This window comes from Acidovorax sp. Root70 (assembly GCF_001428225.1).
Classification (GTDB): Bacteria; Pseudomonadota; Gammaproteobacteria; order Burkholderiales; family Burkholderiaceae_C; genus Acidovorax.
Window position 1 is genome coordinate 340,779 of record NZ_LMHQ01000028.1, and the last position, 91,853, is coordinate 432,631.

The window sequence follows — 91,853 nt, forward strand, 5'->3', positions numbered from 1 at the left end:
CATGCCGGGCGTGATGGAAACCGCGCCCGCCAGCAAGGGCTACGCGGGCGGCTTTGGCACCGACCTGATGCTCAAGGACCTGGGCCTGGCGCAGGAGAACGCAGCGGCCGTCAAGGCCAGCACCCCACTGGGCGGCCTGGCGCGCAATCTGTATGCCGCGCACAGCCTGGCGGGCCATGGCGCACTGGACTTTTCCAGCATCATCAAGATGGTGCAAAAAGGCTGAGGGTGGCGGGCTGGTGGCCCGGCCGTCATAGCGACCCGCCGCCACCGCCAGCCATACTCTCCACGCCAGTCATGCCGATCGCGCCGACCTGCGGGTCGGCTTTTTTTGTCGGCTATTTCCCCACCAGGGTTTGCAAGAACTGCGCTTCAAACACCTCGGCCGCGACGGGCTGGCTCAGCAGATACCCCTGGATTTCGTCGCAGCCCAGAAGCGCCAGGCGCCCAGACTGCTCCTCGGTCTCCACCCCTTCGGCCACCACCTTCAGCCCCAGCGAGTGCCCCAGGTTGACGATGGTGGACACCAGCGCCACGCCCTGCGGGCCCGAGGCCATGTTCAGGATGAAGGACCGGTCGATCTTGAGCGTATCCACCGGCAACTTGGCCAGGTAGCTCAGCGATGAGAACCCCGTGCCAAAGTCATCGATGGCAATGGTGATGCCCATCTGGCGCAGGGCGTGCAGGCTTTGCGTGCTGCGATCCACATCATCCATCACCATGCTTTCGGTGATCTCCAGCTCCAGGCCGCTGGCCGCCTGGGCATCGTAGGCCACGGCATCACGCACCTCGGCGATGAAGTCCCGGTGCCGCAGCTGCAAGAACGACACGTTGACGGCCACCCGCAGGGGCGCCAGCCCTGCCTGGCGCCAGCGCAGGTTGTCGGCCAGCGCCTGCCGCAGCGCCCAGCGGCCCACGTCATAGATGAGGCCCGTCTCTTCCAGGATGGGGATGAAATGCACCGGCGGCACCAGGCCCCGGCGCGGGTCGTTCCAGCGAATCAGGGCCTCAGCGCCGGTGATGGTGCCGCTGGCCAGATGGAGCTTGGGCTGATAGTGCAGCACGAACTGGCCCTGCTCCAGTGCGGCGCGCAGGCGCCCTTCCAGGCTCAGCGCCTCGGCCACGCGGGTGTTCATCTCCGAGGTGTAGAACAGCAGGCTGTCGGCCGAGGCCTTGGCCTTGTTGAGGGCCGCCTCGGCGTTGCGCAGCAGGGTCTCGGCGTCGGCGCCGTCCATGGGGTACAGCGCCACACCGGCCTTGGCCGCCATGCGCAGCTCCGTGCCGCCCACCATGAAGGGGGTATCGAAACAGGCGCGCACCAGCAGGTCCACCGCCAGCGCCACCGCACCAGCATCGCGCGCCTCGGTCACGGCAATGCCGAAGCTGTTGATGCCGATGCGCGCCACGTCATACAGATTGCCCGCTGCATGCTGCAGCCGCAGTGCCACCTGCTTGAGCAGCTCGTCCCCCACCTGGCGCCCCAGGGTGTCATTGACGATGCGAAACCGGCTGATATCCACCAGCCCGATGCCCAGCAGCGTCTTGGCGCCCTCGCGGGGCCGCAGGTGCTGGCCGCCGCGCTCCAGAAACAGGGTGCGGTTGGGCAGGCCGGTGATGTCGTCGTAGTACGCCAGGTAGTTCAGCCGCTCCTCCTTATCGAGGTGGTCCATGGCAAAGCCGATGTCCCCCGCCAGCTCGGTAAGCAGGTGCATCTCCTCCTCGTCAAAAAACCCGGCCTCGTCGGCAAACAGGGCAATCACCCCCACCACCTGGTGGGCCACCAGCAAAGGCAGCACGGCCATCGATGCCACACCGCGCTCGGCCAGTTCCTTGGGCACCAGCACGCGCGGGTCGTTCTGGATGTCCTCGCACACCACGGCCTCGTGGGTGCGCACCACGCTCGCGCTCAGGCTTTCGCCCACCCTGGGGGTGTCGGTCAGCCACAGCCGGCGCCGCACGTGCATCAGAAAGTTTGCTCCCGCGCCTGCCAGGGCCACCGGCACCACCTCTTGCAGGGAATGGTCCACGCGGCCGATCCAGGCGATCTTGAACTGGCCGTGCTCCACCGCGATGCGGCACGCCTCGCGGAACAGCTCGTCACGCTGGCGCACGCGCACGATGAGGGTGTTGATGCCGCTGAGCACGGCGTACACCCGGTTGAGCCGCTTGATGCGGCGCTCGGCATCGCGACGGGCGGTAATGTCTTCGCCCAGGGCCGCCACCCCCGTCACCTGCCCGCCCACCGAGCGCAGCACGGTGTTGTTCCAGTGCACCAGGCGCCGCCCACCCGAGCGGGTGAGGATCTCGTTGTCGTAGTGCCAGGCTGAGGGTCGGTCGGCCAGCACGTCGGCAAACACGCCGCGCACCTCAGCCCCCCCGGGGGGCACAAACAGGTCGAACCAGTTGCGCCCAAACACCTCATCGCGCTGCCAGCCTGTCAGGCGCAGCAGGTAGTCGTTGCAATAGGTGATGCGGCCTTCGCAGTCCAGCATCAGCGAGATCATCTCGACCTTGTCGAGCATGTCGTTGAAGCGACGGTCGCTCTCGTGCAGCTCTTCCTCGGCGCGCTTTTCCTTCGTGATGTCCTGGATGGTGTTGAACCAGCGGCCCTGCTCGCCCCGGCCTGCCTCGTCCTCCAGCGGCTCCATCACCTGGCGCAGATACAGCGGCTGGCCGTCGCCACGCACGACACGGTAGATGAAATCCATGCGCGCCCCCAGGTGCGCGGCCTGCAGCGCGTGGCGGCGGAACATGTCGCGGTCGTCGGGGTGCACCAGCGACAGCCAGTCGCGGGCCGAGCGGGGCATGGCGCTGTCGTCCAGCCCGAGCATATCGGGCAAGGTATCGAGCCAGCTCTCAAAGGCTCCGTCTGGCCCGCTGATGACATGGGAGATCTTGGCCAGCACCTGCGCCCTGCGCAGGCTGGTCTTGCTGGCGCGCAAGGCATCCATGGCCCGCTGGCGTTCCTGCACCTGCACCTGCAGCTGGTCGGCGTGCTGCTGGATCTCCTGGTACAGGCTGCCGTTCTCGTAGATGCGCCCCACCTGCGCGCCCAGGATGGCCAGGACTTTTTCATCGTCGGCGCTGAAGGCTGGGGCCCCCTGCTTGTTGGCCAGGCACAGCCAGCCGTAGGAGAACGACAGCGACACAATGGGCGCCATCACCGCCGTGTGCACGGGCGGGTAGCCGGTGGGCAGGCCCAGCGCCACCGGGTCGGCACCCTCGTTGACGATGCGGTGCGAGCGGCGCTCGGCACGCAGCTGGCCCAGCAGCCCGTGCGACACCACGGGCTGCTCCAGCGGCCCGGTCTGTTGTGCGGGGTCGATACCACTGGTGCAGGTGATGGCCCCTTCGCCGTGTTTGCGCACCACGCACAGCACGGCATATTGCGCCCCCACCAGCTCGAGCGCACCCCGGCATACATTGGCCAGCAGCACCTGCGGGTCGCGCTCGGAGGCCAGTTGCAGGTTCAGATCGGTCAGCGCAGACAAGCGCCGGTTCATGGCCTCCAGCTCGGCCATGTTGCCGGTGAGCTTGTCGGTCATCAGCTGCAGGTGGCGGGTCTGAAAGCCGTGCTCCAGCGCCACCGACGGCTGGTGGCGAATCTGCGTCAGCGCCTGCTCGATGGCGGCCAGGATGTCCTGCGGCTCACAGGGCTTGAACAGCACCTGGGTCACGCCACAGGCCTCGGCCAGGCGCAGGGCTTCTTCCTCCTGGTAGTGAGCGCTGCAAAAGATCACCTGCGTGGCCGCCAGACCATGGTCCGAGCGCAGTTGCCGCACGAACTCAAAGCCGTCCATGGTCGGCATCAGGATGTCGGAGATCACCAGGTCCGGCCGCTCGGCACGGACCACAGCCAGCGCCTCGGCGCCATCGGCCGCCTCCAGCGCCTGGTGGCCGCTGTGCCCGACGAGGGTCACCACCAGCGCGCGGTTGGCGGGGAGGTCATCGACGACGAGGATCTTTGCCATGCTGTACGTGCGGGGTGTTCAACCGGATTGGGACGAGGTTGGGCGGGCTCCAGCCAAAAACGCCTCGATCTGCTGCACAAAGGTCTCGGGCGTGATGGGCTTGGACAGGTGTTCATTAAAACCGACTTCGAGCGCCTTCTCGCGGTCGCCCGGCATCGAGAAGGCCGTCACCGCGACCAGAGGCACTACCCGCCAGCGCGGGCTGGCACGCAGCCCGCGCGCCACTTCGTAGCCGTTCATCACCGGCATCTGCAGGTCGCACAGCACGATGTCGGGGCCTTCGGCCAGGGCCAGCTCCAGCCCCACGGCACCGTTCTCGGCGGCCAGCACCCGGTGGCCGGCGGCTTCCAGCAGGTAGGTGACCAGCATGCGGCTGGCGTCATCGTCCTCGATGACCAGCACGGAGGCGGGATGTGTGGTGGTGGTCGTCATGCCACATGCTCCGGCAATTGCAGGGTGAAGGTGCTGCCCAGGCCCTCGGTGCTGTCAAAACCCAGCGTGCCGCCCAAGGCCTCGGCCAGCTTGCGACTCAGGTGCAGACCCAGGCCGGTGCCCTCGTGGTGGCGGCGGTCCGCGCTTTCCACCCGTGAAAACGCCTCGAACAGCCGGGGCTGCTCCTGCAGCGGTATGCCAGGGCCGGTGTCCTGCACCCGTAGCTGCACGGCACGGCCGGTGGGCAACTGCAGCTCCTGCAGCACCACATCCACCCGTCCCTGTTGCGTGAATTTGATGGCATTGCCCACGAGGTTGATGAGGATCTGGCTGAGCGCGCGCCGATCGGTGAGCAGCAAGACATCCACCGGCGGCGTATGCACAGCAAAGGCCAAGCCCTTGCGCCGCGCCTCCAACTCCAGTGTGGCAGACACTTCTTCGATCAGGGTTTTGCAGTCCACTGGCTCCAGGTTCAGCGTGACCTTGTTGGCGCTGAGCTTGGCCACGTCCAGCAGATCATTGATGAGCGACAGCAGGTGCTTGGCCCCGGTCTGCACGATGCGCAGTTGCTTATCCTGCTCGGTGTTGAGCGGTCCGGGCAGCTTCATCAAGAGCGTGCCGGTAAAGCCGATGATGGCGTTGAGCGGTGTGCGCAGTTCGTGCGACATGCTGGCCAGAAAGCGGTCTTTCACCAGCGCCGCGTTCTCCAGCTCCAGGTTCTTGTCGCGCAGCACCTGCTCGATGCGCTTGCGCTCGGTCACGTCGCGGATGGCGCTGGAGACAAACAGGCCCTCTTCGGTCTCCAGCGGACTCAGGCTGATCTCCACCGGGAACTCGCTGCCGTCCTTGCGCAGGCCATGCAGCTCCAGCCCAGCGCCCATGGAGCGGGTGCGCGGTTCGGCAAAAAAATTGTGCCGATGGTCAGGGTGGCGGGCGCTGAAGCGCTGAGGCACCAGCAGCTCGATGGGCTGCCCCAGCAGCTCGTCGCGGCTCCAGCCAAACAGCTTCACTGCCTGCGAGTTGACGAGCACGATGTGCCCCTCGCGGTTAACGATGACCATGGCGTCGGGCGCGGCCTCCAGCAGGTCCTTGAACTTCTGGTCCGCCCGCTTGCGGTCGGTGATGTCGCGGATGGCGCTCATCACCATGGTGCCCTCTTCGGTGTCGATGGGACTCAGGCTGATCTCGACCGGGAACTCACCGCCGTCCTTGCGCAGGCCGTGCAGCTCCAACCCCGCCCCCATGGTGCGGGTGCGTGGCTGGCCAAAAAAGCCGCTGCGGTGGCCCAGGTGGGCACCGCGGTAGCGGTGGGGCAGCAGCACCTCCACCGCCTGCCCCAGCAATTCGGCACGGGGGTACCCAAACACGCGCTCGGCTTGCGAGTTGACCAGCACGATGCGCCCGGTCACGTTGACCATCACGATTGCATCAGGGGTGGATTCCAGCAGGTCGCGAAATCGCGCTTCGAGCAGCTTGGCATCTCGCTGCACCTTGAGCTGGGTGACGTCCTTGGTGCTGGACAGGTAGTGAAGCAACTGCCCATCCGCCGCACACACTGCCTTGGTGGACACATTGACATGCACCAGCGAGCCATCCTTGCGCCGCCGCACCGATTCGTGCACCACAGAACTTCCGCGCAGTGCCTCGGCGCGCATGTCGGCGTCTTCCTTCGCCCGGTCTGCGGGGACGATCAGCTCCAGCACCGAACGCCCCAGCGCCTCTGCCTGGGGGTAGCCAAAGATACCCTCGGCGGCGGGGTTCCAGTTGAGCACCTGGCCGTCTGGCGACAGCACCAGCAGTGCATCGGGGTTTTGCTCCCAGTACGCGGCAGAAAAGTCAGTCGCCATGCAGCCCTCTTGCTCCGGGGGGAGTGGCAGCCGGTGTGCCTGGTACGCCCGTGCCCTGCCCCCTGTGTCAATGTTCTTGCCTAAGGTGGCGATACACACTCAATCACCATGCTGTGCGTGGCCCCCACCTCTGTGCCTCACCGTGGAAGCATCCACCGGCCACATCTTCAGGGCAGGCAGCGCAGGCGGCAACAGCGCCAATCCATATTAGGGGCGAATGCCGCAAAACACCAACAATGAACGGCACCCCGCCGCGCCCGGCCACCAGCCGCAACGTGTGCGGCGCCCACCAACACAAAGCCCCTGATCCCGTTGCGGGATCAGGGGCCACAAAGTGCCATGGGCAACCGTGCCGAGCACGCGGGCTACATTGCCCGCGCCGACGCGTGACCGGTCCTACATGTTGTCGATCATCACTTGGCCAAAGCCTGAGCAGCTCACCTGCGTGGCGCCGTCCATCAGGCGGGCAAAGTCGTAGGTCACCTTTTTGGAGGCAATCGACTTCTCCAACGAGCGGATGATCAGGTCGGCGGCGGCGGTCCAGCCCATGTGGCGCAGCATCATCTCGGCCGAAAGGATTTCGGAGCCAGGGTTGACGTAGTCCTTGCCGGCGTACTTGGGCGCCGTGCCATGCGTGGCTTCAAAACACGCTACCGAGTCGGACATGTTGGCGCCTGGAGCAATGCCGATGCCCCCTACCTGCGCAGCCAGTGCATCGGAGATGTAGTCGCCGTTGAGGTTGAGCGTGGCCACCACCGAATACTCGGCCGGGCGCAGCAGAATTTGCTGCAGGAAGGCGTCGGCAATGCTGTCCTTGACGGTGATGTCCTTGCCCGTCTTGGGGTTCTTGAGCTTGCACCAAGGGCCGCCATCGATCAGTTCGGCGCCAAACTCCTTCTGCGCCAGCGCGTAGGCCCAGTCGCGGAAGCCGCCTTCGGTGAACTTCATGATGTTGCCCTTGTGCACGATGGTCACGCTGGGCTTGTCGTTGTCGATGGCGTACTGGATGGCCTTGCGCACCAGGCGCTCGGTGCCCTCGATGGAGACCGGCTTCACCCCCAGGCCGGACGTGTTGGGGAAGCGGATCTTCTTCACGCCCATCTCGTCCTGCAGGAACTTGATGAGCTTTTTCGCCTTGTCCGACTCGGCCTCGAACTCGATGCCGGCGTAGATGTCTTCCGAGTTCTCGCGGAAGATCACCATATTGGTCTTTTCAGGCTCTTTCAGCGGTGAGGGCACGCCCTTGAAGTACTGCACAGGGCGCAGGCAGACGTACAGGTCCAGCTCCTGGCGCAGCGCCACGTTCAGCGAACGGATGCCGCCGCCCACCGGCGTGGTGAGCGGCCCCTTGATGGAGACTACGTACTCGCGCAGCACCTGCAGGGTTTCGTCGGGCAGCCACACGTCGGGGCCATAGACCTTGGTGGACTTTTCGCCTGCATACACCTCCATCCAGTGGATCTTCTTCTTGCCGCCATAGGCCTTGGCCACGGCGGCGTCCACCACCTTGATCATGACGGGCGTGATGTCGAGGCCGGTACCGTCTCCTTCAATGAAGGGAATGATGGGCTCGTCCGGCACATTCAGGGACATGTCGGCGTTGACAGTGATTTTCTGGCCTTCGGCAGGCACCACGATGTGCTGGTAAGTGGTCATGGGGGGAGTCTCCGGTGTACGCCGAGGGTGATTCGGTCGATGAAGGGGCAAGGCGAGGACAAGATGCACCGCCGCAGGCGTGGCGGTGTGACTTCGAACAATTCTAATGACAAAAATTTTCGTCCAAGCCCCTGTCAACGCGCCGGGCGCTGCTATCGTTGCGAGTGGAGCCGTACGATTTTCGCGCGGCCCTTCAACCTTCGTTCACACTGGAAACGGCATATATGAAAAAACTCCTCGCTGTCCTCGTGGCCGGTCTGTTCACTGCTGGTGCTTTTGCACAGGCACCCGCAGCCGCCCCTGCCACCACCGCTCCTGCAGCCGCTCCCATGACGGCCCAGGCTGCTGCCCCGGCCACCAAGAAGGTCGCCAAGAAAAAGACCACTAAAAAGGTCGCCAAGAAGAAAACCGCCCACAAGGCAGCCTGAAGCATCGCAAGGCCTGACTGTCCCTGCCACAGGGTTCTCGGGCCTTCACTGATTCAAAATCGCCCGCTGATGCGGGCGTTTTCTTTGGTGCTGCCGCCTCCCGCCTGCGTACTGCCCGAACTTTTTGCGCCCCCTGCAGTCCGTCCCTGGCGCAGTCCGTTGTAAGTTGTTGTTCCTTGTTGACCAGAAAGCCCCGCCCATGACCGCCTTACGCGCCATCCCAGCCCTCCCGTTTGACGCCCTGCGGGGTGCCATCGGCATCCAACGCCTTGCCCGCCGCGCAGCCCGGGCCTGGGGCACGCTAGCGGTGATGGTCTGTGCACTGGCGGCACCCGCTGGCATCGCGCAGGCACAGGAAGGCCCGCAGATGAACCTGCGGCGCGTGGATCTGAACGCCGGCATGCACCGCATCGATGCCCAGGTCGCCCTCACCCCGCAGGAACGCCAGACCGGCCTGATGCACCGCAAGGAAATGCCCGCGCACGAGGGCATGCTGTTTGTGTTCGAACAGCCGTCCCAGCAGTGCTTCTGGATGAAGAACACCTTGCTGCCGCTCACGGCAGCCTTCATTGCCGATGACGGCACCATCGTGAACCTGGAGGACATGAAGCCCCAGACGCTGGATTCGCACTGCTCCACCAAGCCTGTGCGCTACGTGCTGGAGATGAACCAGGGCTGGTTTGCCAAGAAGGGCATCAAGGCCGGGACCAAACTCGGCGGGACCCCGTTTGCCCGGCAGTAATACACCCGGCTGCTGACGCTATATTTTCAATAGCATCACAGACATGATTCCCTAGCGCATCCAGCCGAAAAGACTTCAACTTTTCAGTGGAGCAACAAAAAACGGCCCGAGGGCCGTTTTTTGTTGTGAGCGCGATGTGAGTGTCACACCGCGACTGCCTGGAGCGATCAGGCGAAGTTGGCTTCGGCAAACTTCCAGTTCACCAGCTTGTCGAGGAAGGTCTCGACGAACTTGGGGCGCATGTTGCGGTAGTCGATGTAGTACGCGTGTTCCCACACGTCCACGGTCAGCAGGGCCTTGTCAGCGGTGGTCAGGGGCGTGCCGGCGGCACCGGTGTTGACGATGTCCACGCTGCCGTCGGCCTTCTTCACCAGCCAAGTCCAGCCCGAACCGAAGTTGCCCACGGCGGACTTCACAAAGGCTTCCTTGAAGGCGGCGTAGCTGCCCCACTTGGCATTGATGGCCGTAGCCAGCGCGCCCGAAGGCTCACCGCCACCCTGGGGAGCCATGCAGCTCCAGAAGAACGTGTGGTTCCAGATTTGCGCTGCGTTGTTGTAGATGCCGCCGCTGGCCTTCTTGACGATCTCTTCGAGCGTCATGGCTTCAAACTCAGTGCCCTTTTGCAGGTTGTTGAGGTTCACCACGTAGGCGTTGTGGTGCTTGCCGTGGTGGTACTCCAGGGTTTCCTGGCTGTAGTGCGGGGCCAGGGCGTCGATGGCGTAGGGCAGCGGGGGAAGGGTGTGTTCCATGGTGGTGTTTCCTCGTGGTTTGAAATTCTGGGATGCCGCCTGCAACGCTTCTCTTTCGGGAGCAATGCAGTCGGACGCAGCGCGAAGGGGGCATTGTAGGAACATCAGGTGACCTGTGCAGCATGTGGACTCCCCAATCCGGCCCACCATGCCACAAACCGCCTCTGTCCTACAGCAGGGCTGCTTGCAGCCCCTGGCTCCGCGTGGCCCAGTTACAGCAACCGTGGCTGTGCCACCGTCACATCCACCGCCCCATCGGCCAAGGTGGCCCGCAGCGCATCACCGGGCCGGGCCTGGCGGATGCTGGTGACGGCCTGGCCGCTGGTGTCGGTCAGCAGCGCATACCCGCGCTGCAACACGAGGCGCGGGTCCAGCAAATCGAGCCGCAGAGCGGCACGCTCCAGCCGCTCTGCGTTCTGCGCCACGCTGCGTCGCACAGCCTGGGGCAATTGGGCCTCCAGCACTTGTTGGCGCTGCGCCAGGCGCTGCATTTTCAGGAGCACTCCGTGGCGCATGCGCTGCGCAAGGCGCGCCAGTTGCAACTGCTCCCGTGCCACCAGGCCCGAGGGCCGACCCAGACGCGCAGCGGCCTGGTCCAGCCGCTGGTGGCGGGCATCGAGCTGGCGCTCCACGCCATCGCTCAGGCGGCCCGCGAGCAAGTCCAGTGCGCCCAGCCAGACCTCACGCGGCTGAGCTACCAGCTCTGCCGCCGCCGTGGGTGTGGGAGCACGCAGGTCTGCGCAAAAGTCGGCAATGGTGAAATCCGTCTCGTGCCCCACGCCGCTGACCAGGGGCACCGGGCTTTGCACGATGGCGCGGGCCAGCTGCTCGTCGTTGAAGGCCCACAGGTCCTCGATGGAGCCGCCCCCGCGCACCAGCAGAATCACGTCAATCGGCGGACTCTGGGTCGAACCAGCCCCAGGTGCCCGTCCCGCTTGCGCCAACAGATATAGTTTTGATAGCGCTGCAATGATTGACGGTGGGGCGGCCATGCCCTGCACCTGCGCGGGCACCAGCACCACCGGGATGTGCGGCACCCGGCGGCGCAGCGCCGTGACCACATCGTGCAGCGCTGCCGCACCGGTCGAGGTAACCAGCCCGATACCACGCGGCTGCAAAAGCAGCGGGCGCTTGCGTGCAACGTCAAACAGGCCTTCGGCGTCGAGCTGCGCCTTCAGCCGCAAAAACTGCTCGAACAACGCGCCCTGCCCCGCGCGCTGCATGCTTTCCACGATGAACTGCAGGTCGCCCCGCGCCTCGTACACCCCCAGACGCCCGCGCACTTCCACCAATTCGCCATCGCGCGGCGAAAAGTCAAGCAGGGTGGCCGCGCGGCGAAACATGGCACAGCGCAACTGCCCGTTGGCGTCCTTGATCGAAAAATAGCAATGCCCGCTGGATGCGCGCGAGAAGCCCGTGATCTCGCCGCGCACCGCGACTGGATTGAAGCGCGCCTCTAAGGCGTCAGCAATGGCGCGGCACAGCGCGCCAACTTCCCAGATTCGGGGCGCCGCTGCTGGGCCTGGGCGCTCAAACATGAGAAACGGCGGGCTTTGGCGCCGCGATCACCGTGCAAGTACTCCACAGTTTCGGACCAGCGGGAGTCTCCGCTCGCATCGACGGCGCCACCGGCCGCAAAACACCAGCCCACGTACAAGTCATTGATTTATATACGTTTTTCATTGCACATTTTTTCATCATTCTGTTGCAAGCACGGCGCGAAGCCACTTGGCGGGGCTCTGGATGCGGGTTGCCCACAAAGTTATCCACAGTTTTTGTGGGTGAGCGTGCCGGTCGATGGCATGCGCAATAGCGTAACTATTTGTGACTCGGCGGCCGTTGCAAGCTAGGCCATAATCGCCGATTGCTTTCATCTGCGCGGAGAGAGATTTGCTGTCCATCATACAAGCCGCAGGCTGGCCCATCTGGCCCCTGGTCGCGTGTTCCATCCTGGGACTGGCACTGATTTTTGAACGTTTTCTGGCCCTGAAAACGGCCCGCGTTGCCCCCCCCCAGCTGCTCGACGAAGCCATCACGGTGTCGTCCAAGGCCCTGCCCACCCCTGACGTGGTGAACCAGCTGGCGCAAAACTCCGCCCTGGGTGAGGTGCTTGCCAGCGGTCTGCGTACCCTCAACAGCAACCCCCAATGCAGCGAGACCGACCTGCGCGCTGCCATGGAAGGCACCGGCCGGGCCGTCGCTCACCGGCTGGAAAAGTACCTCTCCGCCCTCGCCACCATCGCCTCGGCGGCGCCACTGCTGGGCCTGTTGGGCACCGTCATCGGCATGATCGAGATCTTTGGCTCGCAGTCTGGCGGCGGTGGTGTGGGCCAGGCCATGGGTGGCGGCAACCCGGCCCAGCTGGCGCACGGGATCTCGATCGCGCTGTACAACACGGCATTTGGCCTGATCGTGGCCATCCCCTCCCTGATCTTCTGGCGCTACTTCCGGGCCCGCGTGGATGCTTACCTGCTCACGCTGGAGCTGGCTTCGGAGCAGTTCGTTCGCCACATCCTGCGCCTGCGCAAAGCCAAATAAGCGCCATGAACTTTCGCCCCCGCGCCAAGGATGAGCCCGAGATCAATCTGATCCCGTTCATCGACGTGCTGCTGGTGATCCTCATCTTTCTGATGCTGACCACCACCTACAGCAAGTTCACGGAGCTGCAGCTCACCCTGCCCGTGGCCGATGCCGAGCAGCAGCGCGACCGCCCCAAGGAAGTGATTGTCTCGGTGGCAGCAGACGGCCGCTACGCCGTCAACAAGACCGGCGTCGAAGGCAAGAGCGTGGACGCGATCGCGCAAGCGTTGCGCAGCGCCGCAACGGCGGGCCGCGACAGCGTGGTCATCATCAGCGCCGACGCCATGTCGCCGCACCAGTCCGTGGTCACGGTGATGGAAGCCGCGCGCCGCGTGGGCCTCACGCAGATCACGTTTGCCACGCAGTCTTCCGCGTCGGGCCGCGCGGCCAGTCGCTGACGGGCATGGCCGCTTTCGGGCCGCAGCCGCCCCGGACTTCGGCCCTGCAGGCCTCCCCACCCAAGACCGAACAGCGGCTGCAGAACATCTGGCAGTCCCGGGGTCCAGCGGCCTGGGCGCTATGGCCTGTCTCCCTACTGTATGGCGCCTTGGTCGCCTTGCGCCGCTGGCTGTACCGCAGGGGCTGGCTTCGCGCCGAACACCCGGGCCGCCCCGTCATCGTGGTGGGCAATGTGATTGCCGGAGGCGCCGGCAAGACGCCCGTAGTCATCGCACTCGTCAAACACCTGCAGGCACGCGGCCTGCGCCCAGGCGTGATCTCGCGCGGCTATGGCCGCAGCATGCAGGACTGCCGTGCCGTGCAACCCGACAGCCCCGCCAGCGAGGTGGGCGACGAACCTGCCCTGATTGCCCGCAGCGTGGCGGGTGGCGGCATGGTGCCCGTGTTTGTGGCCCCACGCCGCATCACCGCCGCACGTGCGCTGCTGGCGGCCTACCCTGATACCGATGTGATCGTCTGCGACGACGGCTTGCAGCACCTGGCACTGCAGCGGGACCTGGAGATCTGCATCTTCAATGACCAAGGCATCGGCAACGGTTTTCTGCTGCCCGCAGGCCCGCTGCGGGAGCCCTGGCCCCGCGCTGTGGATATGGTGCTGCACGCGGGCAGTGCGCCGCCCTGTGGAACGACGGCACCTGCGTTTGCGCTTCAACGCAGCCTCGCGCCCTACGCCCTGCAGTCGGACGGCCGCCAGGTGCCGCTGGCCGACCTGCAAGGGCAACCGCTGCATGCGGTGGCGGCAGTGGCCAGGCCCGGTGACTTCTTTGCCATGCTGCGTGCCCAAGGTCTGACCCTGGAACGCACCGAGGCGCTGTCCGATCACTATAATTTTGATAGCTGGCAGCGCACATCTAACAAGCACTTACAGCTTGTTTGCACTGAAAAAGACGCCGTGAAGCTCTGGAGCCATCACCCGGACGCACTGACTGTACCGTTGGCCGTGAGGCTGGCACCTTCCTTTTTTGACGCGCTGAATGGCTGGTTGGCCCAGCTCGTCCCTGGAGCCGAGACCACAAAGCCGCCGCTATCATCGCCCCCTGCCTGAACGAATCCCCCCGGAAAGCCCCTCCCCATGGACCCGAAACTGCTTGAACTGCTGGTCTGCCCCGTCACCAAGGGCCCCCTGACTTACGACCGCGAGGCGCAGGAACTCATCTCGCGCAGCGCGCGCCTGGCCTACCCGGTGCGCGATGGAATCCCGGTGCTGCTGGAGAACGAAGCCCGCACGCTGACTGACGAGGAACTGGAGCGGTGAACGCCCACGCTGCCACCGCAAGCCCCTTCACGGTGCTGATCCCGGCCCGCATGGCATCGAGCCGCCTGCCGGACAAGCCGCTGGCCGACATTGCCGGCCTGCCCATGGTGGTGCGCGTGGCCCAACGTGCCGCACAGAGCGGCGCAACCCGCGTGGTGGTAGCTGCGGACGACGCCCGTATCCTGCAAGCCTGCGCGGCCCATGGCGTACACGCTGTCATGACCCGGGCCGACCATGCCAGCGGCAGCGACCGGCTGGCCGAAGCGTGCGTGCAACTGGGTCTGGACGGCGACGACATCGTGGTCAACGTGCAGGGCGACGAGCCGCTGATAGACCCCGCGCTCATCAACGACGTGGCCGCTTTGCTGCAAGACCGCGAAGGCCAACGCCCCGAAGCCAGCATGGGCACCGCCGCCCATGCCATCGCGTCCTTGGCCGACTACACCAACCCCAATGTGGTGAAGGTGGTGCTGGACGCACGGGGTCTGGCCCACTACTTCAGCCGTGCACCCATCCCTTTTGGGCGCGACCACGCGGGCACGGCCTGGTGGCAAGGCGCGGCGCAGGCCGCCCAGCCCGGTGTGGCGGCGCTGCAAGGTTTTGCGCCGCTGCGGCATGTGGGCATCTACAGCTATCGCGCCGGGTTCCTCCGGCAGTTTCCGCAACTGGCGCCCGCACCGACCGAGGCAGTCGAGGCGCTGGAACAGCTTCGCGCACTCTGGCACGGTCACCGCATTGCCGTGCACGTGGCAGACGTGGCGCCGGGCCCGGGCGTGGACACGCCCGAGGACCTGGAACGGGTGCGCGCACTGCTCTGCTGATCGTTCTCAGGCTCCTGGCGGTGCGCACTTGGGGCGCGCTTTGCACGCATGGGGGGACGCCTGACGGCCAGGTGGGCGCACCGACCTAGAAACGGTCACCCCTGTAAGTCAGCGCAAGGCGGTCACATGCTATCCTCAACTGTAACGAGAGCACCGCATCCCGGGCGCACAGAACGGCTTCAGGCGCCCTTCGAACGTCCCCGCCAGCGGCGCCACCCGATTTCTAACCTTCGAGGACATCCATGAGACTGATTCTGTTGGGCGCGCCTGGCGCCGGAAAGGGCACGCAAGCCACGTTCATCTGCCAGAAGTACGGCATCCCCCAAATCTCCACTGGCGACATGCTGCGTGCAGCCGTCAAGGCCGGCACCCCCCTGGGCCTGCAGGCCAAGGCGGTGATGGATTCGGGCGCCCTGGTCAGTGACGACATCATCATCGGTCTGGTCAAGGAGCGCATCACGCAGGCAGACTGTGCCAACGGCTTCCTGTTTGACGGATTCCCCCGCACCATCCCCCAGGCCGACGCCATGAAGGCCGCCGGCGTCAAGCTCGACTACGTGCTCGAAATCGATGTGCCCTTTGACGCCATCATCGAACGCATGAGTGGCCGCCGCTCGCACCCCGCCAGCGGCCGCACCTACCATGTCAAGTTCAACCCCCCCAAGGTCGAAGGCAAGGACGATGTGACCGGCGAAGAACTGATCCAGCGCGAAGACGACAAGGAAGAAACCGTCAAGAAGCGCCTGCAGGTCTACAGCGACCAGACGCGTCCCCTCGTGGACTACTACAGCAACTGGGCCCAGGCCGAGCCCACCGCTGCGCCCAAGTACCGCGCCATCAGTGGCACGGGCAGCGTGGACGAGATCACCGCGCGCGCGCTGCAGGCACTGGCCAGCTGATTGATTGAGCCGCATCCCACTCGCCTGACGCAGACTCGGGCGGGCAATGCCCATCAAGCGACGCTCCACACCGGGGTGTCGCTTTTTTCATGGTGAATCAATAAAGGCGGAAACAGTGCCGCCAACTTGCCCCAGGGCGGGTGAGAACGCAGCCACCACGCCGACTACCCTACCCCGCTCAGGCAGGACTGGAGCGCAAGCCATAGGCCTTGCCGCCCACAAACAGGTACTCGGCGCGCAGCACCGCCACACCCTTCTCGTCCCGCAAGGTAAATCCAACAACGGACAGCGCAGCGCCCGGCTTGATCTCCGGCACCTGCCAGGCCTGCAGGCGGGTCAGGGGCGCTAGCTCGATCTCCCAGATGCGGTCCTTGCGGGTGGGCAGCACAGTCTTGGCCAGCAACGCACGCCCATCCACGGGCGCAGTCTGAGCGGGCACTGCTCGCTGCGCAAGGTCCGCAGGCAATTGGAGCGCGGCGGGTAGCTCCAGCTCCAGCTCGGCATGCGGGTTCTGCCAGCGTACCTTGCGCACGGAGCCCTCCAGATACAGCGGCCGATCTGCATCAAAGCTGCTCCAGCCATGGTGTGCATGCACCCCCAAAGGCAAGGCACTCGCGGCGATCAGCACATGGCGACGTTGCAGGCTCATACAGGCTCCTGATGAACAAAATGGGCAAATGTCAAACGTACGCGATCCAGCGGCCACAGGCCACCACCGCCAGCCACACCAGCGTGGAGGCCAGCATTTGCCAACGCGCCAAACCATCCAGGCGCGTGAGCGAACCGCGTGCATGAAACCACGCCGCATTGCAGCCCGCAAGCATTAACAACAGCATCTTCCAGGTAAAGGCCCGGTTGCTGATCAACTCCATGGGTTGGGTGGCAAACATCAACAGACCCGACGCCGCCGCCAGCCCAAAGCCGCACAGCGCCAGACTCAAGCTCAGCCGGGCCAGTTCTTTGACCGACAAGGCCGCACCGCGCCCAAACACCCTCAACTCCAACACAACGAGATTGCCGAGCAACAGCGCAATGCCCACGATGTGTACGACTTCGAGCGCGGGGTAAGCCCAGGCGTAAGTCTTGAGGGCAGTGAACACGGTGCGCAACCCTTCCTGCTCAATCCATCCGCAGCAAATCCAGGATCAAGGCAACCCGCGCCTTGACGGGTGACAGACCTTGCGAGGCAGGCAGCGCGTCTCCGGGCTTGGGCAGCACCTGCCCCTCGGCGCAGCGGGTCGAGCGCACCACCCGCACCCCAGCGGTCTGTGCACGCAGCAAGGCCGCCTCCAGATCATGGTGAATCGTGCCATTGCCAGTGCAGGCCACCACCAGGCCCTGCACCCCCTCGCGCGCAAGGGCGTCCACCGCCCTGCCCGACGCACCTGCATGGTTCATGATCACTTCCACCCAGGGCCAGGCAGCAGCATTTACTACACTATTCATAGCGCCAGAAGCTTGATTTTCCAGAACTACGGGCCCATTGAATGCCCAACGAACGGTTCCCTCTTCGACCCAGCCCAAAGCGCCAGCCTCCCCGGAGCTGAAAGCATTGACGCGATAGGGATGCACTTTTTGCACATGGCGAGCGCCGTGCACATCACCCGCAGCAACAGCCAGCACACCCATCGACCCCGGTGCCAGCACTACGGCCACCGCGTCCAGCAGGTTCTGGGGACCATCGGGGGTCAGGGCGGTGGCGGGCCGCATGGCGCAGGTCAGCACCACGGGTTTGCGCGCATCCAGCACTTCGTGCAAAAACCAGGCCGTCTCTTCCAGGGTGTCCGTGCCGTGGGTAATGACCACACCCCGCACCTCTGGGTCGTTCAGATGGTGGGCGCATCGCAGTGCCAATGTGCGCCAAACCTCGCACTCCATGTCCTTGCTGTCGATCTGGGCCACTTGCTCTGCCACCAAGCCGCCGCCTGCCAGCGCCTGCAAGCCGGGCACCGCATTCAGCAGTTGCTCCACCCCTACCTGCGCAGCGGTGTAGCCAATGTTGTCCCCCGCCTGTGCCGAGGTGCCAGCAATCGTGCCCCCCGTGCCCAAAACCACAATTTTTTGCCCACTCACTTGCATACTCCGAAAAACTGGTGAAAAATACAGTTACTGGATTAAAAAACAGTTGTTCGTCACTGTAACCGTCTGCACCGGAAACCACCATGCTCGACAACCCCAAACTCACCGCCCGCCAGCAGCAGATTCTGGACCTCATCCAGACCGCCATTGCACGCACCGGCGCGCCCCCCACCCGCGCAGAAATCGCGGCCGAGCTGGGTTTCAAATCGGCCAATGCGGCCGAAGAACACCTGCAGGCCCTGGCCCGCAAAGGCGTGATCGAACTGGTCAGCGGCACATCGCGGGGCATCCGCCTGCGTGGCGACACGGTACGCTCCATCAACGCCGCACGTGGCAACCAGTTCAGCCTGCCCATCCCGGGCCTGTCGCAGCTGGTCTTGCCCCTGGTAGGACGGGTGGCAGCGGGGTCACCCATTCTCGCGCAGGAACACGTGGACCAGACCTACAGCGTGGAGAACAGCCTCTTCCAGCACAAGCCCGATTACCTGCTCAAGGTGCGTGGAATGTCCATGCGCGACGTCGGCATCATGGACGGGGACTTGCTCGCGGTGCAGTCCACCCGTGAGGCTCGCAACGGCCAGATCATCGTGGCCCGCCTGGGTGACGATGTCACCGTCAAGCGACTGCGCCGCACAGCGACTGCCATCGAATTACTGCCCGAGAACCCCGACTATCCAGTGATCGTGGTGCAGCCTGGCGAACCCTTCGAAATTGAAGGCTTGGCAGTGGGACTTATCCGCAACACCATGCTCATGTAGCACATATCCACAGGGCCACACCGTGGGTGGCGGGCGTTTGACGTACAGATCATCGTGGTCGGTACATCAGCCCTGCGGTGCAGGTCCCGTTGAACGCCAAGGCCTCTCAAGCAAGACTTGATTGATGCACCGGCGGAGCAGCTCGCTGCTCTGCCGGGGGATCGATTCGCGCTGTTTTCAGGTGCTTTGGCATACAACCACGTCGCAATCCTGCCTATGTCCAACCCCCGACTTTCGGAGTTTTCACATGGGAATTGCTTTGTTCACCCTTTCTTCAGTGCAGAACCCTCTGCGCAGCCTGAAACAGCTGTTTGCGAACCCGACGCGTACGGCCAAAGTCCGGCAGAACTTGTCGGCAGAGCCAGGAGACCTGGCAGGCGCCAATACCGGTGCGCTGATGGCAATGGCCTGTCGCAGCCATGCAACCTCTGCAACGCCACCCAACAACTCCACGGAGCCCCCAGGACAGCGCCCATTGCGCGGTAACTGGCCTTTTACCGCAAGGCCTCCTGTACGGGCACCGGAGGGCCCCGCCGGCCCCACCGCTCACCGGTCTTTTCTGCCAGCACACGCGCATGGCAGCAAGCGGCAAGCCTTTTTGGCGTGCTTAGGCACAGACACCTGCGCCCCCAAGGCCCCCAGGGTGCTGCGCCGGGCCTCTGACACAGGCTCGGGTCGCCTGGTGATTGCAGGCCGCATGGCGGACGTCTGCGCAGAGTTGGACCGTTTGGCTGCCTCCGAGACGCTCCGAGCCTGATACGCGGCGTGAGGACGCAGCTTGGTATCTGCGGCAGGTTCGCGCAAAGTGTCGGTTCGCAAGCGTTGGGCACCAGCGTACCCACGGGCCTGCAATAACGGGCCCGCAGCGTGAGACTGCGTTACAGCATGCCTCACGCGCTGTCGCTCTTACGACCCACTCTGCGCCACACCTGCAGTGCCGTGATTGCCGCTTCAACATTCGTGCAGCACTCAGTCACCAAAAACCGCAGGCTTTGATGTGCCCAGTGAGGCGTAGGGGGCATTCCTCTGCTCCTGCCAAGGCACAATGTCGGGATGAATATTGTGATCCTCGACGATTACCAGGATGCAGTGCGCAAACTGCACTGCGCCTCCCGGCTCGACACGTACACCGCCAAGGTTTACACCAACACGGTCAAAGGGCTGGGGCAGCTCTCGGTGCGGCTCAAAGATGCTGACATCATTGTGCTGATCCGGGAACGAACCCAGATCACACGCCAATTGGTCGAAAAACTACCGCGGCTCAAGCTCATTGCCCAAACCGGCAAGATTGGCAGCCACATTGATGTGGCTGCGTGCACCGAGCGGGGTATTGCCGTGGCAGAAGGGGTTGGCTCCCCCGTAGCCCCCGCCGAGCTGACCTGGGCCCTGGTGATGGCCTCCATGCGCCGCCTGCCCCAGTACATCTCCAACCTCAAACATGGCGCGTGGCAGCAGTCCGGCCTCAAGACCGCGTCCATGCCCGCCAACTTCGGGCTCGGCAGCGTGTTGCGGGGGAAAACTCTGGGCATTTGGGGCTATGGTCGCATCGGGCAACTGGTAGCGGGTTACGGTCGTGCGTTTGGCATGAACGTACGCGTCTGGGGCCGCGAGGCTTCGCGGGCGCAGGCACTGACGGATGGCTACCAGGCCGCAGCCACGCGCGAAGAGTTCTTTTCGCAATGCGACGTGATCTCGCTGCACTTGCGCCTGAACGACGAAACGCGCGGCATCATCTCGCTCGAAGACCTGTCATGCATGAAGCCCACTTCGCTGCTGGTGAATACGTCGCGTGCGGAGTTGATTGAACCCGACGCGCTGATTGCGGCACTCAATCGCGGCCGCCCTGGGATGGCGGCAGTGGATGTGTTCGAGAGCGAGCCGATCCTCCAAGGCCACGCCCTGCTGCGCCTGGAGAATTGCATCTGCACCCCACACATTGGCTACGTGGAGCAGGACAGCTACGAACTCTACTTTGGTGCAGCCTTCGACAACGTGGTGAATTTCATCAAGGGCACTCCGACCAACATCGTGAACCCTGGCTCACTGCAGGTCCGACGCTAGCAGCGCTAGCCGGTCGCAGCACTGGCTGTAGGTCGTGCGGTACAACAAAAAAGGCTTCCTTCGGGAAGCCTTTTTTGATGGCTGCAGGGCATCAAAACGCCCTGCAGTAGGAAGCCATACCCTGTGATTACAGAGGTGTCTTCTTGCCGTCCTTGTAGACGTACAGCGTGATGGCAGGGTTCTTCATTTCGCCGTTGGGTTCGAAGGCGATGGTGGAGGTCACACCCTTGAAGTTGGCCTTGGCGAGTTCGTTCACGTACACCTTGGGGTCCACGGAGTTGGCACGCTTCATAGCGTCGACCAGCAGGAACGTGGCGTCGTAGGTGTAGGGGCTGTACACCTGGAACTGGTTGGGGTACTTGGCATCGTACTTGGCCTTCCAGGCCGTGCCGCCGGGCATCTTGGCCAGCGAAGAGCCGCCTTCAGCGCAGATCACGTTGGCCAGGGTCTTGGCACCAGCAGCCAGCTTGGCGATCTCGGAGGTGCAGACGCCGTCGCCACCGAAGTACTTGACATTGGCCATGCCCAGTTGCTCCATCTGACGCAGCATGGGGCCAGCCTGAGGATCCATACCGCCGAAGAACACGGCATCAGGGTTCTTGGCCTTGATGGCGGTCAAGATGGCCATGAAGTCGGTGGCCTTGTCGGTGGTGAACTGCTCGTCCACAACCTTCATGCCCTTGGCTGCGGCAGTCTTCTTGAACACGTCGGCAACGCCTTGGCCGTAAGCGGTACGGTCATCGATGATCGCAACGGTCTTGAGCTTCAGGGTGTCCACAGCGTAGAACGCCAGACCAGCGCCCAGGGCGTTGTCGTTGGCGATGATACGGAACGTGGTCTTGTAGCCAGGCTTGGTCAGGTTGGGGTTGGTCGCAGCGCCTGTCACCATCGGGATGCCGCAATCGTTGTACACCTTGGATGCGGGGATCGTCGTACCGGAGTTGAGGTGGCCGACAACGCCAGCGACCTTGGAGTCGCACAGCTTTTGTGCGGCAGCAGTGCCCTGCTTTGGATCGGCAGCGTCATCTTCAGCTTGCAGCTCGAACTTGATCTTCTTGCCACCGATGGTGATGCCCTGAGCGTTCAGCTCTTCAATGGCCATGCGGGCGCCATTTTCGTTGTCCTTGCCGTAGTGGGCTTGGGCGCCGGAAACCGGAGCCACGTGGCCGATCTTGACCACTTGCTCTTGTGCAGAGGCCATACCAGCAACAGCCGCGATAGCAGCAACCACGGTCAGTTTCAACTTCAATTGCATATCAAATCTCCAGTAAAGATAAACGCTGAGAATCTTCTTGTGTCTCAACGCAGGCGAACATATCGCAATTTACGGGCCAGATCATTAGGGAACACGATTAAACGCGAGAGAAACCACAGGGGAATACCCTGTCATCCCTTTGGCATAGGGGGCACGCCACTGGCCAGCTCGTCCGCAACTGCCTCGTACACGGCATGCCTCACCACCGATTCGATCTCTTCGCGCAGACGCGGAAGCACTGAACGTGTCTGCTCCTGCACCACCGTGGCGATTGCCTCACGCAGGCGCTGGTCCAGCACCACATCCACGCGCTGCATGACGCGGTGCACCATGTACTCCTCCATTCCATCGGGCAAGGCACGGGCCGCAGCGGGCGCGGCCCCCGGTGTCGGGCCTGCAGAGAGGGCAGAAGGAACTACCGGGCTTGGTTGACCATGCGACACCGGAGCACGCGATACCTGAGGAGAAACCGCGGGCCATGGCGCAGCCACCGGGGAGGCGACAGGACGCGCAGTGATGGAAGGCGCGGCGGCCGGTGGCGCACCACCCGGCCGCACGGCGGGCGCCGCGGCCTTGGCCATAGCGGCAGACTGCGACGGCGACAGAACCGTGGTGCGCGCCGCCGGACTCGAAGCACCCGGTGCGAGCGGTGCGGCATCGGGCACCTGCACCACTTCGGTGAGCGTGGGTACAAAACGCGGAGGGGTCTTGGGTGGCAGCGCCATCAGCCTGCTTTCAACACCAGATCATGGCGGGTGATGGCGTAGCCCCGGGAGGCGTAGTGGCGCCACCGCGCGCGCGCCTGGGCACGGTCGGTTTCGTCCTGGGCACTCACCACTTCCACAAGGCGGTCAAACCGGCCAAAACCTTCCGGGACTTCCGCATTGAGATTCAAGAGGACTTCATGGTGTGGTGCCAGGCGTGCATCCTGCGCCAGCAATACCGGAGACGCCTGAACCAACTCCTCGTCAGCATCGGCGTGGCAGTGGGCCACAAAGTCCTGAGGGGCCATCAACCAGAGCATGCGGTCCAGCGCCTGAAGCGCATCCGCAGGCGCCGCGATGACCAGACGAGCCCCTGTGCGCTGAGCCTTGCGCGCAAAACGGCATGCATAGGCCAGCTTGTCTGGTGCGTTGAAGTGAAAAGCCACCTCGGTCATGGCACCGTCACGCAGCCTTGGTGCTGGAGGACCGCTTGGCCGCTGGCTTACCGGCCACTCCGGCGGCCGTCTTGGTCGCAATGCGCGACGTGGACTTGGGAGCCTTGGCCTGACGAACCTGCGCCTTGGACTGTTCCAACACATAGTGCACCAGCAGGCCCACCGGGCGCCCTGTAGACCCTTTGGCAGCGCCTCCCTTCCAGGCAGTACCCGCAATATCCAGGTGCGCCCAGGGCATATCGCCCACGAACTTTTGCAAGAACTTCGCAGCAGTGATGGAACCACCCGCACGGCCGGCCACATTGCCCATGTCGGCAAAGTTGCTCTTGAGGCCGTCTGCGTAGTCATCGTCCAGCGGCATGCGCCAGCAGAGGTCTTGCGCGGCCTCCCCGGCGGCCTGCAAGGACTCCGCCAGGCCGTCGTTATTGGCAAACAAGCCGCTGCGCACGCCGCCCAGCGCGATCACGCAGGCGCCCGTCAGTGTGGCGATATCCACCACGGCGGCAGGCTTGAATCGCGCGGCGTAAGTCAACGCATCGCACAGCACCAGGCGCCCTTCAGCGTCGGTGTTCAAAATCTCGATGGTCTGGCCGCTCATGCTGGTGACCACGTCGCCCGGCTTGACGGCCCGCCCGTCTGGCATGTTCTCGCACGCGGGGATCAGGCCCACCACATTGATGGCAGGCTGCAGTTCTCCCAGCGCGCGGAAGGTCCCCAGCACGCTGGCTGCGCCGCACATGTCAAACTTCATCTCGTCCATCTCGGGCGCAGGCTTGATCGAGATGCCGCCGGTGTCAAAGGTGATGCCCTTGCCTACCAACACGACCGGCGCCTGGTCCTTGGCAGCGCCGTTGTAGCGCAGCTCGATGAAACGCAGGGGCTCTTCAGAGCCCTTTGCCACCGCCATGAAGGCGCCCATGCCCAGACGTGCCACCTCTGCCGGACCATGCACCTTGCACTGGATGCGTGGCAGCTTGGTCAGGGTTTTGGCCGCGTCGGCCAGAAGGCTGGGGGTGGCATGGTTGGCCGGGCGGTTGCCCCATTCCCGCGCAAACTCCACGCCAGCCACCAAGGCCACACCGCTGTCAAATCCGTCACGCGCGCTGGCCGCATCGGGCACACCCACCACACAGCGGCTCAGGCTGCGCGCCTCTACCTTGGTCTTGGTGGTGGTGTACACATAGCTCACGTCTGCCACCGCCTGAACGGCAGCGCAAACGGCCGCAGCCGGGGCCTCCCCTGCGAAACACAGCACCACCCGCTTGGTCTGCGGCGCCTTGATGGCGCCACCCAACGACTGCAGTGCCTGACGCGTTGCGCGCGCCGAACCATCGCCCAGCCCCACCAGCACCACGCGGCGGGCTGCAACGGCGGGCACTTGGTACAGCTGCAGGTGTTTGCCCGCCTTGGTGGTCAGATCTCCGTTCTTCAGCGCCAAGGCCGCCAGCGCGGACAGCGCATCCTTGCCGGGCTTGAAGCCCTCGGGCAGCAGGACGATCAGCAGGTCGCATTTCTCCGAAGCTGCCGCAGCAAGTTCAAGGGTCTTGAGATCAAAGTTCATAATTGGTGTTTTCCTTCCAGCCAATGTTATTCGATTCATCCATCCGCAAGGAGCTGGCGCGCAGCTTCGGCGCGACCCTTGTGGTGCTGGTGACCGTGGTCATGACCATGATGCTCATCCGCACGCTGGGTCAGGCCTCCAAGGGCAGCGTCAGCCCGTCCGACGTGATGCTCGTCATGGGCTTCACCGTATTGGGGCAGTTGCCCACCATTCTCAGCCTCAGCCTGTTCATTGCGGTGGTCGGCACGCTGTCGCGCATGTACCGTGACAGCGAAATGGTGATCTGGTTCGCCAGCGGGCGCGGCCTGATCAGCCTGGTGCGACCGCTGCTGAGATTTGCCTGGCCGGTGATGGTGGTGATCTCCGTGCTGTCGCTGCTGGTGTGGCCGTGGGCCAACTCCCAGATCCAGGAACTCAAGACCCGCTACGAGCAACGCAGCGACATCGACCGCATCGCCCCGGGCGAGTTCCAGGAGTCGTCCAACGGGAGCCGGGTGTTCTTCATCGACAAGGACACCCCGGACACACTGGCCGCCAACAACGTCTTCATCGCTGCCAATGACGGTAAACGTGAATCCGTCACCTCCGCCCGCAGCGCCCGGCTGGAAACCCAGGGCGGCGAACGCATGGCCCTGCTCAGCGACGGCCAGCGCCTGGAGACTTCGCGTGACAAGCCCGGCGTGAAGATCAGCGAGTTCAGTCTGTACGGCACCCGCATCGGTAGCGCGCCCCCCGGGTCGGCAGAAGAACAAGCGGTGAAGACACGCACCACCTACGACCTCATGATGCAGCCGCTGCCGGCCTACCGCGCCGAGCTGGGATGGCGGCTGGGCCTGGCTCTGGCCGCCCTCAACTTTGTGCTGCTGGGCCTGGCCGTGGCGAGCGTCAACCCACGCGCGGCGCGCAGCACCAGCATGGTGTTTGCGCTGTTTGCCTTCATCGTCTACTACAACCTCATGACCCTGGGCCAGAGCTGGGTGGGTGCGGACCGGCTGGGCCTGACCAGCTTCATGGTGATGCTGCATGGCGGCATGCTGGCAGCCTCGCTGCTGGTGCTGGCGGTACGCCACAACCAGTGGACGGTGCGCCGCATGGGGCAGTCCCTGCGTGCCGGAGGGCAGCCCACATGAAAACCATCCGACGCCTGATTCACCGAGAGGCGCTGGGCGCCGTCGCCTTTGTCACTGTGGGCTTTCTGGCCCTGTTCTTCTTCTTTGACCTGGTGGATGAACTGCGCTGGGTAGGCCGTGCGGGTGCCGATGGCTACCAGCTCTCGCACGCGCTGCTGTTCGTGGTGCTCAGCATCCCCAGTCACCTGTATGAACTACTGCCGATCACGGTACTGATCGGCACCATCTTCGTGATGGCGCGCCTGGCCCAAAGCTCGGAGTTCACCATCATGCGCACCAGCGGCATGGGCCCCTGGCGCGCGCTGCGCACCCTGCTCACGCTCGGCGGCGTCTTTGTGCTGCTGACCTTTGCTGTCGGTGACTACCTGGCCCCCTTGACCGACCGCACCGCGCAGCTCATCAAGGTGCGCTACCTGGGGCGGCTGACAGCGGGCGCCACGGGCGCATGGCTGAAAGAGCGACAGGAGGACCATTCGTTTGCCGTCAACGTGCGCGCACTCACCCCCAATGGCGGCATGCTGGACGTGCGCATCTTCGAGTTCGACGACAAGGGCCGCCTGGCTTCGCAGACGCGGGCAGCATCCGGGCAGTTCGGCCCAGATGGATCGTGGACCTTGGAGAAGGTGCAGCGCAGCCACTTTGAGCAGCAAAACGACAAGAACGAGGCCCGTGTGGAGCACCAGGAAAGCCCCTCCCTGCAGTGGCCGACCAAGATCAGCGCCGACATGGTGGCCGCGTCCCTGCTCAAGCCCGACCGCATGGCCACGCTGGACCTCTTTCAGTTCATCCGACACCTGAACGCCAATGGGCAGTCCGCCCAAAAGTACGAAATCGAGTTCTGGCGCAAGGTGTTCTACCCCTTGAGCTGCCTGGTGATGGTGGTGCTGGCGCTGCCTTTTGCATACCTGCATTTTCGCTCGGGCGGCATCGCGGGCTACGTGTTCGGCGGCGTGATGGCGGGCATCAGCTTCTTCCTGCTCAACAACGTTTTCGGCTATGCGGGCAACCTGCAAAACTGGTCACCATGGCTGACAGCGGCGGCGCCCGGCCTGATCTATTCCCTGCTCTCGCTGGCGGCGTTTGGCTGGCTGGTGCTGAGACGCTGACACTCTGACTTTGCCTCGCCCATGACCCAAGCCATCGTCCTGTTTGCCCACGGGTCCCGCGACCCCCTGTGGCGCGCCCCCATGGAGGCAGTCGCAACGCGCATCGCAGCGCAGAGCCCGGACCGCAGGGTCAGCTGTGCCTACCTGGAACTGTGTGAGCCATCCCTGCCGGAGGCCGTCCGGCAACTGGTGGCCGATGGGGCCACCGCCGTGACGGTGGTGCCCATGTTCCTAGGCACCGGCAAACATGCCCGGGAGGATTTGCCCTTGCTGGTGCAGGAGCTGCGCACCACCCACCCAGGCGCGCAGTTTCATGTGCAAGCCGCCATTGGTGAGGACCCACGCATGACGGCCTTGATGGCAGAGATCGCCTGCGAAAGCCCGCCAGCCTGAAATTTCTGAGGTGCCGACCGTTTGCTTAGACGATTGCATCATAATGATGCAATTCTTTAGGCAATATTCGATATGAATCTGCACCAATTCCGCTTCGTTCAAGAGGCTGCGCGTCGCAACCTCAACCTGACCGAGGCCGCCAAGGCCCTGCATACTTCGCAGCCGGGCGTTTCCAAGGCCATCATCGAGCTGGAAGAAGAACTGGGCGTGGACATCTTTGCCCGCCACGGCAAGCGCCTCAAGCGCATCACCGAGCCCGGCCAGCACGTGCTCAAGAGCATCGAAGTCATCATGCGCGAGGTGGGTAACCTCAAGCGCATTGGCGAGCAATTCAGCGCGCAAGACAGCGGCACCCTCAGCATCGCCACCACCCACACCCAGGCGCGCTACGTGCTGCCGGTGCCCGTGGCGCGGCTGCGCGAGGCCTACCCCAAGGTCAACGTGAGCCTGCACCAGGCCACGCCCCACGAAGTGGCCCGCATGATCATCGACGAGGTGGCCGAGATCGGCATGGCCACCGAATCCCTGGCCGACTACCCCGAACTCGTCACCCTGCCCTGCTACGAATGGCAGCACGTGCTGGTCGTGCCCAACGACCACCCGCTGGCGCAAAAGGAGCGCATTGGACTGGACGACCTGGCCCATGAGGCACTAATCACCTATCACCCCTCCTTCACCGGCCGGGGCAAGATCGACCACGCCTTTGCGGCGCGCAAACTCACGCCCCGCATCGTGCTCGAAGCCATCGACTCCGATGTGATCAAAACCTATGTGCGCCTGGGCCTGGGCATCGGCATCGTGGCCGAGATGGCCATGCGCGACGACCCGGTGGGTGACCTCGCTGTGCGCCCCGTGGGCCACCTGTTCGGCCAGAGCGTGGCGCGCGTGGCCTTCAAGCGCGGCGCCTACCTGCGCAATTTTGTCTACAAGTTTGCCGAGCTGCTCAGCGACCGATTGAGCCGTGAACTCATCGCCCGCGCCATGACGGGCCATGTCAACGACTACGAACTCTGACCTGCATTCAGGCCAGAAACATACTGACTCCTCCAGAATTTTCCCGTTTTCCAAGCCGCTGCGCCATGACATCCACCACCGCCCGCACCCCCGCTTTCCCCAGCAAGCTGCCCAACGTCGGCACCACCATCTTCACCGTGATGTCCGCCCTGGCCACCGAGCACAAGGCCGTCAACCTGGGCCAGGGCTTCCCCGACTTTGAATGCGCGCCCGAGCTGGTGAACGCCGTCACTGCCGCCATGCAGGCCGGGCACAACCAGTACCCGCCCATGCCTGGCGTGCCCGCCCTGCGCGAAGCCGTGGCCCACAAGATCGAGGCGTTGCACGACCGGGCCTACCACCCCAACACCGAAATCACCATCACCGCGGGCGCCACGCAGGCCATCATCACCGCCATCCTGGCCATCGTGCACCCCGGCGACGAGGTGATCGTGCTCGACCCCTGCTACGACAGCTATGTACCCAACATCGAGCTGGCCGGTGGCAAGGCCGTGCGCGTGCCACTCACGCCCGGCACCTTCCGGCCCGACTTCGCCAGGATCAGCGCGGCCATCACGCCCCGCACCCGCGCCATCCTCATCAACAGCCCGCACAACCCCAGCGCCACCATCTGGACGGCCGAGGAAATGCGCCAGCTCGAAGACCTGCTCGCCCCCACCGACATCCTGCTCATCAGCGACGAGGTGTACGAGCACATGGTGTTCGACGGCGCCGAGCACCAGAGCGCCGCACGTTTTGCAGGCCTGGCCGCCCGTGCCTTCATCGTGTCGAGCTTTGGCAAGACCTTCCACGTCACCGGCTGGAAGGTCGGCACCGTGGCGGCCCCTGCCGCCCTGACGGCCGAGTTCCGCAAGGTGCACCAGTTCAATGTGTTCACCGTCAACACGCCCATGCAGCACGGCCTGGCGGCCTACCTCCACGATCCCAAGCCTTACCTGCAACTGCCGGCCTTCTACCAGGCCAAACGCGACCTGTTCCGTCAGGGGCTAGAGGGCTCACGCTTCAAGCTGCTGCCCAGCACCGGCAGCTACTTCCAGTGCGTGGACATCTCAGCGATCAGCGACTTGAACGAGGCCGATTTCTGCCAGTGGCTCACCCGCGAAGTGGGCGTGGCCGCGATTCCGTTGTCGGCGTTTTATGGCGATGGGTTTGACCAGCGTGTGGTGCGGTTCTGCTTCGCCAAGAAGGACGAGACGCTGCGCGCCGCGCTGGAACGGCTGCGCAAGCTGTGATCCGCAGGGCCTTTGAAGGCCCTAACGCGTCTGCCGCGCCAGCCACACACCCGCAGCCGCCAACCCCATACCCGCCAGTGCCCAGCCGCTGAGCGTCTCGCCAAACATGGCCCAGGCGATCAGCGCCGTGGTGGGCGGGGTCAGGTAAAACAGGCTGGCCACGTTCACCGCGCCGCCCCGGCGAATGAGCAAGTTCAGCAGGCTCACCGCGCCCAGTTACAACACCAGCACCAGCCAGCCCAGCGCAAACACAAACTCGCCGGTCCACGATATGGCCATGGATTCGGTGGCGTAGGCGACGGCAGCCATAGCCACCGCACAGGGCAGGTACTGGATGACCGAACCCGTGCGCAAATCGAACGAGGGGCAAAACCGCTTTTGGTACAGCGTGCCCGCCGTGATGCCCAGCAGCGCAACCACCGCTGGCAGCAGCATGCCCAGCAAAGCACCCGCCGGCACGGTAGCCACCTTGCCGGCCACCACCAGCGCGACGCCGGTAAAGCCCAGGGCCAGGCCCGCCCATTGGGCAGGCCGCACCTTCTCACCCAGCAAAGCCCCGGCCACCAGGGCTGTCAGCAGCGGCTGCAAGCCCACCACCAGCGCTGTGATGCCCGACGGCAGCCCGTGCCCAATCGCCATGAACACCCCGCCCAGGTAAACGCCATGCACCAGCAGGCCCGACACCGCGATGTGACCCCAGGCCCTGCCCGTCGGTGGCCAGGGCGCACGCACCACCGCCACCACAGCCAGCATGAGCACGGTGACGATGGCAAAGCGCAGCCCGAGAAAGGTCAGCGGCTCCACATACGGCAGACCCAGCTTGGCGCCGATAAAGCCGGTGCTCCAGAGCGCCACAAACAGCAGAGGGACAAGGGAATCGAGCGGACTGGAAGCGCTGGGACGGAGCGATGTGGCCTGGGTCATGAAGAAAAGAAGCGTGATGCAGGGTGGGGATGATCGCAGCTTGCGAGCGCCTTTGCTGCGGGCTGATGTGAGCGCTCTCCAATGACCCGTTGGGAGAACGGACAGACCTCAAGGTGCGCCACACGCCGAACGTGCAGACACCCGAAACCAGTGCGAGCACCGGCAAACCCGCGCTTCAACGCAAAACTTTGAATAAAAACAGCCTTTAGCGCTTGAATATCATGCGCATGAAGCTATAAATTCAATAGCAAACCACCATACATCTTTCTGCCCACCTGGCCTGGCGTCCGCGCATCTTGATGCGATCTTGATATCGCACCCCGCACTCTTGCGCCCGTCTTGATGCGGCCGTTCCTAGCATCGGTCCATGTCTCAAGGAGGACGATATGGACTGGATATTGATGACGGTGGGAGGCCTGCAGTGGCTGACCGTCTATGGCTTGGCCAAAGGTTGCGCGCTGCTGCAACGCCAGGCACAAGGGGGGCGGTCATGACCAGCGGCTGGATGATTCTGGCGGCCGTGCTGGCTGCAGGCCTCTTGGTGTACTTGGTCGCGGTGCTGCTGCGGCCAGAGGACTTTTCATGAGCACCGGTGCCTGGCTGCAATTGGCAGTGTTTTTGGCACTGCTGCTGGCGCTGGCTTGGCCGCTGGCGCGTTACATCGACACCGTGATGGCGGGCCGCTTTGCCCTGGGGCGACGGCTGGAGGGGCCGCTGTTCCAACTGGCTGGCGTGCGGCCCGAGGAAGAAACCGGCTGGCTGCGCTACGCGCTGGGCCTGCTGGTGTTCAACGGCCTGGGCGTGCTGGCGGTGTATGCGCTGCAGCGCTGGCAGGCCGTGTTGCCATTCAACCCGCAGAGCATGGCTGCGGTGGCACCCGACTCGGCCTTCAACACCGCCATCAGTTTTGTCACCAACACCAACTGGCAGGGCTATGGCGGCGAGAGCACCATGAGCTACCTCACGCAGATGCTGGCGCTGACGGTGCAGAACTTTCTGTCTGCCGCCACGGGCCTCGTCGTCGTCGTGGCATTGGTGCGCGGCTTTTCCCGGCACTCCGTACAAAGCATTGGCAACGTGTGGGCCGACATCACCCGCGCCACGCTGTGGGTGCTGCTGCCCCTGTCGCTGGTACTGGCCGTGGTGTTTGCAGGCCAGGGGGTGATTCAAAACCTGTCGCCCTACACGCCAGTGCAGACGCTGGAGCCCGTGCACTACGAAGCGCCCAAGCTCGATGCCGCAGGCCAGCCTGTGCTGGACGCCCAGGGCGCTCCCGTCACCGAGCCCGCCACACAAACCACCCAAACCCTGGCCATGGGCCCGGTGGCCTCGCAGTTGGCCATCAAGATGCTGGGCACCAACGGCGGCGGCTTTTTCAATGCCAACTCGGCCCACCCGTTCGAGAACCCCTCGGCCGCCAGCAACCTGTTGCAGATGCTGGCGATCTTCCTGATCCCCGCCGCGCTGTGCCTAGTGTTTGGCCGCATGGTGGGCGATGAGCGCCAGGGCTGGACGATTCTGGCCACGATGGGTCTGCTCTTTGTGGTCGCAGTAGTAGCAGCCACCGCCTTCGAGCAGCAAGGCAACCCGCTGCTCACATCGCTGGGTGTGGACCAGGCCGCCAGCGCCCTGCAGGCGGGCGGCAACATGGAAGGCAAGGAGACGCGCTTTGGCATCGCCACCTCGGCCCTGTTCGCCGTCATCACCACGGCGGCCAGCTGCGGTGCGGTGATTGCCATGCACGACAGCTTCACGCCCCTGGGCGGCATGGTGCCGATGGTGCTGATGCAGATGGGCGAGGTGGTGTTTGGCGGCGTGGGCTCGGGCCTGTACGGCATGCTGGTGTTCGCCATCATGGCCGTGTTCATTGCCGGGCTGATGATTGGCCGCACGCCCGAGTACCTGGGCAAGAAGATCGAGACGCACGAGATGAAGCTCGTTGCCATCGCCGTCCTCGTCACGCCGCTGCTCGTATTGCTCGGTACCGCCGTGGCAGTGATGAGTGAGACAGGCCGCGCAGGTCTCTCCAACCCCGGCGCGCACGGCTTTAGCCAGGTGCTGTATGCGCTGTCTTCCGCCGCCAACAACAACGGCAGCGCCTTCGCGGGCCTGTCGGCCAACACCCCTTTCTACAACGTGCTGCTGGCCGTGGCCATGTGGCTGGGGCGCTTTGGCGTGATCGTGCCGGTGCTGGCCATGGCCGGGTCCCTCGCCGCCAAAAAGCGCGCCACCGCCACCGATGGCACCTTGCCCACGCACGGCCCACTGTTTGTGGCGCTGCTGGCAGGCGTGGTGCTGCTGGTGGGCTTGCTGAACTATGTGCCCGCCCTGGCGCTGGGCCCCGTGGTCGAGCATTTGGTGCTGACTACACGCTAAAGAAATGGCACGGAGATTGTGATGACTCGCAAGACATTGACCCTGTTCGACCCCGCCCTGGTGCGCCCCGCGCTGCTGGAGGCCTTCAAGAAGCTGGACCCGCGCGTGCAATGGCGCAACCCGGTGATGTTTGTGGTGTACGTGGGCAGCGCCTTCACCACTGCACTGGCCGCCAGCCAACCCGAGGGCTTCACCGCCGCCGTGGCGTTGTGGCTGTGGTTCACCGTGCTGTTCGCCAACTTTGCCGAGGCCATGGCCGAGGGCCGCAGCAAGGCGCAGGCGGCCTCGTTGCGCGGCCTCAAGAAGCAAACCTGGGCCAAGAAGCTCGACGGCCATTTCGACCGCACCACCCCACGCACCGAGATGACCTGGCTGCCGCTGGAGGCCGCCCACCTGCGCAAAGGCGATGTGGTGCTGGTGGAAGCCGGTGACACCATACCCGCCGATGGCGAGGTGATCGACGGCGTGGCCTCGGTGGACGAAAGCGCCATCACGGGCGAATCCGCTCCGGTGATCCGCGAATCGGGCGGCGACTTCTCGGCCGTGACGGGCGGCACCCGCGTGCTGTCCGACTGGATCGTGGTGCGCGTGGCCGTGAACCCCGGCGAGACCTTTGTGGACCGCATGATCGCCATGGTCGAAAACGCCAAGCGCCACAAGACACCCAATGAGATCGCGCTAACCATCCTGCTGGTGGCGCTGACCATCGTGTTCTTGGGCGTGGTGGTCACGCTGCTGCCATTCTCGCTGTTCAGCGTGCAGGCCAGTGGCTCAGGCGAACCGGTGAGCCTGGTGGTGCTGGTGGCTCTGCTGGTGTGCCTGATCCCCACCACCATCGCGGGCCTGCTCAGCGCCATCGGCGTGGCAGGCATGAGCCGCATGATGCAGGCCAATGTGATCGCCACCTCGGGCCGCGCCGTGGAGGCCGCGGGCGATGTGGACGTGCTGCTGCTGGACAAGACCGGCACCATCACCCTGGGCAACCGCCAGGCCAGCCAGTTCATCTCGGCCCCGGGTGTCACGGATGCCGCCCTGGCCGACGCCGCCCAATTGGCATCGCTGGCCGACGAAACGCCCGAAGGCCGCAGCATCGTCGTACTGGCCAAGCAGAAGTTCAACCTGCGCGAGCGCGACGTCGAAGCCCTGGGCGCCCAGTTCGTGCACTTCACGGCTCAAACGCGCATGAGCGGCGTGGACCTGCCCGGCCCACGCCTGCTGCGCAAAGGTGCAGCAGACGCCATCCGCAAGCATGTGGAGGCCCTGGGCGGGCGCTTCCCCACCGCTGTGCAGACGGCGGTGGACGATGTATCGCGCCGTGGCAGCACCCCACTGGTGGTGGCCGATGATGCCCATGTGCTGGGCGTGGTGGAACTCAAAGACGTGGTGAAGGGCGGCATCAAAGAGCGCTTTGCCGAACTGCGCCGCATGGGCATCAAGACCGTGATGGTGACGGGCGACAACCGCCTGACGGCCGCCGCCATTGCCGCCGAGGCGGGTGTGGACGACTTTCTGGCCGAGGCTACGCCCGAGGCCAAGCTGCAGCTCATCCGCAGCCACCAGGCCAATGGCCAGCTGGTGGCCATGACGGGCGACGGCACCAACGATGCCCCCGCCCTGGCCCAGGCCGACGTGGCCGTGGCCATGAACACCGGCACCCAGGCCGCCAAGGAGGCGGGCAACATGGTGGACCTGGACAGCAACCCCACCAAGCTCATCGAGATCGTGGAGACGGGCAAGCAGATGCTGATGACGCGCGGTTCGCTCACCACCTTCAGCATCGCCAACGACATCGCCAAGTACTTCGCCATCATCCCGGCGGCGTTTGTCACCACCTACCCGCAGTTGTCGGCGCTGAACTTCATGCACCTGGCCAGCCCCTCGTCGGCCATCCTGTCCGCCGTGGTGTTCAACGCACTGATCATCATCTTTTTGATCCCGCTGGCCCTGAAGGGCGTGGCCTACCGCGCCGTGGGCGCCGCCGCGCTGCTGCGCCGCAACCTGGCCATCTACGGACTGGGAGGCATGGTGGTGCCGTTCATTGGCATCAAGTTGATTGACATGGTGCTGGCCACCGCCGGTCTGACCTGATCGCTGCACATTCGCCATCACAGCTCCCAATCACTGACAAGGAAAATCGTATGCCTATCCGTATCCCCCGCGACGACGCGCCCGCCAGCACCGGAGGCGTGTTGCGCCCCGCCCTCACGTTGTTTGTCGTGCTGTCCCTCGTCACCGGCCTGCTGTACCCGCTGGCCGTCACGGGCGTGGCGCAAACCGCCTTCCCGCACCAGGCCAACGGCAGTCTCATTACCCATGGGGGCAAGGCCGTGGGCTCTAAGCTGATCGGCCAGTCGTTCACCGAGCCCGGCCACTTCTGGGGCCGCCCCTCGGCCACCACGCCCATGCCTTACAACGCAGCCGCCTCGGGTGGCTCCAACCTGGGCCCCACCAACCCGGCGTTGATCGATGCCGTCAAGGCGCGCATCGAGGCCCTGCGCGCTGCCGACCCCGGCAACACCCAACCCGTTCCGGTGGATCTGGTCACCGCATCGGCCAGCGGGCTGGACCCCCACATCAGCCCGGCAGCCGCCGCCTACCAGAGCGAACGCGTGGCCCGTGCCAGGGGCCTGCCCGTGGCACAGGTGCAAGCCTTGGTGCAGCAGCACACCGACACCCCCTGGCTGGGCCTGCTGGGTGAGCCGCGTGTGAACGTTTTGGCCTTGAATCTGGCACTCGATTCGCTATCAAATAAATAGCTATCAGCACAATTGATACTAGCGCTTGAGGCCTATTCGACATCAAATTGGTGGATACACTGTGCCCATGCAGGATCGCCCCGACCCCGACGCGCTGCTGCAGCGCATCCAGCAAGAGCAGGCCCAGCAGCAGCGCGGGCGGCTCAAGGTGTTCTTTGGTGCTTGCGCCGGGGTGGGCAAGACCTTTGCCATGCTGTCGGCCGCCCGGGCGGCGCAGGCGCAAGGCACGCCCGTCACCATCGGCGTGGTCGAGACGCATGGCCGCGCCGACACCGACGCACAGACCGCGCACCTGCCCCGCCTGCCGCTGCGCGCCCTGCCCTACAAAGACCGCACCCTGCCCGAATTTGACCTGGATGCCGCCCTGGCCTGGGGCGCAGAACACCCCGAAGGCCTGGTGCTGCTGGACGAACTGGCCCACAGCAATGTGGCCGGGTCGCGCCACCCCAAGCGCTGGCAAGACGCCGAAGAGCTGCTGGCCGCAGGCATCGACGTGTGGTCCACCATGAACGTGCAGCACCTGGAGAGCCTGAACGACATCGTGAGCGGCATCACCGGCATCCGCGTGTGGGAGACAGTGCCCGACCAGTTTTTTGACGCGGCCGACGAAGTGGTGGTGGTGGACCTGCCGCCCGACGAGCTGCTGGCGCGCCTCAAAACTGGCAAGGTCTACCTGCCCCAGCAGGCAGAGCGCGCCGCCGCCAACTTCTTTCGCAAAGGCAACCTGCTGGCCCTGCGCGAGTTGGCCTTGCGCCGCACCGCCGACCGCGTGGACGACGAAATGCGCGCCTACCGCCGCGCCAGCACCACGACGGCCGAGGCCGTGTGGCCCAACCGCGAGGCCCTGCTGGCCTGCGTGGGCACGGGCGACAACGCCGAAAAGGTGGTGCGCAGCTGCGCCCGCCTGGCCGCCCAGCTCGACCTGCCCTGGCACGCCGTGCATGTGGAAACGCCCGAGCAGCAAGGCCAGTCGGCCACCCTGCACCCGCAGGTGGAGCGCACGCTGAAGATCGCCCAGCAACTGGGCGCCGCCGCCTGCGCCGTGCTGCCCGCCGCACAGCCCGCCCAGGCCCTGGTGCGCTATGCGCGCGAACACAACCTGGTGCGCGTGGTGATGGGGCGCAGCGCCGGGCGCTGGGGGCGTGGCACCCGCCGCTGGCCCTGGCAGGCCACGCTGGCCGAGCAGATCGCGCAGCGCGCCAGCGACCTGGACCTGCTGCAGGTAGGCACCCTGCCCAACCGCAGCACCGACGCCGCAGAGCGCAAAGCCACCCTCACCACCAACGCCCCCCGCGGTGCTTTCTGGCCGGGCTACATCGCTGCCGCGCTCGCCTGCTGCGTCGCCGCCGTCATCGCGACGCCGCTGGCCAACGTGCTGGAGCTGACCAACATCGTCATGCTGTTTTTGCTGGTGGTGGTGGGTGTGGCACTGCGCTTTGGGCGTGGCCCGGCCATCATGGCGGCGTTCCTGGGCGTGGGGTTTTTTGATTTCTTCTTTGTGCCGCCCCGCTTCAACTTTGCGGTGAGCGACGCGCAGTACGTCGTCACCTTTGCCGTGATGCTGGTGGTGGCCCTGGTGGTGGGCCAGCTCACCGCCGGGCTCAAGGTACAGGCCGAGGCCGCCACCGACCGCGAACACCGCGTGCGCAGCCTCTACGACATGGCGCGTGACCTGTCTGCTGCCCTGCTGCCCGAACAGGTGGCCGAGATTGGCGCACGCTTCATCACCGGCGAGTTCAGCGCAGGCAGCACGCTGGTGGTGGCCGACGATGACAACCGCCTGCAGGTGCTGCCCGGAGGCACCGCCCCCGTGGACATGGCCGTGGCGCAATGGGCATTCGAGCGCGGCGAGCCCGCAGGCCGGGGCACGGACACCTTGCACTCCAGCCCCACGCTGGTGCTGCCGCTCAAGGCGCCCATGCGCATCCGTGGCGTGCTGGTGGTCGCGATGCCGCAAGGCCAGGTGCCGGGCGTGGAACCGCGCCGCCTGCTGCAGACCTGCGCCTCGCTGCTGGCCATTTCGCTCGAACGCATCCACTACATCGACGTGGCGCAGAGAAGCACGGTGCAGATCGAGTCCGAGCGGCTGCGCAACTCGCTGCTCTCGGCCATCTCGCACGACCTGCGCACGCCGCTGGCCTCGCTGGTCGGCCTGGCCGAATCCCTGGCCATGGTGCAGCCGCCCCTGCCTTCCCATCAACAAGAGCTGACCGACGCCATCCAGCAATCGGCCCAGCGCATGAGCGCACTGGTCAACAACCTGCTGGACATGGCCCGCCTGGAGGCCGGGGCCGTGCAACTCAACAAAGCCTGGCAGCCACTGGAAGAAGTGGTGGGCAGCGCCCTGGCCGCCTGCGCCCCGGCCATTGCAACGCACCGTATCGAAGTGACCCTGCCGGGCGACCTGCCGCTGCTGCAGATCGACGCCGTGCTGATGGAGCGGGTGCTGGTCAACCTGCTGGAAAACGCCGCCAAGTACACGCCCGCAGACACCACCCTCCGCATCAGCGCGCAGCCCCAAAGCGATGCCGTGGCACTGACCATTACCGACGAAGGCCCCGGCCTGCCCAAAGGGCGTGAAGAGCTGCTGTTTGAAAAATTCGAGCGCGGTGCCCGCGAAAGCGCCACGCCCGGTGTGGGCCTGGGGCTGGCCATCTGCCGCGCCATCGTGCAGGCGCACGGTGGCAGCATCCGGGGCGATACGATCCACAACGCCCAGGGCCAGCCTGCGGGTGCACGCTTTACGCTGCTGCTGCCACGCGGTACACCGCCCACCGATCTAGGCACCGATGCAGACACCACCTGCGAAGTTTGACCGCGCGGCCCTCCAATCCCCATGACCGACCTGCCCACCCACATCCTCATCGTCGAAGACGAAGCCGACATCCGCCGCTTTGTGCGCCTGACGCTGGAGAGCGAAGGCCACACCGTGCACGAGGCCGCCACGCTGCAACGCGGCCTGATCGAGGCTGGCACCCGCCGCCCCGACCTGGTGGTGCTGGACCTGGGCCTGCCCGATGGCGACGGTGTGGACCTGATCCGCGACCTGCGCACCTGGTCGGCCATGCCTATCATCGTGCTCTCGGCCCGCAGCGCCGAGGCCAGCAAGATCGCGGCGCTGGATGCCGGGGCCGACGACTACCTGGTCAAGCCCTTTGGCTCCGGTGAGCTGATGGCCCGCGTGCGCGCCCAGTTGCGCCGCAGCCAGCGCGCATCCGGCGCCGAAGCCACACCCGTCATCCAGTTCGGCCCCATCACCGTGGACCTGGCCCGCCGCACGGTGGAGCGCCGCATGGGCGGCAATGGTGAAGGCAACGGCGATGGCAATGGCAATGGCAGCGAGGCCCTGCACCTCACACCCATCGAATACAAGCTGCTCACCTACCTGGCCTCCCAGCCCGACCGCGTCATCACCCACGCCCAGCTCCTCAAGGCCGTGTGGGGCCCAGGCCATGCTGAGGACACGCACTATGTGCGCGTGCACATGGCCAACCTGCGCAAGAAGGTGGAGGACAACGCATCCATGCCCCGGCATTTGCGAACCGAGGCGGGGGTGGGGTACCGGTTTGTGCCGTAGCGCCAGCCTACGCCCCTGGCCCATCTGGCGTGAGCGAGCAACAGCGCCTGCAAATTGGAAAAAATCTACTCCTCACCCCAGACAGCTTGGCTCTGGACAACGTTCACAAAGTGCACTGCATCGAAGCCATCCGGGTACAGGCTTGCCTGGGAATGGCGCGGCAATCCCTCTGCCTGCGTCCACACCTGCCCTTCAAACAAGCGTTGTCGATCGTCACGCAGCGTAATCAGAATTTCCTCCAGCGACAACTTCAAACAGCCGAAAAAGAAACAATGGTCACCCTCGATAGAGGTGTCCACGATCCACGCGTGAACCCGCTCAAGCGTAGGCGGCTCTGGCAACCCCAAAGCACTTTGCAAAGCCATATCGCCCGCCAGCACACCGAGCACTGCCGCTTGCTTACGTACCAGTTGGCGCCCCGCTTTGCGCAATGTGGTGGTCACATGCTGCCACGCATCTTGAACCGATTGGCGCACGAATGTGGACTTGAGTTCGAAGACAAACAAATGCCCGTCGCGCGCAGCCAGCACATCCACCTCACCGGCGTCGCGGAGATCGTCAGGCGGTTGCCAATTCAGTACAACGCGAAAGCCCCGCGCCTGCAGGGCCACCGCCAAGTTGGCCTCAATGCGCTGTGTTTCCTCTCGCGTCTCAGCGCGTCGCGCCCCCAGCCTGCGCAGATTGTTGATGGCCGCATGGCCATTGCTTTGAAAAGCAGCAATCCAAGGCAACTGCACGTAAGCATGACCAAACTGAAGGACTGGACGCTCAAACAAACCTGGATGCAAGCCAGGCTCGTCCCGCCCCAACCTTTCACCAAGCGCCACCATGTCGTAGCACCAGAAATCGAGAATGGCTTGGGCAGAGGCCACACTCCCTTGCGGCTGTTCGGACGTGACAGTCCAACCCGTGATACGGCGAACCTTAGCGGTGCGGTCTGACCATGTAAACGGCAGACGGTTCTGCATGCCCTCCAACAAGCCCTGCAGCGCCAAGCGCCCCAGTGCCAGCCGCCAGTGCCCCAGGGCTTGCGCGTGGGCAGCGAACGCTCCAATGTAGTCACGCAAGAAAAAAATAGCCGTCAATTCCTGCGCCAGCAAGGCCTGAAAGAGGTTGACCGTGCGCCCCCCTTCAAGGCTCACCTGATCGCCTACCCCGTACACCTCACTCAGCCGCATCCGCGTGGCGAGCGCCTTAATCCAGGCCGCTCGGTTGTCGTCCTCGTTTTCAGGCCGCCCTATGCGCTGGTGTGCCATGTCGGAGTGCGCGAACGCATCGACTGCCCGATCCATCCAATAGCCCTGCAACTGCCACAGCTTGCGTGTGTTGCGCTCCCATGCAGCGCGTGCAGCCGGGTCAGTCTCGACAATCTCCAGCCTGTCTCCGCGTCTCTCAAATCGGATGCCGTCATCCCAGCAAAAAGCATGGAGGCTGCGGCTCAAAAATTCCCGCATCTCGATCTGCGCCGCCATGAGGTCTTGAAACTGCGCGTAGCGCCGGGCCGCCAACTCTGGCAATGCTCTATTCGAGAAGAGCCAATCCCGAAACAACGGCCCTACACGCTCGGCAATGTCGTTCTCATTGAGGCGCAAGGCGGAACGGTCGCCTGACCGTAATTTCCAGAGCAGCAATGCGTTGATCGCATCCCAAGCACTCGCCACGGACATTCCTTGGGCCTCGACAGCCGCTGAGCCATGCAGGCCATGTGGCACCAAATGATCGAAAGCGTAAAGACTGGTCCATGCCAACAGCTCAATGATCGGCACTGTCTCCCATGGCAACTGGCAGCGGGCCAGCGCGTCTCGACGCAGGGCGTGGGCCTCATCCAATAGGTGAAGCACCCGGCACAATTCAGCGACTTCGGGGGCTTGTGCCGCAGCCTGCTGCAGTTCATGGCGACGTGGCGAATCAGGCCGCAGCGCCAAGCCAGAGTGACGCACCGCGTCCGTGAGGACGATAGGCGCTTGCTGTGCGAGCACACCCAACAGTCCAGGGGCAGCCACCTTGTCTTGTGCGAGATAACGCGTCAGCGCCAAACCCATGGCTTCGCCACGCCAATCCTGCGCATCAGCAGCTTGTAAGCACACAGTCGACCAGAACAAGTGATCTCGACCACTGCGGCTCAGCTTGTGGCCGTTGACCTTCTCGGGTCTACCGTCCAGGTAAGCCTCCGCGACTTCCGCCAGCGCTTCGTGCGCTGAAAAACCATCGGCTAGCAAGCGCAGGCGCAGACGCTCGTAATAACCACCGTCCTCTGCACTCATAGCAGCACGATGTCGTACTGCTCCTGCCCCATCGCGCTTTCGGCCTGCAGCGAGATGGGTTTCTTGATGAAGTCGGAAAGCCCGGCCAGGTGCTGACTCTCCTCGTCGAGGAACAGCTCCACCACCCGCGCCGACGCCACCACCCGGAACTCGCGCGGGTTGAACTGGCGGGCTTCGCGCAGGATCTCGCGCAAGATGTCGTAACACACGCTGCGCGCAGTCTTCACGCTGCCCTTGCCCTGGCACACCTCGCAGGGCTCGCACAGCATGTGGGCCAATGATTCGCGCGTGCGCTTTCGCGTCATCTCCACCAGGCCCAGTTGCGAGAAGGTGCCGGACGACATGGTCTTGACTCGGTCGCGCGCGAGCTGCTTCTTGAACTCCGCCAGCACGGCCTGCTGGTGGTCGTCCCGCATCATGTCGATGAAGTCCACGATGATGATGCCGCCCAGGTTGCGCAGCCGCAGCTGGCGCGCAATGGCCTGCGCGGCCTCCAGGTTGGTCTTGAAGATAGTGTCGTCGAAGTTGCGCGCACCCACGTAGCCACCGGTGTTCACGTCGATGGTGGTAAGCGCCTCGGTCTGATCCACGATGAGGTAGCCGCCCGACTTCAGGTCCACCCGGCGTCCCAATGCCTTTGCCACCTCTTCGTCGATGGCATACAGGTCAAAAATTGGCCGCTCACCCTTGTAGTGCTGCAGCTTGCCGGCGGCTGCGGGCATGAACTCCTGCCCGAACGCGCGCAGGCGCTGGAATTGCTCCATCGAATCGATGCGGATGGTCTGCGTGTGGTCGCCCACCAGGTCGCGCAGCACGCGCTGCAGCAGGTCCAGGTCCTGGTGCAACAGCGACATGGCCGGCAGCTTGAGCGATGCCTCCTTGATGCGCGCCCAGGTCTTGCGCAGGTAGGCAATGTCTTCAGCCAGCTCGGCATCCGTGGAATCTTCGCCGTTGGTGCGCAGGATGAAGCCGCCGCCACCGCCCGTGGACTTGTCGCCCACCAGCGCCTGCAGCCGTGCACGCAGGGCATCGCGCTCCGCAGGCGGGATCTTCTGCGACACGCCCACATGGTCGTCCTGCGGCAAAAACACCAGCAGGCGACCGGCAATGCTGATCTGCGTGGACAACCGCGCGCCCTTGGTGCCAATCGGGTCCTTGATGACCTGCACCATGAGTGCCTGGCCTTCGAACACCTGTTTTTCGATGGGCACTTGCGGCTCGTTCTTGCGGGCGAATGCGGGCGGCTCGCCATCGGGCTGGCGCTGCCACACATCGGCTACGTGCAAGAAGGCCGCGCGCTCCAGCCCGATGTCGATGAAGGCCGACTGCATGCCCGGCAGCACGCGCGATACCTTGCCCAGGTAGACGTTGCCCACCAGGCCGCGTTCCAGCGTGCGCTCGATATGCAGCTCCTGCACGGCGCCGTGCTCCACCACGGCCACGCGGGTTTCCTGGGGCGACCAATTAATCAGGATGTCTTGTTGCATGGCGTTGTTGTTGTCTTTGGTTGGCGTCGCCTAGATGGCAAAGCCCGATGCGCGCAGTAGCTGCGCGGTCTCGTACATGGGCAGCCCCATGATGCCCGAATAGCTGCCCGCCAGGTGCTCCACATACGCTGCCGCCCTGCCCTGGATGCCATAGGCGCCCGCCTTGCCCAGCGGCTCGCCCGTGGCCACGTACGCATCGATCTGCGCGGGTGTCATGGGCGCGAAGGTGACGCGCGACACCGAGAGGGCCGTCAGCCGCTTGGCGCCCACTTGCATCGCTAAGGCAGTCAGCACGCGGTGCTCGTGCCCCGCCAGCTCGGCCAGCATGCGCGCAGCATGGGCAGCATCGTCCGGCTTGCCGTAGATGGTGCGGCCCAGGGCCACGGTGGTGTCGGAGCACAGGATGGGCGCATCCGGCAACTGGCGCCGCGCGCGCCGGGCTACGGCCGCGTCGAGCTTGAGCGCGGTCACGCGCTCCACATAGGCGGTGGGCGCTTCGCCGGGCAGCACCACCTCGATGGCCTCGGTGTCTTCGGGCTCATCGCCGTCCACATTGGGTAGCAGCAGTTCGTGGCGCACGCCCAGCTGTTCCAGCAACTGACGACGGCGCGGGCTCTGGGAGGCGAGGTAGATGAAGTCGGGCATGAACGGATTTTGAATAAAAATCGGCTCTAGCGCTTATTCATCAAGCGCTAGCCGCTATGAAAAAAGGAGTGATACCGACCATCATTGCAAAGGGCCTGCTTTATTCACGATGGTATGGATGCCCGGCATTCACCGACCAGGCGCGGTATAGCTGCTCAATGAGCAGCACGCGCACCATGGCGTGCGGCAGGGTCAGGTCCGACAGGCGAATGCGCTCGTGTGCCGCTTGCCGAAAGGCGGGGTCCAGCCCATCGGGGCCGCCGATGACCAGCGCCACATCGTCACCGCCCAGCTGCCAGCCCTTGAGCCGTTCGGCCAGCGCTTTGGTGGTGAGGTTGGTGCCGCGCTCGTCCAGTGCCACCACGCGGGTGCCCCTGGGAATGGCGGCCTCGATGCGCTCACGCTCGGCGGCGTAGAGCGTCTCCAGCGTCTTGGAGCCACGCGGCTCGGTCTTGACGGCCTTGAGCTCTACCTTGAGTTCGGGCGGGAAGCGTTTGGCGTAATCGTCGTATGCGGTCTGCGCCCAATCGGGCACCCGCTGCCCGACCGCCACAATGAGCAGCTTCATGGATCAACCTGGATGCGTGAGGGGCAGTTACCGCAGCGCGCCACGAAAGGGGCACCGCTGCGGAAACGGATCAGCCCTTGCTACGGGCCGGCGCCTTCTTGGCGGCTGGCTTGGCACCCGACTTGGGCGCCGATGCGGAGGCTGGCTTGGCTGCCGCGCGTGCGGGAGTCTTGCCTGCGGGCGACTTCTTGGCCGCAGGCTTCTTGGCGCCAACAGGCTTGACCACAACCGTCTTGACAGGGGCCTTGGTGGCGGCGGGCTTCTTGGCGGCGACTGCGCCCGTGGTCTTGCTGGCTGGCTTGGTGGCGCCGGTCTTGGCGGCCGATTTGCCCGGCGCGGCCTTGGCCGCAGTTTTTGCAGCTGGCTTGGGCGCTGTTTTCGCTGCAGTTTTCGCAGCGGTCTTGGCAACTGCCTTGACGGTGGCCTTGCCCGAACGGGCGGCTACCGAGGGAGCTGCTGCCGCCTTTTTGGCGGGCGCCTTGCCAGCAGCCTTGGCGTCCGACTTGGCAGCCTTCTGGGCCGACTTTTTCTCAGCCAGTTCGGTGGCGGCGCTGGACACAGGCTTGGCAGCGCCCAGCTTCAGACGCACGGGGGTGTCGCCCCACAGTTCTTCCAGGCGGTAGTACTGGCGGATGGCGGGCTGCATGATGTGCGCCACAGCGGCGCCGCAGTCCACGATGATCCATTCACCGTTGTCTTCGCCTTCGATGCGGGGCTTGGAGAAGCCGGCTTCCTTGACCGCATCGCGCACGCTGGCTGCCAGGGCCTTGGTCTGGCGGTTGGAAGTGCCTGATGCCACGATCACCCGTTCAAACAGCGGCGAGAGATGCTCGGTGTTGAAAACCTGGATGTCTTGCGCCTTGACGTCTTCCAGGCCATCGACGATGGCGCGCTGGAGTTTGGTGACGTCTTTTTTGGCGGCGGTTTCCGATTTGGTGGAGGTGGTCATCAGGCGGTGATTAGAAAGGGAATGGAATCAATATAGCGTGCAACGCAGCGCACAGCCAGCGGGCTGGGCCTTGAGTGTTGCGCGGGTGTTGTGCTGGGGCGCTGCAGCAGTGTGAGGTGTTTTGGGCCTCTTGCGCTCATGTGAAAAGCGCGGGCAGCTATTGAAATTATAGCTTTTGCGCTTTTCACGGCTTTCAGGGCGCAGGGACAGCCCCCTCCGCAAGCCAGTCTCGGCGCACCAAAAAGCGCTGCGTAAGGTCGGCCTCGGCCGAATCGGCGGCGTCAGACCGCTGGTACGACCACGACACCAGCGGCGGCATGGACAGCAGGATGGACTCGGTGCGCCCGCCCGACTGCAGGCCAAAGTGCGTGCCCCGGTCCCAGACCAGATTGAACTCGACATAGCGGCCCCGGCGGTAGAGCTGGAAGTCGCGCTCGCGCTCGCCATAGGGCATGCCCTTGCGTTTCTCGACGATGGGCAGGTAGGCTCTCAGGAACGCGTCGCCCACCGACCGCGTCATGGCCAGGCTTTGTTCAAAGCCCAGCTCCGAGAAGTCGTCATAGAACACGCCGCCCACGCCGCGCTGCTCGCTGCGGTGCTTGAGGAAGAAATATTCATCGCACCATTGCTTGAAGCGCGGGTACTTGTCGTCGCCGAAAGCGCTGAGCGCATCGCGGCAGGTACGGTGAAAGTGCACCGCGTCCTCTTCAAACCCGTAGTACGGCGTGAGGTCCATGCCGCCGCCAAACCAGCAGGTCGGCGCCTTGCCTGGGTGGCCAGCGGCGATCATGCGCACGTTCATGTGCACCGTGGGCACATAGGGGTTACGCGGGTGAAAGACCAGCGACACGCCCATGGCCTCGAACGGCGCACCCGCCAGCTCGGGCCGGTGCTGCGTGGCCGAAGGCGGCAGCTGTGGGCCGCGTACGTGGCTGAAGCCGCACCCAGCGCGCTCGAACACCCGGCCGCCTTCCATGATCTTGGTGATGCCGTCGCCTTGCAGCGGCTCGCCGGGCGGCTTGCTCCAGGCATCGGCCAGAAAGCGTGCGCCGCCCTCGCCTTCAGCGGCTTCCACGGCTTCCAGCGCATCAGTGATGCGCGCCTGCAGGCCCACCAGGTAGCCGCGCACGCGGGTCACCGTGTCGGTAGGGTTCAGGGTCTGAGCGTCTGCCATCAGCTTTTCAGGGCACGGAAGCCGATGTCGCGGCGGTACTGCGCGCCATCAAACTGGATGCCACGTGCCACGTCATACGCACGTTGCTGCGCCTGCTTGACGCTGTCGGCCAGCACGGTGACGCACAGCACCCGACCGCCCGTCACGCTGACCACGCCGTCCTTGAGCTGCGTGCCCGCGTGGAACACCACGGCGTCATCCGCCTCAGCAGGCAGGCCGGTGATGGCGTCACCCTTGCGCGGGTTCTCCGGGTAGCCATGGGCGGCCATGACCACGCCCAGCGCGGTGCGGCGGTCCCATTGCAGTTCCATCTGGTCGAGCTTGCCGTCAGCGGCAGCGGCCATCACGTCGCTGAAGTCGCTTTTCAGGCGCATCAGGATGGGCTGCGTTTCGGGGTCGCCCATGCGGCAGTTGAATTCGAGCGTCTTCGGCTGGCCCTTGGCATCGATCATCAAACCGGCATACAGGAAGCCGGTGTATGGAATGCCATCCTTTTCCATGCCACGGATGGTGGGCAGGATGATCTCGCGCATGGCACGGGCATGCACGTCGGCCGTGACCACGGGGGCGGGCGAATAAGCGCCCATGCCGCCGGTGTTGGGGCCTTCGTCGCCGTCCTTCAGGCGCTTGTGGTCCTGGCTGGTGGCCAGGGCCAGCACGTTCTTGCCATCGCACAGCACGATGAAACTGGCTTCTTCGCCTTCGAGGAATTCCTCGATCACCACGCGCGCGCCGCCCTCGTTGTGCGTCACGCCGTATTTGTTGTCCACCAGCATGAAGTCCACGGCATCGTGGGCCTCCTGCAGCGTCATGGCCACCACCACGCCCTTGCCAGCCGCCAATCCGTCGGCCTTGATGACGATGGGCGCGCCCAATCGGTCCACGAAAGCGTGGGCCGCTGCCGGGTCGGTGAAGGTGTCGTAGTCGGCCGTAGGGATGCCATGGCGGCGCATGAAGGCCTTGCTGAACGCCTTGGAGCTTTCCAGCTGAGCAGCCGCCTTGGTGGGGCCGAAAATGCGCAGGCCATGGGCGCGGAACTCATCGACCACACCGGCGGCCAGAGGCGCCTCGGGGCCCACCACGGTCAGCGCGATCTTTTCGGCCTGGGCCCAGGTGCGCAGCTCGCGCACGTCGGAGATCGCGACGTTCTCGAGCTTGGGGTTCAAGGCCGTGCCACCGTTGCCGGGTGCCACAAACACCTTGGTCACCTTGGGGGACTGGCTCAGTTTCCACGCCATCGCGTGTTCACGGCCGCCGCCACCAATCACAAGTACTTTCATAGGAACCTTTGGTGAACCCGGTCCGCAGCTCTGCACTGCTGGGTGGGGTTCGGGGGAATATCAGTCGGAAAACAGGTCAGGGCAAGAAAAAAGCGGTGATCTACGGGTGCAAAGTCACAGCGCCGCGTTGTGGTAGACCTCTTGCGTGTCGTCCAGGTCTTCCAGCACGTCCAGCAGCTTTTGCATCTTGGCGGCGTCTTCGCCGGTCAGCTCGATCGTGTTTTCGGGCCGCATGGTCACGCCTGCCACCTCGGCCGTCAGGCCTGCGGCCTCCAGGGCGTTCTTCACAGCTTCAAAGTCGGCCGGGGCAGTCAGCACCTCCACCGCGCCGTCTTCGTCGGTCACCACGTCTTCGGCGCCCGCCTCCAGCGCCACTTCCATCACCTTGTCTTCGCTGGTGCCGGGGGCAAAAATCAGCTGGCCCACGTTCCTGAACTGGAACACCACGGAGCCCTCGGTGCCCATGTTGCCGCCGTGTTTGCTGAACGCGTGGCGCACTTCGGCCACGGTGCGCACACGGTTGTCGGTCATGGTGTCGATCATGATGGCGGCGCCACCAATGCCATAGCCTTCGTAGCGGATTTCTTCGTAGGTCAGGCCTTCGGCGTTGCCCGTGGCCTTGTCGATGTTGTATTTGATGCGGTCGGCAGGCATGTTGGCCGCCTTGGCCTTGTCCACCGCCAGGCGCAGGCGGGGGTTGGCAGACAGGTCGCCGCCGCCGGCACGGGCGGCCACAGTGATTTCACGAATGATGCGGGTCCAGATCTTGCCGCGTTTTTCATCCTGCCGCCCCTTGCGGTGCTGGATATTCGCCCATTTACTGTGTCCTGCCACGGGAAGTCCTTTTGTATTGATTTAATCTAGTGGGCGCGATTTTACTTTTGCCCGCCACCGATCTCCGAGGAAACCCTAAATGGCCGAACCCCTGCTGATTGCCAAGCACGACACCATCGAATGCCACCTGCTGCCGGGGCTGGCCAACCGGCACGGGCTCATCACCGGCGCCACCGGCACGGGCAAGACCGTGACCCTGCAGACGCTGGCCGAAAACTTCTCGCGCATTGGCGTGCCGGTGTTCATGGCCGACGTGAAGGGCGACCTGACCGGCGCCAGCCAGCCCGGCAAGATCGGCGACAAGCTGGCGGCCGTGCTCAAGGAGCGGGGCCTGGACCTGCCCACGCCCCTGGCCTGCCCCACCACGCTGTGGGATGTGTTTGGTGAACAGGGCCACCCGGTGCGCGCCACGGTGTCCGACATGGGCCCGCTGCTGCTGGGCCGCATGCTCAACCTGAACGAAACGCAGCTGGGCGTGCTCAATCTGGTGTTCAAGATCGCCGACGACAACGGCCTGCTGCTGCTGGACCTGAAAGACCTGCGCGCCATGCTGCAGTACGTGGGTGACAACGCCAAGGAGTTCACCACCGAGTACGGCAACGTCAGCGCCGCCAGCGTGGGCGCCATCCAGCGCGGGCTGCTGCAGATTGAGCAACAAGGCGGCGACAAGTTCTTTGGCGAGCCCATGCTCAACATCCAGGACTTCATGCAGACCGTGGACGGCCACGGCGTGGTCAACATCCTGGCGGCCGACAAGCTCATGAACTCGCCGCGCCTGTACGCCACATTCCTCTTGTGGATGCTGTCCGAGCTGTTCGAGCAACTGCCCGAAATCGGCGACCCCGAGCAGCCCAAGCTGGTGTTCTTCTTCGACGAGGCCCACTTGCTGTTCAACGAGGCCCCCAAGGTGCTCATCGAGCGCATCGAGCTGGTGGTGCGCCTGGTGCGCTCCAAGGGCGTGGGCGTGTATTTCGTCACGCAGAACCCGCTCGATATCCCCGACAGCGTGCTGGCGCAGCTGGGCAACCGCGTGCAGCACGCGCTGCGCGCCTTCACCCCGCGCGACCAGAAGGCCGTGAAGGCAACGGCCACCACCATGCGGCAAAAGCCAGGGCTGGACATTGAAACCGCCATCACCGAGCTGGCCGTGGGCGAGGCGCTGGTGAGCTTTCTGGACGCCAAGGGCCGCCCCAGCGTGACCGAGCGCGTGTTCGTGCTGCCCCCTGGCAGCCAGCTGGGGCCCATCACGCCGCAGCAGCGTCAGGCACTGATGGCCAGCTCGCTGGTCGCAGGCGTGTACGAAAAGGTGGTGGACCGCGAGTCCGCCTATGAAAAGCTCAAGGGCCGCGCCGCCGAAGCCGGCGAGCAGGCTGGCAATGCGGCGGGCGGAGGCAATGGCAAAGTTGCCACAGGCACACCTGCCGAAGAAGGCGGCGGCCTGCTGGGTGGGCTGAACGATGTGCTGTTTGGCAGCACCGGCCCGCGCGGCGGCAAACGCGACGGCCTGGCGCAGACCATGGCCAAGTCCGCCGTGCGCACCATGGGCACCACGATTGGCAAGGAGATTCTGCGGGGCGTGCTGGGCGGCATCTTTGGCGGGGGCAGCAAGCGCCGTTGACATCGCTGGTACAGCGCCAGGTGTCATGGACCGGCGCCCCCTCCAGCCACTGCGGCTTGCCTCCCCTGCCAAAGCGCATCTCACAGAGCCTGTGACCGTTCGACGACACCCCGCAATTCGTCACAAATCAGTCACATGGCCGTCGTGAAATCGCCATACACAACAACAAAAAGGAGGAGGGACGATGACACGTATCGAAAACGTTCTGCTGCGCTGGGGCGGCAAGGTCATGCTGCTGGCAATCGGGGTGTGGGTGGCGGCCATCCTCGGCATCTTCGCAGGCGTCTGGCGCCTGCGCTGGCCCTGGGTCCTGTACTTCATTGCCACTGTCCTCTTCACGGCGCTGGTGATCCAGTGGACCAATGCCGTGCGCCACCGCTATATCCGCGAGGCTCCCCTGCCCCGCTTTCTGCAGCGCAAGCTGCGCGAGACCTACCCCCACCTGAGCACCCGAGACTGTGAGCTGGTCGAACGCGGCCTGCGCCAGTTCTTCATGGCCTGCCTGCGCAGCAACCAGCAGTTTGTGGCCATGCCCTCCAAGGCGGTCGATGCGCTGTGGCACGAATTCATCCTGCACACGCAGGCCTACAAGCTGTGGTGCCGGAACGCGCTCGGCTTCTTCTTGCACCACACCCCCGCCGAGGCACTGGGCCACAAGGCGCGCCACAACGACGGCCTGCGCCGCTGCTGGTACTGGGTGTGCAAGGAAGAGTCCATCGACCCCAAGGCGCCCAGCCGCCTGCCCCTGCTGTTTGCGCTGGACGCCAAGTTCGCGATTGCCGGGGGCTTCAGCTACGTGCCCGACTGCTCCGACATTGCCCGCAAGAGCGACGCCGGCGGCAGTGGCGGCGACAGCTACTGCGGCACCAGTTTTTCAGACGGCAGCTACAGCGGCAGCTCGGGCGACTTTGGCGGTGCCGAGAGTTCGGATGCAGGCAGTGATGGGGGCGGGGATGGCGGGGGCGACGGCGGCGGTTGTGGTGGTGGCGGGGACTGAGCACCTGATCTACCGACCCCAACGGTGGCCCACCGCCAGCCCATTCACTCTCTTTTTGATAGCTACCCAGGCAGCATGCACTGGCGCCTACAGCCAAAATCACCTGAAATCAAGCTCAGTCACCCAGGCGACGACCGGGCCTGCGCCCACCGGTCTACAGTGGCACACCATGAACACCCTCACCTGCTTTTCCCTCAGCATCACTGACCAGGTGGCCCATCTGGTTCTGAACAAACCCGAGGCCATGAACACCATGCACCCCACCTTCTGGCGTGAGCTGGACACGGTGCTGGCCCAGCTGCACCGGGCGGGCGAGGCGCGGGCGCTGGTCATCAGCAGCACCGGCAAACATTTCAGCGCGGGCATGGCACTGGAGACCTTTGGCGGGGCCATCACCATGGACGACCAGAGCCCCGAGGGCCGGGCCGCCATCTTCGACCTGCTGACCGACATGCAGGCCACCTTCACCCGCATCGACAACCTGCGCATCCCAGTCATCATGGCCATCCACGGCGGCTGCATCGGCGGCGCGGTGGACATGGTCACGGCGGGCTGCATCCGCTACGCCACGCAAGATGCGTTCTTCTGCATCCAGGAGATCAACATCGGCATGGTGGCCGACGTGGGCACGCTGCAGCGCCTGCCCAAGCTCATCCCGCTGGGTGTGGTCAAAGAACTGGCCTACACCGGCCGCCGCCTGAGCGCGGCCAAGGCCCTGGACTACGGCCTGGTCAACGAAGTGTTCGACACGCAGGAGGCCATGCTGGCTGCTGCGCTGCAGTGCGCCAAGGAGATCGCGTCCAAACCCCCGGTGGCCATCTGGGGCACCAAGCAGGCCGTGAACTACGCGCGCGACCACAGCGTGGAAGACAGCCTGCGCCAGATGGGCTGGCTGCAGGGCGCCATCTGGAGCAACCAGCATGTGCGTGAATCGGTCACGGCCATGAAGCAAAAGCGCGCGGGCGAGTTCCCGGCACTCACACCGCTGCAGCGGTTCAGCGAACTGGGTTGACCGCCACCGGGCCGCGCCATGCGGCCCGGCTGATGGGGCGCGCACGGCACGCGCTGCATCAAAATGTATAGCTACCCAGGCATGCGGCACTAGCGCTTGCAGGCTCTTTTGCTTGAAATGGCGGGGCAAAGGGCTATCATCAGGCCTCAAGGATTGGGCTAGGTATAGCCGTCCTCCAGCCCTGTCCACAAGGATGCCGCCACCATGACGCTGCCCAGCCTGACCCCACCCACCTACGACGATGTGGCCGCTGCCGCGCACCGGCTCAAGGGCATGGCGCACCACACGCCCGTGCTGCGCTCCAGCACCGCCGATGAGCGGCTGGGCGCGCAGCTGTTCTTCAAGTGCGAGAACCTGCAACGCACCGGCGCCTTCAAGTTCCGGGGTGCGTTCAATGCCCTGGCGCAGTTCACCGACAAGCAGCGCGAACGCGGCGTGCTGGCCTTCTCGGCCGGCAACCACGCCCAGGCGATAGCACTGTCGGCGCGGCTGCTGGACATGCCCGCCGCCATCGTCATGCCCGAGGATGCCCCCGCCTCCAAGATGGCCGCCACCCGCGAGTACGGCGCGCAGGTCGTCACCTACAACCGCTACACCGAAGACCGCGAAGCCATCAGCCGCCGCCTGGCGCTGGAGCGTGGCATGACGCTGGTGCCCCCGTTCGACCACCCCCATGTCATTGCGGGCCAAGGCACGGCGGCCAAAGAGTTTTTTGAAGAAGTGCCCAACCTGGACTACCTCTTCGTCTGCGTGGGCGGCGGCGGCCTCCTGGCCGGTAGCCTGCTCGCCGCCGAGGCCCTGGCACCGCAATGCCGGGTGGTGGGTGTGGAGCCTGCAGCGGGCAATGACGGCCAGCAGTCGATCAAAGCCGGGCATGTGGTGCAGATCCCCACGCCCCACACCATTGCCGACGGCGCACAAACCCAGGCGCTGGGCCAGCTCACCTTCCCCATCATCCAGCGCCTGGCGGACGATATGGTCACGGTCACCGACGAACAACTGGTGGAGTCCCTGCGCTTTTTTGCCGAGCGCATGAAGATCGTGGTCGAGCCCACAGGCGCCCTGGCCTTCGCCGGGGCCCAGCATGGCAACGTGGACATCCATGGCGCGCGCGTCGGCATCCTCATCAGCGGCGGCAACGTCGATTTGTCGCGGCTGGCGCGGTTTCTGGCAGACTAGCCCCCACTTTTTCAATCATCGCGCGGTAGAGCGCGCCGGTGCATCGGCACCGAGGCCTCTGCCCTCCTCCTTTCAGGTTCCCCATGAGCAACGTCACCGTCATCACCCACCCCCTCGTCCAGCACAAGCTCACGCTGATGCGCAAGAAAGACGCCAGCACCAACAGCTTTCGCCGCCTGCTGGGCGAGCTGTCCACGCTGATGGCGTACGAAGTGACCCGCGACATGCCACTGCAGGACGTGCAGATCGAAACCCCGCTGGAAACCATGACCGGCAAGATGATCGACGGCAAGAAGCTGGTGCTGGTCTCCATCCTGCGCGCGGGCAACGGCTTTCTGGACGGCATGCTCAACGTGGTGCCCGGCGCGCGTGTGGGCCACATCGGCCTGTACCGCGACCCGGCCACGCTGCAGCCCGTGGAGTACTACTTCAAGATGCCTTCCGAAATGGACGAGCGCGACATCATCGTGGTAGATCCCATGCTCGCCACGGGCAACTCGGCGGCCGCCTGTGTGGACCGCCTCAAGAAGCTCAACCCCCGCTCCATCAAGTTCGTCTGCCTGCTGGCCGCCCCCGAAGGCGTGGCCACGCTGCAAAAGGCGCACCCTGACGTGCCGATCTTCACCGCCGCCATCGACCGCGAGCTGAACGACCACGGCTACATCCTGCCGGGTCTGGGCGATGCGGGCGACCGCATTTTTGGCACCAAATAAGCGCACGGCCCCTGCGGCCTGCACCAGCCACCCCGAGGCGCCTGCGCCCGGCGGTGGCTTTTTTCATGGCCGCTCGCCTCTGTCCGCCAATTTTTTACCACTTGGTGGCTTTCCTCTGGCAGACTTGCCAGCGGTTTGCCGCAGCCTGGGGCCCGACTGGCGCGCTCCTTGCTACACCAAGGCATCTTCAACCCCTTGTTCGCTTGTCTGAAGGAACCCCACCATGACCACTCGCCGCATCTTTACCGGACGCCTGCTCTGCACCTCCATGGCCCTCTCGGCCGCCATGGCGATGGCGCCCTCTCTGGCCCTGGCACAGTCCAAGCTCAAGGTCGCGGCGATCTACACGGTGCCTTTTGAACAGCAATGGGTCAGCCGCATCCACAAGGCCCTGAAGGCCGCCGAAGCGCGCGGCGAGATCGAATACAAGGCCAGCGAAAACGTCAGCAACGCCGACTACGAACGCGTGATGCGCGAGTACGCCACCGGCGGCAACCAACTCATCCTGGGCGAAGCCTTTGCGGTGGAAGCCGCCGCCCGCAAGGTGGCCAAGGACTTCCCCAAGACGTCCTTCCTGCTCGGCTCCTCCGGCAAGCCGCAGGCGCCCAACTTCAGCGTGTTCGACAACTACATCCAGGAGCCCGCCTACCTCAGCGGCATGGTCGCTGGCGGCATGACCAAAACCAACAAGATCGGCATGGTGGGCGGCTTCCCCATCCCCGAGGTCAACCGCCTGATGCACGCCTTCATGGCGGGCGCCAAAGAGACCAACCCCAAGGTCGAGTTCACCATCACCTTCATCAACAGCTGGTTTGACCCCCCCAAGGCCAAGGAAGCCACCTTCGCCACGATCGACAAGGGCGCCGACGTGCTCTATGCCGAGCGCTTCGGTGTGAGCGACGCCGCCAAGGAAAAAGGCAAGCTCGCCATCGGCAACGTGATCAACACGCAAGAGCAGTACCCCGACACCGTGGTCGCATCGGCCCTGTGGCACATGGAGCCCAGCATCGAGCGTGCCCTCAAGCTGGTCAAAGACGGCAAGTTCACCGCCGAGGACTACGGCCCGTACTCGATGATGAAGCACAAGGGCTCTGAACTCGCGCCCCTGGGCACGTTCGAGAAAAAGGTGCCTGCCGACATCGTCGCCAAGGTCAAGGCCAAGGAGACCGACATCCTGGCCGGCAAGTTCACCGTCAAGGTAGACGACAGCCAGCCCAAGTCCACGGCCAAGTAAGGGGAGTGGATGACAAAACTCTTCTGGCGTTGTTGCTGCGTCTTGTCGTACTTGCAGTACTGCCTGCGACACAGCGCCTAGCCAGAACCGCTGCGCTGAGCTTTGTCAGCCACTCCGCACCATCAATGCGAACCAAAGTGGATAAATACCTGGGCCACCACGCACTGCGGTGGCCCTTTTCGTTGTTTTTACCCACCCGTCTCTGTCGCTGCCTGGCATGTCCATGACCAACTCCTTACCCACCCCATTGCGCCACTCCATCGTCTCTCATTTCACCCGACTGCTGGGAGCGCTGGCATTGGCTGGTGCTATGGCCGGTTGTGCCTCCAGCCCCGCAGGCAAGACGGCGGTCCGGCTGGACGACACCCCGCGCATCGCCGTCATCTCCGCCTTTGCGCCCGAGCTGACCGTACTGCTGCCCCAGGTGCAGCAGCCCGCCCAGCACAGCATCAACGGCGTGGAGTTCACTACCGGCACGCTGGAAGGCAAGCCCGTGGTGGTGTTCCTGTCGGGCATCAGCATGACCAACGCGGCCATGAACACGCAGCTGGTGCTGGACCGCTTCAACGTGAGCCACGTGGTGTTCAGCGGCATTGCGGGCGGAGTGAACCCCAGCCTGCACATTGGCGACGTCACGGTGCCCGCGCAGTGGGGCCAGTACATGGAATGGCTGATGGCGCGCGAAGACCAGCCCGGCCAATACAGCGCCCCCGCCTGGATGAAAAGCGAGCTGACGCTGCCCGCCTTCGGCATGATGCACCCGCGCCCCGTGGAAGTGCGCTCGACCGCTCAGCCCCAACTCTCCAAAAAGTTCTGGTTTGAAGCCGACCCCAAGATGCTGGCCACCGCCCGCAACCTGCAGAACGTGGGTCTGGAGCATTGTCTGGCCGCCACCTGCCTCAAGCAGCGCCCGCAACTGGTGGTGGGCGGCAACGGCGTATCCGGCCAAGCGTTTGTAGACAACAAGGTCTTCCGCGAATACGCTTTCAAGACCTTCGAGGCCAACGTGCTCGACATGGAAACCGCCGCCACCGCTATGGTGGCGCACAGCAATGGCGTGCCCTACATCGCCTTCCGGTCGCTGAGTGATCTGGCCGGTGGCGGCGAGGGTGAGAACGAAATGGGCACCTTCATGGGCCTGGCGGCCACCAACTCAGCCAAAGTGTTGCGGGCGTTTCTGGCGGCCTGGAAGTAGATGGACTCCCCCACCGCCCCCGTCCTGCGCCTGTCGGGCATCACCAAACGCTTCGGCAAGCTCGTCGCCAACGACAACATCAGCCTGACCCTCGCGCGCGGCGAAGTGCTGGCCCTGCTGGGCGAAAACGGCGCGGGCAAGTCCACGCTCATGTCCATCCTGTTCGGGCACTACGTGGCCGACGAGGGCAGCATCGAAGTCTTTGGCCAACCCCTGCCCCCCGGCCAGCCGCGTGCGGCGCTGGCGGCGGGCATTGGCATGGTGCACCAGCATTTCACGCTGGCCGACAACCTCACGGTGCTGGACAACGTGCTGCTGGGCAGCGAGCCGCTGTGGCAGCCCTTCTCGCGCCGCAGCGAGGCGCGGGCCAAGCTGCTGGCGGTGTCACAGCAGTTTGGCCTGCCCGTCAGCCCCGATGCCCGCGTGGGCTGCCTCTCAGTGGGTGAACGCCAGCGGGTCGAAATTTTGAAGGCGCTGTACCGGGGCGCCCGCATTCTCATCCTGGACGAACCCACCGCCGTGCTCACCCCGCAGGAGAGCGAGGCGCTGTTCGACACCCTGGCGCAGATGGTGGCGCAGGGCCTGTCCATCATCTTCATCAGCCACAAGCTGGGCGAGGTGCTGCGCGTATCGCACCGCGTGGCCGTGCTGCGCCAGGGCCAACTGGCGGCCGAGGCGCCTGCGCAGGGCACCACACAAGGGCAGCTGGCGCAATGGATGGTGGGCCATGCGATCGAAGCGGCCGAGCGCCGACCCGCCAAGAACGTGGGCGATCCCCTCTGCACCCTGACCAACGTGAGCACCGCCCCCACGGGGCGCGACCGGCTGAATGATGTGTCTCTCACCCTGCGCGCAGGCGAGATCGTGGCGATTGCAGGCGTCAGCGGCAACGGCCAGGTCGCGCTGGCCGACCTACTGTGCGGCGTGCGCAGCGCCTCCACGGGCCAGGTCACGCTGCGCGGCGCGCCGCTGCAAGCCCGGCCTGCCTGGCTGGTCAGCCAGGGCGTGGCCCGCATCCCCGAAGACCGCCACGCCGTGGGCGTGGTGGGTGACCTGCCCGTGTGGGAGAACGCTGTGGCCGAACGCCTGCGCGGCCCCTGGTTTGCACATCCGTGGTTCCGCGCCTTCTGGGTCAAGCGCCGCGCCGCACGCCAGCATGCGCAACGTGTGGCCGAGACCTTTGACGTGCGCGGCGGCGGGGCTGACGCGCCTGCGCGGTCGCTCTCGGGCGGCAACATGCAAAAGCTCATCCTGGGACGGGCGCTGATGCCGCCACAGGACGCGGCGGGTAACTCGGCCCCCGCGCCCCAGCTCATCGTGGCCCACCAGCCCACCTGGGGGCTTGACATTGGCGCGGTGATGTTTGTGCAGCAGCAACTCATCAACGCGCGCGATGCCGGGACGGCGGTGCTGCTGATTTCTGACGACTTGGACGAAGTGCTAGCGCTGGGCGACCGCGTGGCGGTGATGCACGACGGACAACTGAGCGAGGCGCGACCCGCAGAAGACTGGACGCGCAAAGCCATCGGCCTGGCCATGGCCGGTGCAACTCACTGAGCGACAAAAAGAAAAACCCATGAGACTCGAAAAACGCAACCACACCTCCCCCGCCGCCTACGTGCTGGCGCCGGTGGGCGCCGTGGTGTTCACATTGCTCGTAAGCGCCCTGCTGGTGCTGTGGGCCGGCGCGCCCGTGGGCCAGACCTATGCACTGCTGCTGCAAGGCGCGTTCGGCTCGGTATTCGCACTGACCGAAACCCTCACCCGCGCCACGCCGCTGATCCTGACCGGGCTGGCAGCCGCCGTGGCCTTCCGAGCGCGGCTGTTCAACATCGGGGCCGAGGGGCAGCTCTATGCCGGGGCGCTGGCCGCCGTGGCCGTGGGCGGCATGCATGGCGGCACGGGGCTGGAATGGTCGCCGTATGTGCTCTTCCCCCTGATGATGCTGGCGGCCGCGCTGGCGGGCGCGGTACTGCTGCTGGGCCCGGCGCTGATGAAGGCGCGGCTGGGGGTTGACGAGGTCGTCACCACGCTGCTGCTCAACTTCATCATGCTGCTGCTGGTGTCTGCGCTGCTGGATGGCCCGATGAAAGACCCGCTCTCCATGGGTTGGCCGCAGAGTGTGGCGCTACAGGGTGATCTGGAACTCTCCAAGCTGGTGCCGCAGACGCGGCTGCACACGGGACTGCTGTGGGCCGTGTCGCTGGCAGTGATGCTGTGGGCGCTGCTGGCGCGCACGGTACCGGGGTTTGACATTCGGGCTGCCGGGGCCAAAGCACGCGCTGCCGCGTTTGCGGGCGTGCCTATCACCCGCACGGTCGTGCTGGTCGCACTGCTGTCCGGTGGACTGGCGGGGCTGGCGGGCGCCATAGAGGTGGCGGGCCGCACCAGCTACGTGACGCTGGACATGTCGCCCGGCTACGGCTACAGCGGCATCGTGATCGCCATGTTGGCCGGGTTGCACCCGCTGGGCGTGATTGCAGCGGGCACCTTTGTGGCGGGCGTCCTGGTGGGGGCCGACAGCATGAGCCGCGCGGTGGGCGTGCCTACCTACATTGCGGATGTGATCGTGGCGACGTCGTTGATTGCTGTGCTGGTGGCCGGGCTGCTGACGCAGTACCGCGTGCGTTGGAAGTGAGGCAGCCATGACAAGCCGTACACACTGCAATTTCAAGCCAAATCGGCCTGTAGCGCTAGTGAATCATGCGCTAGCAGCTATCGAAACAGAAGCAAAATTCCACGGAGCAGCCGTATGACCGAACTGCTCGACATCCTCGCCAACCCCGCGTTCTGGATTGCCACCCTGCGCGTGGCCACCCCGCTCATCCTGGGCACATTGGGCGTGCTGCTGTGCGAGCGTGCTGGCGTGCTGAACCTGGGCATTGAAGGGATCATGGTGGCAGGTGCCTTCACCGGTTGGCTCACGGTGTATGCGGGGCATGGACTGTGGACAGGGGTGCTGGTGGCAGCGCTCACCGGTGCGGTGTTGGGCTTGCTGCACGCGTGGCTCACCGTGGGGCTGGCGCTGTCGCAGCATGTGTCGGGCCTGGGCATCACGCTGCTGGCCACGGCGCTCAGCTATTACGGGTATCGGGTGAGTTTTCCCAAGGTGAACACGCCGCCCACCATCGAACCGTTTGCGCCCATGGAATGGCTGGGCGTGCCCATCCTGTCGGCACAGACGCCGCTCACCTTGCTAGCGCTGCTGCTGGTACCGCTGCTGGCCTGGGTGCTGCTGCGCACCCCGTTGGGCCTGGCGGTGCGCATGGTGGGCGAGAACCCCCAAGCCGCCGAAGGCCAGGGCATCTCGGTGGCGGCTATACGCACGGGCTCCATCGTGGCAGGCTCGGCGCTGATGGGGGTGGCGGGATCGTTCCTCACCCTGTCGGCGTTCAACGCCTTCTTCTTCAACATGATCAATGGTCGGGGCTGGATCTGCGTGGCCCTGGTGGTCTTTGCATCGTGGCGGCCTGGCAAGGCGCTGCTGGGTGCGCTGCTGTTTGCCTTTTTTGATGCCTTGCAGTTACGCCTGCAGCAGGCGGGCGATGCGTGGCTGCCGTACCAGGTGTATTTGATGCTGCCCTACCTGCTGTCCATCCTGGCGCTGGTGCTGGTGGCACGCAAGGCGGCGTATCCACAGGCGTTGATGAAGCCTTACCGCAAGGGGGAGCGATGAGAAGGTGCGAATGAACCCGCCATGCCCGCTCGCTCCGCAAAAACGCGCCCCATCGGCGTTGCAAATGCTCGCCATAGCCAAAGCTATGGCTGCGCTTTGCGCCTTGATGGGACACGTTTGTGCGGCCCGCTCGCCCACGCCGGATTCACTCACACCTTCTGATCCGACCACACCGCAAACTCGTTGCCGCTGGGCTCGGTGAAGTGAAAGCGCCGCCCGCCCGGAAAGTCGAACACCGGCTTGACGATGCAGCCACCCGCCTTCTCTACTTTGGCCAATGTGGCTTCAAGGTCTGCGCTGTAGAACACCAGCAAGGCGCCGCCAGTAGCTGGGGTAGAACACAGGCTGGCCTGAAAGAATCCACCGTCCAGCCCCTGGCCCGAGAAGGCCGTGTACTCCGGGCCGTAGTCCACAAAAGCCCATGCAAAGGCCTTTTCAAAGAACGACTTCGTGGCAGGCAAATCGCGCGCGGCAAATTCGACGTAGTTCAGCTTTTCATGTGCGTTCATGCATGACCCTTTCCTTTTCTGAGTGAGACCCCGCAGTGTGCCTGCACGTCCCAACGAATCTCTAAACTCTCCCACCATGCTCGACCTGCTCATTACCCACGCCAGCCTGCCCGACGGCCGCCAAAACATGTCGATTGCCGTGCACGGCGGTCGAATCACCGAAGTGACCGAAGGCCTGCAAGCCCCTGCGCATGAAGCGGTGGATGCGGGTGGCCTGCTGGTGAGCCCTCCGTTTGTGGACGCGCATTTCCACATGGACTCGACCCTGAGCTACGGCCAGCCGCGCGTGAACGAGAGCGGTACGCTGCTGGAGGGCATTGCGCTGTGGGGCGAGCTCAAGCCCACGCTCACCCACGAAGCCATCGTGCAGCGTGCGCTGCAGTATTGCGACATGGCCGTGGCGCGCGGGCTGCTGGCCATCCGCAGCCATGTGGACACCAGCCACCCCAGCCTGCTGCCGGTGGAGGCGCTGCTGGACGTGAAGCAGCGCGTTGCGCCCTACCTGGATCTGCAACTAGTGGCCTTTCCGCAGGACGGTGTGCTGCGTGCGCCCGGCGGGCTGGCCAACCTGAAACGTGCGCTCGATATGGGCGTGGACGTAGTGGGCGGCATTCCGCACTTCGAACGCACCATGGCCCAGGGGGCCGAGAGCGTGAAGATCCTCTGCGAGCTGGCCGCCGAGCGCGGCAAGCGCGTGGACATGCACTGCGACGAATCCGACGACCCGCACTCGCGCCACGTCGAAACCCTGGCGTACGAAACCCAGCGCTTGGGCCTGCACGGCCGCGTGACGGGCTCGCACCTCACCTCCATGCACAGCATGGACAACTACTACGTGAGCAAGCTGATGGCGCTGATGGCCGAGGCCGACCTGGGCGTGGTGGCCAACCCGCTCATCAACATCACGCTGCAGGGCCGCCACGACACCTACCCCAAGCGCCGGGGCATGACCCGCGTGCCCGAACTGATGGCCGCTGGCCTGACGGTGGCGTTTGGCCACGACTGCGTGCTGGACCCGTGGTACAGCGGCGGCAGCGCCGACATGCTGGAGGCTGCGCACATGGGCCTGCATGTAGGCCAGATGACCAGCCAGGCGGCGATGCGGCAGTGTTTTGATGCGGTGACGGTGAACCCCGCGCGGCTGCTGGGGCTAGAGGGCTACGGCATTGCCCCCGGCTGCCATGCCGACCTGGTGCTGATGCATGCGAGCAACCCAGTGGACGCGATCCGCTTGCGCGCGGCGCGGCTGGGGGTGTGGCGACGTGGCGAGCGGGTGGCCAGCCAGCCCAAGCCTGTGGCCGAACTGCACCTACCGGGACGGCCGGGGAGCGTGAGTTTTTTGTAGTGGGCTGCAGCTCCACAACAAGGTTGGCGAAGGCGCAATAAGCGTTTGGTCCCCGCACTTGACTGCTCCCACGTAATCAGACTGCTACGGTAAACTGACCCGCCAACCCGCTGTAAACCGATATCAAGAGGCTCCGATGCAAACAAAGCAACATTGGGAACAGGTCTACACGACGAAGTCCGAGGACGGCGTCAGTTGGTTTCAGGAGCACGCGCGCCAATCGATCGAGCTTATTTCGCGCACTGGTGTGCCCAAGGAGGCAAGCATCATCGACGTCGGCGGCGGCGCCTCGACCTTGGTCGACGATCTGCTCGCCAACGGCTATCGGCACGTCAGTGTCCTGGACCTGTCAGAGACCGCGCTAGCGGCTTCGAGGGCTAGGCTGGGCGAGCGAGCAGCCGGCGTGAGTTGGCTGGTTGGCGACATTACGAAGGTCGAGCTTCCACGCCATGCTTACGATGTCTGGCACGACCGGGCCGTCTTCCACTTCCTTACGGCGCGCGATGAGCGTGAAGCCTACGTCAACGCCGTCCTGCGGGCGGTCAAGCCGGGCGGTCATGTGATCGTGGCGACTTTCGCCGAAGACGGTCCAGAGAAGTGCAGCGGGTTACCCGTCATGCGCTATAGCGCAGACGGTCTGCATAGAGAATTCGGGGCGCCGTTCACCCTGCTGCAGCAGGAGCGGGAGGAGCATCACACGCCGTTCGGCACCGTTCAGAAGTTCATCTATTGCCTGTGCCGTAAAGAGCCGAGCTGACTGCCGGCGCAGCCCTGCGCGAGGCAAAAAACGGCCCGTAGGTCAGGCTAGTCCGCAGGGCGTAACCCGACATCTTGCGCATCGCCACGACCTGAGCCAACCCGAGCAGTGAATCCTGAAAAATTTGGATCAAATCGGGCTCCTGTGCTTATTCAGCGGGCGCTGGAAGCTATAAAAACATAAGCGCCCGTTCACGCCATGCGCGCAATCGTCTTGCGAAACCGCGCCAGCGCCAGGCTGAACAGCACCGCCCCAATGCCCAACAGCCACACCAGCGACGGCCACACGACAGCCCAGCCCGCACCCCGGTAGAGGATGGCCTGGGCCAGCTCGGTGAAGTGCGTGGTGGGCGCCAGCGCCATGCCGTACTGCACCCACAGCGGCATGCTCTCGCGCGGGGTGACGCCGCCAGACAGCATCTGCAGCGGCATCATCACCAGCACCATCAGCAAGCCAAACTGCGGCATGCTGCGCGCCACTGTGGCCATGAAGATGCCCATGGACGTGGTGGCAAACAGGTGCAGCGTGGCCCCCAGCAGAAACAGCGGCACCGAACCCTCGATGGGCACACCAATCGCCCAGCGGATCACGGCCGTGAGCGAAATCCACGTGGCAACCAGCACCACCAGCGCCATGGCCCAGACCTTGGCCAGCATGATCTCGCCGGGGGTGACGGGCATCACCAGCAGATGCTCCACCGTGCCGTGCTCGCGCTCGCGGATCAGCGCGGCGCCCGTGAGGATGATGGAGAGCATGGTCACGATGTTGATCAGCTCCATGAGCGACCCGAACCACGCGGGGTTCAGCGCCGGGTTGAAGCGCGAGCGCACGGTGAGCTCAATGGGCTGCGCGGCCACGGTACGGTCGCGCTGCACAAACTCGGCCGCCTCCAGCTGCACGATCTGCTGCACCGCCCCGTTGGCCGCAAACGCCTGTCCCATGCGGGTGGCGTCGATGTTGAGCTGCACTTGGGGCACCCGGCCGGCCAGCACATCGCGCTGGAAATGCGCGGGGATGTGCAGCACCAGCGTGAAGCGGCCTGCATCCAGGCCCGGGTCCACCTCGCGCATGCTGATCATGGCGGGGCGTGTGAACTGGGGTGCGTAGAACGCGGTGGCGATGCGCTGGGACAAGGCCGAGTCGTCCTCATCCACGATGGCAATCGGCACGTGGTACAGCGTCTCGGGCTGTGCCATGCCCGCCGAGTACACCGCCAGCGTGGTGGTGTAGACGATGAGGAACAGCATGGCCGGGTCGCGCCACAGGCTCCACAGCTCCTTGATGCCTAACCTGAAAATGTTCGACCAACGGCCACGCAGCGCCATGTCAGGTCTCCTGCTTGCGTAGCAGCAAGATCGCAGCGCCGACGATGACCGGCACCGCCACCAGCATGGGCCAGAACTCCGCCTGCAGGTCTTGCAAAGCGAGCGCCTTGTTGAACACGCCCCGGCTGATGGTGAACATGTGGCTGGCCGGATAGACCTCGCCCACCCAGCGCGCAAAGCCGGTCATGGACGACACCGGGTTGATGAGCCCCGCAAACTGCACCGCCGGGATGAGCGTGCCCACCATGACGAAGAACATGGCAGCGATCTGGCTACGAGTGACGGTGGAGGCCAGCAGCCCCATGCCCGTGGAGCACAGGCTGAACAGCACGGCCCCCAGCGTGAGCGTGGCAAAGCTGCCGGTGATGGGCACTCCAAACACCGTCACGGCCGCCAGGCACATGAGACCAAAGTTGAACAGCGCCAGCAGCACATAAGGCAGCTGCTTGCCCAGCATGAATTCGGTGCGCGTGGTGGGCGTCACATACAGGTTGATGATGGAGCCCAGCTCTTTCTCGCGCACCACGGCCAGGGCCGTGAGCATGGCGGGCAGCATGAGTAACAGCAGCGGGATCACGGCAGGCACCATGGACGGCAGGCTGCGCACGTCGGGGTTGTAGCGGTAGCGCGGCTCCACCTCCAGCAGGCCCCGGGGCACCGTGCCTGTGCGGCTGCGGCTTTGCTCCACCAGCCACTGCTGGTGCAGGCCCTGGGCGTAGCCGATGACGGTCTCGGCGCGCTGGGGCATGGCGCCATCCACCCACGCGCCGATCTGCACCGGCTGGCCGCGTGCCACATCGCGTGCAAAGCCAGGCGGGATCTCTAGCGCCAGCGATATCTCGGCGGACCGCATGCGCGCGTCCAGCTCGGTGTAGGTGGTGATGGGCGGCTGCTCGGAGAAGTAGCGCGAGCCCGCCAGGTTCAGCGTGTAGGCCCGGCTCAGTGCGGTCTGGTCGCGGTCCAGCACGGCAAAGCGCAGGTTCTCCACGTCCATGCTGATGCCATAGCCCATCACGAACATCAGGATCAGCGAGCCCAGCAGCGCCATGGCGCCGCGCACCGGGTCGCGGCGCAGCTCCAGCGATTCGCGCCACTGAGTGCTGTGGATGCGGGCCAGGCTCTGGCGCAGGCGGGTGGGCCAGGTGGGGGCGTCGGGAACAAGCACGGGCGATAGCGCAGCGGGCTCCGCAGCCTCCACAGGCACAGGGGCTGGGGCCGTGCCCGCAGCATCTTCCAGGTAGCCGATGAAGGCTTCTTCCAGCGTGGTGGCACCGCGCTTTGCCACGATATCCTGCGGCGCTGCGCTTTCCAGCACGCGCCCTGCGTGCATCAGCGAGATGCGGTCGCAGCGCTCGGCCTCGTTCATGAAGTGGGTGGAGATGAAGATGGTGACCTTGTCGCGCCGCGCCAGCTCCACCATCAGGCGCCAGAAGTTGTCGCGCGCCATCGGGTCCACGCCCGAGGTGGGCTCGTCCAGAATCAGCAGCTCGGGCTGGTGCACCATGGCCACGGCCAGCGACAGGCGCTGGCGCATGCCCAGCGGCAGCTTCATGGGCATGGACCCGCGCACGGCCTGCAGGTCAAAGCGCTCCAACATGGCCGTAACGCGCCCTGGCACCTCGGCCTCGGGCACGTGGAACAGACGGGCATGCAGCACCAGGTTCTGTTCTACCGACAGCTCGCTGTACAGCGAAAACGCCTGCGACATGTATCCCACGCGCCGCCGCGTGGCCATGTCCTTGGGGTCCACCGGCTGGCCGAACAGCCAGGCCTGCCCGTCGCTGGCGGGCAGCAGGCCGGTGAGCATCTTCATGGTGGTGGACTTGCCGCAGCCGTTGCTGCCCAAGAAGCCAAAGATCTCGCCCCGCTGGATGCGAAAGCTCACATGGTCCACCGCCACGAAGTCGCCAAAGCGCATGGTGAGGTCGCGCGCCTCGATGGCAACGTTGGTGGCGTCGTCTGCCTGCGACCGGTCCAGCGGCGGGATCTGCACCGCCTGGTGGCCCCGGCGCTTGGCCTCGGGCAGCAGTGCCACAAAGGCCTGCTCCAGCGAATCGTGGCCGGCGCGGGCCATCAGCTCGGCGGGGGTGCCTGTGGCCAGAATGTGCCCCTCGTCCATGGCCACCAACCATTCAAAGCGCTGGGCTTCCTCCATGTAGGCCGTGGCCACGATCACGCTCATGCAGGGCCGCGCGGCGCGGATGCGGCCGATCAGATCCCAGAACTGCGCGCGTGCCAGTGGGTCCACGCCGGTGGTGGGCTCGTCCAGAATGAGCAGGTCGGGGTCGTGGATGAGCGCGCAGCAAAGGGCCAGCTTCTGCTTCATGCCGCCCGAGAGCTTGCCCGCGGGCCGCGCTAGGAACGGGTGCAGGCCGGTACTGCGCGTGAGTTCATCGATGCGGCGCCGCCGCTCGGCCGCGCCGTGGCCGAACAGGCGGCCAAAGAACTGCAGGTTCTCTTCCACCGACAGCGTGGGGTACAGGTTCTTGCCCAGGCCCTGCGGCATGTAGGCGATGCGCGGGCACACGCGGCTGCGGTGGCGGCTTTTGGCCATGTCGCCGCCCAGCACCTCCACCGTGCCCTGCTGCACCGCGCGGGCGCCCGCCACCAGCGCCAGCAGGCTGGACTTGCCCACGCCGTCCGGCCCGATCAGGCCCACCATGCGGCCGGCAGCCACCTCCAGGTCGATGCCATCGAGCGCCACCGTGCGCCCGTAGCGCTGGCCTACGCCACGCAGGCGGGCCACGGGTGACACGCTGCTGGGGAGGCTCACTGGTCGGCCTTGACGGCGAGGTTGGCGGGCCATTCCACCGCAGGGTCCACCCGCAGCCACGCCACGCCGGGCAGACCGGTCTTGACCTGCTCCTGGTGGCGCAGCAGTAGCGCCTTATCGATCTGGGCCCGCACGCGGAACATGAGCTTCTGGCGCTCACTGGCGGTCTCCACCGTCTTGGGCGTGAACTGCGCGGTGCTGGCCACAAACGACACGGTGGCCGGGATCACAAAGCCCGGCGCGGCATCGAGCACGATGCGCACGTCACTGCCCAGCGCCACGCGGCCCGCCACGGTTTCGGGCAGAAAGAAGGTCATGTACACATCGGTCAGGTCCACCAGCTGCAGCACGCGCGCGCCTGCGCCCACCACCTCGCCGGGCTGCACCACGCGGAACTGCACCCGCCCGTCGCGCGGGGCCTTGAGCTCGCTGTCGGCCAGCTCCACATCGATGCGGGCCAGCGTGGCCTCCAGCGCGCGCACGTTGGCTTCGGCGCTGGTCACCTGCGTGCGCGATGCGCCAATACCAGCCTGCGCGGCCTTGGCCTGGGCCTGGGCAGCCGTCACAGCGGCCTGCTGGCTGCGCACCTTGGCGCGGTCGTCGTCAAGCAACTGGCTGGAGAAAAAACCTTCGCGCGCCAGCTGCTCAGAGCGTGGCAGGCGGCGGCGGGCAGTGTCGAGGTCGCTCTCGCGCTGGGCCACGACCGCCAATGCAGCCTGGTAGTCGCTTTCGCGCTGGGCCACCTGTACCTGCGCGCTGCTGATGGCCAGCTGCGCCTGCTGCAGCCGGGCCACGGCCTCTTCGCGCTGGGCTTGCAGGCCGTCGATCTGCATGCGGGCAACGGGCTGCCCGGCCTTCACGAAATCGCCCTCGGCCACCAGGATGTCCTGCACCCGGCCCGCGAGCTTGGTGGCCACGGCGATCTCGGTGGCCTCGATGCGGCCGTTGCCGCTCACAAAGCCCGGGCCCGGCCCCCTGGACTGCCAGGGCGCCCACCGCACGACCAGCGCGGTGCCCAGCAACAACAGCGCTGCGACGGCCGCATAAATTTTCCACTTGCTGCCCATGGCTCTGATCCTCTTTGGTGCGGAGGCAGGAGCGCATTCGCCGTCACGTCAGCGAAGGCGCCTCACCTCAAAAAGCATCGTAAGCGCAGGGCCTGCATTGGCTGCGTGCGGTCAGCCACCTCACTTGACTTGCATCAATTTGGCTGCAATTGCGTGGAGCCTCCGCCTGATACGCAAGGCTCTCCCTGCGGATTCAGAGGGGCAAGTGTCAGCTGTCAGAGCCTGATCTAGCCGCGTCCATCAAAGGCCGACAGATGGTTGGCCAGGTGCATGGCATGCGCTTGCTCGTACTGCGGCCGGGTCAAGGCGCCGTAGGCAAAGTGGGGCTGCAGTGCGTCGGTGTGGATGGCAAAGCCCTGCACCGCCTGGCGCAGGCGTGCCATGGCAACCGATGCATCCGTGGTCGGCGCATCGAGCGCGGGGGCGCCCGGAATGGGCTCGGCCAGGTTGTGGCTCATGCGGCCACGCAGCGCAAACACCTGGAAAGCCGCAGTCCCCAGCGTGTTCTGGAACAGCGCTGACTTGGGCGACGGAAAACCCTGCAGCGAATACTCGATGCTCTGTGCGCAATGCACCAGCGTCTGCGCCCAGGTCCAGGCCGTGGCAGGCTCCAGCGCGTGGACGGCAGCCGCGTTCAGCCGCTCTGCCTCGCGCATCGCATCGTGCAGGGTGGCGAACACCAGTTGTCTGTCGTTGCCCGGTCGGTGCAGAAAATAGCCGGCTGCGCCAGCCGCAGCCAGGGCCGCCCCGGCACCAGCGGCCAGAAACGCCCGGCGACCAGACGCTGCGGGCGGCCCAGCGGGCGCAAGGCGGGCATCTGTGGGGCCGGTGACTGCGGGGGTTGCCGCGGACGGTGAGGCACCAGGTGCGCCAGAAGGTGGGGGGACTGCCATGGAGTTGCTTGCTCGCTTTGCCGTAGGGCGGTGAATGCGGCAATTGTGCCGCGCAGATACCGCTTTGTGGCCCCTGGCGGCCAGCCGCAGGGTCGGGCAGCCGACACAGCCCGCGATGTGAAGCGCAGCGGCAGCCCTACGCCACCAGGGTCGTTGTCGTGACAGGCGCAGCGGGGGCGGCAGGGGTGACGGGGGTGGTCGGGACGGCAGTCATTTCCACGCGGTTGCGGCCGCGCTCCTTGGCCCGGTACATGGTTTCGTCCGCGCGCTGCAAGGCCGTGTCCGCCGCCTCACTGCCCGAGCACAAAGTGACGCCAATGCTCACGGTGAGTGCGATGGTGCGCTGCTCGGTGACCACCGGGTGTGCCTCCACCAGGGCACGCAGGCGCTCGGCCACGGCAATGGCCCCACTGCCCACCGCATTGGGCAGGAAGATGGCGAACTCCTCGCCCCCCAGGCGGCCCATCACGTCCTCCTTGCGCAGACAGCGTTGGGCCAGCATCACAAAATGCCGCAGTACATCGTCGCCTGCGCGGTGGCCCCAGCTGTCGTTGACCTTCTTGAAGTGGTCCAGGTCCATGACCAGCACCGGCAGCGTCGTCTGCGTGCGCTGGGCGTTGCTGATGGCCTTGTCCAGCAGGGTCAGAAAGGCGCGGCGGTTGAACACATTGGTCAGCGGGTCCACCTCGGCCAGGTGGCGCAGTTCGTTGGTGATGAACTCATTGGTGAGCATCAACGCACCAAACGCCACCAGCACCAGAGCGATGGTGGACTCCAGGACCACAAACTGCGACAGCGCAGCCACCATGCCCGCTTCGGGTTGCGACAACTCCTGGGGCGTGGCCAGCTTGAACAGCATGGGCCGCACCAGCAAGAACACGCCATGCACGCCCACCGTGCCTGCAAACAGGTACCGTGCTGGCACCTTGCGAAAGCCGCCCCGTGCCATGGTGCGCGCGGCGAACAGGAAGCACACGCCAGGCACCAGGCCCGACAACACAAAACGCACTTCCAGATTGGGCTGCACCACGGTGAAATATGCCACCGTCGTCAGCAGCAACACCAGGGCACCCGCAGCCACCCCGTGGTGCAGGGGGGCCCGCCCCGTGTATTCACGCGCGCCCAGCAGGCACAGGTAGGCCGTCATTGCGATGGAGCCCTGCGCCAACAACACGGAAGGCAACTGCGGCATGTGGTTCCGCAGCATCAGGTTCATGCAGAACACCGTGGTGCAGAACAATGCCAGCGTCCACAACCGCAGCCCCGGGATGTTCCTGTTGAAGAACCACACGGCAGACAACACGGTGGTAACCAGCGCTGCAAGAATGGCCGCTACGATGACGAGGGTGGGGCTGTGCACTGTGGGGAAGAGGCGGGGCAGGTGTGGTGCCGACAAGGCGACTTTATCGCGCCATGCATGGCCGCTATGCAAGCCGGGCGAAGGTTGGGTCGTTATCAGCGTGAACAATGGTAACCGAGAGACCCTGCGGCGCGGTGGAGATCGCGGCGCGCAGCAAGCCCGGTTTGTGATGTCGCAGTGGCTAGGCTGTAGTCCGCACAGCCAAGGCGCACCCCAAAAATAACCAGTACCAAGATCAGGAATCCAGTCCGTCATGATGACTCAGACACGCCCTGCGCACGCCGCCACCAGAGCCTTGGCCGTCACCGTGTGCTGGACGGTCTTGCTGTTCAGCCCGCAAGCCCATGCTGAGGCGGCGCTGGGCGAGCTGGTGTTCATGCTCCCCAAGCTGCTGCTCATGGGCGTGTACTACGAGGTGGCCCAACCCACTACGCTGGCCATCATCTGGTCGGTGACTGCCCTGGCCTGGATGCTGTATCTGCTCACGGGGCGGGACGTGGTGGATGAGTGGCTGTCCAGACTTCCCACTGAAGACGAAACGCGCCACTGGATGTCGATCCACGCGTTCTGCACCCTGGTTGCCATCGGTTCGCTGGTAATCACCATGGTCGGGTACGTGCTCTGGGGGCCGCCTCCCAAGTCGTCGGTGCGCACACCCGCGCATGCCGTGATGCCTACCAAAACCGAGCGGCCCCAGGCCCACAACACCCTGCCCTACCCCTACGGCAAGTCGCCCTCCAACCCCAAGGGCCAGTGGCCCACCTCTACCGAAAGTTTGCCTGGCCAACCCTGGGGGGCGTCGGGTGGCGTGGGCATGGTGCTGCTGAGAAACCCCACGCCCGAGGGCCTGTGGGCGCGCGTGTGCACCGCTGGCGCAGAGCCTTGCGATCTGCTGCGCCAGATCTATCTGGCGCCACAAAGTGGCTTGACACTGGAACGCGTGACGCCTGGCACCTATACCTTGGAGTACACGGAAACCAGCGGCGCACAACGGTCCGGCCGGTCAGAGCCTTTCAGGGTCGGCACCAACCCCATCGACAACACGACGTTGGTGCTGTCGGAATTTCGGCAGCCTTGAACCAAAGCGCCTGGGCTGCGCCGGCAGGACGCCGCATCAACTCACCACGTGGCATTCGCGCCGCAGCAGCGCCAGTGCATCGTGCATCTGGTAGTCGCGGTCGCTGGCCAGCGTGGCTTGTGCGTCTTGTACAAAACCGGACCACAGGGCCAGATAGTCCTGCTGGAAGGCCGCTGCCGCATGGCTGCGGATGAAATCGGCCGCCAGCTCGGGCTGCAGACCGGACTTGCGGATCTTGCGCACCAGGCTGGCGGCGGCTTTCTCGGTCAGCAGCGTTTTCTTGGGTGCGCCAGCGGCCAGGCACAGGAACAGCGTGAGCAGGGAGTGCTCGTCCTCGTTGCCTGCTGTCGCCTTCGTCCAGGTCTTGCTGGCGGGCTGCGGAGGTTCATCGTCTTCCTCCAATACGTCCAGGCTGCGGTGAAAGCTGTCCACTTCGGCCAGCGGGTCGTCCAGCAGGAAGTACCGCGCCCGAAAGGCCCCCATGGGGCGCAACAGGGTACGCAGGGGCGCAGCGGATTGCAGCAGCTTGGGCAGGTCGGCCAGTACCGCAGCGCATTGGGCTTGCAGCACATCGCGCAGCTCTGCGGGCACGCCAGCAGGCAAGCGCAGTGCCGTCGGCAGAGGCGCCTTCTGTTTGCGCAGGGCGGTCACCAGCTTTTCAAACGCCGGGGCGCTGGGCCACTCACCCGCCGCCATGGCCTTGGGGTCTAGCGCCTGCATCAGCAGCCCGGTACGGATCACGGCCTCGGCGTCGGCACCGGCGGTTTCCAGTTCGTCGGTGTCCAGGTCGTACTGCGCGGCCAGCCATTCGGCGGCGGCAATCGCCTGGGCGATATGGCTGCGCCGGGCCAACTCTGCGCGGTAGTCCGCGTGGGTGCGCAGCGACCACGCGGCCAGCAGTGAGGTCTCGGCATCGGCATACCCCGCCATGCCGAAGTTGCTGCTCTCGGGCATGGCGATCAGCCGCTTGAGCATGTCCGACCCGCCCTTGGAGCGCGACAGAAAGGAGTTGTCGCGCAACGAGACGGCCGCCTTGGCCAGGTCACCGTCCGTGGTCTCCAGCAAGTACAGGCTGATCAGGTTGACCATGCGGTCCCGCGCCTTCTCCAGCTCGGGCCGCAAAAACTCGCTGCCAAAGTAGCGCGCAATCTGCACCATGCCCTTGGGCGCATCGGTGTTGATGGCTGCCAACCTGTCCGTATTGATAAGGCCATGCTGCACGCCGTAGACCAGCGCCTTTTCAAAGAAGGGGCGGGCGTCGTGGAGTTGCAGGGCATTGGCGCCCGCTGGCGAATCAGAAGCAGTCGTAGGGGGCGAGGTCATGCAGGTAATCCATAGCGTTGCTCATGCTCTTTGCAACTGGCGCGGCCCCGGGCCAGGACCGCCGAGCAAGGGCCGCCCCGCAGCGAGGGCGGTGTCCCTCTTCCCGAATCACGCAGTGATTCGAGAGAAGGGGGAAGGCGCGCAGCGCCTCAGGGGTTGTTCTCTAGATAGCAGATTCTTCGTCAGAAGCACGTGCGGCGGGCGTGGCCTTGCCGCGGTCGGTTTCGCTGGTCTCGAACTTGCCATCGTCTTCCTCGGCGGGGGTCTCGTCGCCCTCTTCCAGGCCCAGGTCAAAGGCGCGTGCTTTGGCGCGCAGCACTAGCAGCATTTCGATGAACAGGTCGCGGCATTCATAGCGAAGCAGCCAGGCCATCTGCATCCAGTCGCGGTCCGCCACCTCGTCCTGATCGATGCGCGGCTGCACATAGCCCGAGGCCAGCAGCTCGTCGTCGCTCAGCGTGACGCCGTAGTCTTCGGTCGCGTCAAAGGTGCCGGTGCGGGCAAAGGCTTCGATGCGGCTCCACTTTTCGGCAAAGTAGTTGGCCAGGGCCTCGGCACCGCCCTCCAGGTCGCCAATGGCGGTGAGGAACTCCACCGGGTCTGCATCGTCGCGGAAGACCACGGCGTTGACCATGTTGCGCAGGTGCGTGTGGGTGAGGTCCTTGTACTGCTTCTCCAGCACCATGGCACGCGCAAACTGCTCGGGCGTGACCAGCATGTTGACCACGGACGCCTTGGAATCGTCGTACTCGCGCATCACGGCCAGGATGTCCTTGGGCGCGAGCTGGTCCAGCACCACCATCAGCGCGTTGTCGCCGTCGGTGTCGGCCAGCTCGGCCAGGGCCGATTCGGCGCCCACGATGTCACCGGCCGCAATCAGGCTGGTGGTCTTGGTGATCAGGGCCAGGTGTTGGTTGCTGCTGCTCATGGTCGTCATTCCTTGCGCTCAAAGCCCACATCGGCCAGCCAGTTGGCGCTGGACTCTTCGCGCGTACGGCTGTTGTGCGGGTCCACCGCGTCGTCGGCGCTCAAGGCGTTGTAGTCGTCGTCGTGTTCGGCGGCGTCTTCACCGTCGTCCTCGGCATCGACCTCGCCATGCGAGGCGGCGGGGGCCATGCGGGCGTGCTGCTGCAGGTATTCCAGCCCGGCGGCCACCGCCAGAAAACGCGCGCCCTGGGGCTCGCGCAGTACGGTCTGCGCCAGGCTTTGCGCCCAGGGCTCCAGCGCCACGGCATGTGCCAGGCTGTGCCAGTCGGGCAAGGCGTCCACCGGCAGGCCCAGCAGGTGCTCGACTGCAGCAGGCTTGGTAAAACGAAAGCCCCGGTGAAACACCACAGCCACCATCTCGGGGGCCAGCTCCATCATCTGCACCAGAAAGGCGATTTCATTGCGCTTCTCAGCCAGGCGCTTGCGCAGGACATCGTTGCCTTCGGAGTCGGACACCAGGTCGTCCAGCTCGGCCTGGTAGGCAGAGCGCAGGTCATGAAAGTAAGGAGAAAGTTTCACAGGGGAGAAGAGGAAGAAGAAAGAATGCGCGCGCTGTAGGCCTGCCAGATCTCTTGCGCGGTCTGCAGCGGGTCGTCCAGCAGATTGCGGCGGCGGTTGTCGTCGTAGGCTTGGCGGGCGTCGTCGTCCGACAGCACCTCGTAGGCCTTCTGCACCTGAGCAAAACGCTGGGCAGCGTCCGGCGCGTCGTTGCGGTCGGGGTGGTAGAACGAAGCCTTCTGCCGAAAGGCCTTCTTGACGTCGGCCAGCGACGCATTGGCCGCCAGCCCCAGGGCGGCGTAGTGGTCTGCAGTCATGAAAAAGTGGGTGGTGTGAAAGCCGATGGCGATGGCGCAGGCCTGAGAGGCCTACGGCCGTGCATCAGCCGCCTAGGCTCACAAACACGTTCTGCACGTCGTCGTTGCCGTCGATGGCGGCCAGGAAAGTTTCCACCTCTTCGAGCTGCTCGGCCGTGAGGTTGGCAGGGTTGACCGGGTTCTTGGGCTTGTAGCCCAGCTTGACCGACAGCACGTTGAAACCGTGGGCGGGCAGCGCACGGCTCACCAGGTCCAGTTCAGCCGGGTCGGTCCAGAAGGTGGTGGTGCCCTCTTCGTCGCCTGGCTCGCAGTCTTGCGCGCCCGCTTCAATGGCGGCTTCTTCCGGATCAGCGCCTGCCACGGCAGGCTCGGCCTCGATCATGCCGACGTGGTCGAAATCCCAGGCCACCGAGCCCGACGTGCCCAACTGGCCCTTGCGAAACAGCACGCGCATCTCAGGCGCAGTGCGTTTGACGTTGTCGGTGAGGCATTCGACCATCACCGCCACCTGATGCGGTGCATATCCTTCATAGATCACGCGCTCGTAGTTCACGGCGTCGGCCCCGGTGCCCGAGCCCTTCTTGATGGCACGCTCCAGCGTGTCCTTGGGCATCGATGCCTTGCGGGCCTGCTCGACCACCAGACGCAGGCGCGAGTTGCTGGCGGGGTCGGCGCCGCCGCGTGCGGCCACGGTGATTTCCTTGACCAGCTTGCCAAACAGCTTGCCCTTGGCATCGGCTACCAGAGCCTTGCCTTTTGCTTTCCACTGCGCGCCCATGGGGGTTACCTTTGTGTGTGGGTTGGGGGGTGTTTGCCGTGGGTCGCTCCGCGCGGCAAAACCCTATATTTTACTCGCCACGTGGCAATCGCCCGGCAAGAATGACCCGGCCGGTGTCGTGGCAGCGCCAAATCCGTGCCTACCGGCCCAGCCCTTCGCCCATCAGCGTGTAACCTCGGCGGCATGCCCGCACCCGCCTGCCCTCGTTCCTGAATCCCTCCCATGCTCAACACCCTGTGGCTCGGTTTCTTTCTGACGGCGGCGGTGGCCGCGCTGGCCCAGTGGCTGGTGGGTGGCAATGCCGACATTTTTTCGGCCATGGTGCAGGCCCTGTTCCAGATGGCGAAGCTCTCGGTCGAGGTGATGGTGCTGCTGTTCGGCACGCTCACGCTGTGGCTGGGTTTCTTGCGCATCGCCGAGAAGGCGGGTCTGGTGGACGCCTTGGCGCGCTGGCTGGCACCGCTGTTTGCCAGACTCATGCCCGGGGTGCCGCGCGGCCACCCGTCGCTCGGGCTGATCACGCTGAACTTTGCCGCCAACGCCCTGGGGCTGGACAACGCCGCCACGCCCATGGGCCTGAAGGCCATGAAGGCGCTGCAGGAGCTGAACCCCCAGCCCGATACCGCCACCAACGCGCAAATCCTGTTTCTGGTGCTCAACGCGTCCTCGCTCACGCTGCTGCCGGTGACCATCTTCATGTATCGCATGCAGCAGGGTGCGCCCGACCCGACGCTGGTCTTCTTGCCCATCCTGCTGGCCACGTCCGCATCCACCCTGGTGGGCCTGCTGAGCGTGGCCGTGGTGCAGCGCCTGCCGCTGTGGAGCCCCGTGGTGCTGGCCTACCTGATGCCGGTGGCGCTGGTGCTGGGCGGCTTCATGGCGCTGCTCACCACGCTCAGCGCCGCCGCCCTGGCCTCGCTGTCGTCGCTGCTGGGCAACCTCACGCTGTTTGCGCTGGTCGTGCTGTTTGTAGGGTTGGGCGCCTGGCGCAAGGTGCCGGTGTATGAGGCGTTCATCGAAGGCGCCCGCGAGGGGTTTGATGTGGCCAAGGGCCTGCTGCCCTACCTGGTGGCCATGCTGTGCGCGGTGGGCGTGTTCCGCGCCTCGGGGGCGCTGGGCTATGTGCTGGACGGCATCCGCTGGTGCGTGAACACGCTGGGCGCTGACGCCCGGTTTGTGGACGCCATGCCCACCGCCCTGGTCAAGCCGTTCTCAGGCAGCGCGGCGCGCGCCATGCTGATTGAGACCATGCAGACCCAGGGCGTTGACAGCTTTGCTGCCCTGGCCGCCGCCACGATCCAGGGCAGCACCGAAACCACCTTTTACGTGCTGGCGGTGTACTTTGGCGCAGTGGGCATCCAGCGCGCGCGGCACGCCGTGGGCTGCGCGCTGCTGGCCGAGCTGGCGGGCGTGGTGGCCGCCATCGCGGTGTGTTACCGGTTTTTTGGGTAATTTTGGCTGGTAGCGCTAGTGCAATATACCCAAACAGCTATCAATTATATAGCAGACAGAATATCAACCGCCAGCGGCTCCAGGCGCAGCCACCAGCTCCCACTCGGCCAACTGTTCATTGGTGGCAATCAGCCGCCCGACCAGCAGCTTGATGAAGGCCTTGTCAAAGCGCGACTGCAGATCCTCCGACGCCTCGCGCAGCGCGGGGTTGCGCACCTTGAGCACCAGCACCTCAGTCTCGGCCACGGCGGTGGCGGTGCGGATGCGGTTGTCGGGGCGCAGGTAGGTCATCTCGCCCAGCGTCACGCCGGGGCCCAGGGTGCTGAGGTTCCAGCCCTGGCGGCTGACGGCCACCTGGCCTTCGATGAGGATGCAGAACGAGTCGCCCGGCGTGTTCTCGCGCATCAGCACCGTGCCCTGCTCCAGCCGGCGCCAGCTGCCCAGGCGCATCAGCTCCCACAGGGCAACGTCGTGAAAGTCGGCAAAAAACGGCAGTGCTCGCAGGCGCGCAAAGCGCTCGGCCTCGGTGTCTTGCGACTTCTGGCGGGGCAGGCCCCGGTGTGCGGCCAGCAGCGCCTGGGCAAAGTCGGCCCAGGTGGCAAAGCGGTCGGCGGGCTGCTTGGCCAGCGCGCGCAGCAGCACTTCGTCCACATGCGCTGGCAGCGACGCGCGCAGCAGGCTGGGCCGCGTGGGCGTCTCGTTGCTGATCTTGTAGAGCGTGGCGAAGTCAGTGTCGCCATCAAACGGGCGGCGGCCCGTGAGCAGCTCGTACACCACCACGGCCAGCGAGAACATGTCGCTGTGGTGGGTGAGGTCCTGCTCGCGCACCTGCTCGGGCGACATGTACGACGGCGACCCCACCAGGCCGGACAGCTGGGTGGCATCGCTGCGCAGCGACAGGGCGGCACCAAAGTCGGTCAGCTTCACATCGCCGCCGCGCGCCAGCATGAGGTTGGCGGGCTTGATGTCGCGGTGCACCAGGCCCTCGCGGTAAGCGTATTCGAGCGCGTTGCAGCACTTGAAGGCGATGTCCAGCACCTGGGGCACGGGCAGCAAGGTGTCCGGCGTCGCAAAGTCGGACAGCGGCTGACCGTCCACGTATTCGAGCACCAGGTACGGCGGCAGCGCCTCTTCGTCCGCATCCAGCAGGCGCACGATGTTGGGGTGGCGCAGGCGACCCGACAGCGCGGCCTCGTTGCGCAGCAGCTTGCGGTAGCGCTCGGCCTGCTCGGGCACCTTCAGCAGGTGCGCGTGGGTCTGCTTGATGGCCACCTTGCGGCCCCGGAAGCCGTCGAGCCCCAGATACACAATGCCACTGGCGCCCCGCCCCAGTTCACGCTCGATGCGGTACTTGCCGATGATGGCGGGCGGGGCAGAAGTGGCAGTGGCCATGGCGGGGCTCCCGGTCAGGGTGGGCAGTTCAGGTGGGGTCAGGCTCCGGCCAGCGCCTGCCCAAAGTCGGCCAGCAGATCTTCCACCTCTTCCAGGCCCACCGACAGGCGGATCATGCTGTCGGCAATGCCCATGGTGGCGCGCACTTCAGCGCCTGCCTCCCAAAAGATGGTGTGCGCCACCGGGATGATCAGCGTGCGCGTGTCCGCCAGCCCCGTGGCCTTGATGGGCAGCTGCAGGCGGTTGCACACGGCCAGGCACTGGTCAGGGTTGCGCAGCTCGAACGACAGCAGCCACGAGCCTGCCTTGAGGTGCTTGCGCGCAAAGGCGTGCTGCGGGTGCGAGGGCAGCATGGGGTACAGCACGCGGGAGACGGCCGGGTGTGCTTCCAGCCACTGCGCTAGCGCCAGAGCGGTGGCACTGGTGCGGTCCATGCGCAGCGACAGGGTCTCAGCGCCCAGGGCCAGCTGGTGGGCGGCGTGGGACGACAGCGTGCCGCCCATGTCGCGCAGGCCCTTTTTGCGCAACTGCTGCAGGCCCCAGCCCTTGGCGTCACCCTTGCGGTAAGCCGCAAAGATGTTGGGATAGCCCGACCAGTCGTACAGGCCCGTGTCGGTGATGGCACCGCCCAGCGCATCGCCCTGCCCGCCAATGCTCTTGGTGAGCGAGTTGACCACCAAGCCCGCCCCCACCGTGGCCGCGCGGAACAGGTAGGGCGAGGCCACGGTGTTGTCCACCACGTACAGCACGCCCCGCTGCCGGCACAGTGCGCCAATGCCTTCCAGGTCGGGGATCTGCGTGCCAGGGTTGGCAATGGTTTCGACAAACACCATGCGGGTGTTGGGGCGCAGCGCGGCGGCCACATTGGCCGCGTCAGTCACGTCCACCGTGGTCACTTCGATGCCCAGGTCGGCCAACGTGCCGAACACGCTGTTGGTGTTGCCAAACACAAACTGGCTGGCCACCAGATGGTCGCCCGCCTTGAGCAGCGTGAGAAACACCGCGCAGATGCCCGCCATACCGGTCGAGAACACGATGGAGCCGTGCCCGCGCTCCATCTGCGTGATCTTGGCCTCCAGTGCCGCCGTGGTGGGCGTGCCCTGGCGCGCGTAATTGAAGCCGCCCTTGGCCGTGCCCTGGAAGACGGCGATCAGGTCCTCGACCTTTTCGTAACCGTACTGCACCGAGGTGTGGATGGGCTTGTGGATGGCCCCTTGCTCGGCGCCGCCCAGGCGGTCGGCATGCACGATCTGGGTGGTGAAACTGTGGTTCTGCGGTGTCGTCATAAAAATCTGCGCTGTTTCTGCGGGGCTACTTACAAGACGGGGCGATCACTACTGGCGCGCCCTGATGCCAGTGCACCCGTGGAACTGGCTTTGCCAGGCCACCGGGTGCGCCCCCCTCCGGGGGAAGGCGCGCAGCGCCTCAGGGGGGCTACCTTTCAGGTGCGATGTGTTCAGCGTAATCGTACAAGGCGCCCAGAATGTCCTGCGTGCGCTCGTCGTCGGCCGTCTCCGAGAGTTCGTCGATTTCGGTGAACAGTTGCTCCACCGTGCGCGCCCCACCCTGCCCGTCAAACAGGCAGGCAGCGCGGTGGGCCTCCCAGCGTTCCTGCTCCTCGGGTGACAGCGTCTGCGGAAAGTTGCGCGCCCGGTAGCGCCACAGCAGCTCGGCCAGGCGCGGGTCGTCAAAGTGGGCACGCGCCTTGGCCAGCTTGTCGCCGCTCAGGGTGCGCAGGTCGTTCAGCAAGCGCCGGTCGTTGTTGCCCACAAACCCGCCGTACAGGTCCTGGTCCACATCCGGCGCGGGCTCTTGCGGGCGGGCAAACACGGCCGGCCAGATGCCGCTCATGTCGGGCAGCGCGCGCGCCACCTCGGCGTGCTGTGCGGCCTGGGCCAGGTCGATGCCCCAGCGCTGCGCCAATGCGGGCGTGAGCGTGTTCACATTGCCCACCACCATGGGCGACTTGTTCAGGTGGATGGTCTTGATGGGCAGACGCGTGACCCCCTCGGGCAGCGCATCGGCCTTGCTGAACATGCGCAGGCGGATGTCCTCCACATTCAGCGTGGCCAGCTCGCGCGGGTCGTGGGCCAGATCCCAGGCGATCAGCTCGTTCTTGTTGGTGGGGTGGCTGGCCAGCGGCCACATCACGGCCAGGCAGCCGCGCTCGGTGGGGAACATGCCCGATACATGCAAAAAAGCCCGCGCCGTGGCCGTGGTGGCGGGCAGGCGCAGCTCGGCAGCCACGCGGTCCTTCTTGTGCAGGCTGAGCGCAAAGTCAAACAGCTTGGTGTTGTGCAGGCGGATGAGCCGCGCCAGCGCAATGGTGGCGCGCACGTCCGACAGCGCATCGTGCGCGGCGTCGTGCTGCAGGCCGTTGGCCTTGGACAGGTGCTCCAGCTTGAAGCTGGGCGTCACGCCATCTTCCTTCTTGGGCCAGGTGATGCCGTCGGGCCGCAGCGCATAGGTCATGCGCACCACGTCCAGCAGGTCCCAGCGGCCGCACTGGTTTTGCCACTCGCGCGCATAGGGGTCGATGAGGTTGCGCCAGAACATAAAGCGCGTGATCTCGTCGTCAAACCGGATGGTGTTGTAGCCCACGCCAATCGTGCCGGGCTGCGCAAACTCGGACTCGATGCGCGCGGCAAACTGGTGCTCGGGCACGCCCTGCTCCAGGCACTGCTGGGGCGTGATGCCGGTGATGAGGCACGACACCGGGTCGGGCAGATAGTCGTTGGCGGGCTGGCAGTACAGCATCAGAGGCTCGCCGATTTCGTTCAGCTCGGCATCGGTGCGTATGGCCGCGAACTGCGCGGGCCGGTCGCGGCGCGTGTTGGCGCCAAAGGTTTCGTAGTCGTGCCAGAGAAAGGTGTGGGGCGCCATGGTCGGTAGGCTAACAGGGGGGCTGCAGGCGGTGGCTCGCGCGCAATCGGCGGGAGCAGGGGCGATCAAGCCGCCACTGTAACCGCATTTTTCAGTGTTTTTGGCCGCAAGCGCTAGTGGAACATGCGCAAGCAGCTATCAAAAACATAGTAAGTATATTCACCGTACGGACTGATGCACATTCGCACCCCGTACACGTGCCGCCGCGCGGGACAATGGCGCATGCCCAGTTTCATTGATTCCCCTTGCCCCGTGGGGCGCTCCACCGCCCTGCCCCTCGCTGCCCAGCGCGCCCACGCCCCTGCAGGCGTTGCCGGGGTGGCCCTGGCAGCCGCCCTCGCCCTCTCGGGCTGCGCGTCAACCCCCAGCGCCACCCCCACACCCTCAGCCAAACCTGTGGCGGCGGCCCCCGCGGCCCCAACGCAGACAGCTTCGCCCACCCCAGCCGCCGCACCGCTGCAGGCCAGCCCCGATGCCGACCACGCAGCCGGCTTTGCCCAATGGCTGACCACCTTTTCGGCCCAGGCGCTGGAGGCCGGCATTCGCCCGGCCACCGTGCGCGACGTGCTCGGCAAGGCGCAGTGGCTGCCCCGCGTGGTCGAGCTGGACCGCGCCCAGCCCGAGTTCACCCGCACCCCGTGGGCGTACCTGGACAGCGCCGTCTCCCCCCAGCGCATCGCCCAGGGTCAGGCCCAGCTGGCGGCGCACAGCGCGGCACTGCAGGCCGCAGCCGCCCGCTACGGCGTACCGGCCAGCATCGTCACCGCCATCTGGGGCATGGAGAGCAACTACGGCAGCAACTTTGGCACCTTCCGCACGGTGGACGCACTGGCCACCCTGGCGTACGAAGGCCGCCGCCGCGGCTGGGCGCAGACCGAGCTGCTGGCAGCGCTGCGCATCATCGACCAGGGCGACATCGCCGCCGACCGCATGATCGGATCGTGGGCCGGGGCCATGGGGCACACGCAGTTCTTGCCCTCGGTGTTTCTGGCCTACGCCGTGGATGCCGACGGCGACGGGCACCGCGACATCTGGGGCAGCGTGCCCGATGTGACGGCGTCCACCGCGCATTTCCTCGCCCGGTCCGGCTGGAAGCCTGGCGAGCCATGGGGGGCGGAAGTGCAGCTACCTCCCACCTTCGACCACGCCCGCGCCGACCCCGCCGTGCGCCAGACCGCGGCCCAGTGGGAGGCCGAAGGGGTGCGGTCCATCGACGGGGCGCCGCTGCCCGACCTGGCTGGGGCCTCCGTCGTCACCCCTGCGGGTGCACGGGGCCCGGCGTTTTTGGTGGGCAACAACTTCCGCACCATCCTGCGCTACAACAACTCGGTCAACTACGCGCTGGGCGTGGCGCTGCTGGCGCGGCAGATCGACGGCGGGGGCCCGGTGGCCGCCCCCTGGCCCCGCGACATCGAACCGCTGTCGCGCGCACAACTGCAAGCCCTGCAAGAAGCCCTGAACCGCCAAGGCTTTGCCGCCGGCACCCCCGATGGCGTGATGGGCCCCGCCACCCGCGCAGGCCTGCGCGGCTACCAGCGCAGCCTGGGCGTGGTGGCTGACGGGTATCCGACGCTGGAGCTGCTGCAAAAGCTGCAGGCGCCCTGAGCGTGGGTGACCCGGAATACAGATGCACTTCCCAGTTCACAAAGCCAGTGTGCTGAGGGGGAATCGCCCTCACCAACGTAGCACCTGGATGCCGTGCGCTGCAGCCCCTGGTTATGGGCAAATGCTTTTTATCCGTTAGGATTTTTGTCAACACACCATGACCGATCCCACACTGACCTTCGCGACGCAATCGGAGTGGGAAGCCTGGCTGGAGGGCCATGGCAGCACCTCGTCCGGAGTGTGGCTGCGCGTGGCCAAAAAATCTGCCGAGCAGCCCACCATCACCTATGCACAGGCGCTGGAGAGCGCTCTTTGCCACGGGTGGATTGACGGCCAGAAGCAGTCGGACGACCAGCACCATTGGCTTCAGCGCTTTACGCCCAGAACTGCCAAGAGCCTCTGGTCAAAGATCAACAGGGAAAAAGCCGAGGCGCTCATCAGCGCCCACAAAATGCGGCCCGCCGGCCTGGCCGCCATAGAACGGGCCCGGCAGGACGGGCGATGGGATGCGGCCTACGCGTCAGCGCGCACATCCACAGTCCCCGACGACTTGCAACAGGCCCTGGACGCCAACCCCCAAGCCCAGGCGTTTTTTGCAACGCTCAATAGCCAAAACAGGTTTGCCATCCTGTTTCGCATTCAAAACGTCAAGAAGGCCGAGACACGGGCCAGGAAGATCGCTCAGTTCGTGCACATGCTGAGTGAGGGGAAAAAGCTCCATCCATAAGCGCCAGCTTATTCAAAGACCGTTGGGGCGGTCTCCCAGAAGGGGCTGGTCCTTCCTCCGCCAGCAAGGTTTCTTGTCGAACGGCTTTCAGAGGCAAATAATCGCGTTCCCAGCCCTGTCTCAGGAAGGAGTCCGCCGTGTTAAACGATCCGTTTGCCCAGCTCAAAACCATCCAGCGAGAGGGATGGTCTCTTTTCGCTCCGCTCGAAGCCGTCACCACCACGACGGCCGCGGAACTCGTCAAACACGCGGGCATCCGAGCGAACCAGCGGGTGCTCGACGCCTGCTGTGGCACGGGCGTGGGGGCACTGACTGCAGCGCGCATGGGCGCGAACGTCTCCGCGCTCGACCTTTCGCCCGTGCTGATCGAGCACGGCCGGCGGCACGCCGCACTGGCAGGTGTCGAGATCGAATTCACCGAGGGCGATGTCGAAGCCCTGCCGTACGCAGACGCGACTTTTGACGTGGTGATCAGCCAGTTCGGTCACATGTTTGCGCCCAGGCCCGACGTCACCACGGCCGAGCTGCTGCGCGTGCTCAAGCCGGGCGGTACCCTCGCGTTTTCCACGTGGCCCCCGGAACACTATGTGGGCCAGATGTTTGCGCTGGTCGGCAAGTTCGTTCCCCCACCTCCAGGCGCTGCCGCGCCGCCGCAATGGGGAGATCCCGGCATCATTCGCCAGCGGCTCGGCGATGCCGTGACGGACATCGCGTTTGATCGCGCCATCATGGTGTTTCCAGCGTTGAGCCCACAACACTATCGCAAAAGCATTGAGGAAACCCTGGGCCCCGTGGTGAAACTGGTTGCCACATTCAAAGACGAGCCGGCAAAGCTCGCGGCTTTCCGGGCGGAACTCGACAACTTCGTCGCACGCTACTTCGAGAACAACATGGTGCGTCAGCACTATTTGATGACCCGGGCGACAAAAAAATAGCGCTCGCTCCCCGCTAACCACGGCCCCGCCCCCCCCGCTGTGCGCCTGTCCACAGGGCTCTTGCGAAACCACGCGGCCCTGCGTCAATGAAAGTCCCGGCTCCCCTGCAACGCCTGCCCCATGCGGCCCAGCAGCGGGGTCAGGTCTTTGAAGCGCTGGGCCACCAGGTGGCGCACCACGGCCGTGCTGCCGGGTGGGCCCGCGCTGCATTGCCACACCCCCTCCACCGCCAGCAGCTGTGACCGCAGCAGCGCGTTGCGCCACGCATCGACCATGGCGGGCCAGACGATGACATTGACGGGGCCGGTTTCGTCCTCCAGCGTGACGAACATCGTGCCCTTGGCGGTGCCGGGGCGCTGGCGTACGGTGACGATGCCGCAGGCGCGCACCTTGCGGCCGTGGGCGGAGCTGTGCAATTGCAGGGCGGTTTGCAGGCGCCAGCGGGCCAGGCGGGGGCGCAGCAGGGCCAGGGGGTGGCGACGCAACGTCAGGCCGGTGGCGGCGTAGTCGAACAGGATTTCTTCGCCCTCGGGCGCCTCCGGCAGTTGCAGCGGGGCCTCGTGCACGGGCACGTCGCGCCATAGGGGCGGCGCCGCGTGCTGGGCGGCAGCGTCCCACATCTGCTGGCGCCGGTGGCCCGACAGGCTGGCCAGGGCGTCGGCGGCGGCCAGTGCCTGCAGGTCTTGCTGACTCAGTTGGGCACGCAGTGCCAGGTCTTCGGTGCTGGCAAAGGCGGGGCCTGTGGCGCGGGCTTGCAGCAGGCGCTTGGCAGCGTCTGCGTGCAGGCTGCCTACCATCCGCAGGCCCAGGCGCACGGCAGGCTGGGGCAGCGGCGGTGCACCCAAGCCGCGTGCGGGGCGCAGCGGCTCGGGGTTGCCCTCCAGCGTGCAGTCGATGTCGCTCACGGTCACGTCGATGGGCAGCACGCGAACGCCATGGCGGCGGGCGTCCTGCACCAGTTGCGAGGCGCTGTAAAACCCCATGGGCAACGAGTTGAGCAGCGCCGCCAAAAAGCATGCGGGCTCGTGGCACTTGAGCCAGCTGCTGGCATAGGCCAGCAGCGCAAAGCTGTGGGCATGGCTTTCGGGAAAGCCGTATTCACCAAAGCCCAGCATCTGCTGGAAGATGCGGTCGGCAAATTCGGCGGGGTAGTCCCGGTCTTTCATGCCTTGTTTGAGAGGCTCTTCAAAACGATGCACGCCGCCCTTGCGCTTCCAGGCGGCCATGGAGCGGCGCAGGTCGTCGGCCATGCCGGGCGTGAAGCCCGCCGCGATCATGGCGATCTGCATCACCTGTTCCTGGAAGATGGGCACACCGAGCGTGCGCGCCAAGGCGTCCTCCAGCTCGGGCTTTTCGAGTTGCAGAGGCTCGCCCCTGCGCCGGCGCTCGCGCGCCTGCAGGTAAGGGTGCACCATGCCACCCTGGATGGGGCCGGGCCGCACGATGGCGACCTCGACCACCAGGTCGTAGAACTGGCGCGGCTGCAGGCGGGGCAGCATGCTCATCTGGGCGCGGCTTTCGATCTGGAACACGCCCACGGTGTCGGCGGAGCAGATCATGTCGTAGGTGGCGGGGTCTTCGCGCGGGATCTCCTTGATACCCCAGCGCTCGCCGCGGAGGGCTTCGCGCAGGTTGAGGCAGCGGCGCAGCGCGCTGAGCATGCCCAGTGCCAGCACATCGACCTTGAGCAGGCCCATGTCATCGAGGTCGTCCTTGTCCCACTGGATGACGGAACGCTTTTCCATGCTGGCGGGCTCCACAGGCACCAGCCGCGTGAGCTTGCCCTGGGTCAGCACAAAGCCGCCCACATGCTGGCTCAGGTGGCGCGGAAAGTCCTTCAGGTCGGCGGCCAGCTCCAGCCACAGCCGGGCGGTGTGCCGGTGCAGCGACACGCCCACCGCCTGGGCCAGCTCCTGGAGGCGGTCGGTGGCAAAGGTCTCGTCAAACCAGTGGTGGTCTTTGGCAAACGCATCGACCAGGGCGGACTCCACGCCCAGGGCCTTGCCCACGTCGCGCAGGGCGCTGCGCGTGCGGTAGCAGGTGACCACGGCGGCAATGGCGGCGCGGTCGCGGCCGTATTTGTCGTAGATGTACTGGATGACCTCTTCGCGCCGGTCGTGCTCGAAATCCACATCAATGTCAGGCGGCTCGCTGCGTTCCTTGCTGATGAAGCGCTCGAACAGCAGGTGGGAATCCTCGGGGTCCACCGCGGTGATGCCCAGCACGTAGCAGACCACCGAGTTCGCCGCCGAGCCCCGGCCCTGGCACAAAATGTCCACGCTGCGCGCAAACCGCACGATGTCATGCACGGTCAGGAAGTACATCTCGTACCCGCAGTGCGCGATCAGGTCGAGCTCTTTGCGGATCTGCGCCTGCACCCTCTCGGGCGCGCCCAACGGGTAGTGGCTTTGCACCCCCAGCTCCACCAGCCAGGCCAGCGCCTGGGCAGGGGTCATGCCCGTGGGCACGGTCTCCAGCGGGTATTGGTACTTGATCTCGTCCAGACAGAAGGTGCAGCGCCCAGCCACGGCAAGCGTGGCCGCCAGCAACTCGGGTGGGTAGATGCCGGCCAGCCGCACGCGCTGGCGCAGGTGCCGCTCGGCATTGGGTTGCAGCGCAAAGCCGCACTCGGCCACGCTGCAACCCAGCTTCACGGCGGTGATCACGTCCTGCAGCGGCTTGCGCGAACGGGCGTGCATGTGCACGTCGCCCGCGGCCACCAGCGGCAGCTGCAGCGCAGCGCCCACACGCTGCAGCGTGGCCAGCCACAGGCTGTCATCAGGAGCCATGTGCAGTTCGACCGCCAACCACAGGTGCGTGTCAAACTTTGAGCCCAATTGGCCTATAGCGCCCGTTATAAATGCGCTGACAGCTATAAAATCAGAAGCATCAAAGCGCTGGCGACAAGGCGACAGCAGCAGCTCGCACCCCTGCAGCAAGTGCCAGGGGCTGTCCGCGTCCACGCGGTAGTGCCCCTTGGGTGCTGCGGCCCGGGCGGCGGTGATGAACTCGCACAGGTTGCCCCAGCCCTCGGCATCGCGTGCCAGTGCCACCAGCCGCAGGTCGCCCCACAAGAACTCGCTGCCCACGATGAGGTGCAGGCCACAGGCCTTGGCGGCACCCCAGGCACGCACGACGCCGGCGACGGAGCATTCGTCCGTCAGCGCCAGCGCCTGGTAGCCCAGCTTGGCAGCGCGCGCCACCAGCTCTTTGGGGTGTGATGCTCCCCGCTGAAAGCTGAAGTTGGACAGACAATGCAGCTCGGCATAGCCCGGCAGTTCGCCCACGCCCGCTGCGGGGCCTGGCACGGCCGCGGCCTGCGAAGAGAGTCGATGCATCAAGCCCATGGACAACCGCCCCGCCCACTCACCCAAAGATTCCGTGCAAAAACCAGCGGTGGGGGCGTGCCGCCGCCTGTCCGCCAGCGGGCGATGGCGCCAGACGCTCGCGAAACACCCAAACCAGCCCCGCCACGTCGTTGTGGGCCACAAAATAGTCGCGCAAGGCCAGACCCGCGCAGGGGTCTGCCGGGTCCACGCCGTCGTCCATGGCAGACCACCAGCCCGCCTCAAACCGGTGGGGCCCGGCCAGCAGGCGCAGCAAGCCGTGGTGGCAAGGGCGGTTGCCCTGGACGGCCAGCCGCCGGGGCGGGTTCAGCAACCAGGTGGGCAGCAAGGGGGCATCCGGGGTGATGCACTGCGGCGCATCGCCACCAGCACGGGGGGCCGCAGAACGGGTGGGCGCACCCAGCACGTCAGCGGCCGGGCGCCACTGCTGCATGCGTTCGGGCCGGTGGTCGGCCAGCAGCACCGGGGCCACTACCCGGTCGGCTCCCAGGCGGGCCGACAGGCGCTCCAGCAGTTGGTGCAGGGCCTCGCCGGGAGCACCGGCCGGGTCGGCGCTGCCATGGCTTGCAGGGCCGCGCGCCCCGACCTCTCCAGGGGGCAGCAGGCTGGCGCTGCGGTGCGGCAGCGGGGCCGATTCAAGCAGGCGCAGCATGATCTGGTTGACCGGTGCGGCCAGCGTGGTGCGCGCGAGGCTTTCGGCCAGCAGGCGCCGCAGGTGCACCAGGTCGTGGATGGCCTGGGCGGTACGCACCTGCAGCGCCTGGGTGGGGGGCAACGCCACGCCATCGATGCGCCGCAGGTCGTGGCGCCAGACCAGCTCCAGTGCCAGCACGCCCTGCTGGCGCGCCTGCAGCCAGGCCTGCAGGGCCGTCAGGCAGCGGCTTGCGCTCCACAGCAGTGCCTCGGCCGACTCGGCCAATGCGGGCAGCTCGGTGGTCAACGCAAACTGCTCGGGCAGTTGCAGCCAGGCATGGGCCTCGGGGGCATCGCCCAGGGCCTGGTCCAGCACCTGCAGCACGCCAGCTCCCAGGCGCCGCGCCACGCCCGCACGTGGCAGAGCCTGCAGAGCGCCCCAGGTGCGGCAACCCATCCGCTCCAGGCTGGCTACATGGGGGCGCAGCGCCGTCAGGGTATGCAAAGGCAGGCTCTCTACCCGGCCCTGCGATGGGCCGGGGCGCCCTGCCAATGCCATGCGTAGCCTGGCCTGGGCCACCAAGGCCGTCGGGCCGGCACCCCACACTGGCGGCGAACAAGGGGGGGTAGAGGGTGATGCACAGAGCGGCTGGGCTGTGGCCGATTCGCTGGCCGGGGCCTGCTGTTGAGCACTGCGGGCAGGCGCGTTGGCCGCAGCCTCCCCCGTGCCCCTGGCAGCTGCGTCGGCCCAGGCCTGCAGCACCAGCGCCAGCAATGCCTCGCGCCCGCCCCACAGGCGCTCGGTGGTGGACACCTCCAGCAACACCACCTCGCCATCGGCCAGTGCCACACGCGGCGTAAAGCGCAATGCCCACCAGCCTGCGGCCGCGCTAAGCGCTGCGGCATCTGCAGCTGCGCCCATTCCTGCACCTGTGCCCGGCGGGGCGGCAGATTCATCGTGCCAGGGCAATGGCAGTGCGATCCAGTGCATGCCCGCTCCCTTCTGGTCGCCCCCCCTGCGCAGGGCGCGCCAGCACGGCCCCGGCCCCCCGCACAGCGGCTGTCTGGCGCCTCGCCACCAGGGCACTGGCTGCCTCCTGCGCGGCGCGGCGCCGCTCTGCCTGAGCGACCAGCACCTGCGCCAACTGGGGGTGGCAGCCCGGCAAGTGGAGTGCCAGCGCCAACGGCGGCCCCCGGCGCTTGAGGATCTGCACCTGCATGCCAGGGGCTACCGCAGCGTCTCCTGGCAAGGCCAGCCCCTGCACCTGCAGCCGCAACAGGGCCGGTGATGCCTGCAACACTTGCGATGCCTGCATTGAGGCATTGGAGGCATCGACCGAGCGAAACACCCAAAGCAATTGCTGCTGATGGGCCGCCGCCAGTTGCAGCCGCCGCAGCGCGGCAGGCTGCGCCTGGGGCAGCCAGGCCATGACGGCCAGCACGCCCTGGCAGCGCAGCGCCTGCTCAGCGGCCCACAATGCCGCCATGGCAGAGTCGGCGCGCACCACGCACACGCGCTCTGCCCGCAAGCCCTGCGACTGCAGGGCCGGCCCAAAAGGCTCGCACGGCGGCGCCACCAGCACCACGGCCCCGCTCTGGCGGGCCGTGGCCTGCACCAATGCGGGCAGCACCAATTGCCATTCGTGAAAGCCCGCCAGGGGCTGCAGCACCTCGCTCAGGGCCCCCACCGGCCAGCCGCCACCCGGTAGCTGTGCGTCCAGCGCGGCATGACCTGTTGGCAGCACCGACTGCGGCCCTGCACCCAGCGCGTCGGCATGCCACACCCCCGGCACAGCGGTCGGCAAATCGGACGCAACCCGCAAGGAGGGGCGTGGCGCAGGCATGGTGGTTGGAAAGGTTCAGGCAACACGAATACTGTAAATATAACCAGTATTTTGCTGCATGGGTGGACCTGGCAGCAAAGACCTGCCACCAAAGTCGGCGTGCAATTGCCAGCGTACGTGGGTTAACAGCAGGCGCGACCGGGGCACTACCGGCAGGCGCCAGCAAGCGCTCTCAGCGCGAGGCGCGCCACCGGGGGAGGCGACCCACGCACCGGCAGCGCCGATCCGGCTACAGCATGCGACCCCCCCAGTCGCACCAGTCAGCCACCGCGGCATCCGAGGGCGTGACACGCTCGGAGAGCTGGGGCCAGCGGCGATGGATGGCGTTCAGGATGCTTTGCAGCTGCCACAGGGCCTCGCGCCCCACCAGTGCGACCTCGGCCATGCCAATGGGGTCGCCCTGCAGCTGCGCCAGCAGCTCCCCTTGGTGCTTGGGGTGAGAGCCCGCTTCAATCAAGGCTTTTTGCAACGCCATGAGACGGGAATCGGTAAACGCAAAGGCACTGCCTGCTGGAGGCTTGGTCACCGTGTCGGGAGGCAAGACCGCCTTGAGCTGGTCCCAGTAGGCAAAGGCTTGGGCCAGCAGCTCGATCTGGCGCGGGGCATCGTTGCCCAGGGGCATCAGAGCCGATTCGCGGACCACTTCCTCCTGCAGCAAGGGCAGGATGAGCGCCACCAGCGCAGAGGGAAACTTGCGGTGGTTCAGCCGCAGCACCAGCGACAGCCGCTGCGCAGGCATGTCGTCATATTTCTCGTAGAACGCGGCCACCACCTCGGCCAGCAGCAGGATACGGCCCATGGGCGTGATGTCGGCACCGGCCAGGGCGCGGGGGTAGCCGCTGCCGTCCATGCGCTCGTGGTGTTCCAGCACGGCGACCTCGGCAGCGCGTGGATACACCTGCATGTCACGGATCATGAGCATCGCCGAGATGGGGTGGGCCACCAAGTGCTTGCGCCCCACACCCACGACCCGGTGATCGGGGTCGTCCCAGGTCGGGTCCATGTGCAGCACCCCCAGGTCATGCAGCAATGCAGCGGCAGCCACCGCACTGCAGTCGCGCTCACTCACCCCACTCTTGATGGCCAGAAACACCGCTACGGTCATCATCACCAGACTGTGCTGGAACAGCGTGGGCCGCTGGTCGCGCATCACGGTGAGCTTGCAGGCCATGGCAGAAGGCAATGGCAGGGAACGCAGGGGCGCCAGCAACCGGGCACCCGAGCCCAGGGCCTCGGCCAGCATGGCTGGCAGGGTTTCCTGCTCGATCAGCGTCTGGCCCAGGGCCAGCAGCGCTGGCACGTCCACGGGGTTTTCGATCGACAGATGGCGGTCTATGGGTTCGCGCAGCTTGTGCTGGACCAGGCGGTCGTAAAGGCGGCTGTCGATGCGCGCCCCTTTTTCCACCAGCTTGATGCCGTTGTCGGTGTAAATGGCAGCCTCGGCGACCACGGAGCGTCGGTCGGCCATGTCGGTCAGCGCACGCAGATAGTGGGAGCCGTCAGTGGTGTCTGCGTCCACTGAAAGAAGAATATCGGTCATGCAAGCAACACAAATCGTTACCTCGCACTATATGAGTTTCTCTTGCAAGGCACTGACGCTTATCACGCGGTACAGACACACAACTTTGATTCACATCAAGCTGCATGCGCTGCGGTAAGAAGTTGTGTCCAAGACTGGAGAGGCAGACCGCAGCAGCACCATAGGGCCAAGCCCTTGTCAGCCCCTTCTGGCAGGGGTGCCAAAGCCCCCTGTCACCCCAATGTCACTGTCCCAAATTGGCATCAGGGTTTGCATGGACTGATAGAGTTTTAGGAGCATTTTTGAAGTGCTTGCAGATGTCAGTCTTGGGTAAACCCTGAAAAGTTCCCAATCGATTGTTCACAATACTGGAACAGTTAGTTCGCGACCCGGTGGTTTTTCTCTGCCCCCCACCCGCGTACAGTTCATCCCATCGATGAGCCGAACCCGCAAGGCGACTC

78 protein-coding genes and 1 pseudogene (1 of these 79 only partly in view) are annotated in these 91,853 nt (G+C 65.4%); 39 read left to right on the forward strand and 40 right to left on the reverse strand.

Translation table 11 applies throughout. The features are described 5' to 3' along the window. Positions 1-226: the 3' portion of a 3-hydroxyisobutyrate dehydrogenase gene (mmsB, locus tag ASD94_RS16155; protein ID WP_255357449.1), read on the forward strand. It extends 716 nt beyond the left edge of the window; 226 of the gene's 942 nt are visible here — the last part of the coding sequence; the start codon falls outside the window, past its left edge; its stop codon occupies positions 224-226. Positions 227-338: 112 nt separating this feature from the next. Here the strand turns inward: mmsB and ASD94_RS16160 are convergent, their stop codons facing one another. The 4 genes from ASD94_RS16160 to icd all read right to left on the reverse strand — a co-directional run bounded on the left by ASD94_RS16160 (position 339) and on the right by icd (position 7,906). Further along, a complete protein-coding gene (locus tag ASD94_RS16160; RefSeq protein WP_056644826.1) occupies positions 339-3,971 on the reverse strand; it encodes an EAL domain-containing protein in 3,633 nt (1,210 codons plus the stop codon). Positions 3,972-3,989: 18 nt separating this feature from the next. Next, positions 3,990-4,403 carry a response regulator gene (locus tag ASD94_RS16165; RefSeq protein ID WP_056644829.1) on the reverse strand — a complete coding sequence of 138 codons (414 nt, stop codon included), beginning with the start codon at positions 4,401-4,403 and terminating at the stop codon, positions 3,990-3,992. Next, positions 4,400-6,250: a PAS domain S-box protein gene (locus tag ASD94_RS16170; RefSeq protein WP_056644832.1), complete on the reverse strand. Its 1,851-nt coding sequence runs from the start codon at positions 6,248-6,250 to the stop codon at positions 4,400-4,402. The genes ASD94_RS16165 and ASD94_RS16170 overlap by 4 nt, the downstream gene beginning before the upstream one ends. 396 nt (positions 6,251-6,646) lie before the next feature. Then, positions 6,647-7,906, reverse strand: a complete 1,260-nt coding sequence (gene icd / locus ASD94_RS16175; protein ID WP_056644835.1) for an NADP-dependent isocitrate dehydrogenase — start codon at positions 7,904-7,906, stop codon at positions 6,647-6,649. Positions 7,907-8,130: 224 nt separating this feature from the next. On the opposite strand from icd, the gene ASD94_RS16180 reads away from it, so the two are divergent. Then, positions 8,131-8,334 (forward strand): hypothetical protein, encoded by a 204-nt coding sequence (locus ASD94_RS16180; RefSeq protein WP_056644838.1) that lies wholly within the window; start codon positions 8,131-8,133, stop codon positions 8,332-8,334. Between the two features lie 199 nt (positions 8,335-8,533). Next, positions 8,534-9,076 (forward strand): DUF192 domain-containing protein, encoded by a 543-nt coding sequence (locus tag ASD94_RS16185; RefSeq protein ID WP_082576906.1) that lies wholly within the window; start codon positions 8,534-8,536, stop codon positions 9,074-9,076. A 167-nt stretch (positions 9,077-9,243) separates the two neighbouring features. Here ASD94_RS16185 and ASD94_RS16190 read toward each other — a convergent pair whose 3' ends face one another. Together ASD94_RS16190 and xseA are read right to left on the reverse strand one after the other, a co-directional pair. After that, positions 9,244-9,825, reverse strand: a complete 582-nt coding sequence (locus ASD94_RS16190) for a superoxide dismutase (RefSeq protein ID WP_056644841.1) — start codon at positions 9,823-9,825, stop codon at positions 9,244-9,246. A gap of 212 nt (positions 9,826-10,037) precedes the next feature. Continuing rightward, positions 10,038-11,363 carry an exodeoxyribonuclease VII large subunit gene (xseA, locus tag ASD94_RS16195; RefSeq protein ID WP_056644844.1) on the reverse strand — a complete coding sequence of 442 codons (1,326 nt, stop codon included), beginning with the start codon at positions 11,361-11,363 and terminating at the stop codon, positions 10,038-10,040. 352 nt (positions 11,364-11,715) lie between these two features. On the opposite strand from xseA, the gene ASD94_RS16200 reads away from it, so the two are divergent. The 6 genes from ASD94_RS16200 to adk all read left to right on the forward strand — a co-directional run bounded on the left by ASD94_RS16200 (position 11,716) and on the right by adk (position 15,839). Next, positions 11,716-12,363 (forward strand): MotA/TolQ/ExbB proton channel family protein, encoded by a 648-nt coding sequence (locus ASD94_RS16200; RefSeq protein WP_056644847.1) that lies wholly within the window; start codon positions 11,716-11,718, stop codon positions 12,361-12,363. Between the two features lie 5 nt (positions 12,364-12,368). Beyond that, the gene (locus ASD94_RS16205; RefSeq protein ID WP_056644850.1) at positions 12,369-12,803 is read left to right on the forward strand and encodes a biopolymer transporter ExbD; all 435 of its coding nucleotides are present in this window, start codon (positions 12,369-12,371) and stop codon (positions 12,801-12,803) included. A gap of 5 nt (positions 12,804-12,808) precedes the next feature. After that, positions 12,809-13,909 (forward strand): tetraacyldisaccharide 4'-kinase, encoded by a 1,101-nt coding sequence (gene lpxK / locus ASD94_RS16210; RefSeq protein WP_082576907.1) that lies wholly within the window; start codon positions 12,809-12,811, stop codon positions 13,907-13,909. Positions 13,910-13,936: 27 nt separating this feature from the next. Next, a complete protein-coding gene (locus ASD94_RS16215; protein ID WP_056644853.1) occupies positions 13,937-14,119 on the forward strand; it encodes a Trm112 family protein in 183 nt (60 codons plus the stop codon). Next, entirely contained in the window at positions 14,116-14,940 is an 825-nt protein-coding gene (gene kdsB, locus ASD94_RS16220; protein ID WP_082576908.1) for a 3-deoxy-manno-octulosonate cytidylyltransferase, read from the forward strand. Before ASD94_RS16215 ends, kdsB begins: the two co-directional genes overlap by 4 nt. 242 nt (positions 14,941-15,182) lie before the next feature. After that, positions 15,183-15,839, forward strand: a complete 657-nt coding sequence (adk, locus tag ASD94_RS16225; protein WP_056644856.1) for an adenylate kinase — start codon at positions 15,183-15,185, stop codon at positions 15,837-15,839. Between the two features lie 178 nt (positions 15,840-16,017). On the opposite strand, the gene ASD94_RS16230 is transcribed toward adk, so the two are convergent. Genes ASD94_RS16230 through ASD94_RS16240 form a run of 3 tightly spaced genes read right to left on the reverse strand, consistent with a single transcriptional unit; the run spans position 16,018 to position 17,918 of the window. Further along, positions 16,018-16,488, reverse strand: a complete 471-nt coding sequence (locus tag ASD94_RS16230; protein ID WP_056644858.1) for a DUF6152 family protein — start codon at positions 16,486-16,488, stop codon at positions 16,018-16,020. A 31-nt stretch (positions 16,489-16,519) separates the two neighbouring features. Further along, positions 16,520-16,939, reverse strand: a complete 420-nt coding sequence (locus ASD94_RS16235) for a hypothetical protein (protein WP_056645108.1) — start codon at positions 16,937-16,939, stop codon at positions 16,520-16,522. A 19-nt stretch (positions 16,940-16,958) separates the two neighbouring features. Beyond that, a complete protein-coding gene (locus tag ASD94_RS16240; RefSeq protein WP_056644861.1) occupies positions 16,959-17,918 on the reverse strand; it encodes an asparaginase in 960 nt (319 codons plus the stop codon). A gap of 83 nt (positions 17,919-18,001) precedes the next feature. On the opposite strand from ASD94_RS16240, the gene lexA reads away from it, so the two are divergent. Together lexA and ASD94_RS16250 are read left to right on the forward strand one after the other, a co-directional pair. After that, entirely contained in the window at positions 18,002-18,676 is a 675-nt protein-coding gene (gene lexA / locus ASD94_RS16245; protein ID WP_056644864.1) for a transcriptional repressor LexA, read from the forward strand. A gap of 1,053 nt (positions 18,677-19,729) precedes the next feature. After that, positions 19,730-20,737, forward strand: coding sequence for a D-2-hydroxyacid dehydrogenase family protein (locus ASD94_RS16250; RefSeq protein WP_056644866.1), 1,008 nt, complete (start codon positions 19,730-19,732; stop codon positions 20,735-20,737). A 127-nt stretch (positions 20,738-20,864) separates the two neighbouring features. Here the strand turns inward: ASD94_RS16250 and ASD94_RS16255 are convergent, their stop codons facing one another. From ASD94_RS16255 to ASD94_RS16270, 4 genes are all read right to left on the reverse strand, one after another. Further along, positions 20,865-21,992 (reverse strand): branched-chain amino acid ABC transporter substrate-binding protein, encoded by a 1,128-nt coding sequence (locus tag ASD94_RS16255; RefSeq protein ID WP_056644869.1) that lies wholly within the window; start codon positions 21,990-21,992, stop codon positions 20,865-20,867. 131 nt (positions 21,993-22,123) lie between these two features. Then, a complete protein-coding gene (locus ASD94_RS24105; protein WP_082576909.1) occupies positions 22,124-22,717 on the reverse strand; it encodes a hypothetical protein in 594 nt (197 codons plus the stop codon). Next, complete coding sequence (locus ASD94_RS16265) at positions 22,717-23,151, reverse strand: DNA polymerase III subunit chi (protein WP_056644871.1); 435 nt, start codon at positions 23,149-23,151, stop codon at positions 22,717-22,719. Before ASD94_RS16265 ends, ASD94_RS24105 begins: the two co-directional genes overlap by 1 nt. 7 nt (positions 23,152-23,158) lie before the next feature. Then, entirely contained in the window at positions 23,159-24,712 is a 1,554-nt protein-coding gene (locus ASD94_RS16270) for a leucyl aminopeptidase (protein ID WP_056644874.1), read from the reverse strand. A 23-nt stretch (positions 24,713-24,735) separates the two neighbouring features. Here ASD94_RS16270 and lptF point away from each other — a divergent pair, with 23 nt between their 5' ends. The 5 genes from lptF to ASD94_RS16295 all read left to right on the forward strand — a co-directional run bounded on the left by lptF (position 24,736) and on the right by ASD94_RS16295 (position 29,587). Then, positions 24,736-25,842, forward strand: coding sequence for an LPS export ABC transporter permease LptF (gene lptF / locus ASD94_RS16275; protein ID WP_056644877.1), 1,107 nt, complete (start codon positions 24,736-24,738; stop codon positions 25,840-25,842). Next, positions 25,839-26,948: an LPS export ABC transporter permease LptG gene (gene lptG, locus ASD94_RS16280; protein ID WP_056644880.1), complete on the forward strand. Its 1,110-nt coding sequence runs from the start codon at positions 25,839-25,841 to the stop codon at positions 26,946-26,948. The genes lptF and lptG overlap by 4 nt, the downstream gene beginning before the upstream one ends. Before the next feature lie 21 nt (positions 26,949-26,969). Next, entirely contained in the window at positions 26,970-27,341 is a 372-nt protein-coding gene (locus tag ASD94_RS16285; protein ID WP_056644883.1) for a sirohydrochlorin chelatase, read from the forward strand. Positions 27,342-27,413: 72 nt separating this feature from the next. Then, positions 27,414-28,355: a CysB family HTH-type transcriptional regulator gene (locus ASD94_RS16290; RefSeq protein ID WP_056062356.1), complete on the forward strand. Its 942-nt coding sequence runs from the start codon at positions 27,414-27,416 to the stop codon at positions 28,353-28,355. Between the two features lie 65 nt (positions 28,356-28,420). Next, a complete protein-coding gene (locus ASD94_RS16295) occupies positions 28,421-29,587 on the forward strand; it encodes a pyridoxal phosphate-dependent aminotransferase (RefSeq protein WP_056644886.1) in 1,167 nt (388 codons plus the stop codon). 21 nt (positions 29,588-29,608) lie between these two features. On the opposite strand, the pseudogene ASD94_RS16300 reads toward ASD94_RS16295, so the two are convergent. After that, positions 29,609-30,511 (reverse strand): annotated as a pseudogene (locus tag ASD94_RS16300) (DMT family transporter). Between the two features lie 490 nt (positions 30,512-31,001). On the opposite strand from ASD94_RS16300, the gene kdpF reads away from it, so the two are divergent. The 6 genes from kdpF to ASD94_RS16330 all read left to right on the forward strand — a co-directional run bounded on the left by kdpF (position 31,002) and on the right by ASD94_RS16330 (position 39,220). Further along, positions 31,002-31,097 (forward strand): K(+)-transporting ATPase subunit F, encoded by a 96-nt coding sequence (gene kdpF, locus ASD94_RS16305; protein WP_044394814.1) that lies wholly within the window; start codon positions 31,002-31,004, stop codon positions 31,095-31,097. Beyond that, a complete protein-coding gene (gene kdpA / locus ASD94_RS16310; protein ID WP_056644887.1) occupies positions 31,094-32,887 on the forward strand; it encodes a potassium-transporting ATPase subunit KdpA in 1,794 nt (597 codons plus the stop codon). The genes kdpF and kdpA overlap by 4 nt, the downstream gene beginning before the upstream one ends. Before the next feature lie 21 nt (positions 32,888-32,908). Further along, positions 32,909-34,975, forward strand: a complete 2,067-nt coding sequence (gene kdpB / locus ASD94_RS16315; protein WP_056644889.1) for a potassium-transporting ATPase subunit KdpB — start codon at positions 32,909-32,911, stop codon at positions 34,973-34,975. Positions 34,976-35,025: 50 nt separating this feature from the next. Beyond that, positions 35,026-35,643 (forward strand): potassium-transporting ATPase subunit KdpC, encoded by a 618-nt coding sequence (kdpC, locus tag ASD94_RS16320; protein WP_056644892.1) that lies wholly within the window; start codon positions 35,026-35,028, stop codon positions 35,641-35,643. A 67-nt stretch (positions 35,644-35,710) separates the two neighbouring features. Next, on the forward strand, positions 35,711-38,458 hold the full coding sequence (locus ASD94_RS16325) for a DUF4118 domain-containing protein (protein WP_056644897.1): 2,748 nt from the start codon (positions 35,711-35,713) through the stop codon (positions 38,456-38,458). A gap of 21 nt (positions 38,459-38,479) precedes the next feature. Then, complete coding sequence (locus ASD94_RS16330) at positions 38,480-39,220, forward strand: response regulator (RefSeq protein WP_056644900.1); 741 nt, start codon at positions 38,480-38,482, stop codon at positions 39,218-39,220. Positions 39,221-39,285: 65 nt separating this feature from the next. On the opposite strand, the gene ASD94_RS16335 is transcribed toward ASD94_RS16330, so the two are convergent. The 8 genes from ASD94_RS16335 to ASD94_RS16370 all read right to left on the reverse strand — a co-directional run bounded on the left by ASD94_RS16335 (position 39,286) and on the right by ASD94_RS16370 (position 48,421). Beyond that, positions 39,286-41,484: a hypothetical protein gene (locus ASD94_RS16335; RefSeq protein ID WP_056644901.1), complete on the reverse strand. Its 2,199-nt coding sequence runs from the start codon at positions 41,482-41,484 to the stop codon at positions 39,286-39,288. Further along, a complete protein-coding gene (gene rng / locus ASD94_RS16340) occupies positions 41,481-42,971 on the reverse strand; it encodes a ribonuclease G (protein WP_056644904.1) in 1,491 nt (496 codons plus the stop codon). The genes ASD94_RS16335 and rng overlap by 4 nt, the downstream gene beginning before the upstream one ends. 30 nt (positions 42,972-43,001) lie before the next feature. Next, positions 43,002-43,616, reverse strand: a complete 615-nt coding sequence (locus tag ASD94_RS16345; protein ID WP_056644907.1) for a nucleoside triphosphate pyrophosphatase — start codon at positions 43,614-43,616, stop codon at positions 43,002-43,004. Between the two features lie 100 nt (positions 43,617-43,716). Further along, positions 43,717-44,184, reverse strand: coding sequence for a 23S rRNA (pseudouridine(1915)-N(3))-methyltransferase RlmH (gene rlmH / locus ASD94_RS16350; protein WP_007858784.1), 468 nt, complete (start codon positions 44,182-44,184; stop codon positions 43,717-43,719). A gap of 70 nt (positions 44,185-44,254) precedes the next feature. Continuing rightward, complete coding sequence (gene rsfS, locus ASD94_RS16355) at positions 44,255-45,133, reverse strand: ribosome silencing factor (RefSeq protein WP_056644910.1); 879 nt, start codon at positions 45,131-45,133, stop codon at positions 44,255-44,257. 193 nt (positions 45,134-45,326) lie between these two features. Then, positions 45,327-46,307, reverse strand: coding sequence for an oxygen-dependent coproporphyrinogen oxidase (hemF, locus tag ASD94_RS16360; protein WP_056644913.1), 981 nt, complete (start codon positions 46,305-46,307; stop codon positions 45,327-45,329). Then, on the reverse strand, positions 46,307-47,587 hold the full coding sequence (gene purD / locus ASD94_RS16365) for a phosphoribosylamine--glycine ligase (RefSeq protein WP_056644916.1): 1,281 nt from the start codon (positions 47,585-47,587) through the stop codon (positions 46,307-46,309). The genes hemF and purD overlap by 1 nt, the downstream gene beginning before the upstream one ends. Before the next feature lie 114 nt (positions 47,588-47,701). Continuing rightward, a complete protein-coding gene (locus ASD94_RS16370) occupies positions 47,702-48,421 on the reverse strand; it encodes a YebC/PmpR family DNA-binding transcriptional regulator (RefSeq protein WP_056644920.1) in 720 nt (239 codons plus the stop codon). 79 nt (positions 48,422-48,500) lie between these two features. Between ASD94_RS16370 and ASD94_RS16375 the strand changes: the two genes are divergently transcribed. The 10 genes from ASD94_RS16375 (at position 48,501) to ASD94_RS16420 (ending at position 60,045) form a co-directional block, all read left to right on the forward strand. Next, positions 48,501-50,039 (forward strand): helicase HerA-like domain-containing protein, encoded by a 1,539-nt coding sequence (locus tag ASD94_RS16375; RefSeq protein ID WP_056644922.1) that lies wholly within the window; start codon positions 48,501-48,503, stop codon positions 50,037-50,039. A gap of 184 nt (positions 50,040-50,223) precedes the next feature. Then, positions 50,224-51,036 carry a hypothetical protein gene (locus ASD94_RS16380; RefSeq protein WP_056644925.1) on the forward strand — a complete coding sequence of 271 codons (813 nt, stop codon included), beginning with the start codon at positions 50,224-50,226 and terminating at the stop codon, positions 51,034-51,036. A 169-nt stretch (positions 51,037-51,205) separates the two neighbouring features. Beyond that, a complete protein-coding gene (locus ASD94_RS16385) occupies positions 51,206-52,048 on the forward strand; it encodes an enoyl-CoA hydratase-related protein (RefSeq protein ID WP_056644928.1) in 843 nt (280 codons plus the stop codon). Between the two features lie 204 nt (positions 52,049-52,252). After that, positions 52,253-53,227, forward strand: a complete 975-nt coding sequence (locus ASD94_RS16390; protein ID WP_056644930.1) for a threo-3-hydroxy-L-aspartate ammonia-lyase — start codon at positions 52,253-52,255, stop codon at positions 53,225-53,227. Between the two features lie 83 nt (positions 53,228-53,310). After that, positions 53,311-53,940, forward strand: a complete 630-nt coding sequence (gene upp, locus ASD94_RS16395) for a uracil phosphoribosyltransferase (protein ID WP_056062295.1) — start codon at positions 53,311-53,313, stop codon at positions 53,938-53,940. Between the two features lie 223 nt (positions 53,941-54,163). Then, a complete protein-coding gene (locus tag ASD94_RS16400) occupies positions 54,164-55,174 on the forward strand; it encodes a BMP family protein (protein ID WP_056644932.1) in 1,011 nt (336 codons plus the stop codon). A gap of 223 nt (positions 55,175-55,397) precedes the next feature. Next, positions 55,398-56,369, forward strand: a complete 972-nt coding sequence (locus tag ASD94_RS16405) for a 5'-methylthioadenosine/S-adenosylhomocysteine nucleosidase (protein WP_056644934.1) — start codon at positions 55,398-55,400, stop codon at positions 56,367-56,369. After that, complete coding sequence (locus ASD94_RS16410) at positions 56,370-57,926, forward strand: ABC transporter ATP-binding protein (RefSeq protein ID WP_056644936.1); 1,557 nt, start codon at positions 56,370-56,372, stop codon at positions 57,924-57,926. It abuts the gene before it with no gap. A gap of 19 nt (positions 57,927-57,945) precedes the next feature. Then, entirely contained in the window at positions 57,946-59,007 is a 1,062-nt protein-coding gene (locus ASD94_RS16415) for an ABC transporter permease (protein ID WP_056644938.1), read from the forward strand. A 114-nt stretch (positions 59,008-59,121) separates the two neighbouring features. After that, the gene (locus ASD94_RS16420) at positions 59,122-60,045 is read left to right on the forward strand and encodes an ABC transporter permease (RefSeq protein ID WP_056644941.1); all 924 of its coding nucleotides are present in this window, start codon (positions 59,122-59,124) and stop codon (positions 60,043-60,045) included. Between the two features lie 149 nt (positions 60,046-60,194). Here the strand turns inward: ASD94_RS16420 and ASD94_RS16425 are convergent, their stop codons facing one another. Then, positions 60,195-60,554: a VOC family protein gene (locus ASD94_RS16425; protein ID WP_056644945.1), complete on the reverse strand. Its 360-nt coding sequence runs from the start codon at positions 60,552-60,554 to the stop codon at positions 60,195-60,197. Between the two features lie 76 nt (positions 60,555-60,630). Here ASD94_RS16425 and ASD94_RS16430 point away from each other — a divergent pair, with 76 nt between their 5' ends. Together ASD94_RS16430 and ASD94_RS16435 are read left to right on the forward strand one after the other, a co-directional pair. Next, positions 60,631-61,899 (forward strand): amidohydrolase family protein, encoded by a 1,269-nt coding sequence (locus ASD94_RS16430; protein ID WP_056644948.1) that lies wholly within the window; start codon positions 60,631-60,633, stop codon positions 61,897-61,899. 136 nt (positions 61,900-62,035) lie between these two features. Continuing rightward, positions 62,036-62,656, forward strand: a complete 621-nt coding sequence (locus ASD94_RS16435) for a class I SAM-dependent methyltransferase (RefSeq protein WP_056644951.1) — start codon at positions 62,036-62,038, stop codon at positions 62,654-62,656. Between the two features lie 191 nt (positions 62,657-62,847). Here the strand turns inward: ASD94_RS16435 and ASD94_RS16440 are convergent, their stop codons facing one another. The 5 genes from ASD94_RS16440 to ASD94_RS16460 all read right to left on the reverse strand — a co-directional run bounded on the left by ASD94_RS16440 (position 62,848) and on the right by ASD94_RS16460 (position 70,074). Beyond that, positions 62,848-63,981: an ABC transporter permease gene (locus tag ASD94_RS16440; RefSeq protein WP_056644955.1), complete on the reverse strand. Its 1,134-nt coding sequence runs from the start codon at positions 63,979-63,981 to the stop codon at positions 62,848-62,850. A gap of 1 nt (position 63,982) precedes the next feature. Further along, positions 63,983-66,754 (reverse strand): ribosome-associated ATPase/putative transporter RbbA, encoded by a 2,772-nt coding sequence (gene rbbA / locus ASD94_RS16445; RefSeq protein WP_235510685.1) that lies wholly within the window; start codon positions 66,752-66,754, stop codon positions 63,983-63,985. Beyond that, entirely contained in the window at positions 66,751-67,821 is a 1,071-nt protein-coding gene (locus ASD94_RS16450; RefSeq protein WP_108625631.1) for an HlyD family secretion protein, read from the reverse strand. The genes rbbA and ASD94_RS16450 overlap by 4 nt, the downstream gene beginning before the upstream one ends. 227 nt (positions 67,822-68,048) lie before the next feature. After that, positions 68,049-68,501 carry a DUF1569 domain-containing protein gene (locus ASD94_RS24110; protein ID WP_233247194.1) on the reverse strand — a complete coding sequence of 151 codons (453 nt, stop codon included), beginning with the start codon at positions 68,499-68,501 and terminating at the stop codon, positions 68,049-68,051. 349 nt (positions 68,502-68,850) lie between these two features. Continuing rightward, positions 68,851-70,074 carry a GGDEF domain-containing protein gene (locus tag ASD94_RS16460; protein WP_056645114.1) on the reverse strand — a complete coding sequence of 408 codons (1,224 nt, stop codon included), beginning with the start codon at positions 70,072-70,074 and terminating at the stop codon, positions 68,851-68,853. Between the two features lie 253 nt (positions 70,075-70,327). Between ASD94_RS16460 and ASD94_RS16465 the strand changes: the two genes are divergently transcribed. Beyond that, positions 70,328-71,152, forward strand: a complete 825-nt coding sequence (locus ASD94_RS16465; RefSeq protein ID WP_056644967.1) for a hypothetical protein — start codon at positions 70,328-70,330, stop codon at positions 71,150-71,152. 36 nt (positions 71,153-71,188) lie between these two features. Here ASD94_RS16465 and ASD94_RS16470 read toward each other — a convergent pair whose 3' ends face one another. From ASD94_RS16470 to ASD94_RS16490, 5 genes are all read right to left on the reverse strand, one after another. After that, positions 71,189-72,475 (reverse strand): hypothetical protein, encoded by a 1,287-nt coding sequence (locus ASD94_RS16470; protein WP_056644970.1) that lies wholly within the window; start codon positions 72,473-72,475, stop codon positions 71,189-71,191. Between the two features lie 163 nt (positions 72,476-72,638). After that, positions 72,639-73,403, reverse strand: a complete 765-nt coding sequence (locus ASD94_RS16475; protein WP_056645116.1) for a hypothetical protein — start codon at positions 73,401-73,403, stop codon at positions 72,639-72,641. 5 nt (positions 73,404-73,408) lie between these two features. Continuing rightward, positions 73,409-73,981 carry a hypothetical protein gene (locus tag ASD94_RS16480; RefSeq protein ID WP_056644973.1) on the reverse strand — a complete coding sequence of 191 codons (573 nt, stop codon included), beginning with the start codon at positions 73,979-73,981 and terminating at the stop codon, positions 73,409-73,411. Continuing rightward, a complete protein-coding gene (locus tag ASD94_RS16485) occupies positions 73,978-74,277 on the reverse strand; it encodes a DnaJ domain-containing protein (RefSeq protein ID WP_056644975.1) in 300 nt (99 codons plus the stop codon). Before ASD94_RS16485 ends, ASD94_RS16480 begins: the two co-directional genes overlap by 4 nt. A 64-nt stretch (positions 74,278-74,341) precedes the next feature. Continuing rightward, positions 74,342-75,055: a YebC/PmpR family DNA-binding transcriptional regulator gene (locus tag ASD94_RS16490; protein WP_056644978.1), complete on the reverse strand. Its 714-nt coding sequence runs from the start codon at positions 75,053-75,055 to the stop codon at positions 74,342-74,344. 222 nt (positions 75,056-75,277) lie between these two features. On the opposite strand from ASD94_RS16490, the gene ASD94_RS16495 reads away from it, so the two are divergent. Beyond that, positions 75,278-76,507, forward strand: coding sequence for a nucleoside recognition domain-containing protein (locus ASD94_RS16495; RefSeq protein WP_056644980.1), 1,230 nt, complete (start codon positions 75,278-75,280; stop codon positions 76,505-76,507). A 63-nt stretch (positions 76,508-76,570) separates the two neighbouring features. On the opposite strand, the gene ASD94_RS16500 is transcribed toward ASD94_RS16495, so the two are convergent. The 3 genes from ASD94_RS16500 to sbcB all read right to left on the reverse strand — a co-directional run bounded on the left by ASD94_RS16500 (position 76,571) and on the right by sbcB (position 80,782). Further along, positions 76,571-77,899: a protein kinase gene (locus tag ASD94_RS16500; protein ID WP_056644983.1), complete on the reverse strand. Its 1,329-nt coding sequence runs from the start codon at positions 77,897-77,899 to the stop codon at positions 76,571-76,573. A 38-nt stretch (positions 77,900-77,937) separates the two neighbouring features. Further along, positions 77,938-79,185: a cystathionine gamma-synthase family protein gene (locus ASD94_RS16505; protein WP_056644985.1), complete on the reverse strand. Its 1,248-nt coding sequence runs from the start codon at positions 79,183-79,185 to the stop codon at positions 77,938-77,940. A gap of 148 nt (positions 79,186-79,333) precedes the next feature. Next, positions 79,334-80,782 carry an exodeoxyribonuclease I gene (sbcB, locus tag ASD94_RS16510; protein ID WP_056644988.1) on the reverse strand — a complete coding sequence of 483 codons (1,449 nt, stop codon included), beginning with the start codon at positions 80,780-80,782 and terminating at the stop codon, positions 79,334-79,336. A gap of 222 nt (positions 80,783-81,004) precedes the next feature. Between sbcB and ASD94_RS16515 the strand changes: the two genes are divergently transcribed. The 3 genes from ASD94_RS16515 to ASD94_RS16525 all read left to right on the forward strand — a co-directional run bounded on the left by ASD94_RS16515 (position 81,005) and on the right by ASD94_RS16525 (position 84,049). Continuing rightward, positions 81,005-82,387 carry a lytic murein transglycosylase gene (locus ASD94_RS16515; protein WP_235510686.1) on the forward strand — a complete coding sequence of 461 codons (1,383 nt, stop codon included), beginning with the start codon at positions 81,005-81,007 and terminating at the stop codon, positions 82,385-82,387. 157 nt (positions 82,388-82,544) lie between these two features. Further along, positions 82,545-83,114: a YdeI family protein gene (locus ASD94_RS16520; protein ID WP_056644991.1), complete on the forward strand. Its 570-nt coding sequence runs from the start codon at positions 82,545-82,547 to the stop codon at positions 83,112-83,114. A 137-nt stretch (positions 83,115-83,251) separates the two neighbouring features. Then, positions 83,252-84,049 carry a class I SAM-dependent methyltransferase gene (locus tag ASD94_RS16525; RefSeq protein ID WP_056644997.1) on the forward strand — a complete coding sequence of 266 codons (798 nt, stop codon included), beginning with the start codon at positions 83,252-83,254 and terminating at the stop codon, positions 84,047-84,049. An 83-nt stretch (positions 84,050-84,132) separates the two neighbouring features. On the opposite strand, the gene ASD94_RS16530 is transcribed toward ASD94_RS16525, so the two are convergent. The 4 genes from ASD94_RS16530 to ASD94_RS16545 form a co-directional block, all read right to left on the reverse strand. Continuing rightward, positions 84,133-87,387 (reverse strand): error-prone DNA polymerase, encoded by a 3,255-nt coding sequence (locus tag ASD94_RS16530; protein WP_056645121.1) that lies wholly within the window; start codon positions 87,385-87,387, stop codon positions 84,133-84,135. A gap of 28 nt (positions 87,388-87,415) precedes the next feature. Next, a complete protein-coding gene (locus ASD94_RS16535) occupies positions 87,416-89,020 on the reverse strand; it encodes a hypothetical protein (RefSeq protein ID WP_056645000.1) in 1,605 nt (534 codons plus the stop codon). Next, positions 88,983-89,873 (reverse strand): translesion DNA synthesis-associated protein ImuA, encoded by an 891-nt coding sequence (gene imuA / locus ASD94_RS16540; protein WP_056645004.1) that lies wholly within the window; start codon positions 89,871-89,873, stop codon positions 88,983-88,985. Before imuA ends, ASD94_RS16535 begins: the two co-directional genes overlap by 38 nt. 229 nt (positions 89,874-90,102) lie before the next feature. After that, entirely contained in the window at positions 90,103-91,413 is a 1,311-nt protein-coding gene (locus ASD94_RS16545) for an HD-GYP domain-containing protein (protein WP_056645006.1), read from the reverse strand. Positions 91,414-91,853: the final 440 nt, after the last annotated feature.

What these genes read in the sequence shown, in the direction of transcription:
- ASD94_RS16530 (WP_056645121.1), bottom strand. Translation starts at nt 87,387, where the DNA reads ATGCATCGACTCTCTTCGCAGGCCGCGGCCGTGCCAGGCCCCGCAGCG.
- ASD94_RS16215 (WP_056644853.1), top strand. Translation starts at nt 13,937, where the DNA reads ATGGACCCGAAACTGCTTGAACTGCTGGTCTGCCCCGTCACCAAGGGC.
- ASD94_RS16290 (WP_056062356.1), top strand. Translation starts at nt 27,414, where the DNA reads ATGAATCTGCACCAATTCCGCTTCGTTCAAGAGGCTGCGCGTCGCAAC.
- kdpF (WP_044394814.1), top strand. Translation starts at nt 31,002, where the DNA reads ATGACCAGCGGCTGGATGATTCTGGCGGCCGTGCTGGCTGCAGGCCTC.
- ASD94_RS16400 (WP_056644932.1), top strand. Translation starts at nt 54,164, where the DNA reads ATGACCACTCGCCGCATCTTTACCGGACGCCTGCTCTGCACCTCCATG.
- ASD94_RS16230 (WP_056644858.1), bottom strand. Translation starts at nt 16,488, where the DNA reads ATGAGCCTGCAACGTCGCCATGTGCTGATCGCCGCGAGTGCCTTGCCT.
- ASD94_RS16405 (WP_056644934.1), top strand. Translation starts at nt 55,398, where the DNA reads ATGACCAACTCCTTACCCACCCCATTGCGCCACTCCATCGTCTCTCAT.
- ASD94_RS16330 (WP_056644900.1), top strand. Translation starts at nt 38,480, where the DNA reads ATGACCGACCTGCCCACCCACATCCTCATCGTCGAAGACGAAGCCGAC.
- ASD94_RS16250 (WP_056644866.1), top strand. Translation starts at nt 19,730, where the DNA reads ATGAATATTGTGATCCTCGACGATTACCAGGATGCAGTGCGCAAACTG.
- ASD94_RS16425 (WP_056644945.1), bottom strand. Translation starts at nt 60,554, where the DNA reads ATGAACGCACATGAAAAGCTGAACTACGTCGAATTTGCCGCGCGCGAT.
- ASD94_RS16475 (WP_056645116.1), bottom strand. Translation starts at nt 73,403, where the DNA reads ATGAGCAGCAGCAACCAACACCTGGCCCTGATCACCAAGACCACCAGC.
- ASD94_RS16410 (WP_056644936.1), top strand. Translation starts at nt 56,370, where the DNA reads ATGGACTCCCCCACCGCCCCCGTCCTGCGCCTGTCGGGCATCACCAAA.
- ASD94_RS16500 (WP_056644983.1), bottom strand. Translation starts at nt 77,899, where the DNA reads ATGGCCACTGCCACTTCTGCCCCGCCCGCCATCATCGGCAAGTACCGC.
- ASD94_RS16285 (WP_056644883.1), top strand. Translation starts at nt 26,970, where the DNA reads ATGACCCAAGCCATCGTCCTGTTTGCCCACGGGTCCCGCGACCCCCTG.
- ASD94_RS16190 (WP_056644841.1), bottom strand. Translation starts at nt 9,825, where the DNA reads ATGGAACACACCCTTCCCCCGCTGCCCTACGCCATCGACGCCCTGGCC.
- kdpB (WP_056644889.1), top strand. Translation starts at nt 32,909, where the DNA reads ATGACTCGCAAGACATTGACCCTGTTCGACCCCGCCCTGGTGCGCCCC.
- xseA (WP_056644844.1), bottom strand. Translation starts at nt 11,363, where the DNA reads ATGTTTGAGCGCCCAGGCCCAGCAGCGGCGCCCCGAATCTGGGAAGTT.
- ASD94_RS16180 (WP_056644838.1), top strand. Translation starts at nt 8,131, where the DNA reads ATGAAAAAACTCCTCGCTGTCCTCGTGGCCGGTCTGTTCACTGCTGGT.
- ASD94_RS16535 (WP_056645000.1), bottom strand. Translation starts at nt 89,020, where the DNA reads ATGCACTGGATCGCACTGCCATTGCCCTGGCACGATGAATCTGCCGCC.
- ASD94_RS16205 (WP_056644850.1), top strand. Translation starts at nt 12,369, where the DNA reads ATGAACTTTCGCCCCCGCGCCAAGGATGAGCCCGAGATCAATCTGATC.
- ASD94_RS16495 (WP_056644980.1), top strand. Translation starts at nt 75,278, where the DNA reads ATGCTCAACACCCTGTGGCTCGGTTTCTTTCTGACGGCGGCGGTGGCC.
- kdpC (WP_056644892.1), top strand. Translation starts at nt 35,026, where the DNA reads ATGCCTATCCGTATCCCCCGCGACGACGCGCCCGCCAGCACCGGAGGC.
- upp (WP_056062295.1), top strand. Translation starts at nt 53,311, where the DNA reads ATGAGCAACGTCACCGTCATCACCCACCCCCTCGTCCAGCACAAGCTC.
- ASD94_RS16270 (WP_056644874.1), bottom strand. Translation starts at nt 24,712, where the DNA reads ATGAACTTTGATCTCAAGACCCTTGAACTTGCTGCGGCAGCTTCGGAG.
- ASD94_RS16520 (WP_056644991.1), top strand. Translation starts at nt 82,545, where the DNA reads ATGACCGATCCCACACTGACCTTCGCGACGCAATCGGAGTGGGAAGCC.
- ASD94_RS16545 (WP_056645006.1), bottom strand. Translation starts at nt 91,413, where the DNA reads ATGACCGATATTCTTCTTTCAGTGGACGCAGACACCACTGACGGCTCC.
- ASD94_RS16375 (WP_056644922.1), top strand. Translation starts at nt 48,501, where the DNA reads ATGGCCGAACCCCTGCTGATTGCCAAGCACGACACCATCGAATGCCAC.
- ASD94_RS16470 (WP_056644970.1), bottom strand. Translation starts at nt 72,475, where the DNA reads ATGACCTCGCCCCCTACGACTGCTTCTGATTCGCCAGCGGGCGCCAAT.
- ASD94_RS16380 (WP_056644925.1), top strand. Translation starts at nt 50,224, where the DNA reads ATGACACGTATCGAAAACGTTCTGCTGCGCTGGGGCGGCAAGGTCATG.
- ASD94_RS16295 (WP_056644886.1), top strand. Translation starts at nt 28,421, where the DNA reads ATGACATCCACCACCGCCCGCACCCCCGCTTTCCCCAGCAAGCTGCCC.
- ASD94_RS16415 (WP_056644938.1), top strand. Translation starts at nt 57,946, where the DNA reads ATGAGACTCGAAAAACGCAACCACACCTCCCCCGCCGCCTACGTGCTG.
- ASD94_RS16440 (WP_056644955.1), bottom strand. Translation starts at nt 63,981, where the DNA reads ATGGCGCTGCGTGGCCGTTGGTCGAACATTTTCAGGTTAGGCATCAAG.
- lptF (WP_056644877.1), top strand. Translation starts at nt 24,736, where the DNA reads ATGTTATTCGATTCATCCATCCGCAAGGAGCTGGCGCGCAGCTTCGGC.
- ASD94_RS16160 (WP_056644826.1), bottom strand. Translation starts at nt 3,971, where the DNA reads ATGGCAAAGATCCTCGTCGTCGATGACCTCCCCGCCAACCGCGCGCTG.
- imuA (WP_056645004.1), bottom strand. Translation starts at nt 89,873, where the DNA reads ATGCCTGCGCCACGCCCCTCCTTGCGGGTTGCGTCCGATTTGCCGACC.
- ASD94_RS16385 (WP_056644928.1), top strand. Translation starts at nt 51,206, where the DNA reads ATGAACACCCTCACCTGCTTTTCCCTCAGCATCACTGACCAGGTGGCC.
- ASD94_RS16435 (WP_056644951.1), top strand. Translation starts at nt 62,036, where the DNA reads ATGCAAACAAAGCAACATTGGGAACAGGTCTACACGACGAAGTCCGAG.
- lptG (WP_056644880.1), top strand. Translation starts at nt 25,839, where the DNA reads ATGAAAACCATCCGACGCCTGATTCACCGAGAGGCGCTGGGCGCCGTC.
- ASD94_RS16345 (WP_056644907.1), bottom strand. Translation starts at nt 43,616, where the DNA reads ATGCCCGACTTCATCTACCTCGCCTCCCAGAGCCCGCGCCGTCGTCAG.
- rlmH (WP_007858784.1), bottom strand. Translation starts at nt 44,184, where the DNA reads ATGAAGCTGCTCATTGTGGCGGTCGGGCAGCGGGTGCCCGATTGGGCG.
- ASD94_RS16490 (WP_056644978.1), bottom strand. Translation starts at nt 75,055, where the DNA reads ATGGGCGCGCAGTGGAAAGCAAAAGGCAAGGCTCTGGTAGCCGATGCC.
- lpxK (WP_082576907.1), top strand. Translation starts at nt 12,809, where the DNA reads ATGGCCGCTTTCGGGCCGCAGCCGCCCCGGACTTCGGCCCTGCAGGCC.
- icd (WP_056644835.1), bottom strand. Translation starts at nt 7,906, where the DNA reads ATGACCACTTACCAGCACATCGTGGTGCCTGCCGAAGGCCAGAAAATC.
- ASD94_RS16265 (WP_056644871.1), bottom strand. Translation starts at nt 23,151, where the DNA reads ATGACCGAGGTGGCTTTTCACTTCAACGCACCAGACAAGCTGGCCTAT.
- ASD94_RS16170 (WP_056644832.1), bottom strand. Translation starts at nt 6,250, where the DNA reads ATGGCGACTGACTTTTCTGCCGCGTACTGGGAGCAAAACCCCGATGCA.
- ASD94_RS16255 (WP_056644869.1), bottom strand. Translation starts at nt 21,992, where the DNA reads ATGCAATTGAAGTTGAAACTGACCGTGGTTGCTGCTATCGCGGCTGTT.
- sbcB (WP_056644988.1), bottom strand. Translation starts at nt 80,782, where the DNA reads ATGGCGCCCCACACCTTTCTCTGGCACGACTACGAAACCTTTGGCGCC.
- kdpA (WP_056644887.1), top strand. Translation starts at nt 31,094, where the DNA reads ATGAGCACCGGTGCCTGGCTGCAATTGGCAGTGTTTTTGGCACTGCTG.
- adk (WP_056644856.1), top strand. Translation starts at nt 15,183, where the DNA reads ATGAGACTGATTCTGTTGGGCGCGCCTGGCGCCGGAAAGGGCACGCAA.
- rsfS (WP_056644910.1), bottom strand. Translation starts at nt 45,133, where the DNA reads ATGACCACCTCCACCAAATCGGAAACCGCCGCCAAAAAAGACGTCACC.
- ASD94_RS24105 (WP_082576909.1), bottom strand. Translation starts at nt 22,717, where the DNA reads ATGGCGCTGCCACCCAAGACCCCTCCGCGTTTTGTACCCACGCTCACC.
- ASD94_RS16515 (WP_235510686.1), top strand. Translation starts at nt 81,005, where the DNA reads ATGCCCAGTTTCATTGATTCCCCTTGCCCCGTGGGGCGCTCCACCGCC.
- ASD94_RS16450 (WP_108625631.1), bottom strand. Translation starts at nt 67,821, where the DNA reads ATGGGCAGCAAGTGGAAAATTTATGCGGCCGTCGCAGCGCTGTTGTTG.
- ASD94_RS16325 (WP_056644897.1), top strand. Translation starts at nt 35,711, where the DNA reads ATGCAGGATCGCCCCGACCCCGACGCGCTGCTGCAGCGCATCCAGCAA.
- ASD94_RS16185 (WP_082576906.1), top strand. Translation starts at nt 8,534, where the DNA reads ATGACCGCCTTACGCGCCATCCCAGCCCTCCCGTTTGACGCCCTGCGG.
- ASD94_RS16420 (WP_056644941.1), top strand. Translation starts at nt 59,122, where the DNA reads ATGACCGAACTGCTCGACATCCTCGCCAACCCCGCGTTCTGGATTGCC.
- lexA (WP_056644864.1), top strand. Translation starts at nt 18,002, where the DNA reads ATGCTCGACAACCCCAAACTCACCGCCCGCCAGCAGCAGATTCTGGAC.
- purD (WP_056644916.1), bottom strand. Translation starts at nt 47,587, where the DNA reads ATGAAAGTACTTGTGATTGGTGGCGGCGGCCGTGAACACGCGATGGCG.
- ASD94_RS16335 (WP_056644901.1), bottom strand. Translation starts at nt 41,484, where the DNA reads ATGAGTGCAGAGGACGGTGGTTATTACGAGCGTCTGCGCCTGCGCTTG.
- ASD94_RS16505 (WP_056644985.1), bottom strand. Translation starts at nt 79,185, where the DNA reads ATGACGACACCGCAGAACCACAGTTTCACCACCCAGATCGTGCATGCC.
- ASD94_RS16485 (WP_056644975.1), bottom strand. Translation starts at nt 74,277, where the DNA reads ATGACTGCAGACCACTACGCCGCCCTGGGGCTGGCGGCCAATGCGTCG.
- ASD94_RS16165 (WP_056644829.1), bottom strand. Translation starts at nt 4,403, where the DNA reads ATGACGACCACCACCACACATCCCGCCTCCGTGCTGGTCATCGAGGAC.
- ASD94_RS16240 (WP_056644861.1), bottom strand. Translation starts at nt 17,918, where the DNA reads ATGCAAGTGAGTGGGCAAAAAATTGTGGTTTTGGGCACGGGGGGCACG.
- rng (WP_056644904.1), bottom strand. Translation starts at nt 42,971, where the DNA reads ATGCAACAAGACATCCTGATTAATTGGTCGCCCCAGGAAACCCGCGTG.
- hemF (WP_056644913.1), bottom strand. Translation starts at nt 46,307, where the DNA reads ATGGCAGACGCTCAGACCCTGAACCCTACCGACACGGTGACCCGCGTG.
- ASD94_RS16390 (WP_056644930.1), top strand. Translation starts at nt 52,253, where the DNA reads ATGACGCTGCCCAGCCTGACCCCACCCACCTACGACGATGTGGCCGCT.
- ASD94_RS16430 (WP_056644948.1), top strand. Translation starts at nt 60,631, where the DNA reads ATGCTCGACCTGCTCATTACCCACGCCAGCCTGCCCGACGGCCGCCAA.
- ASD94_RS16465 (WP_056644967.1), top strand. Translation starts at nt 70,328, where the DNA reads ATGATGACTCAGACACGCCCTGCGCACGCCGCCACCAGAGCCTTGGCC.